We start from the raw sequence: 115,343 nt of genomic DNA, 5'->3' as shown, positions 1-115,343 counted from the left end.
ACCGGAGACCTGTCAGGGCCTCGCTGGAACGTCCTTGCCGATCCCGGAAACCACTTCTACGCCGATCCTTTCCCCATCACGTGGCAGGGAAGAACATTCGTCTTCTTTGAGGATCTCGATCACCGGATTGGAAAAGGAATCATTTCCGCGATCGAGTTCGACGATAAGGGCCCGGTCGGAGCGGTCGTGCCCGTATTGGACGAGCCCTGGCACCTCTCCTATCCGTTCCTGATCGAGGACGATGGCGCATTGTGGATGATCCCGGAGAGCTCGACCAATGGGGACGTCGCCATCTATAAATGCGTTCGGTTCCCGGACAAATGGGAGCGCCACGCGACGCTGCTTTCAGGACTTGAACTCGCCGATGTGACGATCACGCGGCACAACGGCCTGCACTATCTGTTCGGAGCCTGGCGCGATGGCACTGGCGGGTATTCGGATTCGTTGGCGATCTATCACGCCGAGCACCTCATGGGCACGTGGTTGCCGCATGCCAGCAACCCGGTCCTGATCGACCGCGCGAGCACGCGGCCTGCGGGGAATTTCGTCACCATCAATGACAAATTGTGGCGCCCGGTCCAGGATTGTGCCGGCGGATATGGGGCAGCGCTCGCCCTGGCGGAAATCGTCGAACTGTCGCCGACGACGTTCAAGCAGATTATCCGCCACTCTCTGCGGCCAGGGCCAGCATGGCCCGGCAGGAAGTTGCATACCTTGAATCGCTGCGGACAACTCGAGGTGATCGACGGGTCGCGTGTCCAACCCAAGACCCGTGCCTTCGGAGGCAAATTTCCATCGGCTGTCTTGTCGCCGCGGACCAGCCCCTCTGCCGCCAGCTAGCGCGGATGGCTGAACAGGTCCGTCGTGGCGTCGTCGACGGCGATATCGACCAGCGCGGGACCGCTTGATGCCAACGCTTCGGTCAAGATGGCGTCGACGTCGCCGACATCGGTCACGCGCTGCCCCGGACAACCCATTCCCCTTGCGAGCGCCACGAAGTCGAGCCCGGGCAGGTCGATCCCGGGCGGGCGATGCGCCTGCATCAGCTGGCTGAAGGCGCGCATCGCGCCATAGCCTGAATTGTTCATGATCACGAAAGTGATCGGCAGGCGGCGTTGCACCGCGGTCCAGATTGCCTGGATGCAATACATCGCCGATCCGTCACCGATCAGGGCGACGATGCGGCGGCCTGGCCGCGCCAGCGCCACGCCGACCGAGGCCGGCAGGCTATAACCAAGTCCGCCGCTCGCCATCGTGTAGAAGCTGTCCGCGCCAGGCCGTGGTAGGAATTGTTGGATGGCGGGACGATGCGACGGCGCCTCCTCGACCACGATCGCATCGGCCGGCATCAACGCGGAGAGCCGGGCGAGCGCATAAGCGGGCGGAAGCGGATTTTGCGCGGCAGGAACGGCAGGCCGCATCCGCGCGGCCGGCACCTCGCGCTCCGCGATCCCTGGCATCGCCGACAGCAGCCCAGCCAGCGCCTTTGGGAGCGTGCTGATGATGGTGTCACCGACAGAAGCGGATGCGGCTTCCGTCGGATCATCCGTGATCTGCCAGACCGGCGTTCCGTCGTCGAGCAATTCACATTGTCCTTCGACATGGAAAGTAAACACCGGCGCGCCGACCACGACGATCAGATCGGCGCCGCGCAATGCGCGGGCGAGCCCTCCCGGTGCTGCCGGAAGGAAGCCGGCGAACAGCGGATGCAATTCCGGAAAGCTCGAACGGCTCGACATCGGGCTTGCCCAAACGGCCGCGCTCGCCTGCTCGGCCACAGCGACCATCGCGTCGACGCAGCCGCTGCGATCGATCTCGGGTCCGACAACGAAGATAGGTTTTTTGGCGGCTCGGATCGCCGCGCCGAGCCGAACGATCGCCGCCGGATCGGGCGCAAACTCCGTCGCGATGCAGCGGACCGGTGGAGCGGTTGCGGGCCGCGCCCAATCATCCGACGGGACCGACACGAATGTCGGACCGCGGGGATGCTGCATGGCGGTGAGGAAGGCCTGCGCGGTCGCCGCTGGAACATCTTCGGCGCGCGCCGGTTCGGCGCTCCATTTCACATAGGGCTTTGGAAACTGTGCGGCGTCCTCGGAGAAGAGATAGGGTCGCATCCGCAATAGGCTGCGCGCCTGCTGCCCGGCTGTCACGACCATCGGTGTCTTGTTGCGGAATGCGGTGAAGAGATTGCCGAGGGCATGACCGAGCCCAGCCGCCGAGTGCAGATTGACGAACGCCGCTCGTCCCGTGGCCTGCGCATAGCCGTCTGCCATGCCGACGACGCAGGCTTCCTGCAATCCGAGCACGTAGTCGATGTCGTCGGGCCAGTCGCCAAGGAAGGCAAGCTCGGTCGAGCCGGGGTTGCCGAAAACGCGATCGACGCCAAAGGAGCGAAGCACACCGAGGGTCGCTTCCCGAACCGTGAGAACTTTCGAATTCATGAATAGCGTCCTGATGGGCTTCGCTTGTTGCGCGGTCAGAAGGGATAGTGCTGCGGCTGGGTCTCGATGGTGATCCAGCGCAGATCGGTGAACTCGGCGATCCCGGCCTGACCTCCGAAGCGGCCGTAGCCCGATCCCTTCATGCCGCCGAACGGCATCTGCGCCTCGTCATGCACGGTCGAGCCGTTGACGTGGCAGATGCCGCTTTCGATCCGCTGCGCCACCGTCAGCGCACGCGCGACGTCGCGGCCGAACACGGCGGCCGAGAGGCCGTACTCGGTATCGTTGGCAAGCCGCACCGCGTCATCCACGCCACTTGCCCGGATCACCGAGACGACGGGACCAAAGCTCTCCTCGGTATAGATGCGCATGCCGGGCACCACGCGGTCGAGCACGGTGGCCGGGACGACCGTGCCAACCCGGTCGCCGCCCGCGAGCTTGACGGCGCCTTTGGCGATCGCGTCGTCGATCAACGCAACGACATGCTTGGCCGGCGCCTCGTCGATCATCGAGCCGACGACAACGGGACCGGAGCGCGGGTCGCCGGCCGGAAGCGCAGCCGTTTTCTTCGCGAGCTTGTCGACAAAGGACGCCGCTACCGCCTCGTCGACGATCACCCGTTCGGTCGACATGCAGACCTGGCCCTGATTGATGAAGGCGCCAAACGCCACGGCCGCGACGGCGGCATCGAGGTCGGCATCGTCGAGCACGACCAGAGGCGCCTTGCCCCCTAGTTCGAGCAGCACTGGCTTGAGCTGGCGCCCGGCCAGCTCGGCGATGACGCGACCCACGCGGGTCGAGCCGGTGAAATTGATCCGCCGCACGGCCGGATTGGCGATCAGGCGCTCGACCAGAGCGGGCGCATCGGCCGGTGCGTTGGTCAGAACATTTACGACACCGGGCGGAAAGCCTGCGTCCTTGAAGACCTCGCCGATCAACCGGTGCGTCCCCGGGCATATCTCGGAGGCCTTGAGCACGACGGAATTGCCGCAGGCGAGCGCCGTCGCCACGGCGCGAACGCCGAGAATGATCGGCGCATTCCACGGGGCGATGCCGAGGCACACGCCGGCGGGCTGTCGAATGGACATCGCGAGGCATCCCGGCTTGTCCGACGGGATCACCTCGCGGGCGATCTGCGTGGTGAGCGACGCCGCTTCGCGCAGCATGCCGGTCGCGAGCTTGACGTTGAAGGCCGACCAGATCTCCGTCGTGCCGATCTCGGCCATCATGATCCGGACGAAGGCGTCGCGCTTGGCCTCAAGCGCATCTGCGGCCTTCAGCAACAGGGCTCGCCTCGCATTCGGGCCGAGCGCCGACCACGCGGCAAACGCGGCGGAGGCCGCCGCCACCGCGGCGTCGGCATCGGAAGCGGTCGCGGCGGCCGCGCGGCTTGCGACCTCCTGCGACAGCGGATTGCGCCGCTCGAACACCTTGCCGCTGGAAGCGGCCTGATCCTGCCCGTTGATGAGAAGACTGACGTCCATGAAAAACCTCCCTGGGGTTGATAATGGCGCTCGCTCTAGCCGAGCAGCCGCGATTTTCCGGTTTCACGCGCAAAGCCGAGCGCAATCATCGCCGCGAGCGCGAGCGCAACGTAGTATCCTGTGATCGCGTAGGTGGAGCCCGTCTGCGCAAACAGGCTGGTGGCGACCAGCGGCGCAATGCCGCCGCCGAGCACCGTCCCGAGCTGCTTTCCGATCGACACGCCGGTGAAGCGAATGCGGGTCGGAAACAATTCCGGAAAATAGCTTCCTTCGCTGCCGAACATCAGCGGATGGATCACCCCCGCGGCGAGGATCACCGCGCCCGTCACCAGCACCGTGTCGCGGCTCGCGACCACACCGTAGAATGCAAACATCGAGATGGCTGCAAGCACCACGCCGGCCAAGAACAGACGCTTTCGTCCGATACGGTCGGACCAGGCTCCGATGAGTGGCATCGCAACGAGCCCGACGAGATTGGCGAACAGCACGGCCTGCGTGATGACGTCTTTCTGGACGCCGAGCTGACGGGTCGCGAAGGAGATGGTGAAGATGGCTGTCAGATAGAAATAGGACGTCTGCGCCATCTCGGCGAAGAATACGATGAGGATCGGCCGCCAATGTTCCCGCAGCGCTTCGACCACAGGCGCTACTTCCGTCACCTTCGCCTTTCGGAATGTCGCGCTCTCCTCGATGCGCAGGCGCATATAGACGCCGAGCGCGACCAGAACCGCGCTGATCAGGAACGGCACGCGCCAGCCCCATGACAGCAGGTCCGCTTCCGGCAGCCGCGCGATCGTGAGCGCCGCAAACGAGGCGAGCACGACACCGACGGGTCCTGCGGCCTGGATCACCGCGGCCGAGAAGCCGCGCCGGTGCCCGGGCGCCGTCTCGATCGCCATAAGGATCGCCGCAGTCGATTCGCCGCCGAGCGCAAACCCCTGAACGAAGCGCAACGCCACGAGCGCGACGGTCGCAGCCACGCCTGCACTGGCGTAGGTCGGCAACAATCCGATCGACATGGTCGCAAGTCCCATCATGAGCAGCGTACACAGCAAGACGGACTTTCGGCCGAGACGGTCACCGAAATGGCCGAATACAAGCCCGCCGAGCGGACGCGCCAAAAATCCGACGGCAAACGTCGCGAACACCGCAATCGTCGCCGTGAGCTGGTCGAACTTCGGAAAGAACAATTGATCGAACACCAGCGGCGCGATCAGGCCGTAGATGAAGAAGTCGTACCATTCGATCGCGGTGCCGATGGTGCCGGCGATCAGGATACGCCGGCGGCTGCTCGCCGTCTGCTCGGCAGTGGCGCCGGCGGCGGCATGGTCGTCGTAGTGCTCCAATGCTCTTGTCGTCACGGTTTCCTCCTCCGGTGTCATTTGTCGTTTTGTTGTCTTGTTGTTATTGGCCGCCGCAGCCGCTGGTCGGATGCAACGGCGAGAGTCGATCAGCTTGCCAGCCGTGCGCCGTCGCTCGCGTTGTGTCCGAGTGCTCGGGCAAGGACGCGCCCGATCGTACCAGCCTGTGACGCGCTGCCGCGCCAAGCCACGATCTGGTCGGGGCGTATCAAAGCCAGATCCGCCTCATAGAGATCGCGCAGGGATTTCGGCAGCGTGACGAGTTTCACATCAACCCCGATCGCACGGATGGTCTCGACGACTGACGCTTGAGAGGTCATGACCTCGCCGAACTGGAGCAGCGTCCACTCGAACCCGAACAGGTCGTACAGCGAGACGCCGTCCTCCAACCACGTATGCGGGGCGCGGCCGCCGGGACAGGCGCTCGGAACGTAGACGTTCGCGGCATCGGGCGGCGGCTGGCTGCCGTCGGAGACGATGATCGGCGAGCCGTCGTAGCGCCCACCGAAGGTGACGCCGGGAATGTTGAATTCCGCGCGGGCGTGCTGTTCGAGATAGACGCCCGCCGTCCGCCGCGCCTCGTCGCCGGCCTCGGTGGCGTCCTCGATGTCAGGCGCAGGCGCGAACAGACCGAGCGAGTCGGCAAAGCGACGCGCATAATCGGTGTTGCGCAGCGCCACCGGACGCCGCTCGACCTCGTAGCTGTCGAGCAGCTCCGCCGGGCTCACACCATTGATGACGCTTGCGAGCTTCCAGCCGAGGTTGACCGCATCCTCGATCGCGGTGTTGTAGCCAAGGCCTCCGGTCGGCGTGAACAGATGCGCCGCGTCGCCGCCGAGGAACACTCTGCCCCGCTGCATTCCGTTTGCGACCAGCGCGTGGCCGGCGGTCCAGGTCACGAATGACAGCACTTCGCAGTCAATCGGCGCGTCGCAGGCACGCTGGAACGCTGCTTTGGCCTCGTTGATTGTGATCGCACTCTCGTCTTCGCCGGGCCGAAGCTGCGTGTGAAACGCAAATTCGTCGCGACCATTCACGGATGCCATGAAGGCGCGGCGGTCGCCGTTGAAGCAATTGTACATCCACGCCTTGGCATGCGGGATGCTCGCGTAGAAGCCAGGCGAACGGAGATAGACCGCCAGCATGCGGCCGCCCATGAAATCGCGCTGCGTTCCGGTTTCGCCGCCGTAGACGATCTCGAGCGATTGCCGGACCATCGAGCGCGGCCCGTCGGCTCCGACCAGGAAGTCGGCCCGGACCTGAAAGCGGCTGTTGTCATCGAGACATTCGATCTCGGCGATAACGCCGTCATCGCTCTCGACGTAGCTGATCAGACGATGACCGTAGCTGAGCCGTATTCCGGGAAGCCGTTCGGCGTGGCGGCGCAGCACCGCCTCGACGTATTTTTGCGAGACCCGATGCGGCAGCTCGGCGGCGCTCCAGGAGCCCGACATGCCCTTGACGAGCTCGCCCGCGCGTGACGATGACGGCAATTGAAATCGGGCCAGCTCGTAACCGGTGTAGCGCGTGAAATACGCAACGTCGGTCGGATAATCCGCAGGCAGACCTTCGCGTCGGATCTCGTCGGCAAAACCCAGCCGCCGATAGTGCTCCATTGAGCGCGCTTGCGTCGCATTGGCTTGCGGATTGAATGCCGTGCCCGGCTTTTCATCGACCAGGATCGCGGACACGCCGCGCCGGCCGAGCTCGTTGGCGAGCATCAGGCCGCAGGGCCCCCCACCCACGATGAGCACCGAGGCCGTCAGACATGTTTCCAAGGCGCTTCTCCCAACCAGCATTATTCCGCATGGTAAGGTCGCCTGACGATATCGTCAAGTAGCCTGACTACTTGGCGTCATCGAGCGTATCGAACGTCGCGCCATAGACCGCCAGTCCCTTCAGGATCGCATCCATCGTGGCCTTGCCGAGTTGGGCGCGCATCTCCTGCTCGGCGACGTCGACCGCGTCGCGGAACGCATCGAGCCATTTGCGCCCGGCCGGCGTGAACATGACGATGCGCGCGCGGCGATCGGTCGGATCGGCGATCCGATCGACCAAGCCGAGCTCGGCGCATTGATCGACCAGCTCGCCCATCGCCTGCTTGCTCATGGAGGCGCGGCGGGCGAGCTCCGTCAGTCTGGTCCCCTCCACGTCGAGATTACGTGTGAGGCCGACATGCGCGATCCTCGTTTCGCCATGCCCCTTCTCGCTCATCAGTTCGAGCACACGACCTTCGAAGCGCCGCACCGCGTTGTTGAGCAGCCGACCGATGTTGGCATGCCGCCATGCGGTGCCGGATGTCCTGGCTTTCAATGGATGTGCCTTCTACAAAGCCGCCTGAATTCGAAAATGTCGCTCACTTCGCCGCGTCGATCCAGATCCCCGGCTGCGAATGCTCGCGGATGTGGGTGACCAGGAAGTCGGAAAAGACCCTGATCTTGGCAGGCAGTCCGGCACGGTTCTGGTAGGCGATGTTCATCGTGAGCAGCGGCAGCTCCCAGTCCATCAGAACGGGGACGAGGCGGCCCGCAGCGATATCGCTTTGCACGATATAGAGCGGCTGGATGAGGATGCCGAGCCCCGCCAGCGCGGCGCCGCGGATGACCTGGCCGTCATTGCTGTCGAGCGTCGACGTGATGCGAACAGTCTGCGCGCCATTGCCCTTGCGCAGGCGCAGCGAATAGGGATCGTTGGCGAGATTGTAGATCAGCATGTTGTGGCGCGCGAGATCGGCGGGCTGCTCCGGCTCGCCGCAGCTTGCGAGGTAGGACGGCGCAGCAGCGAGCACCCGCCGCATCTGGCCGATGCGGCGGACGATGATGTTGGAATCCGGCTCCTGCTCGCGCGTCCTGATCGCCACGTCGATGCCGGCCTCGATGAAATCGGAGTACCGGTTGGCGGTGGTGATCTGCATGTTGAGCTTCGGATAGCGCGCGCGGAAGGCTGGCAGCATCGGCGCCAGATAGATCACCGCAAAGGACAGCGAGCTCGTGACCCGCAGCATGCCTTGCGGCGACAGCGCCCGATCGCTGACGATGTCCTCGGCCTCCGCCAACTCGCTCAAAACCCGGCTCGAGCGCTCCAGCAGCTCCTGCCCCGCCTCAGTCAACCACAGCCGACGGGTGTTGCGCTCGATCAGCCGGACTGCAAGGCGCTCCTCGAGAGCGCTGAGATGGCGGCTCGCGGCAGCATTCGACATGCGTAGGGCTTCGGCAGCTTTGGACATGCTGCCGAGCTCGGCCGTCTTGGCGAAGACTTCCAACTGGAGCAGGCGGTCCATTTTTTCGCAAACAGGAAAAGAGACTTACGATTATTGAGCTTTATTTCCGTATCCCGCAAGTCAAAATGGCCTAAACACAAGCAAGATAGCAGGCGAGGAAACAGGGAAATGTCGGGCCCGATCAGGCACATCGTGATGTGGCGGCTGCGCGGCGAGACGCCGGCGGAGCGTTCTGCCGCCCGGGTCAAGGTCAAGACCCTGTTCGAGGGGCTGCGCGGCCGGATCGACGGCCTCACCCATATCGAAGTCGGTCTCGATGTCAGCGATGTCGACTACGCCTGCGACGTCGTTCTGTTCTCCGAATTCACCGACCACGCTGCGCTCGCGGCCTATGCCACCCACCCGGAACATCTGCGCGTGCGCGAGGCGCTGGGCGACTTGCGGATCGGACGCTTCCAGGTCGATTATCCCATCAAAGAGACCGGCGCATGATCGGTACGTTCACCTTTGAAAACCTGCCCTGCCGCGTCGTGTTCGGCAGCGGAACTTTGGCCTCGGCCAAGGCCGAGGTCGAGCGGCTCGGTGGCAAGCGCGCCCTGGTGCTGACGACGCCGCAGCAGGAGGCGCAAGGCAAAAGTTTGGGCGCGGCGCTCGGCCCGCTCTACGCCGGCATCTTTCCGGGCGCGACCATGCACACGCCGGTCGAGGTCACGGAGCGGGCGCTCGCGGCGATGAAGGCGTGCGAGGCCGACTGCGTCATTTCCCTCGGTGGCGGATCCACGACGGGCCTCAGCAAGGCGCTCGCCTTGCGTACAGGCGTCAACCAGCTCTGCATTCCCACCACCTATGCCGGCTCGGAGATGACGCCGATCGTTGGCCAGACCGAGAACGGGTTGAAGACCACGGTCCGCGACGCCGCCATCCTGCCGGAAACGGTGATCTACGATGTCGATTTGACCCTGACGCTGCCGGCGAGCCTGGCTGCGACATCGGGCATCAATGCGATCGCGCATGCGGCCGAAGCGCTCTACGCGCGCGACACCAATCCTGTCACGTCGCTGACGGCAGAAGAGGGCATTCGCGCGTTGGCATGTGCCCTGCCCGCCATCGCCGCCAAGGGCGACGATCGCGAGGCTCGCAGCGAGGCGCTCTATGGCGCCTGGCTGTGCGGCGTCTGCCTTGGTACCGTCGGCATGGCGCTGCATCACAAGCTCTGCCACACGCTCGGCGGCACCTTCGACCTGCCGCATGCCGAGACCCACACCATCGTGCTGCCGCACGCGCTGGCCTATAACGCGCCGGCCGTGCCCGATGCGATGGCGCGGATCTCACGCGCAATCGGCGCCGCCGATGCACCGCAAGGACTTTTCGAGCTCGCGAAGCGGCTGGGTGCGAAGGTCGCATTGCGCGACATCGGCATGCCCGAAGGCGGCATCGACAAGGCTGCGGATCTCGCCGTCACCAACGCCTACTGGAACCCGCGCCCGCTTGATCGCAACGCCATTCGCGACCTGATCGCGCGCGCCTGGGCCGGCGAGCCGCCCGGCGCCATCAAAACGGCAGTTTGATTCGATGCGGCGCACGCTCATCAAATCCGCCGTCATCATCAGCATGGATGACACGATCGGCGATTTACCTGGCGGCGACGTGCTGATCGAGGGCAGCCGCATCGTTGATGTGCGTCCATCGATCGACGTCGGCGGCGCGACCGAGACCGAGATCGTCGATGGCACCGGCCGCATCGTCATCCCCGGCCTGATCAACGCCCATATGCACACCTGGCAGACGGGCTTGCGCGGTTATGCCGCCAACTGGACGCTGCTGGAATATTTCCGCCGCATGCATGCTGGTCTCGCTACGGTCTTCAGGCCCGAGGACATTTATATCGCGACCTTGGTGGGTGTGCTGAACCAGATCAATCACGGCACCACCACGCTGGTCGACTGGTGCCACAACAATCCGACGCCCGATCATACCGACGCCGCGGTGCGTGGCCTGATCGAAATCGGTATCCGGGCGGCCTTCTTCCACGGCTCGCCCAAGCCCGAACCGAAACCGGGCGAACCGCATTTCTCGGAGATCCCGCATCCACGCCGTGAGGTCGAGCGACTGCTGGCGGGGCCCCTCGCCGACCGCGACGGCCTCGTCACGCTTGGACTCGCGATCCTCGGCCCGCACTATTCGACGCTGGACGTCGCCATGCACGATTTTCGCATGGCGCGGGAACTCAAGCTGATCGCATCGATGCATCAGGGCGGTGGTCCTGCGAAGACGCCCGGTGGCTGGGAGAAGCTGATCGAGGCGGGTCTCGTGGGCGCCGGAATCAACATCGTCCACGGCAACGACCTGCCTGACCCACTGCTGGACCGGATGGTCGATCTCGGCGTCTCCTTCTCGGTGACGCCGGAGAACGAAATGATCCAGGGCCACGGCTTTCCGATCACCGGACGGCTGCTCAAGCGCGGCGTGCGGCCGACCATCGGCATCGATCTGGAATCCGTACTGGCGGGCGACCTCTTCTCCGCCGCGCGCGTTGCGCTCTCGATGCAGCGGGCGCTCGACAACGCCGAGTCGCGCAAGGCCAGCGGCACCATTCCAGCGACGACCACGATCCCCGTCCGCGAGGCGCTGCGCTGGATCACGACGGAAGGCGCCCGCATGCTCGGCCGCGAGGACCAGATCGGCTCGCTGACACCGGGCAAGCTCGCCGACCTCGTCATCATCAATTGCTCCGATCTCAACCTCGTCCCGGTGCACGATCCCGTTTCCACCGTGGTGATGCAGACGAGCCTTGCCAATATCGAGGCCGTGATGATCGGCGGCGTGTGGAAGAAGCGGAATGGTCGGCTGCTGGCCGAGGGCCTGGGGGCGAAGAAGGAACTGCTCGTGCAATCCGGCCGGCGACTGGTGCACGACATCGAACGACAGGGACACGCCGCCTGAGGGCGTCAAGGACAACAACGATGACGGACGCTTCGAAACACATCGCTTTCATCGGGATCGGCAAGATGGGCCTGCCAATGTCGGTGCTCGTCGCCAAGGCCGGTTATGCCGTGACCGCGTTCGACCGGAGCGCCGCACGGCTCGAGGAGGCTCGCACGCAAGGCATTTCGATTGCCGCTTCACCGGCCGAGGCCGTGGATGGCAAGGCCGCGATCGTCACGTCCTTGCCCGATGACGCTGCCTTGCGCGGCGCATTGCTCGGCTCCACCGGCCTCATCGCCGCGATGGCTGCCGGATCTGTCCTGATCGAGACCAGCACCGTGAGCGTCGAGGCGTCGGCAGAGGTCGACGCCGCCGCCCAGGCGCGCGGTGTCTTCTACCTGCGTACGCCGGTCTCGGGCAATGCCAGTATCGTCCACACCGGCGCGCTGAGCTGCTTCGTCTCCGGCCCGGAGGACACCTACGAAAACGCAAAGCCGCTGCTCGCCGCCTTCACCCGCGCCCAGACCTATCTCGGGCCTGGCGAGGAAGCGCGATATGCGAAGCTTGCGGTCAATCTGATGATCGCGGTGTCGGCCGCGATGATGGCGGAGAGCCTGGCGCTGGCGCGCAAGGGCGGCATCGGCTGGCAGGACATTCTGAAAGTCCTCGACGACAGCGCGGTCGCCTCGCCGATGGTGAAATACAAGACCGCGCCGCTGCGTAACCGCGATTTCGGCTCGACCTTCTCCTGCAGGCAGATGGCCAAGGATCTCGATCTGATCCTCGGTGCCGGCCACGCCATCGGCGTGCCGCTTCAGCTCGCAGCCCAGGTGCGCGAGACCTATGGCTCGCTGGTCGCGCAGGGCGACGGCGACGCCGACTTCATCGCGACCGTCAAGCACCTCGAGCGGCTGTCCGGCCTCGGCGAGCCCAAACTCTGATTCACGGAGGCACCTATGCGAAATTTCAACGAGAACACGATCACGGACGCGGTGCTGGAGCGGATCGCAGGCGCGACCGATCCGCGGATCAAGCAGGTCAGCGAAGCGCTGGTGCGCCACCTTCATGCCTTCGTCCGCGAGGTGCGACCGACCCAGAAGGAATGGGAATACGGCATCGAGTTCCTGACCCGCACCGGCCACATGTGCGACGACAAGCGCCAGGAGTTCATCCTGCTGTCGGACGCGCTCGGCGTCTCCATGCTGGTCGACGCGATCAATCATCCCGTGCCGGAAGGCGCCACCGAAACCACGGTGCTCGGTCCGTTCTTCGTGCAGGCGTCGCCCGAGAAAGACAACGGCGCTGACATCTCCGGCCCGATGGAAGGCGATCCGATGCTCGTCACCGGCTCGGTGTCGACCGTCGACGGACGGCCGCTTGCCGGCGCCGTCGTGGATGTCTGGCATTCCGACGATGATGGCTATTACGACGTGCAGCAGCTCGACAAGATCGGCGACCTTGCGATGCGAGCGCGCTTCCACACCGACCAGAACGGCCGCTTCAATTTCTGGTCGATCAAGCCGGCTGCCTATCCGATCCCACATGACGGCACAGTTGGGGACATGCTGGCGGTCCAGGGCCGCCATCCCTGGCGCCCGGCGCACGTGCATTTCATGATCTCGGCGCCCGGCTTCGAGCAACTCGTGACCCATGTGTTCGTGGCCGGCGACCAGTATCTCGACAGCGACGTGGTGTTCGGCGTCAAGGACAGCCTGATCCGCGAATTTGTGCAGTGCCCGCCCGGCCGTGCGCCCGATGGTCGCATGGTAGACATCGAGTATTTTCACCTCAACTATGATTTCGGCCTGAAGCAGGTCGCTAGCAGCGCAAGAGCCGCTTAAGCTGAACGACGGCGGACCAGACAAGAGTCCGACAACAGGGCCAGACAGGGAGTAAGAATGGGACCGCGAGTCAGCACGAGCATATTGGCCGATCGCCTCACAGGCATGATCGGCCCGCGCGCGAGCGTCGCGCGTGGCGTGCTCGATCAGCATGGGCAGAGCGAGTCGCATTATCGCAACCTGCCGCCCGACATCGTCGTCTTCCCTGAAACCACGCAGGAAGTCGCGGAGATCGTCAAGCTGTGCGCTGGCGCGAATATGCCCATCGTACCGTTCGGCGCCGGGACCTCGCTCGAAGGCAATGCGGCCGCGGTCGCGGGCGGCGTCTGCTTCGACTTCGCACGCATGAACAAGGTGCTGACGGTGCACGATAGCGACATGGACGTCGTCGTGCAGCCCGGCATCACCCGAAAGCAGCTCAATGCGGAGCTGCGCGGCACTGGGCTTTTCTTTCCGATCGATCCCGGCGCCGACGCCTCGATCGGCGGCATGACGTCCACGCGAGCTTCCGGCACGATGGCGGTGCGCTACGGCACCATGAAGGACAACGTCATGGCGCTGGAGGTGGTTCTGGCCGACGGCCGCGTGATCCGGACCGCCAGACGCGCGCGCAAGTCAGCCGCCGGTTACGACCTGACGCGCATGTTCGTCGGCGCCGAGGGCACGCTCGGTTTAATCACCGAAATCACGCTGAAGGTGCATCCCGTGCCGCAGGCGATCTCGGCCGCGGTTTGCAGCTTCGACACCCTGCCCAACGCCGTGGACAGCGCGATCTCGATGATCCAGTCCGCGATCCCCGTGGCGCGTATCGAGCTGCTCGACGACGTCATGATGCGCGGCATCAACGCCTATGCGAAGCTCGGCTATCGCGAAGCCCCGACGCTGTTCTTCGAATTCCACGGCTCCGAGGCCTCTGTTGCCGAACAGGCCGAGGCCGCAGAGGCGATCGCCGCCGACCATGGCGGCCACGGTTTTGCCTGGGCCAAGGCGCCGGAGGATCGCAGTCGGCTCTGGCACGCCCGCGACAATACGCTCTATGCCGGCCTGGGCCTGCGACCCGGCGCGCGCGCAGTGATCACCGATGTCTGCGTGCCGATCTCGCGGCTCGCCGAATGCTTGACCGAAACGCGGCGCGACGCGGACGCGCACGGCTTCACCGCGCCGATCGTCGGCCATGTCGGCGACGGCAACTTTCACATGCTGATCCTGGTCGACCCGGCCAGGCCCGAGGAAGCCGAAGGCGCCAAGGCGCTGCAGGCCCGCATGGTCGCCCGCGCGATTGCCATGGACGGCACCTGCACCGGCGAGCACGGCATTGGGCTCGGCAAGATCGATTATCTCACCGACGAGCTCGGCGAGGCCGTCGATGTGATGCGGTCGATCAAGACCGCGCTCGACCCTGACGGACTGATGAACCCCGGAAAGATCTTTGCAGGCGGAGCGCAGGCATGAGCACCGCCGCACTAGCCGTCGAGCCCGCCTCACCTGTCCCGCTCCTTGAGCTGCGCGACATCAGTAAGGAGTTTCCCGGCGTCAAGGCGCTGGACGACGTCTCCTTTGCCGTCTTCCCCGGCGAAGTCCACATGCTGCTGGGCGAGAACGGCGGCGGCAAGTCGAGCCTGATGAAGGTGCTGTGCGGCGCCTATCGCGCCGATGCCGGCGAGTTCTACTACAGAGGCGAGCCGGTCGCGATCCACTCGGCCGCGGACGCGCAGAAGCTCGGCATTGCCGTGATCTTCCAGGAATTCTCCCTCGTCCCCCATCTCGATATCGCCCAGAACATTTTTCTCGGCCGCGAGCCGAAGGGCCGCATCCCCGGCACGATCGATCGCCGCAAGATTTTGGCCGACGCGGCGCGCGTGCTCGGCACGATCGGCTTTGACATCGATCCCTCCACCATCGTTGACAAGCTGGGGGTGGCGCAGCAGCAGATGGTCGAGATCGCGAAGGCGATCAGCCAGAACGCCCGCATCCTGGTGATGGACGAGCCGACTGCGGCGCTATCCGATCGCGAGACCGAGCTGCTGTTCGCGCTGATCGCGCGGCTGAAGGCCGACGGCGTCTCGATTGTCTACATCTCGCACCGCATGGCGGAGGTGTTCGCGCTCGGCGACCGCATCACCGTGCTGCGTGACGGCCGCCGCATCGACGGCGTCAAACCTGCTGACGTCACGCCGGACCAGCTCGTCCGCATGATGGTCGGTCGCAACGTTGACATGACCTACCCGCGCAATTTTGCCGACAAGCCCGGCGAGCTGCTGCTCGAGGTCAAGGCCTTGAGTTCATCGACGGGGATCGCCGACATCAACATCGAGGTGCGCCGCGGTGAGATTGTCGGCCTGTGTGGCCTGGTCGGCTCCGGTCGCAGCGAAGTCGCGCGCGCGATCTTCGGTGCCGATCCCGTGACATCAGGCGAGATCGTGTTCGACGGCAAAGTCATTTCCGGTGAGCCCGACCTCGCCGCCCGCCGCGGCATTGCGCTGATCCCGGAGAGCCGCAAGAGCGAAGGTCTCGCGCTGCTGCGATCGGTGAGCGACAATCTGGTAGTGTCGGCGCTGCGAAAACTGTTCCCGAGCGGGTTGTTCGACCAGCGCAGTGCGCAGCGCACTGCCGACGGCCTGATCCGTCAGCTACGCATTGCGACGCCTAGCGCACGGCAGACCGTCGGCCTGCTTTCAGGCGGCAATCAGCAGAAGGTCGTGATCGGCAAGTGGCTCGCCGCCGGCTCGAAGCTTTTCATCTTCGACGAGCCGACCCGGGGCATCGACATCGGCGCCAAGGCCGAAATCTTCGCCCTGATCGACCGCCTTGTCGCGGAAGGCGCGGCGGCGCTGATGATCTCGTCCGAACAGGTCGAGATCTGCCACGTCTGCGACCGCGCCTATGTGATGCGCGAAGGGCGCATCGCCGGGCATCTCGCGCGTAGCGAGCTGACCGAGGAGAACATCGTGCGACTGGGGATGCATCATGCGTGAGGCCGCGGTCGTCTCTCAACCGAATCCGCTGCAACGGATTCCCGGCGTTGCCATCGTGCTGGTGCTGCTGATCGCGCTGTTCAGCACGATCGCGCCCGGCTTCCTGTCGGTCGCCAACCTCTCCAACGTGCTGGTGCAGTCGACGATCCTGACCATGCTCGCGCTGCCGATGACCTTGATCATCATGACCGAGGGGCTGGACCTGTCGATGGGCGCGGTGCTGACGCTGACCTCGCTCTGCGTCGCCATCGTCTCGCTCACCACCCACTCGATGTTGCTCGGCCTCGGTGCCGGGCTCCTCGTCGGCGCGGCCTTCGGCTTCGCCAATGGCTGGCTGGTCGCCATCGTGGGCATCCCGCCCTTCGTTGCGACCTTGGGCACGCTCGGCATGGCGCAGGGCCTATCGCTGATCGTCAGCGACGGCCAGAGCGTGGTCGGCATCCCCCACAGCGTGCGCGACATCTATTCGGCGACGCTTTTGGGAATTCCCGTGCCGATCGTGATGGCACTCGTGACCTACGCGGTCTTCCACGGCCTGCTCTATCACACCCGCTTCGGCACCTACATCTTCGCGCTCGGCGGCAACCGCGAGGCGCTGCGCTACGCCGGCCTCTCACCGAATAAGCTGCTGATCGCGGTCTATGCGATCGGCGGCGCCATGGCCGGCATCGCCGGCCTCTTGATGACTGCGCGGATGAATTCCGGGCATCCAACCGCGGGCCTCGGTCTCGAATTCGATGCGATCGCGGCCGTCGCCGTCGGCGGCACGTCGTTCGAGCGCGGCAATGGCTGGCTGCTCGGCACGCTGCTCGGGGTGCTCTCGGTCGGCGTGCTGCGCAACGGGCTGAACCTGATCTCGCTGCCGTCCTCGGTGCAGGTCGCAAGCGTCGGCGTCCTCGTCATCGTTGCCCTCTTCCTTGACGGCCTGCGGAGCCGCGCATGACCGACATCAGCAAAGACGCCATCGCGCCGCCCCGCTCGTTCCTGTCGCAGGACGCGATCCAAATGTTCTATCGCCTGCTTGCGGCGCTGCTGATCTGTGCGGTGCTCGCCGTGCTCAGCGATTCCTTCCTGAGCCTCGGCAACATTCTCAATGTGCTCAGGCAGGCGAGCCTGACCTTCTTCATCGCCTCCGGCCTGACCCTGGTGGTGCTGACCGCGGGCCTCGATCTCTCCGTCGGCGCCAATGTGGCGCTGTCCGCCTGCATCGCCGGGACCGTGATCCACAAGACCGGCTCGCCGGCGCTCGGCATACTCACGGGGCTTGCCTGCGGCGGCATCGTTGGGCTCCTCAACGGCGTCATGGTCACCGCGCTGCGCATCCCCTCCTTCATCGCCACTTACGGCATGCTCTGGGTGCTGAACGGCCTCACCTATTGGTACATGGCGGGCGAAACCCTTCACGGCTTCCCGGCCGGCTTCCGCCAGATCGGCAGCGGCTATCTATTCGGCCTGCCGATCCCGGTCTATCTGCTGCTGGTGTTCCTCGGGATCGGAACGCTGTTTGCGCAGCGAACGATCTGGGGCCAGGAGATCTACGCGATCGGCGCCAATCCGGTCGCGGCGCGGCTCTCCGGCATTCCGGTCGCCCGACGCCTGCTGCTGGTCTACGCCGTCTCCGGCACCATGGCGGGGCTCGCCTCGATCATCTTCCTGTCGCGGCTCAATTCGGCCGAGGCCGACATCGGCGAAAGCCTGACGCTGCCCGCGATCGCCGCGGTGCTGATCGGCGGCACCTCGCTGTTTGGCGGCGTCGGCACCGTGTTCGGCACCTTCATCGGCGCACTGATCCTGACGCTGGTGCTGAACGGCATGAACCTCTTGTCGGTCAGCGCCAACTGGCAGCCGATCGTCACCGGCATCATCGTCATTCTCGCGGTCTGGCTCGACATGAAGACCCGCCGCCGCGCGCAATGAGTTCTTGAACGACCAACAAGCAAAACGAGGGATGGAGGCAACATGAAACAGACACTGGGCTATTTGGCGCTGCCGCTGCTGATGGCGGCTGCGCTCACCACGCAAGCGCGAGCCGACGGCGAGACCATCGCCGTCTTCACCAAGAACCAGACCAACCCGTTCTTCCAGACGGTGCGAGTCGGCGCGGACAACATGGCGAAGACGCTGAACGCCAAGACGCTGCAGTACATCCCGACCAAGCCCGACAGCATTCCGGAGCAGCTCAGCCAGATCGAAGACGTCGTGGTGAAGAAGCCGAGCGCCATCGTCTTCACGCCGGTCGACTACAAGGCGATGGTGCCGGGCGTCGAGAAGATCAACGACGCCAAGATCCCCGTCGTCAACATCACCGACCGCTCGGCCGGCGGCAAGTTCCTGTCCTTCGTCGGCGCCGACGATTACAGCCTCGGGCTCGAGACCGCGCGCTTCCTGCTCAAGAGGCTCGGCGGCAAGGGCAACATCGTCATCATCGAGGGCGTCAAGGGCTCACTGACCAATGTCGACCGCGTCCGCGGTTTCAACGACGCGCTGAAGGAAAATGCCGGTGCGAAGCTGCTGGCCTCGCAGCCCGGCAATTACCAGCGGCTCCAGGCGCTCCAGGTGATGGAGAATCTGATGCAGTCGAACGCGCAGATCGACGGCGTGCTCGCCGCCAACGACGCCATGGCGGTCGGCGCGATCGAGGCCCTCGACGGCGCCAACCGCAAGGCGCAGGTGATCGGCATCAACGGCACCAAGGAAGCGATCGACGCGATCAAGTCCGGCAAGCTGCTCGCGAGCGGCGATTACAACGGATTCTTTCAAGGCTGCCTCGGCACCATGATGGCGATCCGCTCCTTGCGCAACCAGCCCGTCATTGCTGAGATCGTGCTGAAGCCGACCGTGATCACCAAGGACAATTACCAGCCGTTCGACGTGCCGCTGGAGCAACGGAGCTGCCCGACTTTCGAAGAAGCCAGCAAGCTCGGCGGCAAGTAACCAACCGCCGCCATCACGACAAGCCCGGACGGCCGCAGCCGCGGCCGTCCCAAGAAAACGTGATATAAACGGAGACCATCATGCTGTTCGCCGTTCACGCCCTCGACCGCGCCGGCGCGCTGCCGATCCGGCTCGCCAATTACGACGCCCACAAGGCTTTCCTGAGCGACACCTCGCGCTTCGGCGTCAAGATCGTGATGTCAGGGCCGCTGGTCTCCGACGACGGCGAGAGGATGATTGGCAGCCTGTTCCTGATCGAGGCGCCCGGCCGCAGCGAGGTCGAGGCTTTCAACCAAGCCGATCCGTTTGCCGCGGCCGACGTCTGGGAAAAGATCACGATCACGGGCTTCCTGCGCCGCCAGGGTTGAAGGCGGCTAAAACAAAAAACGCGAAAACAACCCCATGCACAGTAGAATGAGGTTGTTTTTACACATGAATTTTCGTCGCAAACGTTTTTGACTCGTCGGGCAAAACAGGAGCAGAGTGTCATCCTCGCCCGATTGACGCCCCTGCGCCTCGATCCAGAGCTTTGCGACCGCCCAGACGGCTAGCCGCTCGTCACCGTCGCACCTTCTTCGAGATGACAGGCCACCCACTGCTCGGGTCCAGCCGCGCGCAATGTCGGCTCCTCGGTCCGGCAGCGATCGAATACGAGCGGGCAACGGGTGTGGAAGCGGCACCCGCTTGGCGGGTTGATCGGACTCGGCACGTCTCCCTTGAGGATGATGGGATTGCGCTGAGCGCCAGGCTCGGGCAGCGGCACCGCCGAGAGCAGCGCCTTGGTGTAAGGATGCTTTGGCGCGGCGAAGATCTCGTAGCGCGGCGCCACCTCGACGATCTTGCCGAGATACATCACCGCGACGCGATGGGTCATGTGCTCGACGATCGCGAGGTCATGGCTGATGAACAGCAGCGCCAGGCCGAACTCGCGCTGCAGATCCTGCAGCAGATTGACGATCTGGGCCTTTACCGAGACGTCGAGCGCCGACACCGCCTCGTCGCAGACGATCAGCTCGGGCTCGGCGGCGAGCGCACGCGCGATGCCGATGCGCTGGCGCTGGCCCCCGGAGAATTCGTGCGGCCTGCGGTTCAGCGCCTCGCGCGGCAGGCGCACGGTGTCCATCAGCGCCGCCACGCGTGTCTCGAGATCGATCGCGGATTTGGCGAGGCCGAAATTGCGGATCGGCTCGGCCAGGATGTCGCGCACGCGCATGCGCGGATTGAGGCTCGAGAACGGGTCCTGGAACACCACCTGCACGCGGCGGCGCATCTGACGCATCGTGCTCGGATGAGCGTCGTCGATACGCTGGCCGTCGAGGATGACCTGCCCTGCCGTGATGTCGAACAGGCGCAGGATCGCACGGCCGACCGTCGATTTGCCGCAGCCGGACTCGCCGACCAGCGAGAGCGTCTCGCCGCGCGCGATCTCGAACGACACACCGTCCACCGCATAGACCCATTCGGACTTGCGGCTGAACAGGCCTTTTTTGACCGGGAAGTGCTTCTTGAGGTCGTTGACCTGGAGCAGCGGAGGACTCATGCCGCGACCGCTCCCTTGGCCGCATAATGGCAGGCCGCGACGTGACGTGGGCCCTTCTCTTCGAGCCCCGGCGCATACTGCCGGCAGAGATCGGTCGCGAGCGCGCAACGTCCGGCGAAGACGCAGCCGACGATGGGCTTGCGCAGATCAGGCACCTGCCCGGGGATCTCCGCCAGCCGTCTCGCCGTGCCGGTCAGCGACGAGCCGAGCCGCGGCACTGCGCCGAGCAGGCCTTGCGTATACGGATGACGCGGCGAACGGAACAGTTCCGCCACCGGCGCCTCCTCGACCTTGCGGCCGGCATACATGACCATGACGCGTTCGGCGATCTCGGCGACGACACCGAGATCGTGGGTGATCAGGATGATGGCTGCGCCAACCCGGTGCTTGAGATCCAGCATCAATTTCAGGATCTGCGCCTGGATCGTCACGTCGAGGGCGGTGGTCGGCTCGTCCGCAATGAGAAGCTTTGGATTGCAGGCGAGTGCAATGGCGATCATGACGCGCTGGCGCATGCCGCCGGAGAGCTGATGCGGATATTCACGCACGCGACGCGTCGGCTCGGGAATGCCGACCAGAATCAACATCTCAATGGCGTGCGCCTCCGCGGCCTGCTTGTCCAGGCCCTGGTGGATCATCAGCGTCTCGCGGATCTGGCGGCCGACAGTCAGGACCGGATTGAGGCTGGTCATCGGCTCCTGAAAAATCATCGAGATGTCGTTGCCGCGGATCGCGCGCATCTCGCGATCCGACATTTGCAGCAGGTCCTTGCCCGCGAAGCGGATGCTGCCGGCGATCCTTCCCGGTGGTTCCGGAATCAGCCGCATCAGCGACATGGAGGTCACCGACTTGCCGCAACCGGACTCACCGACGATGGCGAGGGTCTCGCCCTCGTTGACATGGAACGACACGCCTTCCACCGCGCGGTTGATGCCGCTGGGCGTGCGGAAGTGGGTCTGGAGGTTTTCGACTTCAAGCAGCGCCATCGGGATCAGCCCCTCGCCATTACAGGCTCTTGGCCATGCGCGGATCGAGCGCATCGCGAAGACCGTCGCCGAGCAAATTCACGGCGAGCACGGTGACGGACAGAAACGCCGCCGGAAAGAACACGATGTAGGGCTTGACCTGCCACAGCGCCCGCCCCTCGGCCATGATGTTGCCCCAAGACGGAATGGTCGGCGGCGTTCCCGCGCCGATGAAGGACAGGATCGCTTCCGTGATCATCGCACTGGCGCAAATGTAAGTTGCCTGGATCAGCATCGGCGCCAGCGTGTTGGGCAGGATGTGGCGCAGGATGATCATCGGTGTGTGCGTACCGCAGGCGACCGCCGCATCCACGTAAGGCTGTTCGCGCAGCGACAGCACCACACTACGGACAAGGCGGGAAACCCGCGGGATTTCGGCAACCGTAATCGCCAGAATGACGTTGCCGACGCTGCCGCGTGTCAGCGCCATCAGCGCGATCGCCAGCAGGATCGGCGGGATCGACATCAGGCCGTCCATGAAGCGCATCAAGATGCCGTCGGCCCAGCGGATGAAGCCGGAGACGATGCCGATGGCGAGACCGGCCGCGGAGGCGAAGATCGCAACGGACAAGCCGACCGTGAGCGAGACGCGCGCGCCGAACAGCACGCGTGAATAGATGTCGCGACCGAGCACGTCGGAGCCAAACCAGTAAAGCGCCGACGGCGCGCGGGTGCGCTTGGCCGGCGCAAGTGCGGTCGGATCCACCGTGCCAAGATAAGGCGCAAAAATCGCGATCAGGACGAGTATCAGCAGCAACGTGCCACCGATGGCGACGGTGGGATGGCCCCGCAGCAGGCCGATGAAGCCGCGCCGGATCACGACGGGCCGAAGAATCTCCGGCAGTTGCGGCGCGAGGACGAAGCCCGCCGGCAGCGCTTGCGGATTGACGGTCGTGTCGGTCAATAGCGGATCCTCGGGTCAACGAGCGTATAAACGACGTCGATGATCAGATTGACGAGGACGTAGACGAAGCTGAACAGCAGCACGATGCCCTGGATGACGGGATAATCGCGGCGCAGGATCGCGTCGATCGTGAGCCGGCCGAGGCCGGGAATCGCGAACACGCTTTCCGTGACGACCGCGCCGCCGATCAGAAGCGCAATGCCGATCCCGATCACCGTGACGATCGGCACTGCCGCGTTCTTCAGCGCGTGGACGAACAGGATGCCGCCCTGCCCGAGGCCCTTGGCGCGCGCGGTGCGGATATAATCCTGTTGCAGCACTTCGAGCATGGTGGCGCGCGTGATACGCGCGATCAGCGCGATGTAGACACAGCCGAGTGCGATCGACGGCAGGATCAGGTTTTGCAGCCAGGGCCAGAGGCCCTGGGCGAGCGGCGTATAGCCCTGCACGGGAAGCCATTCGAGCTCCAGCGCAAAGACGTAGGCGAGGACATAGCCGACGACGAAGACCGGCAGGGAGAAGCCGAACACGGCAAAGGCCATGATGGCCCGGTCGATCAGGCTTCCCGCCTTCCAGGCCGCCAGCACGCCGAGCGGCACCGCGACCACGATCGTGAGCAGGAGCGTGACCATCATCAGCGACAGCGTCGGCCCGAGACGCTGGCCGATCATGGTCGAGACCGGCAGATTGGTGAAGATCGAGGTGCCGAGATCGCCGTGCAGAATGCGCCAGACCCAGCTGCCGAACTGGATCAGGAAGGGTCGGTCGAGCCCGAGGCTCTGACGGATGCGCTCCACATCCTCCGGACTTGCCTGATCGCCCGCGATCACCACGGCGGGATCCCCCGGCGCGATGTAGAGCAGGCTGAACACGAACAGCGCGACGATCGCCATCACGGGCAAGGTCGAGGCGATACGCCGGAGGATGTAGGAGAGCATCTGGCTTCAGCGCAGGGTCATGCGGATTTCGACACGCCCCAGAAGAACGGCAGCGGCCCTTTCGTGATGCCGGAGACGTTCTTGCGCCAGGCCGTGTAGCTGAGGAAGAAGCCGGTCGGCGCGTAGACGACGTCCTCGAGCGCGACCTTGTTGAGGCGAGCGACCGCGGCCTTCTCCTCGTCGAGGTTCTTGGCCTCGAACCAGGACGTGACCTCCTTCTCGGTGCCGGGGCTGCTCGGCCAGCCGAACCACGCCTTGTCGCCGTTGGCGCGAATGGCGGTGTAGGGCGCCGGATTGATGCAGTCCGAGCCCGCATGCCAGGTGTGGAACATGTTCCAGCCGCCCTGTCCGGGCGGCGTCTTCTGCGCGCGGCGGGAGCCGACCGTGCCCCAATCGGTCGCGACGAAATCGACATTCATGCCGAGCTGCTTCAAGAGATCGGCGGTCACATCGCCGAACGCCTTGGTGATCGGCTGGTCCTGCGCCACCAGGCACGTCACCGGTTGGCCGGAATAGCCGCTCTCCGCGAGCAGCTTCTTGGCGGCGTCGAGATCGCGCTTGCCCTTCAAGACTTCGCCGCCCGCCTCGGTGTAGAGCGGCGTATCGGGCGTGAAGAAGCCCGGCAGCGACTTCCACAGCGAATTGTCGTCGCCGACGAGCGCACGCATATAGTCTTCCTGGCTCATCGCCATCAGCACTGCGCGCCGCGCCCGCACGTCGTTGAAGGGCGGATACAGGAAGTTCATGCGGAACGAGCCGACATTGCCGAGGGGATCGCCGATGTCGACGCTGATGTTCTTGTTCTTCTTCAGGACCGGGACGAGGTCCGCGATGGGGTTCTCCCACCAGTCGATCTCGCCGTTTTGCAACGCGGCCGCGGCGGTCGCCGGATCCGGCATCACGATCCATTCGACGCGGTCGAGCAGCATCTGCTTGCCGCCGGCGAGCCACGATGCCTTCTCCTGCCGCGGCACATAGTCGGCGAATTTTTCGAACACGGCTTTGGCGCCCGGGACCCACTCACCCTTGGCGAACTTCATCGGCCCCGAGCCGACATAATCGCCGATCTGCTTGAACGGGTCGGTCTGCGCGATGCGCTCCGGCATGATGAAGGCGCAAGGCGAGTTGTTCTTGCCGAGCGCATAGAGCATCTTCGGGAACGGCTGCTTCAGCACCCATTTGAAGGTGCGGTCGTCGACAGCGGTGAGTTCCTGCTGCAGCGCCTTGAGCATCAGCCCCATCGGATCGCGTGCCGCCCAGCGAGTGAGACTCGCAACGACGTCCTTGCTCAGCACCGGCTCGCCGTCGTGGAATTTGAGCCCCGGCCGCAATTTGAACGTCCAGGTGGTGCCGTCGTCGGTCACTTCCTCGGCCTCGACCATCTGCCGCTGCGGCTGCAGCGCGGAATCGACGCCGTAGAGCGTATCCCAGACCAGCGCGGCGGCATTGCGCACGACATATTGCGTGCCCCAGATCGGGTCGAAATTGGCAAGGTTTGCTTGCGGCACGAAGCGCAGGGTGCGCGCGGAGGCGCCTTGTGCGATCGCCGGGGCCGAGAGGCCGCTCAATGCCAGACCGCCCGCGCCGGCCAGTCCCTTCAATACGGTCCTGCGATCCATGAAATCCTCCCAATAGTGCCGTGATGCCGGCCATCGTTGGCCAAGAACAGGTGAAACCAGAGCTCATTGGCGTGCAAATGGTATGCCACTAACCAGACCTTCGCCAGCGCGATATCCGCACTAGCTGGGCCAGTCGAGACCTCAAAGCGCGGCCGCCAGCACCGGGCCGGTCTCGATATGCGGGATCGCCTCGATCAGCTTGCGCGTGTAGTCGGTCTTGGGATTGTCGAACAACGCCCGGCTCTCGCCCTGCTCCACGATGCCGCCATTGCGCAGCACGATGGTGCGGTCGCAGAGCATCCGCACCACGTTGAGATCGTGGCTGACGAACAGCAGCGCGATGTCGTTCTCGCGCCGCAGGCGGTCGAGCAGTTGCAGCACCACGGCCTGAACGGAGACGTCGAGCGCAGCGGTCGGCTCGTCCAGCACCAGAAGGCGCGGCCGGCAGGCGATGGCACGGGCGATGCCGACGCGCGCCTTCTGGCCGCCGGAGAGCTGATGCGGAAAGCGCGGCAACAGATCCAGCGGCAGCCCCACGCGATCGGCGCAGTCTTCCACCCGCTTGCGCAGCGCATCGCCCCCACGCATACGATCGAGCCGCATCAGGGGATGGGCGATGCAGTCGAAGGCGGTGAAGCGCGGATTGAGGCTCTCGTTCGGGTCCTGGAACACCATCTGGATATCTTTGCGGAACTGCGAGCGGTGAAAGTCGCGCGACGCCACATGGCCGATCGCCTGGCCGTCGAACACGATCTCGCCCTCGCTCGGGTCGATCAGGCGGCAGATCATGCGCGACGTCGTGCTCTTGCCGGAGCCGGATTCACCGACGAGGCCGACGCTCTCGCCGCCGGCCATCGTCATCGAGAAGTCCGCCACCGCCGCAGCGCCCTCGTCGAAGCGTTTTGCGAGCTTGCGCACCTCCAGCAGCGGCGGAGTCCCGTGGACGGGCTCCCGTCTGGGCCTGCCGATGACAGCCGCGTAGCCTTCCCGCTCCTCTTCCGTCACGAGGTCCGCGATCCCGGAGGTCGCGGTTGGCGACGCCGCCACCAGCCGCCTGGTATAGGCGTGCTGCGGCGCGCCGAAGAGCGTCCTGGGGCTTGCCTCTTCGACGATGCGGCCGCGTTCCATCACCGCGATACGGCGGCAATATCGCGCCGCTAACCCGAGATCGTGCGTGATCAGGATCGTCGCCATGCCGCGCGCGGCGGCAATCTCCGCCAGGAGGTCCATCACCACCTTCTGCGTGGTGACATCGAGTCCGGTCGTCGGCTCATCGGCGATCAAGAGCGCGGGATTGCAGGAAATCGCGATCGCGATCATGACGCGCTGGCACATGCCGCCGGAAAGTTCGTGCGGATAGGCGTTCATCCGCGTCTCGGGGTCGCGGATCTGGACGGCGCGCAACAGCTCCAGCGCTTCGGCGCGGGCGGCATCCTTCGATATCCGCTTGTGCGTGAGGATCGCGTCCGCGATCTGCAAACCGATCGCGCGGATCGGATTGAGCGCCGCCCGCGGGTTCTGGAAGATCATCGACATCGCGGCGCCCTGGAGCTGCCGGAGATCGTCACCCCTGAGTTTTGTGACGTCCTGCCCGCGAAACAGTATCTTGCCTGCGGTGACGCGGCCGGCCGCATCGAGCAGCCGCGTCGTGGCAAAACCGGTGACCGACTTGCCAGAGCCGCTTTCGCCGACGAGGCCAAGCATCTCGCCGGCTTCGACCGTGAGCGTCACACCGCGCACGGCCTCGACCATCCCTCGTCGCGTCGAGAATTCGACGTGGAGGTCGTCGATCCTGAGCAATTCCTCGCTCATGTGCGCATGCGCGGATCGAGAATGTCCCGCATCCCGTCACCGAGGAGGTTAAAGCACAGCACGGCCATCATCAACGCGAGGCCCGGAAAGGCCACCAGCCACCACCGCCCCGTCGAGATGAAGCGCGCCCCCTCCGCGACCATGATGCCCCATTCCGGGGTCGGCGGCTTGACGCCAAGGCCGATGAAGGAAAGACCGGCGGCGTTCAGGATCGCCCAGCCGAGGTTGAGTGAGATTTGCACCGCCATCGCCGGCAGGATGTTCGGCAACAGGAAGCGCAGCACCACCGAGAAATGACTCTCGCCGCAGGAACGCGCCGCCTCCACCCAGCCGACATTGCGCCGGACGTTGACCTCGGCACGGGCGAAGCGGATGTAGAAGGGCAGATTGATGATCGCGGTCGCAATGACGATGTTCTCGATCCGGTTGCCGAGCGCCGCAACCATCGCCATCGCCAGCACAAACAGCGGAAAGGCCATCATGACATCGACGAAGCGGCCGACCGAGCGGTCGAGCCTGCCGCCGGCATAGCCGCAGAACGAGCCCACGACGGCGCCGATCACGAAGGAGATGCCGACCGCCGAGACCGCGATGGCCAGGTCGAGCCGTGCCGCAACGACGAGGCGGCTGAACACGTCGCGCCCGAGCTGGTCGGTGCCGGCAAGGTGCGCCGCGCTCGGCGGCTGCAAGGCCTCCGAGACATTGGAGACGATGGGATCATAGGGCACGAGCCACGGTCCGAAGATCGCGACCAGGACGAACAGCAGGACACCGGCCGCGGCGACGCCGGTCAGCGGGTTGCCGCGCAAAATCCAGACCGAATGGCGGAGGGTTGCGCTGGTCATCCGATCGACACCCTGGGATCGGCGATGCCGTAGCAGATATCGACGACCAGATTGACCAGCACGAAGATGCCAGCCATCAGCAGCACAAATCCCTGCACCGGCGCATAGTCGGACGACAGCAGCGCATCGAGCGCGTAGGAGGCAACGCCCGGCCAGGAGAACACCTTCTCCACCAGGACATTGGCGCCAAGCATCGTCGAGAACACGATGCCGGCAATGGTGATGACGGGAAGGATCGCATTGCGCAGCGCATAGGTGACGACGACCTTCTGCCAGGACAATCCGACGGAGCGCGCGGTGCGCACGAAATCGCTACCGAGCGAGACCAGCATCGAGGCACGTGTGATCCGCGCCAGCGGCGCGATGACGAACAGGGCCATGCTCAGCGCCGGCAGGATCAACTGCTTGCAGGCCGCCCACCAGCCTTCGATGTCCCCCCCGAGCAGGAAATCGATCGACAGGAACCCAGTGCGCTGCGGCGGCAGTGAGGTGAAGACGTCGATCCGCCCGGTCGGATCAGGCGCAAGACCGAGCAGATAGTAGAACACATAGATCAGCAGCAGGCCCGAGACGAAGGTCGGCACGCAGACGCCGAGCGCACAGAACAGCCGCACGCCGTGATCGACCAGCGATCCCGGTTTCAAGGCTGCGACCACGCCGAGCGGGACCGCCGCGATCAGCGCGATCAGCAGCGCCGTGAAGGTGAGCTCCAGCGAGGCCGGCAGCCGTTCGCGAAGGTCCTTCAGGACCGGCTGGCCGGTCATCATGGAGCGGCCGAGATTGCCGTGCCCGACATCGGACAGATAGAACACGAGCTGCTCCGGCACCGACTTGTCGAGCCCCATCTGCTTGCGGATCTGCTCGATCTCTTCCTTGCCGGCATTGGGCCCCGAGGCGAAGAACACCGCGGGATCTCCGGGGAGGACCCGCATCAGTAGAAAGGTGAAGACCAGCACGCCGAACAACGCCGGCAGCGACGACAGAAGCCGCCTCCCCGCCCGCGCCACCGTCGCACCAAGACCTGTCATCACCATTCAGAGCCCTTGCATGTCGAGATCACTTGCGGCTGACGTCCCGATAATCCACTTGGCGATGGAACTCGTAGGTATAGCCCTCGATCGACGAGGCCATCACGGCGTCCTGGTTCGGCTGCCACAGCGGGATCTGCGGCATCTCGCTGAAATGGATCGCGTTGAGCTTGCGGCCATCCTCCTCGTACTTGGCCTTGTCGGGCTCGAAGCGCGCTTCCTGCGCGATCGTCGCCAGCTCCGGATTGTTGATCGAGCTGTAATTCCAGCGCTGATTGCCCGTGTAGAAGTTGCGGTAGAAGTAATCGGTCGAGGGCAGCCAGGCGACGATGCCTTCCGTGAACAAGGGCAGCTTCTTCTCGTTGATCTGCGTCGACATCTGCGCGTCCGGCAGCTTCTGGATGTCGACCTTGATCCCGATCTTGGCAAGCGATTCCTTCACGAGGGCCGCCATCGGCTCGGCGGTCGAGGCCTGGCCGACGTTGAAGCTGAAGGTGGTCGAAAAACCCTCCGGGAGTCCAGCAGCTTTCAGATACTCCCTCGCCTTGTCGAGATCGGTCTTCACCGGCGCCTGGAACGGATAGATGCCGTTCAACGGCTTGCCATCCGGCCAAGTCGCACCGAACAGCGGGGCTCCGCGACCGAACAGGGCAGCCTTGAACATGTCCTCATAGGGCAGCGCGAAGGCGACGGCGCGGCGGACGTTGACGTTGTCGAAAGGCGGGATCTGGTTGTTCATCGAGACGAAGGTGATCGAATTGTATTGCGGCGTCGAGATCACCTTGAGCTTGCCCTTGGCTTCGAGCGATTGCACGTCGCTGGCCTGGAGATCAACGACGAGATCGGCATCGCCACGCTCGACAAGATTGGCGCGGGTCGCGGGCTCCGGCACGGACTGCACGATTACGCGCTTGAAGAACGCCGGCTTGTCGGGCGAGCCGCGGTTCCAATCCTCGTTGCGCTTGATGATCACTTGCTCGCCGGGCTTGAAGCTCTCGATGACATAAGCACCGCTGCCGGCGGTGTGCTCCTTCAGCCAGGCCGTGGCCCATGGATCCTCTGGTGTCGCATGCTCCTTGGCGACTTTCGAGTTGATGATCAGCGGGTAGACGGTCGCGAGATTCGGCAGCGCGAGCTTGTCGGGTTTCGGCAGCGTCACTTCGATTGTGAGGGGATCAATCACCTTGAACTGGTCAGCCGACGTCAATGATCCCGTCAGCAATTGTGCCTTGCCGAGGATCGGCGCGGTGACGCAGCGATCCAGCGACCATTTGACGTCCTCGGCGGTCACGGGCGAGCCGTCCTGGAACTTAGCATCCTTGCGCAGACGGAACGTCAGCTTCAGTCCGTCCGGACTGACGTCGTAGGATTCGGCGAGCTCGCCGGTGATCTTGTCGAGATCGAACACCCATTTGCCGTTGAGCTGCTTGCGGCCGAACGCCACAAGGCGGTCGTAAGTGCTCATGCTCAGTGCGAAGGATTCCCGCGTCGAGCCCGGGATGTTGGGATCGAGCGTGTTGACCGATGCACCGGTGACATAGCGCAGCGTCTCCGCCCTGGTTTGCGCTTGCGCAGGCGCAGCGGCGACAAGCAGAAGCGCAGTGGTGGCGAGCACGGAGGATGCCATCCTGAAAGACACAAAACGCATTCGTTTTCCCCAAAATTTTCGACAAGAACGCCGACAGGACAGGTTAAGAAAGAAGCAAGTTGCGCGCCAGTCTCTTGATGCGCTCTTGTGGACGCTTTGTCGCGGCGGCGCATGGACGATCATCGCGATTCCTCCAAGTTTCGCGCTGGCCGCGTCACCACGGCCTGCGGCACGTCATAGGCGCGAAGCGAGGCCCAATGCCGTTCGACATCGGCACGAAACAGGCCGCGCGTCAGGCCATTCACCAGCTTCGGCGCCGCGGTCGTCATCGCGTTGATCGACGATCCCGACGGACCGAAACTCATGGTGGAGGCGATGGCGAAGAGATGGATATTCGAGATCCACGGCGTATCGCCCGCGACACGCTCGGTGAAGGCATAATCGTCGGCGAGATAGGGAAAGCGACCGAGCCGCGCGCTGCGCTCGCTCTCCGGGGGCTGGTAGCGGTCGGCCCAGGTTGCGATATTGCCGGCAAATGCGCGCAACTCGCCACGGCCGGAAAAATCCATGTCGATGCCGGTGCCGCAGATGACGAAATCCGCAGGTATGGCGCCGCGCGGCGTCTGCAATTCCACACCACGATCGGTCTCGCGGGCCGCCTCGATCGGGGCGCCCTCGTGCAATGTGAAATTGGCGTGATTTGCGCAGCGATCGTAAGTTGCCTGCGGAAAGCCTTCGCGCATGTCGAGGATGGTGCGCATGAAGCGCCACCGCCAGGCATCGTCGAGATCGCTGAGATGGCGGAGGAAGCCGCGGAAAGTCAGCCAGCGATAGGGCTGGATCAGCTGGATCTGCGCACGACGACACAGCAGGTGCACCTCCGCCGCGCCCGCTTCCAGCGCGGTTGCTGCGTTGTCGAAGGCAGATGCGCCGGCACCGATCACGGCGACGCGCTTGCCGCGAAGGTTTTCGAAGTCGATGTCGTCGGCGACGGTTGCGACCGAGCTCATGGGCAGATGGCTCAGCGGCTCGGGGATCATCCAGTTCCCCATCCCCTCCTGCCCCGTCGCAAGCACGATCTTGCGCGCATGGAGTGTCTCGACGCCATCGCCACGTTTCACGCGTGCGGCCAGCAAACCATCCCGCGCCGGCCGGATTTCCAGAAGCTCGCTCCCGTTGCGCACCGGCAAGCCGACTGTGCGCCGCAGCCAGAGCAGATACTCAGCCCAGTGGCCGCGCGGGATCAGGTCGAGTGTCTGCCAGCTCTCCGTGCCGAAGCGGGCCTCATGCCAGGATTGATAGGTCAGGCTGGGGATGTCGAGGTCAGGTCCCGTATAGTCCTTCGGGCTGCGCAGCGTCGGCATGCGGGCATAGGCGAGCCATGGCCCCTCCTTCCCCTCCTCGGCCTTGTCCAGCAGCAGGATGTTGCTGACGCGGGAGCGCAGCAGGCCGAAGCCGATGGCGATGCCGGATTGGCCGGCGCCGATCACGAGCACATCCAGCGCCGGCTTGCCATCCGGTCCCGTCTTCGGTTCGAGCCAGGCGGCACCGGGATGCGCGATCCGCGCGAGATCGGCGCGAACGTCCATTTCGAGCTCTGTCAGCGCATCACTCATGCCGCAAGCCAGCCTCCGTCGACCACCATCACGGTGCCGGTCGTAAATGAGGAGGCATCGCTTGCGAGGTGGAGCGCGGCCTGCGCGATCTCATCGGCCTGGCCGAACCGCTTCATGGCATGGCGGTCGCGGGAGGCTTCGCGCACCTCGTCCGCATTGGCGTGGCGGGCAAAGCTGCGGCGAAGCATCGGCGTGTCGATCGCACCGGGCGCGATGGCGTTGACGCGAATGCCGTCCGCCGCGAAATCCACCGCCATCGTCCGGGTCAGGCTGACAATCGCGCCCTTGGCGGCGATATAGGCACTGTTGCCCTTGCCGCCGGCAATCGCAAGCTGCGACGCCAGCGTGATGATCGAACCGCTGTTCTGCCGCTGCATCTGCGGCACGGCTGCCCTCGCCCACAGCCAGGTGCCGCCGACATTGGTGCGGAACACCGCATCCCAATCGGCGGGGTCCGTTGTCAACACGGTGCCGCCACAGGAGAAGCCAGCGGCAGTCATCAGGATATCGAGCTGGCCGTGCCGTGCTACCACATCATTTGCCACCGCCTCGGCGAAATCGGCATCGCCGACGTCGCCAATATGCGTCGTTGCCTCGCCGACCAAGCTCAACGTTTCCTGAAGTCCGGCTGGATCGCGATCGACCAGAGCAAGACGTGCGCCCTCTTCCGCGAACAGCTTTGCACTGGCGCGGCCGATGCCGGAGCCTGCGCCCGTGATGATGGCCGTGCGCCCCTGCAGCCGCATGTCAGATCCACTCCTTGTGCTGCGTCAACCAGGCACTCATCGCGGCCCCCGACTCGGCGCAGCCGAACTGCGCGCGCCAGCCGAATTCATCCGCCATCCGGTTCACCGACAGCGGCGCGCGATAGGGCCCATGCAGCTTGATGACGGTTTTCTCGCCGGGCGCCGCGACCCGGCACTCCAGGCCGGGATGCAACGCCGCAAAGGCCTCGCCCCATTGCAGCGTAGGCCAAAGTTCTCCGCGGGAGATGTTGTAGAGCCGGTGGCGCGGCCGCTCGGCTTCGATCAGCAGTGCGACGGCCTCGGCCGCATCCGGCGCGTAGATCCAATCCCGCATGCCCGCTTCAGGCATGATCGCCGGCTCGCCGCGCGCGAACGCGGCCAAGATCTGGAACTGGAGGCTTGGCGTGTCGCGCACGGAACTCGGTCGCTCCCACGGTCCGAATAGCGCGCTCAGCCGCACATTTAGGAAATCACCGCCGAAGAGCTCGGCGTGACGCGCAACCGATCGCTCCGATGTGAACTTGCTGATCGCGTAGAACGAGACCGGATCGCAAGGCGTGTCCTCGTCCAGAATCTCGACCCGCGCGCCCGCGGCGCCATAGGCCGATGCCGAGGAGAGATTGACGACCCGGCGCACGCCATGCCGGATCGCGGAGAGCAGGATCGGGATCTGCGCCATCACATTAATTTCGAGAACGCGCGCGGTCGATGCCCTCTCCAGTTCATCACCGGCGGTGATGGCCGCGCCGAGCATGATCGCATCAACGCCTTCGGCGATGAGGGCATCGATGGCCTCTGCGTCGGTGATATCGCCCTGTACGGCTTGGAGCCGTGCGCCGTATTTGGCAAGAGACCGCCGCGCGGCTGGCGGCAACTCTGCACGGTCATACAGCGTGACGTCATGCCCGCGCGCGAGCAGCGCCTCCGCAACATTGAGGCCGACAAACCCCGTGCCGCCGAAGATGACGATCTTCATCGCGCGCGATCACCGTCACAGTAGCTTCGCTCCGAAATTGCGCTCGGGATCCATGTCGGCCACGAGCCGGCCGGTGGGCATGGCCGCCTCGCCGCCGTTGCGTGCCAGGAACTGGCCGCTGCCGGCGCTCGCGAGGCACTTGTTTCCGTCGATGATCACCCGACCACGCGACAGCACCGACACCGGCCAGCCCTTCAGCTTGCGGCCTGCAAACGGCGTGTAGCCGGCAAGGTCGTGCATCATCTCGTCGGCGATCACGGTCTCGCGATCGGGGTCCCAGATTGCAATATCGGCATCGGCGCCGACCGCGATCGAGCCCTTGCGCGGATGCAGATTGTAAATCTTGGCCGGCGCCGTCGACGTCAGTTCGACGAACTTTTCCAGGCCCAGCCGCCCGTTCGACACTATCGCGTCGAACAGCAGCGGCAACCGCAGCTCCAATCCCGGCAGGCCATTCGCGACCTGCTTGAAGTTCGGATTGGGGCCGGCGCGCAGCTTGCCGGTCTCGTCGTAGCGATACGGCGCGTGATCCGACGAGATGGTCTGGAGATCGCCGAGCGACAGCGCCTGCCACAGCGCCTCCTGGTCTGAATGCGTCCGCGGCGGCGGGCTGCACATCCACTTGGCCCCTTCCACCCCGGGCTTGTCGAGATCGGCTGCGGTGAGGAACAGGTATTGCGGACAGGTCTCGGCAAACACCTTCAATCCCAGCCCGCGCGAATCGCGGATCACCTTGGCGCCTTCGGCGGTGGAGACGTGGAAGATCATGATGGGCTGGTCGATCAGCGCAGCCATGCCGATCAACCGGGTAAAGGCTTCCGCCTCCGACACGCGGGCGTGGCTGACGGCGTGATATTTCGGCATTGTGTAGCCGCGCGCGAGCAGGCGCTTCACCATCCAGGCGATGATGCCGTGGTTTTCGGCATGGGCGCACAACATCGCGCCGGACTGGCGCGCGGCAAGAAGGATGTCCAGCAGCGGCTCGTCGTCGACCTTGAGCCGGTCGTAGGTCATGAAAATCTTGATCGAGGCATGGCCCTGCTTCACCAGCGCCGGAATGTGCTCCTCGACCGTTTCCTTGGTCGCATCCGCAATGATCATGTGAAAGGCGTAGTCGATCACGGCGCCTTTCTTGGCGAGGGCGTGATAATCCTCCACCACCTGCGGCAGCTTCATGCCGACATGCTGGGCGGCAAACGGGATCACCGTGGTCGTGCCACCGAAGGCGGCCGAGACGGTCGCGCTCTCGAAGGTGTCGGCGTTCATGATGCCGGCAGCGGACAATTGCTCGATATGGGCGTGGCTGTCGACGCCGCCTGGCAGCACCAGTTTGCCGCGCGCGTCGATCTCGCGCTTCGCAGGCGAAAGCCCACGCCCGATAGCGGCGATGGTCTCGCCGGAGATGGCCACATCGGCTTCAAAGACATCGGTCGTCGTCGCGACGCGCCCACCGCGAATGATCAGGTCGTAAGCGGGTTCAGTCATGAGGCACTCCATGATAGGCTCAAGCCAAGTGATCGAAATTTTGCAGGAAGACCAGCATGTCCCGACCGCGCATTCTCGTCATCAATCCAAATTCCAACCCTGCGGTCACGCGAGGGCTGGAGGACGCGCTGAAGCCGCTCGGTTTCGAAGGCGGGCCGGAACTGGTCTGCCAGACGCTGGCCGAGGGTCCCTTCGGCATCGAAAGCCAGGCCGATGTCGATGGCGTCGCCATGCCGCTGCGCCGGCTGGTCGAGGGCGACAACAGCTCGGCGGCCTTTGTCATCGCCTGCTACAGCGATCCCGGGCTTCAGGTCTGTCGCGAAGGCACCGACCGCCCCGTGTTCGGCATTGCCGAGTGCGGCGTGCTGACCGCGATGGCCCGCGCCGAGACCTTTGGCGTCATCGCGATCGCCCAGCGCTCGATCCCGCGTCACATGCGCTATCTCAGGCAGATGGGACTGACCGAACGTCTTGCCGGCGAGCGGCCGCTCAACATGAGCGTTGCCGAAACCGCCTCGGGCGAAGGCACGCTGGCCAAAATGATCGAAATCGGCCGCGCGCTGCGCGACGAGGACGGCGCCCGCGCCATCGTGATGGGCTGCGCTGGCATGGCACGGCACCGCCGCCCGCTGGAAGACGCGCTCGGCATTGCCGTGATCGACCCGACACAGGCGGCCGTCACCATGGCGCTGGGTACAGTGCAGTTCTCGAATCACTAGGCGTCCTTCAGCACTTTGGCGTCCTGCCGCGCGAGCCATTGCGCGTGGCTCTCGCGGACTAGCGCGAACGTGTCCCGCTGCGTCGTGTAGAGATTGCCGAACATGCGGCCGATCGGCCGGTAGGCGTCGAGGTCGACATACATGTTGGCCTCATCGACGAGGCCCTCGCGGGCGTGAACCCGGAGCACCTCGCCGACCAGCAGCTCGCGATCGGGCGAGAAGGTCAACGCGACATGGCGCCGGCATTCGAGCGCAAAGGGGGCCGCGGCGAGGCGCGGCACCTTCACTTCGATTGAGGGAAGCGTCGCCAGCCCGGCCGCGGCGACCTCGCTGTCGCCGGACGGAAAATCAACCGCGCAGTCGTTCATCGCCACCGACAGCGCCTCGTCCACCATGTGAACGACGAACTCGCCGTCGCGATGGATGTTGCGGGTGGTGTCCTTCGGGCTGTGATCCGGCTTGTGCTGAAGCCCGAGTACGATCAGCGCCGGGCTCTCCGAGAACACGTTGAAGAAGCTGAAGGGCGCGGCGTTGACCGCCCCGTTGGCATCGAGCGTCGTCACCAGCGCAATCGGCCGTGGCACCACCACGCCGCAAAGCAGCTTGTAGCGGTCGCGCGGATCGAGCTCGCGCAAGGGAATACCTGATGTGCCCTTGTCCGCCATCGACATCACTTCTCCGGCGGTGGCACCGCGCCGGTCTGGCTGGTGATCAGGCCGTAATGCTCGATGCGGCGGTGCTGCGCGAAATTGAAGATCGTGGTCTTGCCGAAGGTGGTGGCATCGAGGTCGCAAGGATGGACCAGCAGTTCGTCCTCCTCCGTCTTCGCTTCGGCGACGATCTCGCCGTTGGGATCGACGATCAGGCTGCCGCCGAACAGCGGGTGTCCGTCCTCGTTACCGGCCTTGGCCACCGCGACAACCCAGGTCGCGTTCTGATAGGCGCCGGCCTGCGCCGAGAGGCGGTTATGGAACAACCGTTTCTCGACGCCTTCATCGCTCCTCTCCGCATTCACCGACGGCGTGTTGTAGCCGATCAGCACCATCTCGACGCCCTGCAGGCCCATCACGCGATAGGTCTCGGGCCAGCGCCGGTCGTTGCAGATGGCCATGCCGATGATGCCGCCCAGCTCGCGCCAGACATTGAAGCCGAGATCGCCCGGCTCGAAATAGCGCTTCTCCAGATGCTGGTGCGAGCGCTTGGTGTCGTATTCCACATGGCCCGGCAGATGGATCTTGCGATATTTGCCGACGATCTTGCCGGATTTGTCGGTGAGAACAGCAGTGTTGAAATGATGCCCGTCCGGCGTCAGCTCCGCATATCCGAAATTCATCGCCATCTGGTGCTGCGCCGCGCGCTCGAACAACGGTTTCGTCGCCGCGTTCGGCATCTCGCGCTCGAACCAATTGTCGAACTCGGCCCGGTCCTCCACGTACCAACGCGGAAAGAAGGTCGTGAGCGCCAGTTCCGGATAGACGATTAGGTCGGCGCCCTTGCTCTTGGCCTCATCCATCAGCGCGATCATGCGCTTGACCACGGCCTCGCGGCTGTCCGCTTTCTGGATCGGGCCCATCTGGGCGGCGGCAACATTGACGATACGCATCAGCGATTTCCTGGTGATGTCTTTGAGCTAAGCTACAGTTTCAAGCACGTGCCGGCGCGCGCAGCATAACGCAGCATCGCCCGGACTTGCCAGCCGGCGCCTGCACATCGGCATCGTGTGCGCTGCACGCTCCATCCTCATGTCTGCTCCTCATCCGCAATATCGAGACCGTGGTCCAGCGCGTCCAGAAGCTGCCCGGCCTCATGCTCGGAAATCACGAGTGGCGGCGCGAGGAACAGGGAAGTCTGCTCGCCGCTGGTCCCGATCACGGCGCCCGCCTCCAGCGCCCGCTCCGCGACGCGCGAGGCAATCGGCACCTCGGTGGTGTCGGCATGCCAGGAGCGCCAGTCCGGCCCGTGCAACTCCACGGTCCAGTGCAGCCCCTGCCCCGCCAGGCGCTGCACGCTTGGATGTTTCTGCGCGATGGCCAGAAGGCGGCGGGTGAACAGCTTTTCGAGACCCCTGACGTGCTCCAAAATCTCGTCATCGCTGATGACTTTCAGATAGGCGCTGACGGCAGCCATGCTGATGGGATGCCCGCGCAACGTGCCGTAATTCTGCCAGCTCGTGCCCTTGAGCCGCTCGACGATGTCTTTCGACACCACGACCGCGGCAACCGCCGCCGCGCCACCGCCGAGCGATTTTCCGAGCGTCACGATAACGGGACGACTTTCGGCTCCCTGGAACGCGAACCAGCGCCCGGCACGGCCCGCACCAGTCACCACTTCGTCGGCGATCCAGTAGGAGCCGGCCTGCCGCGCGCACCGCGCCACCTCGTCCTGATAGGCGCCATCGTAGTAGATGCCGCCTTGCGTGTAGTCGATGATCGTCGCTGCCGTATCCGAAAGCAGGCGCGTGGCATCGGCCAGATATTCGCTGGGGGGAACATTGTTGGCCGGCGCGCCGTAGATCGCGCCCTGCGGCGCCGGCAATATCCGCACCGGCGCCATCGGCGCCGGCAGCTTCGAGCCGCCTGAGTGCACCGCGAGGCCGCCATGCCATTGCGGCTGCACGGTCATGCTGCGCGACAGGCCCGTAATGCCGTGATAGGCGCGTTCGCGCGTCGCCAGCGCGGACCGCTGCGTCAGGGCCTGACAGAGCGACAGCGCCATGTCATTGGCCTCGCTGCCGCTGATGCAGAAGCGCACCGCACCGACCCAATCGTCTTCGCCCTTGAACGCGGTGGCCATCAAGTCGTCAGCCGCCTGCTCGCGGCCGACCCAGGTCCAGCCCTCGTTCACGACGGGCGTATCCGCGGCGCGGCGGATCGCCTCCACCATCGCGGGATGACGATGTCCGAGACCGCCGCCGGTGTTGCTGCCGTCGATGAGCTTGCGACCATCCGAGAGATGAAAATAGACGCCCTCGCCGCCGACCACGTCCATGGGCGCGCTGTCGCCGGCATTCAGCCCGGTTCGCAACAATCTGCTCATTGCAATCCCCTCATTCCGCAGCCTCGGCGCCGTAGCCACCGCCACCACAGGTCTCGATCGTGACGAGATCGCCTTGCTGCAGCACCAGGTTCGACTTGCCGTCGATCGCGACGTTCGCGCCCTGCCGGATCAGCGAGATGCGGCAGGCCTTGCCGGGCTTACCGCCCTGCATGCCGAACGGCGCCATCACCATGCGCTCGATGCAGGTGGTCAGATGGATTGAGGGTGCCAGGATGCGATAGCTACGAATGACGCCGTCCCCGCCGCGATGGGCGCCCGCGCCGCCGGACTGCCAGCGAATGGCCTGCTGCTCGATTTGGATCGCGTAATTCGCCTCGATCACCTCGACCGGCGTGTTTGAGGTGTTGGACAGATGCACCCGCGTCGCCGAGATGCCGTCGCGATCATGCCGCGCGCCCTCGCCACCGCCGTGCACCTCGTAAAGCATCTTCCACGAACCGTTCTGCCGCGGTTCGGCGAAGAAGAGGACGCCCGCCGTGGTCGCCCCGCCCGCAGACAGGCGCTCCGGAATAGTGTCCTGCATAGCGCGGAAGATCGCATCGACGATGCGCATCGAGGTCTCGTGATTGCCGGCCGCAACAGAGGCATTCCACCCCGGCTCGAGAATGGAGCCCGGGCGCGTGATGATGGTCAGCGGCCGCAGCGCGCCCGCGTTCTGGTTCATGTCGCGCCCGCTCATGATGCGCGCGGCATAGGCCACCGCCGAGCGCGCCATGAACGGTGTCGTGTTGCAGAAATTCGAGACGCGGTCGCAGCTTTCTGAAAGATCGAAGGTCGCTTCGTCGCCTGCAATGGTGATCTTGACATGAATGCGCGCGGGCGCGTCGCCGACGCCGCCGTCGTCCAGATAATCCTCGCCCTCGTAGACGCCGTCAGGCAGCTCGCGGAGCGCCTCGCGCATCTCGATTTCGGAGAGATCGTGCAGGCGCGACTGCGCCGCCGTGAAGACCGCCTTGCCGTGCTCGCGGCATAGCTCGACGATGCGGTTCTCACCGGCTTTCGTTGCGGCGATCTGGGCGAGAAGATCGCCCTCGCAGGATTCCGGATCTCGAACATTGGCCTTGAGCAGCTGCACGATCGGCGTATTGACGCCGCTTGCCGTGGCGATCAGAACCGGCGGAATGCGCATCGCCTCCTGGAAGGTGTCGATGGCTTTCGCAAAATAGCTGCCGGGCCAGGTGCCGCCGATATCGGGCCAGTGTGCGAGGCTGACCGCGAACGCCACGATCTCGCCGTCGATGAAGACCGGGCGCACGACCTTGACGTCATTGAGATGATTGCCGCCGAGCGGGCCGACATTGTAGATCAATGCGTCGCCGTCGTTCAGGCTGTCGCGCGGCACCACTTTCAGCAATTCGAGGACCGTGTAGGCCATCGCGCCGAGATGGATCGGGATGTCGCGGCCCTGCCCGACCAGGTCGCCGCGGGCGTCCGTGATCGCCGACGACAGGTCGCCGGCCTCGCGCAGCAGCGGCGAGCGCGCCGAGCGCGTCATCACCAGGCTCATTTCCTCGGCGGCGGCCGAAAGCCCGTGCCGGATGACTTCGACGACGAACGGATCGAGCTTCATGCGGCCCCCCGCGTCAGGAACAGATTGCCTGAAACATCAGGCCTCGCCTGCCAGCCGGGCGGGACCACCACGGTCGACCATGCGTCTTCAATGATGGCCGGGCCGCTGACGATTTCGGTCAGCGAGGCACGGTTGATGATGCTTGTGGCGATGTCGTGAAAGCCATCGAACGAGCAGATGCGCTCGCCTTTGGAGACCGTTCTGACCGCGATGGCCGGCCGGCTCACGACGGTCGTCGATGGACGGCGCGCCTGCACCCGCACGGACTCGATGACGCAGCTCTCGCCCGTCGCATAGCCGAACAGCTCGTGGTGCCGGGCCAGAAAATCCTTCTTCAGCGTGATGACGTCGAGCGGTCGCGCGAACGGCACCGGAATGGCGTCGTTCTGCGCCGCGTAGCGCATCAAGGCCACCAGCTCGATCTGAATCTCGGTCGCGGCAACCCCGTTGGCGATCAGCGGCGCCGAGGCATCGTCGATCAGCACCCCGATCCGCTCCGACACACGGGCGAGGTCGATGCCATCGAGCGCAGCGCGCAGAGTTTGCTGCTGGAGGAAGCTGAAATCGGCAGTGAGACAGCCCAGTGCCGAAAACGCACTCGACGCGCTGGGAATGACGACCTCGGCAATCCCGTAGAGATCTGCAAGGCCCGCGGCATGCATCGGGCCACCACCGCCAAAGGCGAGCAGCGTGCAGTCGCGCCCGTCGATGCCGCGCTCGACGGTGACGCGGCGGAGCGCGCGCGCCATTGTCGCGTTCGCGACCTTGATGATGCCGAGCGCGGTTTCGGTCAGGCTCAGCCCCAGAGTGCGCGCGATCGGCGCGATGACATCACTGGCTGCCTTGATGTCAATTCCGATCCGGTCGCCGAGTTTGGCGTCCGGATTGAGATAGCCGAGCACGGCGTTGGCATCGGTGATGGTCGGCTCGGTACCGCCGCGGCCGTAGCAGGCCGGTCCAGGCTCGGAGCCGGCGCTTTCCGGTCCGACCGTCAGGCCACCGGAGCCGTTGCGCACGATCGAGCCGCCGCCCGCCCCGATCGAGTGCACCGCGAGCATCGGCTGGCGCAGCGGCTTGTCGCCGAGCATGCGGCCGTCGGTCATCTCGGCCTGACCGTCGACGATCAGGCACACGTCGGTCGTGGTGCCGCCCATATCGAACGTCAGCATCCGGGACGTGCCGAGCTGGCGCGCGATGCTGACCGATGCGGAGACGCCGGCCGCGGGGCCCGACATCGCCATCACCAGCGGCCGCCGCTTCACGGCCGAGATCGGCACCATGGCGCCGGCCGAATGAAACACCTGCAGGCCGGGACCGATCGGCAGCCGCAGCTCCAGTTCGCTGAGATATTCCACCGCAATCGGCATCGCCGCGGCGTTGAACACGGTCGCCGAAGTCCGCTCGTATTCGCGCGCCTCGGGATTGACCTCGTGCGACAGCGAGACGTGGGCAACGACGCCCTTGAGCCGCTCGCCGAGCATCTTCTCGTGCACCGGATTGGCATAGGCATGCAGCAGCGCGACCGCGACACTCTGCACGCCGGTCCCCTTCAGCCAGGCCACCAGACGCTCGATCTCCGCGTCATCCAGCGCCTTCAGCACCGGGCCCTCGTGATCGAGGCGCTCAGCAAGCCCGAAGCATCGTTCCGGCGGCACCAGCGGCAGCGATTTTGGCGGGACGTCGAGACGATAGAGATCGCGGCGGCGATAGCGCGCGATCTCCAGCACGTCGGCAAAGCCTTCGGTCGCCACCAGTGCCACTTTCGGCAGCCGTCCTTCGACGATGGCGTTGGTCACGCGCGTGGTGCCGTGGACGAAGCGCTTGACCTCGCTCTTGCGCAGGCCGACCGCCTCGATCGCCTCCAGCATCGCCTGAACCGGAGCTTGAGGTCGCGACGGCACCTTCGCGATCCGTGCCTCCGCGGGGGAGTGTCGGATCGCGATGATGTCGGTGAAGGTGCCGCCGATATCGGTGCCAACTTCCCAGTGATTTTCGTCAGTGCTCATGTGTGGGTCAGCTGCGGACGACATTCGAACCGGACGCCGGGTGGTTCCCGTCCTTCGCGAGGTTCAATCGCAAACCGAGAGCGCTCATCATCATCCCCTGTCATGCCACCGCTTGCGAGCGTGCGACAGAGCGATGGCCTCGGGATAGGGCCAGAGTTGTCGCAATGCACTGGACCAGCCCGCGACCGGCGCGGCGCGGCGAGGCACATTTTAGTGCAGCCCTGCCCGCATGGAGAGCACGTCGGTGTGGATCGTTCGACGCGACATAAGTGCGGCGCACCACGAATTTTCCCGGACGAAACACCACATCCGCTGCAGCGCAATCCACGCGCCCCGCACGCACTGTCTAATTTGCAGGCGATCGACCGGCCCTACGGACCATGCGATTGCTTATGAGCTATGCATGGCAGTCGGCTCAGCCTCTCTTTATTGTACGATCAGTAAGCGGTGGTTTTGCCCGCTCCGGCTCTCAGGCCGCGAAGGACGGACGCAGGCGGCGCCAGCCGATGATGATGCCCGTGATGGAGAACAGAAAGCCAAGGGAGCAGAGCCCGACGACCAAGCCGTCGCGCAGCAACGGGTGCGCGACGAGAACCGGAAAATCCAGCGTGTGCAGCGCGCCGTAGAACCAGCGATAGGCCCGCCGCGATGGATCCAGCCTTTGCAGCAAATTGCCGTCGGCGCCGTCGATGTCGAACCAGAGGTCACCGCAATACGAGCGGTAGACCGGGGCGCCCGGGACAGTGGACCGCGCGGGATAGTTGTCGTCCTCGGCAAGTACAGACGGACCGCCGCAGCCGGCCGCCAGGCGCGCGGTCAACCCCTGGACCTCGTGCACATCCAGAGATCTCGTCGGTCCATCGCGGGGCGCGTCCCCTGCCTTGATCAAGGTCTGACCGGCAAGGGCCGTTCGATCCCGCCGATAGAGAGTGCCGTTGAAGGCAAACCATTCGATTTCACGGGTCGATGGCGATACAGGCTGCCGATCGAGCGATGGGGCCGCCGTCCAGTTCGGTGAAGCGTTCATCACGCTGGATTCAGCGGAGGCCCATTGCCCGCGCGAGAACAGCCGCCCGTGATCCATGGAGAGCCAGCCGCTGAAAATCCAGCTCAGCACGAACACCATCGCAACGAGGCCGATGAGATGATGCAGCGCATGCCAGCCGCGATAGGGCGAGCCGATCAGACCGCTGCGAGGTTTGATCCGCGCAAGCCCGAGCACAGAGCCAAGCAAAGCCGCGATCAGGGCCAGCAGCGACAAGGTCCAGACCACGCGATCCCACAGCGACCAGTTGCTTCGCAGGACCGTTGGATAGATCCAGTGCAGCACACTCCCGACCAGATTCCAGGTCCGCTCGTTGCGCGTCGTATCCAGGACGATCTCGCCGGTGAGCGAGGAGACATAGACTTCCCTCCCGTCGGCATCACCGAGGGCAACCCGAAACAAGGGCCGATGGCGGTCAAAGCCGTTCGGCACGCTCCATTGGTCGTAGTCCGAGCGCGCAACGATCTCGGTTGGTCCGGCATCCAGCCCGCGGCTGCGGGCGTGATCTCGCGCGATGGCCAATGCGACGTCGGAAGACGCGACCGACGCGTCGCCCCCATCGGAGGCGCGGATTGCGCCTGCGCGCGATGGCCCCGAGACGACATAGACCGGGCCGTCGCTGCGCTGGATCAGGCGAACGCGCGTCGCATCCGCGATGCCGCTCGCGGCAACGGCATCGGCGACTGCAATCCTCGTCCCAGCACTCGCCAGCGGCCCAAGCCCGGCGAAGCGTTCCGCTTCCGTCAGAGACGGAAACGGAACGAAGTGCATCACGATTCCCGTCGCGAACCACATCGCGAACACCAGGCAGAACGCGATCCCGAGCCATCGATGCAGCAGGACGATCGCGCGCATCATCGATCAGCATCCTACCATTTGAATGCGGCCGAGAGTTCATAGGTGCGCGGTGCACCCAAGAGGATCTGGTCGGGATAGAACGGATCGCCCCAGATCGCATAGCGCTTGTCGGCGATGTTGCGCACCCGGAAAGTCAGGCGAGCCTGGTCGACCGCGTTGAACACCGTCTTCGGGATGTCGACGAAGGCATAGACGTCCGCGACAGTGTAGGCCTTCATCGTCACGACATTCGCATCGGTGTTGTAGCGGTCGCCGACGTGACGGCCGGTGACGCCGACTTCCACGGGCCACGGCGTGAAGAACCGATACGACGCTCCGGCATTCGCCACGACGCGCGGCACGTTCGGCGGCGTGTTGCCGGAGAACGAGCCGCCGACAAAATTAAAGTCGGCGTAGCGCGCATCGACATAGGCGATGTTGCCCCAGAGACGCAGGGGACCGATCGGACGCACGGACGCGGCAAGCTCGACGCCCTTCGATTCCTGCCGTCCGGCAAGGTTGAGCTGCATGCCGCCGGCCGCGGCATAGACGTTCTTGCGCAGGATGTCGTAGGCCGAGAACGACCACTCCGCCCGGTTGTCCCAGAACAGGTGCTTGACGCCGGTCTCGTAGGTGCGCGCGGTGGTCAGGTTCAGCGGATCGGTCGGATTGAGCAGGAAGATGTTGTTGGCCGAGATGTCGGCGCCGGTGGCGTATTGGCTGAAAAAGGTCAGGCCCGGTACGGCTTCCCAGGTGTAGCCGATACGGCCTGTGGTCGGGACCCAGGATTGCGAGAACGGGAAGTTCGCCTTCTCCAGACCGAACTTGTCGGTCGAATTGCGGTCGAGCCCGATATGCTCGACGCGCAGGCCGCCGACCAGCGCAAAGCTGCGCGTGAACTTCAGCCGGTCCTCGAATGACAGCGCCTCATTGTCGATGCGCGCGGTCTGCTGCTGAATGGTGAGCAGGCCGTAATAGCCGCGAGGCGGATCGACCAGCGGAACGGAATCGCCGGGGAAATTTGCGGCGCCCGGCCTCACGAAATCAAGGTAGCTTGAGGAAAGCGTCGTGACCAAACGGTTGTCAAAGCCGGCGATATTCGCATCCCAGATCAAATCGGTGACGTTGCCGACCAAGCGTTGGCTGTGCGCGACATAGAAGCGCTCACGATCGACCATGTTGGTCCCGGAATTGAACGCCTCGATCTCATTGTTGAACCATGTGCGCTCAGCTCCGTAAGCATAGGCTTGACTTTTCAGCGTCAGGTCGGGCGCCAGATTCAGCTCGAAACCGCCGCGCAGCCACACCTCCTTCGCCACGTTCTTGTTGTCGAGGACGTTGTAGTTGGTATTGAAGGTGCGGTCGTCGATCGTGACCGCACCGAGATCGGTTTTGTTGTAGTTCGAGACGTAATTGCCGGAAACGATCCCCGTCGTCGCATGCGAGCCGCTGAAGGCAATCGGCACCAGCGGCGCACCCCAATAGGCTTTCGAGCGATCTTCGCGATACTCGATCGCGCCCCAGACCTTGAGGCTGTCGGAGATGCGGTAGTTGAGCTGGCCGGAGACATCGAGCGTCTTGGTGTTGGTGTCGTCGGCAAAGCCGTTGAGCGAGGAACGGCTGACGTCGAAGCGGTAGTCCAGCCCCTGCACATTGGTGCTGCCGCCCGAGCCGTAATGCGCCCGGAACGAGTTCAGCGAGTCCCAGGAGAAATCCGCCTCGTTCCGGATCGGACCGGTGTGCGGCTGCTTGGTGACGAAGTTGATCGCGCCGCCGGCGGCGCCCTCGCCTGACATCAGTGATGCCGGACCCTTGAGGAATTCGACAGCCTCCAGATTGGCCGTGTCCACGATCCGAGAGGTCATGTTCTGCGGACCGATCTTGATGCCGTTATAGAGCGTGTTGATCTGGCTGTTGGTGAAGCCGCGCATGGAGAAAGCCGAAGGCTCGGCCGGATTGTCGCCGGCTGTGACGCCCACCGCTCCCTGCGCGACGTCGGACACGGTGCGGTAGCCCTGCTCGCGCATGGTTGCGGCCGAGATCACCTCCACGGTCGCGGGCGTTTCTCGCACGGTCAGGCCGAGGCGCGAAGCGCTTTCGGCGACGGCATTGGTGTTGAGCGGCGTCTGTGCCGCCGTGGTCGGCACGACGGGCTTGGGCACTGCGGATGCAGTCTCCGGCCGGCGCGCTGCTGCGCGGCGTGAGCGCTGCGCGTCCCGTCCGGCCGGCTTGGCCTGCCTGCGGGATTGTGGCGCCGACACCTCGACGGGCGGCAGTGGCTCGCGGGCCTGCTGCGCCAAGGCCGCTGGCATGTCGATGGCGACGAAAGATGTGAGAGCGGCGGATGCCAGTAGGAAACGGCGTGGTCGTACGATACGAAGGGAATACACGGTCTTGGACCTCGGAGCGACGTCAGTGGCACGTCACCGCGAACCAGGGTCCCATCGTCCGGCTCCCAGCCTTCCGATGAAGCCGAATGTCTGTACTCCCCGACCGACATCTTCGCGTGTGACCACGGCTGACGGCAGGTCTCCTGGCTCGCGGGTCAGTACCTTGCATCGCCTTCCCGGGACCGAGATACCCAGTGGCTCGTGACGCAAGATTCGCCGCTTACAGTTGCGGGGGCAGCCACGGCATTGGGGACAAACTCCCCGCACCGCATTCCCTTTTCATCCCCTCTCGGGGAAACCGTCGCGAGCATCTAGGATTACGATCCAGACAGAGTCAATGTGCCAGTTGCGGCGCTATTGCCACAACGACCAGTTTCCTTGGAGATAAGCATGGGAGGCGAGACCTTCCTCTGGCTGATACGGCACGCGCCCGTCGATGGCGTCGCGGGGACGATCCATGCGGCCGACGCACCGGCCGATCTCGGCGCTCGGGCGCAGCTGGAGGCACTGCGGCAGCGCCTGCCGCGGGACGCCGCGAGCTATGCGAGCCCGTCGCGGCGCACCGTCGAAACGGCCCGCGCGCTGGGGCTCGAGCCGCTGCAGCTGGACGAATTCAGCGAGCAAGACTTTGGCGACTGGACCGGCCGTCGGCATGACGAACTCGCCGCGACCGGTGGCGAGGCCTATGCACGGTTCTGGAGCGATCCGGCGCGCGGACGGCCGTCCGGCGGCGAAAGCTTTGAGGAACAGGTCGCGCGGGTCCGCCTGGGTTTGTCGAAGATCGGCACCGGGGCCGCAACGCTCGTCGTGCATTCCGGCACGATCCGGGCGGCGCTGTGCATCGCGCTCGACCTGACGCCACAAGCGGCCCTGCGCTTCGTGATCGATCCGCTGTCGCTGACCAGGATTGACCGGCTCGCGACCGGCTGGCGCGTCGTCTCCGTCAATCAGCGGACGATTTGATCAGGCCGGACGATCAGGCACATTGGCCTGCGCAAAGGTCGCCATGCCGTTGTGGAGCGCGCAGGCCGACCGCACCAGCGGCAGCGCGATGGCCGCGCCCGATCCTTCGCCGAGCCTGAGATCCAGGCTGATCAGCGGCTGCACGTTCAGCGCGCGCAGCACCAGCCGATGCCCCTGCTCCGCCGACTGGTGCGAGGCCAGCAGGAACAGCTGGCACGAAGGGTTGAGCCGCACCGCCGCCAGCGCCGCGACCGACACGATGAAGCCGTCGATCAACACGGGGATGCGGTGCTGTGCAGCCGCGATAACGGCACCGCAGATGGCGGCGATCTCGAGACCGCCGACGGCGCACAGGATCTTTTCGGGCGCAGCGCCCGCAATGTCATGGCGTGCGATTGCAGCGTCGATCACCCGCGCCTTGTGCACACGGCCGGCCGCGTCGATGCCGGTACCGCTGCCCGCGATCTCCGCGGCGCTCACGCCGAGCAAGCCGGCCGCGATCGCCGCCGATGTCGTGGTGTTGCCGATGCCCATCTCGCCGAAGATCAGAAGATCGGGCTGCCCGGCCTGTGCGCGCGTCACCGCACGTCGGCCGGCTTCGAACGCAAATGCCAGCTCCGTGGGGGTGAGCGCAGCTTCGACGCTGAAATCGCGCGTACCGCTGCGCGGCTTGTCGGTCATGATTCCAGCCATCTCCCCCTGCGCCAGCGTGCCGGCGTCGACGACCTCCAGGCTGGAGCCCAGCTCACGCGCGAGCACCGAGATTGCGGCACCGCCGGAGGCAAAGTTCGCCAGCATCGCGATGGTCACTTCCTGCGGATAGGCCGAGACGCCCTGCGCGACGATGCCGTGATCGCCGGCGAAGATGATGATCGGCACCCGCGCCGCGCGCGGCTGCTCGGTTGCTTGCAGGCCCGCAAGCTCGATCGCGAGCTGCTCGAGCCGGCCGAGCGCGCCGGTCGGTTTCGTCAGTTGCGCCTGCCGCGCCACCGCCGCCTCGCGGTGGACTGCGGAGATATCGGGGCATTGTTGGGTGACCCATTCGGGGAGCATGCTGCCTCGCTTGCCTCACGGCCTGCGCTTGAGGATGTAACTGTCCATGATCCAGCCGTGCCGTTCGCGCGCCTCTTGCCGCACGGCGACGATGCGCGGGCCGATCTCGGCCAGCGCGCCGGACATCACGATCTGATCGGGCATGCCGAGATAGGCCCCCCACCAGATGTGCAGGCCCGCCGGATCAAGCGACTGGAATGCCGTGCCGCCGTCGAGCATCACCACCACGGTGTCGACACCTGCCGGCCAACCGCCATCGCGCAAGCGGCGTCCGGTCGTGATCAGAAACGGCTCGCCGATGTCGTTGAGCGGCATCGCATGCGCCGCGCACAGCGTCTGGATCGAGGTGATGCCGGGCACGACTTCGATTGTCGGCAAGGGATCGAGCCGCCGCGCGATACGCAGCGAGGAATCGTAAAGCGAGGGATCGCCCCAGATCAACAGCGCGACCTTGCCTTCGCCTTCGAGATGATCCCCGATCGTCTGCGACCAGACGGCGGCCACGGCATCATGCCAATCGTCCACGCCCTTGCGATAGTCCGCTTCAGCGGCGTCCCGCACGGGCAGATCGAACTCGGCAATACGCGTCCTGTCGCTGGTGAGCGCATCCGCGCAGATCGTCCGCCTGAGATCGGCGAGATCGGATTTTGTAGTCCCCTTGCGCGGGATCAGGACGAGATCGGCCGCGTTGATGGCAGTAATCGCGGCGCGCGTCAGCTGCTCGGGATCGCCGCAACCGATGCCTATCAGAGAGAGCGTGAGCATCGTGGCTGCGAAGGGCGGCCATCATGGCCGCCCGTTCGCTTGTCTCTAGGCCGCGTTGTGCAAACGCGGCGTGACGAGGCCGGGCGCGGTGACGCCGCGCAACGACTTCGCCAGCGCGAGCACGCCGAGATCGGCGAGCGGCTCGATCACGATGACCAGCGCATAGGACGCCGCGAAGGTCGCGATGTTGGCGAGGTTGGTCGCGCCGAAGCCGGAGCCATAAATCGCCCAGAACGCCACCCAGGCGATGACGCCCGCCTGATAGGTCGTCGAAAGCGCCAGCGCCTGGCGGTACTTCAGATCGACATAGGCCGTGTTGCTCGAAATGATCCGCGTGGCGATCGCCTGGATTCCGAACAGCGGCACCAACAGCGTGGTGACGTTCATGCCATATTGCGGCAGGTCGGGCGGCTCGAAGAAGATGCCCTGGAACAGCAGGCCAAACGCGAGGCCGAAGGCCGCAGGCGCCGCGCCAAACAGCAGGAACAAGGTCGAGCCGAGGATGAAGTGCACTTCGGAGACGCCGACCGGGAAGTGCGGCAGGATCTCGAAGAAGATAAACACAAGTCCCGTGGTGGCGAGCGTCCGCGCCGCGAACGACGTGATGCCCTGCTCGCGCACGGTCTCAACCGCGAGCTTCAGGGCAACACCGCCGACAGCGATGCCGGTTGCGTAACTCAATACGAGCTTGGCGTCCGAGACTAGTCCGGGTTCGATATGCATGGCTCAGATCCTTCTTGCCGTCACACCCGACGGCCTTGGCCTCAAAACATGCACGGCCGGTCTCCTGGCTCGCGGTTCACTGGGAGTCTCCGGCCTTCCCGGGCCTCGCGGCCCAGTGGCTGATCGAAGTCCCTCACCGCTTACAGTCGCGGGGGCGGCTGGGGTTTTGGGCGCCGCAACTGGGTCCGCCCATCCCCATTCCCGATTATGCTCCGGCGCTTTGCGCCGCGTCGAGCACCATGCGTCTCCTGTGTGCCTCTTTCGCCGGCCGGGCGTCAAGGGGCGACGGGCGGACGAGGCGGTCATGACGGATAATTCCCCGCCAGCGCGCCGAACAGGATGACGGCCGCCGTGGAGGCCGCTCCGCCCCGCGCAAGCTGCTCTGCAAGTTCCGAAATGGTGGTGCGGACCAGCCGCTCATCGGGACGGCCGAGCGATTCGGCAAACAACGCCGGCGTGGTTGGGGCGAGCCCGTGCTCGATCAATTTGACGACCAACGCCGGAAACGTCCGCCGGCCCATATAGACCACGGTCGTCGCCTCCGGATCGGCCAGCGCCGCCCAATTGAGATCTGGCGGCAGCTCGCCGGTGACGTCCGCCCCGGTCACGAACTGCACGCGGCGCGAGGTGTGACGCCGGGTCAGCGGAATGCCGGCTTGCGCGGCGGCGACACAGGCCGAGGTGACGCCGGGAATGATCTCGTAGCCGATGCCCGCTTCACGCAGCGTCTCGAGCTCCTCCTCGAGCCGGCCAAAGATGCCGGCATCGCCCGACTTCAACCGGACCACGCGCGCGCCTGTCACGGCATAGTCGACCAGCAGGCGGTTGACATGGTGCTGCTTGGTCGAGGCCCGCCCTGCCCGCTTTCCCACCGCGACGAGATTGGCGCCGGGCCGGGCCAGATCGAGGATCGCGCCTGAAGCAAGATCGTCATAGAGCACAACGTCGGCCTCGCGCAGCCGCGCTGCACCCTTGAGCGTGAGCAGCTCGGGATCGCCGGGCCCGGCGGAGACAAAGGAGACAAAACCGCTCACCGGTCCTCCGCGATCAGATGGAAGAACGTGCCGGTAGCTTGTCCCCGCCGCGAGCCGGTCTCGGCAATGACCGCACCTGTCGCGTCGTGCACGACCGCCAGCGCCGTGTCGGGCTGCGCGACTATGGTCGAATAGTGGAATTCATGGCCACGCAGGCGTGCACCCGCCTGATGACCCGGCATCGGCGCGGCGAGCTCGGCCAGACGATAGCCCAGATGCATGCGGCGCTTGGCAAAGCTCGTCTCCAGGCCGAGCAGGCCCGTCATCTCGTGGCTGATGCCATCGGCGTCGGTCAAAGCGGTGCCCAGCACCATATAGCCCCCGCATTCGCCGTGCACCGGGCGCGTCTCGGCGAAGGCGCGCAATCCGCTGCGGAAGCGCGCATTGGCAGCGATCCTGCCGGCCTGCAGCTCGGGATAGCCGCCAGGCAGCCAGCACACATCGGCGACCGGATCAGGGGCTTCATCGGCGAGCGGCGAGAATGTCGAGATCTCCGCACCCGCCGCGCGCCACGCTTCCAGCATGTGCGGATAGACGAAGGAGAACGCGGCATCACGGGCAAGCGCAATGCGCTGGCCGGGCGGCGTCACGTTGACGCCGCTTGCGGCAGGTTGCGGCGACCAGGTGGCCGCCGAACGCAGCACCGCGTCGAGATCGACATGCTCGGCAACGAAGCGCGCGGCCTCGTCGATCAGCTTGCCGATTTCCGCCTGCTCCTCGGCCTGCACCAGTCCGAGATGCCGCTTCGGCAGGCTGATCTCGGCATGGCGCGGCAGCGCGCCGAATACGGCGATGCCGGCATCCAGCAGCGCGCGCCGCACGAGGGCTTCGTGGCGCGGGCTGGCAACGCGATTGAGCACGACGCCTGCAAGGCGCACACCGGGGCGGTAGTCGCGAAGGCCCGCCGCGATCGCGGCCGCCGTTTGTGCCTGTCCTGAGGGATCGATCACCAGCAGCACCGGCCAGTCCAGCATCTCCGCGATGTCGGCGGTCGCCCCGGTGCCGCAGACGCCACGCGCGGCGACGCCGTCGAACAGACCCATCGAGCCTTCGGCCAGCACGACATCGGCGTCAATGCCGCGACTGACGAGATGCGAGATTGTCCCGCGATCCATCGCCCAACTGTCGACATTGACCGAGGCGCGTCCCGTCGCGGCGGCATGAAACGCGGGATCGATGTAATCGGGGCCGCTCTTGAAGCACTGCACCCGCAATCCGCTGTTGCGCCAGGCGCGAGCAAGCGCCAGCGTCAGTGTGGTCTTGCCGACGCCGGAGGCCGGCGCGGAGATAACGAGCCCTGCCGCCATCACGACACCTCCGGAAAGCGCGGCTCGGCGCCGACCGGCCGATAGCGGCGGTCATAGTCGGCAGCATAGAGACGGCTCTCGGAAAAATCCGCCGAGCCCAGCGTCTTGCCGACCAGGATCAACGCGGTGCGCTCCATCTCGCCCCCGACCGCAGCGTCGAGTGTTGCGAGCGTGGCGCGGATGATGCGCTGCTCGGGCCAGCTCGCACGCCAGACGATCGCGACCGGGCAATCCGCGCCATAATGCGGCGTCAGCTCAGCGACGACCTTGTCGAGCAGATGAATCGACAGATGGATGGCGAGCACCGCGCCGGTGGCGGCGAAGGCGGCAAGCTTCTCGCCTTCGGGCATCGCGCTGGCGCGGCCCGGCGTGCGCGTCAGCACCACGGTCTGGGCAAGGCCGGGCAGCGTCAGCTCGGCCTCCAGCGCAGCCGCGGCGGCCGAGAAAGAGGGAACGCCGGGCGTGACCGTGTAGGGAATGTCGAGCGTGCGCAGGCGGCGGAGCTGTTCGCCCATCGCCGACCAGATCGAGAGATCACCGGAATGCAGCCGCGCAACGTCCTTGCCATCGGCATGGGCGGCGGCGATCTCCGCGACGATCTCATCGAGCGACAGCGGCGCGGTGTTGACGATCCGCGCCCCGGGCGGGCAATGCGCCAAGACGCCCTCGGGCACAAGTGAGCCAGCATAGAGGCAGACCGGACAGGCGGCGATGAGATCGCGGCCGCGCAACGTCAGCAAGTCAGGAGCGCCTGGCCCTGCCCCGATGAAATGCACCGTCATGCGCCGTCTCCTTCCGCGATCGCCGCGGTCGCGGTGCGATCCTGCGAGACCACCCGCGTCGCAATCAATCGCGCGCGAGGTCCGGCCGCTGCGAGCGCCGCCGCCTCGGCAACCGATCCCGTCCCGAACTTTTCCACGACGAGCTTTGACTGCGTCGGCGTGTCGATGCCAACAAGCACTTCGGCGGCAACCGGCTTGATCGGCAAGCCGCATTCGCGCGCGAGCTGCTTCAACACCTCCTCGTCGGCCTTATCGCTGACCGTCGCCACCGCTGCGAGGCCTTCGGGACCACCGGCCGCCAGAAGCGCCTCACGCAGCGAGGCCAGCGTGACGTCCCGCTTGAATCCGAGCCCGGCGACCTTCATCGGACCGCGCTCCATTGCACCACGGGCCGCACGGCCTCCCAGGACCGGTAGCGGCCGAGCGAAGCGGCATGCGCAATCTCGACCCGCATCAATTCGCCGCCGTGGCGCTGGTGCAGCTCACCGAGCAACGCTTCCGTCTCCAACGTTACTGAATGCGCGACCAGCCGCGTACCGGGCGAGAGCCGCGGCCAGATGGCGTCGAACATCGCGATGTCGAGACCGCCGCCGATGAACACGGCGTCAGGCCCGTCCAGCGTAGCAAGGGTTTCAGGCGCTTTTCCCGCGATGACTGTGATCCGATGTGCCAACCCGAACGCCGTCGCATTGCTGCGAATGTTCGCTGCGCGATCCTCGCGCGCCTCGACGGCGATCGCGGTGCCCCCGCACAGCGTCCACTCGACCGAGATCGAGCCCGAGCCCGCACCGATGTCCCATAGCCGTTCACCGGGACGCGGCGCCAGCGCCGAAAGCGCGAGCGCACGGACCGGACGCTTAGTGATCTGGCCGTCATGGACGAAGAGTTCGTCCGATAGTCCCGAGCTGTGGGGGATGCCCTGCGCGCCCGCCGCCTCAACGGCTACCGCGACCAGATTTCCGGCAAGATCGCCTGCGAAGCTGTCGGCGCGATGCGCGTTGATCCTTTCGCGCGGCCCGCCAAGCGCAGCGAGTGTCCAGAATGCCGAGGCACCCCATCCGCGCGCCGTCAGCCATTTCGCGAGATCGCCTGCCGCCTTTGCGTCGCGCACGAGACAAATGATGCGTGCCCCTCGCGCCAGGTGTGGCACGAGACGCTCGAATGGCGCGGCGTGGAGACCGAGACAGGCAACGGATTCCAGACGCCAGCCAAGCCGCGCAGCAACGAGCGAGAATGTCGAGGGAGCCGCATACGCGATCCATTCGTCGCCATGGAGCTTCTCGGCGAGGCTCGCGCCGGCCCCGTGCCAGAACGGATCGCCGGAGGCGAGCACCGCCGTCGGGCGACCACGGCAGCTCAACACGATTTCTGCATCGAACGGCACCGGCCATGGACGGCCGCGCCCGGTTATGCCGGCGAGTGCAAGATGCCGTTCACCGCCAAAGACAGTTTCGGCATCATCGAGCGCCTTTCGGCTTGCCTCGGACAGCCCGGCAAGGCCATCTTCGCCGATACCGATGATGGTCAGCCAGGGATCAGCCATGACGCGCGCCCTCATTCTGGGCGGAACGGCCGACGCGAGCCTGCTCGCGGCGGAGATCGCGCGCGCCGGCGTCGATGCCGTGTATTCCTATGGCGGCCGCACCCGCGCGCCCGCCGGTCAGCCGTTGCCGACGCGGATCGGCGGTTTTGGCGGCGCAAGCGGACTTGTCGATTACATTGGTCGGGAACACATCACGCATGTAATCGACGCGACGCATCCCTTTGCCGCCGAGATGAGCCGCAATGCGGTCGCGGCATGTGCGGAAACCGGCACGCCGCTGATCGCTCTCGAGCGAGCGCCGTGGACCAAAGCGCCCGGCGACAACTGGATCGAAATACCTGATGTCGACGCCGCGGTCACCGCACTGCCTGAAGTGCCGGCAAATGTGTTCCTCGCCATCGGCCGCCAGCACATCGCGCCGTTCGCGACCAAGCCGCAGCACGCCTACACGCTGAGATTCGTCGATCCGCCCGATGCGCCGCTGCCCTTCGCCGCGGACGTCATCGTGTCGCGTGGGCCGTTTACGCTTGAGGGCGAACTGGAGATGCTGCGCGCGCGAGGCATCACCCGGATCGTCGCCCGCAATTCCGGCGGCGACGGCGCGCGCGCCAAGATCGACGCCGCCCGCAGGCTCGGCCTGCCCGTGATCATGATCTCGCGGCCGCAACTGCCGGAACGCTTGCGGGTCGAGAGCGTGGCCGAGATCATGCAGTGGCTCGGTCATCGGGCCTGCCTCGGCGCATAGACCCAGCGGCCGACGCGGCGTGTCTGCGAGTTGCCGACGATCACCAGCGTGCGCATGTCGGCCATCTCGGGCCGGGCTTCGTTCAGCCTGACGGTCTCGATCTTTTCGTCGGCGGCGCTGATCGCGCGCGCGAAAATCACAAGACGGTCGCCACAGCCGGCCTCGTTCAGCACCGCGAGCGCACGGCCAAATCCTTCCGGCCGGCTCGCCGAGCGCGGATTGTACATCGCGATGGCAAAATCGGCTTCCGCGGCGAGCCGCAGGCGCTTCTCGATCACCGCCCACGGCTTGAGATTATCGGAGAGATTGATCGCGCAGAAATCATGGCCGAGCGGTGCGCCGGCGCGCGCGGCAGCCGCCAGCATCGCAGTGACGCCGGGCAGCACGCGGATCGGCAGCTCCTGCCATTGCGGCGCCTGTTCGAGCGCCTCGAACACGGCGGACGCCATCGCGAAGACGCCGGGGTCGCCGGAGGACACGATGACGACTTGGCCGCCTTCGGCCGCGAGCCGCAGCGCCTCGCTCGCGCGCTGCAGCTCTTCGCGATTGTCGGAAGGATGCAAAGTGAGCCCTGCCCGCGCTGGCACGCGCGCGACATAGGGCGCGTAGCCCAGAATGTCGGTCGCGGCGGCAAGCGCGGCGGAGACCTCGGGCGTCACCAGCGCAGCGCTGCCCGGGCCGAGGCCAGCGATGGTCAGCGTGCCCGTCATTCGGCGGCGTCCGGATGCCGGCCCTTGCCGTGCACGAGCACGATCGCAAAATAGGGGCAGTCGGCGGCGTCGATCTCCGCAAGCCGCACCACGCGCTCGCCCGGCATGGTGCCGCGCTCGACCAGCCACGCATCGTCCAGCCGTCCGGCGGCAGCGAGCGCGCGGCGCACTTTCGCGAGATTGCGCCCAGTCTTCATGATCACGAGCGCATCGGAATCGCGCATGCGGCGTTCGAGCTCGTCCTCGGCGAGCGTGCCCATGAGCACCGTCGTCACGTCGTCGCCGAGCGCAATCGGCTGTCCCACGCCATTCCAGCAGCCGACCATGCCGGGAATGCCGGCGATCACCTCGATCTCGACGCGGCCCTGCAGGCGCATGTGCAGATGCATGAAGGAGCCGTAGAAGTAAGGATCGCCCTCGCAGAGCACGACGACGTCGACCGCGCGCGCCAGCCGCGCCAGTCGCTCCGCCCATTCGTCGTAGAAGCCGGCAAGCAACTGGACATATTCAGGCGTGTCGAAGGCGATCTCGGTCGTAACAGGATATTCCATCGGATATTCGGTGACGTCGGCAGCCAGCATGCCCTCGACGATGCGGCGCGCCTGGCCGGGCCGGCCCTTTTTGCGGAAATAGGCGACATGCCTCGCGCCGCGCACCGTGCGATCGGCGCGCACGCTCATCATATCAGGGTCACCGGGGCCGAGACCGCAGCAGATGATGCGTCCCATCGCTATTCGCTCCGGCTCGCCAGCGCGTTCACGGCGGCGACCGTGATCGCGGAACCGCCAAGGCGGCCCTCGACCGTCAGCGCCGGCACCGGGGAAACGGCCATCAGCGCAGCCTTGGATTCGGCCGCGCCGACGAAGCCGACCGGACAGCCGATGATTGCCGCGGGCCGTGGGCAGTCCCGGTCCTCCAGCATGTTGAGGAGATGGAACAGCGCGGTCGGCGCATTGCCGATCGCCACGATCGCGCCGTCGAGATGCGGCCGCCACAGCTCCAGGGCCGCGGCCGAACGGGTGTTGCGCATGGACTGCGCGAGCGCGGGAACGGTCTCGTCGCCCAGCGTGCAGATGACGGCGTTGGCGGCGGGAAGCCGCGCCCGCGTAATTCCTTCAGAGACCATGCGCGCGTCGCACAGGATCGGTGCGCCCTTCTGCAAGGCCGCGCGTGCGGCGACCGCCATGCCTGATGTGAAGCGGATATGCGCTTCGAGGCCCACCATGCCGGCGGCATGGATCATCCGCACCACCACCTGCTCCTCGTCCGGCGTGAAGCGCGCAAGATCGGCTTCGGCCCGGATGGTGGCAAAGGACTGCCGGTAGATCGCAGCGCCGTCGGTCTCGTACGTGTGCGGCATCAGTGCCCTCCCATCAGGATGGAGGGATCTTTGACGATGTCGTCGCGATTCAGCCCGCGCAGGATGGGCTCATCGCGCGTCGACCCGGCGCGCACGAGATCGAAGCCTGCGCCGGTCGCGACCAGAGTGATGGCGGCGGGACCAGAATGGGCGCAGCCCTTGGCACAGCCGGAGACGTGTAGCCGTGCGGCCGCGCCGATGTTCGGCGCCAGGGCCGCGGCAAGGCCACGGGTATCGGCATGCGCCTCGCGACAGCGTGGCGCACCGCTACAGGCGATGACGCGCAGCGCAGGGTCGTAGGCCTCGGTGATCAGGCCGGTCGCGTTCGGCATCACGCGCTTGGCTTCGCTCAAAACCATCCGCCACGGCGTCATGCGCAGCGCATGTCCGCAACCGGCGAACTGGTTGAGCGTTGCATGCGCCATCTGTCCGAAGGCGACCCCGACCATCGCACCTTGCGCATAGAGGCCGGGACGCGCCGCGGCCATGATCGGCGCCGGCTCGGCCTCGCCGCGCAATGCCGCCGGCAAGATTGCACCGGCTGCAAGATGCGCCGCCATCCGCCCTCGCCCGCCTCTCGCGCCGCCGGAGGTCACGAACCAGCCGGCGAATGCGAGCGCGGTGGTCACGGCCTCGCCACGTGGGACCGAGCGGCCGAGTTTGTCGCCATCAGCCCGTACCAGCAGTCCGCCGGAACCATCGCGCTCGATCCGCACGTCGGCGGAATCGCCCGCAAGCACGCGTGAGGTGCCGTCGTCGATGGCGAAGCCGAACTTGGTTGGAAGTTCGAGCTGGCTGTCGGCGAGCGCTTCCTCGAGCTCGGCGGTGAGCGATTGGGTCTCGTCCCCGCTACGCCAGAACGGCGTCACAAGGATGTTGCGACGGGATTCGGTCTCCGCATCCGGGTCGAGCAGCGCCAGTTGGGAAAGGCCATCGAGCAGCAGCCTGTGGCTGGTCTCGTTGACGCCCCTGATCTGGAGATTGGCCCGGCTGGTCACGTCGATCAGGCCATTGCCATGGCGTTCGGCGAGATGAGCCAGTCCGGAGATCTGCGCCGCGTCGAGCCGTCCGCCGAACGGACGCACGCGGACCACCAGCCCGTCGCCCGATTGCATCGGGCGCAGCGCGCCGGGACACCAGCCCTTGACCACGGAAGCACTCATGAGGCCTCCCGCAGCGCAGCCGCAATCGAGTTGCGGCGCGTTCGCCAGAGCGAGGCTTCATGCAGGCGCGTGAAACACGTTTCCATCGCGGCGAGTGCCGCCGGATTTTCGCGGGCCATGAAGGCGCGGACGTCGTCATGGCCGAGCGTCGCATCGTAGTAGAGGTCGAACAGATGCGGCGGCACGGCGCCGGCCAGATGCGCGAAGGCGGCCATGTGCTCGAGCGTCGCGGTGATCTCGGCCGCCCCGCGAAAACCGTGGCGCATCATGCCCCCGATCCAGGCCGGGTTGGCCGCGCGCGCGCGGACGACACGGGAGATTTCCTCGGTCAGCGTACGCGCATGCGGCTGCTCGGGGCGCGTCGCGTCGAGATGATAGAGCGATGGTCCTGCCGCGCCGAGATGTGCTGCGGCGGCCGCAATGCCGGCCTCATGCGCGGCATAGTCGGCCGCGAGCAGAAGATCGGTTTCCGTCAGATCCTGCACGTGAACAAAAGCATCGGCCGACAAGAGCCGCTTCTCGATGCCGGCGCGATCGGGCTTGACCTCGCCATCGGCCGAGAACGCCCATGACGATGCCGAGAGCCACGCTTCGCCGGCGGCTTCGCGCGTCTCGGGCGTGAAGGCGTCCGGGATTGCCGAGAGGCTCACGCCGTATTGCCCGGGACGCGGCGCGAACACGCGCGATGTGCGATGGCGATAGGGATTTTCGTCGCCCTCGTCCTCGCGGGCCGACAGCGCCTCGGCTGCCGCCTCGAACAATTGCGCAAGGCCTGAGAAGACGTCGCGAAACAGGCCCGAGACACGCAGCGTGACGTCGATGCGGGGCCGGCCAAGCTCCGCAGGCGCGATGATGTCGTAGCCGGTCACACGGCCGGAAGCGTGATCCCATCGCGGTGCAAGGCCGGCCAGATGCAGCGCCATGGCGAACTCTTCGCCGGCGGTGCGCATCGTCGCCGAGCCCCAGAGATCGACGACAAGGCCCTTTGGCCAGTCGCCGTGATCCTGCAGATGACGGCGCAGCAGCTCTTCCGCCAGCTTGATGCCTTGCGCATGCGCCGACGGCGTCGGCACCGCGCGCGGATCGACGGCGAAAAGGTTGCGTCCCGTAGGCAGCACGTCCTGACGGCCGCGATAGGGTGAGCCTGACGGCCCCGGCGCGACGCGCCGGCCCGCAAGCGCGGCCCGCAAAGCGTCGCGTTCCGCGTCGCCGCAGGCGCCGCGGCCGAACACATGCAGGCCGTCGCCGAACTGGCTTTCCTTGAGATCGCAGACGAAGCGGTCGATCCGCGGGATCGCTTCGGCCGGAGCGGCCGCTGCATCGAGGCCAAGATCGTCTTCGAGGCCAGCCGCGCGTGCCTCATCGCGGATCGCGGCGATCAGACGATGGCGACGGGCGGGATCGAGGCCATCGGCCGTCGAGTACTCGTCGAGGAGCTGTTCGAGCCTGCGCAACCCGTCCGGCACCGCTGATGCGGCGAGCTGCGGCGGCAGATGGCCGATGGTGACGGCACCCAGGCGCCGCTTGGCCTGCGCGGCCTCGCCGGGATCATTGACGATGAAGGGATAGATGACGGGCAAATCGCCGATCAGGGCTTCCGGCCAGCACGCCTGCGACAGCGCCACGGATTTTCCGGGCAGCCATTCCAGCGTGCCGTGCGCGCCCATGTGCACGACGGCATCACAGCCCTGCTCGCGGAGCCAGAGATAGAACGCGACATAGGCATGGCGCGGCGTGCGGGCGAGATCGTGATAGTCGGCATCGCGCGCGGTCGCATCGCCACGCTCCGGCTGAACCGCGATGATCGACCGGCCGCATTGAATCGCAGCGAAATGGAACGCGCCGTCGCGACAACCCGGATCGGTCTCCAGCGCGCCCCAGGCTTGCGCGAGATCATCCTGCAACACTTGCGGAAGGCGCGACAGTGCAGCACGGTAATCGGCGACGGTCCAGCTCAAGGTCTGCTTGAGCAGCGTCTCACCGAGCGCATGGACTGGATCGAGATCGAAGCCGGCCTCCGCGAGATCGGACACCAAGGCCTCGACCGACGCCAGCGCATCGAGACCCACCGCGTGCGCGATCTGATGCGGACGGCCCGGATAGTTGGAGAGCACGAGTGCCATCCGCTTGTCAGCGGCCGGCGTCTCCGCAAGACGCCGCCAGGCCGCAACGCGCGCGACCACGGCCTTCACGCGCTCCTCGTCGGGCTTGTGTGCCAGATGCGAAAATTGCAAATCGGGATCGCGCATCGCGGCAGACTTGAAGCTCACCACGCCCGCGAACAGGCGGCCGTCGACCTCGGGCAGCACCACATGCATCGCGAGGTCGCCGGGCGACAGGCCGCGGAGCGAGCTCGCCCAGTCCTCGCGGCGGGCCGTGGAGAGCGCGACCTGGAACACGGGGCAGGATGCGGCATCGAACGGCGTCGTGCCGTCGTCGCCCATCGCCGAGAACGCCGTCGCATTGACGATCGCGGCCGGAGGATTTTGCGCAAGATGCACCCGCAACCAATCCGCGACCCCCGCGGCTTTCAGCGAGCTGACGAACACACCAAACACGTCGAATCCCTTCTCGCGCAATGCGGCGATCAGGGCATCGACCGGGCCGGTGTCGGCAGCGGTGAGATAGGAGCGATAGAAGGTCACGAGCGCGCGCGGCCTGCCCTCACCCGACGTCGGCGCGGCGACGACGCCGCGCGCGGGGTCGTAAAAGCCCATCTCGGGCACGGTCATCTCGCCGATAACTGGCCCCGCATAGAGTCCGGAGGCCAGCGCAAGCTGCGCGATCGCGGCTTGCGATGCGACGGGGCCGCCGGTGTCGCAGAGCACCTTGAGCCGCCGCAACGTCGAGACCGGCAGGGTCGAATACGCGTCCAGCCGCGTATCGTCGCGGCCGTCGGCCGGCAGCACGGCCAGCACGATGCCGCGCTCCTTCGCCAGCTGCTGCAGGGCCGCGAGCCCATACGGCCAATAGGATTCCCCGCCGATCAAACGCACGAGAATGCCGCGCGCGTGCGCAAGCGTGCGTTCGACATAGGTGTCGACCGAGAGCGGATGACGAAGTTCTGCGAGATTGACGAGCCGCAGCGACGGCAGGCTGTCGCGGCCACGGCGCCAGCCGGCCGCGAACGCGGCAAGATCGGAATCCGAATACGAGAGCACCACGAGATCGGCCGGGTCCTGGCCAATGTCCCTTGGTATCGCGGTCTCCTCGAGACCGCGGCTCTCGCGGAAGACGACGTGCATCAGATACCGGATCCTGAAAGACCGAGTCCCGCCTTGATCGCGGCCTCGTCGATATCGCCGTGCTCGCCGATCACGACCAGCTTTGACTGCCTCGCACCCGCGCCCCAGGGCTGGTCGAACTGGTGGCGCACGCGCTCGCCCACCGCTTGCAGCAAGAGGCGCATCGGCTTGCCTTGCACCGCGATGTAACCCTTGACGCGCAGCACATTCTGCTCGCGCGCCAGACGCTGAACGGATGCAACCAGCGCTTCGATATCGGTGACCTCAGGAAGATCGATCACGACGGACGCAAAATCGTCGTGCTCGTGATCCTCTTCGCCGTCGTGATGCGAGGGACGCGCGGCGAGATCGTTCTCGGCGGCAGCACCGAGGCCGAGGATGAGGCGCGCGTCGATCGCGCCGTCGGTGATCGCCAGCATCGGCACGCGGCGCGACATCTCGGCGGTGATCGCCGCCTTGGCTGCTTCGAGGCCTGCCGCGCCCGCAAGATCGGCCTTGGTCAGCAGCACGATGTCGGCGCAGGCGATCTGGTCCTCAAACACTTCCGACAGTGGCGTCTCATGGTCGAGATTGCCGTCCGCCGCGCGCTGCGCTTCGACGGCGTCAGGGTCGGGCGCAAAACGGCCGGCGGCGACAGCTTCGGCGTCGGCCAGCGCGATCACGCCGTCGACCGTGATGCGCGAACGGATCTCCGGCCAATCGAACGCCTTGAGCAACGGCTTGGGCAGCGCCAGGCCCGAGGTCTCGATCAGGATGTGATCGGGCTTGACGGCCCGCGACAGCAGCTTCTCCATGGTCGGAATAAAATCGTCGGCGACGGTGCAGCAGATGCAGCCATTGGCGAGCTCGATGATGTTCTCTTCCGGGCAATTCGCATCGGCGCAGGATTTCAGAATCTCGCCATCGACGCCCTCGCTGCCGAACTCGTTGACGAGCACCGCGAGCTTCTTGCCGTTGGCATTGGCAAGCAGATGCTGGATCAGCGTGGTCTTGCCGGAGCCGAGAAAGCCCGTGACGACCGTGACCGGGACTTTTGCGAGCGAATTCATTCGGCGGCCTCCGGCACGACGGCCAAGGGGGAAATGGGGGGAATGCGGGCAAGCGATTGCTTGCGGAATATCTCCGGGCGGCTGCGCCAGGGCACGAGGCCGTCGGGCGCGGCCGCATAGGCCGCGGCGCCCGCGACCACATCGCTCGCATTCGCATCCGACAGACGGCCATAGACATAGGACCAGCGGCCGGGCGCGCTGAGCGCGACGGAGCAACCCTGGTTGCATGCAGACAGGCATTCGACGGGAACCACGCTGACGCCGTCGGGCACGCCGGCCTCGAGGATCGCGCCATGCAGGCGCTTGCCGGGCGTCGTCTCGCCTTCGCCAAGTGTCTCGCCGGCGCGGCAGGTAATGCAGACATGAAGTGTGACGGTCATCGCTTCTTCCAGAATAAACAGCGGGAAGCGATGAGGCCCACGAACCGTTCTTGCGAAGGCCCGTTTCCCCGTCGCGGAACACCCCGTCCGCCGGTCCAAAATCGTCCGCGTTGGCAGGTCTCCCGGCTTGCGGAGCAGGGTTTCCCCTTCGATCCCCGCCTTCCCGATCCCCAGGGGATCAGTGGCTTCGGGCATCTCTCCGGTCACGGTCGCGGGGGCGGCTGCATTTTGGAACCAAATCTTGCCGATTCGGACCCTATCGCATTCCCTCTTCGCCTGTCGTAGGACAGGAACCAACGCCGGGCCACCATTTGCCCCCGACCGCCTCTTGTCAAGCCGAAGGACCCCGTCCGATGACGCCCGAACCGGATACCCAGACGGCCGACGAAACCGACGCCCGCCACGCCTCGAAAATGGCGAAGAAGAAGGTCGCCCGCGACAAGATCATGGCGACCAAGAGCGGCGAAAAGGGCCTGATCATCGTCCACACCGGGGCCGGCAAGGGCAAGTCCTCTTCGGCCTTCGGCATGATCGTCCGCTGCGTCGCCCATGGCTTCCCCTGCGCGGTCGTGCAGTTCATCAAGGGCGCCTGGGACACCGGCGAGCGCCGCATGCTGACCGGCCATTTCGGCGACCTATGCCAATTCCACGCCATGGGCGAGGGTTTTACCTGGGAGACGCAGGACCGCGCCCGCGACATCGCCGCCGCGCGCGCCGGCTGGGAGAAGGCCAAGGAGCTGATCCTCGACCAGAATCTCCGCATGGTCGTGCTCGATGAGATCAACATCGCGCTGCGCTACGACTATCTCGACATCGCCGAAGTTGTCGATTTCCTGGTGACCTCGAAGCCGCCGATGACGCATGTCGTGCTCACCGGCCGCAACGCCAAGGACGAGCTGATCGAGATCGCCGATCTCGTCACCGAGATGACGCTGGTCAAGCATCCCTTCCGCTCCGGCATCAAGGCGCAAGCCGGCGTCGAGTTCTAAGAAACTCGCGATGGCGCGCGCATTGATGATCCAGGGAGCCGGCTCGGACGTGGGCAAGTCGCTCATCGTTGCCGGCCTCGCACGCGCCTTTGTGCGACGCGGCCTGCGCGTGGTCCCGTTCAAGCCGCAGAACATGTCGAACAATGCAGCCGTCACCGTTGACGGCGGCGAGATCGGCCGCGCCCAGGCACTCCAGGCGCTCGCCGCCGGCGTCGAGCCGCACACCGACATGAACCCGGTGCTGCTCAAGCCCGAGACCGATGTCGGCGCGCAGGTGATCGTGCAAGGAAAACGCATCGCGACCGCGCGTGCGCGTGAATATGCGGCGATGAAACCGTCATTGATGGGCGCCGTGCTGGAGAGCTTCGAGCGGCTGAAGGCGCGCGCCGATCTCGTTCTGGTGGAGGGTGCCGGCAGTCCGGCCGAAGTGAACCTGCGCAAGGCCGACATCGCCAATATGGGTTTTGCGCGCAAGGCCGATGTGCCGGTCGTGCTGGTTGGCGACATCGACCGCGGCGGGGTCATCGCGCAACTCGTCGGCATCAAGACGGTGATCGACCCGGACGATGCCGCGATGATCCAGGGATTTGTCATCAACAAGTTCCGCGGCGATCCCACATTGTTCGACGACGGCTACAGACTGATCGAAGAAAAGACCGCCTGGCGCGGCCTCGGCGTGCTGCCCTGGTTCGCGCGCGCCGGCGAGCTGCCGGCCGAGGATGCGCTGGGCCTGAGCGATGCGCGCAAACCGGGCCAATGCAAGATCGCCTGTCTCGCGCTGTCGCGAATCGCCAATTTCGACGATCTCGATCCGCTCAAGCTCGAGCCTGGCGTCGATCTCGTGACGGTGCGGCCGGGCGAGGCCATTCCCGGCGACGTGCGCCTCGTCATCATTCCCGGCTCGAAATCCACCCGCGGCGACCTCGCCTTTCTGCGCGCGCAGGGCTGGGACATCGATCTCCTGGCGCATTACCGCAGAGGCGGCCATGTGCTCGGCCTCTGCGGCGGCTATCAGATGCTCGGACGCAGCGTCGCTGATCCCGAGGGGATCGAGGGCCCCGCCGGCGACACACCGGGTCTCGGACTTCTGGATGTGGAAACGGTGATGAGCTCGGAGAAGACGTTGACACGCGTCGCGGCGCTGCATGCCGCCACCAATCAGCCGATCGAGGCTTATGAAATCCACATCGGCCGCACTGATGGGCCGGATCGCGCGCGGCCATTCGCAAGGCTGAATGGCGAACCGGAAGGCGCGATCTCGCGCGACGGACGCGTGCAGGGCAGCTATCTGCACGGCCTGTTCACGTCGGATGATTTCCGCAAGGCCTTTTTGGCGAAGCTCGACATTCCCGCCGGCGACGAGCCCTATCACGCAAGGGTCGAGAGCGCGCTCGATGCGCTCGCCGATCACATCGAAGCCCATCTCGATGTCGACGGCCTGCTCGCTCTAGCGCGCTAGAGTATCGGCCAGGCGGGTCCATTCGGATTCGCTGCCCGGAAGCCCGAGGCGCAGCCATGTCGGCTCTCGCGCGAACACGCGAGACCAGATATGGCGACGCGCCAGCTTCTCCTGCGCGGCAGGCGCGTCAGGCGTCTCGTAGAGACGAAACAGCTGCGTCCCGCCAACGAGCGTCCAGCCTTGCGACTGCACCATGCCGTCGAGGCGAACGCAGTCTCGCGCGAGCCGCGCGGACGTGGCCTCGGCCCAGGCATCGTCACGCAGAGCGCGGCAGCCGATCGCGATCGCCGCTCCTGAGACCGGCCAAGGTCCCGATATCGCCGCGACCCTGGCGATGTCGGACGAATTGCCGAGCGCGAAGCCTAGCCGCAGGCCGGCAAGGCCATAGAACTTTCCGAAGGAGCGCAGGATCAGCAGCCCCGGCCGGTCCCCGGATGCAAGCGATAGCTGCGGGGCTACATCGGCGAAACTCTCGTCGACGACGAGACGACCGACGCGCGGCAGCAGCGTCAGCAAATCCCTTGGTGGGTGGCATCGGCCGTCGGGATTGTTGGGATTGACGACTATGGCGAGGTCCGCGCCCGCCAATGCGTCGAAGTCCCCGACCTCCTGGACCTCCCAGCCCGCGGCCGAGAGGACCCCGGCATATTCGTTGTAGGTCGGGGCGAGGATGCGCGCGCGGCCGGGTGGCGCAAGTTGCGGCAGCAGTTGAATCGCCGCCTGTGCGCCGCCGAGCGCGACAACCGCCGCGCTCGTGCGGTAAGCGTGCCGCGCCGCCTGATGCAGCGCCTCGATCTCGGCGCGCGACGGCAACGCGCTCCACGCGCGCGAACTCACCTCGCCCACGGGATAAGGCAGGCGGTTGATACCGGTCGACAGATCGATCCAGTCCTCCGCGCGACCGCCGAAGCGCTGCTGGGCCTGATCGAGATTTCCACCGTGCTCGCGCATGCGCTGTTCTTTCACGCGAAGGCCAGGATCGCAAGGATGCCGGCGAGCAGCAGCATGGTGCGGCGGTAAACCGTCAAGCCTCGATCGATGTCGGCGGCAAGCGGATCGCGCGCAGCTTCATTCAGCCATGCCTCGTTCGTGATGCTGCCGTGATAGATCCGCGGACCGCTGAGCCGCACACTAAGCGCGCCCGCCATGGCCGCTTCCGGCCAGCCGGCATTGGGCGAACGGTGACGGCGTGCATCCCGCGTCATGCACGACAGCGCCTCTGATCGCCGTGGCCCCAGCAGCACGAACAGAAGTCCGGTCAGCCGCGCCGGAATGAAATTGGCGACATCGTCGATGCGCGCCGCGGCCCAGCCGAAGGCTTCGTGGCGTTCAGAGCGATGGCCGATCATGGAGTCCAGCGTGTTGATCGCCTTGTAGCCCAAAATGCCGGGCAGACCGAACAGCGCGCCCCAGAACACCGGTGCGACGATGCCGTCGGACGCATTCTCGGCGAGGCTCTCGATCGCAGCGCGCGCGATCCCGGCCTCGTCAAGCGCGGCGGGATCGCGGCCGACGATGCGCGAGACCGCCTCGCGTGCGGCGGCGATATCACCGGCCCGCGTGGGATTTGCGACGGCAACAACGTGGTCGTGCAACGAGCGCAAGGCGATCAGCGGCCAGGCCAGAACCCCGACCAGCACGAGCTGGATCAATCCCAAGGGAAGCAGAGACTGCAGCACCCAGCCGAGCGCGACAGCGAGCGCGATCACGACGAGTGCTCCGGCAAGACCCGCGGCGCGGCGAAATGCCGGCGGATCGGACGGTCGATTCCACGAGGTGTCGATGGCAGAGATCAGCCCGCCCAGCCAGGTGACGGGATGGCCGATTCGCGCGAACAACCACGACGGCCAGCCCAACAGGGCATCCACCACCATCGCCACCGCCATCGCACCCGCAAAACCCACACCCGCCTCCTGTCCCGCCCCTGTTGCGCAAACGACGGCCGGAGCGCAAGCCCCCGGCCGGCGGATTTCGGCTTTGTTTTTGGCCGCGTTTGGTGATTAGTCAGACCCACAGGAGATTTTTATGGCCGTCATCTTGATCACGGGCGGAGCGCGATCGGGCAAGAGCGCCCATGCGGAAAAACGCGCACGCAGCTTTCCGGGCCGACCCGTCTACATCGCGACGGCCGAGGCGCTCGACGCGGAAATGGAAGCACGCATCGAAAAGCATCGCAGACGCCGCTCAACCGATTGGATCGAGCGGGAGGTACCGCTCGATCTTCTGCAGGCGCTGATCGAGACCGATGGCGGCGGGCCTAGACTGGTGGACTGCCTGACCCTGTGGCTCTCCAACATGATGTTTGCGCAGCGCAACTGGGATCACGAAGTCATGAAGCTCGCCCTCTTCCTGCGCGGCCAGAAGAGCCCCGTCGTCTTCGTCACCAACGAAGTCGGCCTCGGCATCGTCCCCGACAATGCGCTGGCGCGGAGCTTCCGCGACGCCGCCGGCTTCATGAACCAGGCCATCGCGGCCGTTGCGGACGAGGCCGAGTTCGTCGTCGCCGGCCTGCCGATGAAACTGAAATGATGCCGCGCGACCAATTTTTGCGAGACGTCATCGCCGATCTCAGGATGGCGGCATCGTTCGTGACAATCCTCCCCGTCGCATTGTCGAAGCCCGCAGCTGACGGCGCCGTCGCACGCGCGACCTGGGCTCTTCCAGTCGCGGGACTGCTGGTCGGCCTTGCCGGCGCCTTGGTCTACAAGGTCGCGAGCCTGTTGGGTCTGTCGCCGAACCTTGCCGCCCTGCTCGCGCTGGCCGCGACCGCCCTCGTCACCGGCGCGCTGCACGAGGACGGCCTTGCCGATACCGCCGACGGGCTCGGCGGCGGCCGCACCCGCGAGCGCAAGCTCGAGATCATGCGCGACAGCCGGATCGGCACCTATGGCGTCTGCGCGCTGATCCTGTCGTTCGGCCTGCGCTGGAGCGCGCTCGCGACGATCGCCAATCCGTGGGTCGTCGCGCTCGCACTGTGCGCTGCGCACACTGCGGCCCGCGCGGGCTTGCCGGCCTTCATGTCGCAGGTCGCGCCTGCGCGACCTGACGGCCTGTCGGCGAGTGCGGGATCACCGCCGGGCCGCAGCGTTGCGATCGCATTCGCTGTTGGAATCCTCGCGCTCGTGCTCGCGCTTGGGCCGGGCAAGGCGCTGGTGAGCCTGATCCTGCTCGCTCTCTCCGGCCTGATGCTGGCGCGACTTGCCATCCGCCAGATCGGCGGGCAGACCGGCGACATCCTCGGCGCGTTCGAGCAGACCGGCGAGATTCTGATCCTGCTGGTTGCCGCAGCTTTCCAGATCGGAGGGTGACGCAATGGTCGAATTCGACGACACCTTCCGCCAGCACTTGCGCGAGCTGTTCGTGTGGCGCCGCGACGTGCGCCGCTTTCGCGCCGATCCGTTGCCGGACGGCGCCATCGATCGCCTGATCGAGACGGCCTGTCTCTCACCCTCGGTCGGCCTCAGCCAGCCCTGGCGCTTCGTCATCGTCGATGAGGCCGCACGGCGTCGCGCCGTGATCGACGACTTCAAAGCGTGCAACGCGGACGCGCTGAATTCCTATGCCGGTGAGCGCGCAGCACGCTATGCCACGCTGAAACTGTCGGGTCTCGAACAGGCCCCCGGCCACCTCGCCGTGTTCGCGGACAAGGCCAGCGACACCGGTCACGGCCTCGGCCGCGCGACGATGCCGGAGACGACGGAATATTCCGTGGTTGCGGCGATCACCGCGATGTGGCTCGCCGCGCGCGCCGAGGGCATCGGGCTTGGCTGGGTATCGATCCTCCATCCGGATCGCATCCACGCCATTCTCGACGTGCCCGACACCTGGAAATTCATCGCCTATCTCTGTATCGGCTATCCGGAAGTCGAATGCGACCGGCCCGAGCTGGAACAGGCGAAGTGGGAGCAGCGGCGGGGGGCAGAGGAATTCACGCTGCAGCGTTAATCAGGCCACGCCGGATATCCATCTTCCGTGTTGCGAGCGACTGCCGACGTAGGAATACGGTATCGGACTGCCAAACGCTACGAATGAGCAGTCACAAGCGCATTTTTTCGTCAATTGTGGATGCCGGCCGTTCGCGCTAAGCATGCGCCTGGGGCTAGCCACCATGCAAAGAATGTCATGACCGAACGGCCTTCCGCTCTCGCGGTCGATCGCCGCGGGTTCATTCGCCTTGCCAGCACGACCGCCGCGGGGTGGCTGGCGCTCGGCGCAACATCTGATCGCGTGCGGGTCGTGGGATCGCTGACGGCGTTGCCGCTCGACGACGAGCTGACCAGAAGGAGCATGATCGACAGCCCGACCTCCCGCCTGGGTGGCCTCATCGTGGGCTTGAGGCAGCGAGGCTGGGTCGAAGGCGTCAATTTCCGCCTCGAGCTCCGATCGACCTTCGGCGCGCCGGATCGGCTGAAGACCGCGGTTCAGGAATTGCTGGCGCTCAAGCCGGATGTGATCCTGACCGGCTCGACGGTCGAAACCGCGGCCGTCCTGGAAGCCACAAAAACCATCCCGATCGTGTTCGCGACCGCCAACGATCCCGTCGGCAACGGCTTCGTCGAAAGCCTTGCTCATCCCGGCGGCAACGTGACCGGCTTCACCAACAGCACCGCCGAGATGGGCGGCAAATGGCTTCAGCTCATCCGGGAGGCCGTGCCGGATCTTGCGCGCGTCGGTATCCTGTACAACCCGGCGACCACTCCTCGCGGCGGCCGTTTCTTCCTCGATTCCATCGAGCAAGAGGCAGCACTGGCCGGCGTGTCCGTGATCCCCGCCCCCGTCAGCGCGCCAACGGAGATCGACGAAGCCGTCAGGCCCTTTTCCGCTCCCCCCAAGGCGGCAATGATTGCGCTGGTCGACAGCTTCCTGGTGGTCCACCGGCAGGCGGCGGTGGCGGCGGCGGCCAAATATCGCGTCCCTGCGATTTACCCGTTCTATTATTTCATGGATGCGGGCGGGCTGATGAGCTACGGGCCGACGCTCGAAGTGCGCTCGGCCGACTATGTCGATCTCATCCTGCGCGGTACCAAGGCCGGAGATCTGCCGGTGCAATCGCCGCGGAAATACGAACTCCTGATCAACCGCACGGTCGCTCGCACGCTGGATTTGACGATACCATTCACACTGCTCGCGCGCGCCGACGAGATTCGCGAGTGAACGAGACGATCGATCAGGGAGATTTGCGGCCACCTCCCGGCCGGCTGTTCCGCAAATACCTCTACTCGATCGTCGCGCTCGCTTTTGCCGCGCTCGCCATCAACACCGGCTTCGACGTCTGGTTCTCCTATCGCGAGCAGAAGCAACTCCTGGCGGCGACCCAGCGCGAGCAGGCAGCAAGCGCCGCCCTCCAGATCGGCCAGTTCATTGGCCAGATCGAAAACCAGATCAGATGGCTCTCGCGCCTGCCCCCGGAGCTGTCCACGAACGAGGACCAGCGCCTGAACGCCATCCGCCTCCTGCGCCTCTCGCCTGCGATTGCGGACATCGCCGAGCTCGACGCCCAAGGCCGCGAGCAGGTGCGCGTGTCGCGCCGTGTCGCGGACAGGATCGGCAGCAAGACCGACCTCTCCGCCTCGCAGGCCTTCCGCGGCGCCAACGAAAGCCGCGCATATTACGGGCCGGTCTACTTCCTCGGCGACACCGAGCCGTTCATGACACTCGCCACGCGCGGAACGGGCCTGGCGCCGGATGTGATTGTCGCCGAGGTCAATCTTCGCTTCATCTGGGACCTCGTCGCCGGAATCAGGGTCGGCAACACCGGCAAGGCCTATGTGGTCGATCGCATGGGTATCCTGATCGCGCATCCCGATTTGTGGCGGGCGCTGCGCCGCAGCGATCTCTCCGGCCATCCCGACGTCCGGGCCGCGCTCGATGGCATCGGGCCGCCCTCCGGCGGCCTGGTCAAGGAGGATCTGTCCGGTCAACGCGTGCTGTCGACCTATGCGACGGTCCCCTCGTTGGGCTGGCTGGTGTTCGTCGAGCTGCCGCTCACCGAGGCCTATGCGCCGATCTATGCGTCGATCGGGCGCTCGACTTTTCTCCTGGTCATCCTGCTGGTATGTGCGGTGCTGGTCTCTCTCTTTCTGAGCCGGCGCATGACCGTGCCGATCCAGATCCTGACGCAGGGCGCGCGGCGGATCGGCAGCGGCGACCTCAGCCTGCGGCTCGCGATCAAGACCGGCGACGAGCTGGAGGCGCTCGGCGATCAATTCAACCGGATGGCCGCTCACTTGCGCGAATCCTATGCGACGCTCGAGCGCAAGGTGATCGAGCGCACCTCCGAACTGGAAAAGACCCGCGACCAGGCCCTTGCCGAGCACGATGCCGCCGAGCGTGCGCGCAGCGCGGCGGTCGCGGCCAACGAGACCAAATCGCGCTTTCTCGCGGTCGTCAGCCACGAGCTGCGCACGCCGCTGAACGGCGTCATGGGCGTGCTGCAACTGCTCGACGACGGCAGTCTCGGCGAAGCGCAGCGGCGCCATCTCACGACCGCGGCCGCGTCGGGCGAAACGCTGATCGCGCTGGTCGACGGCATCCTCGAATATGCGCGCCTGGAGGCCAGCGCCGAGACTCTGGAGACCCGCGATTTCCGCCTCGACCAGCTCATCGAGACGGCCGCCGATCTGATGCGTCCGCAGGCCTCTCACAAGGGCCTGACTTTCGATCTCGCCTGCGATGCGACGGTCAATACCTCCGTGCACGGCGATCCGGTGCGGCTCAATCGCATCCTGCTCAATCTGATCGGCAACGCGATCAAGTTCACCCCGCGCGGCGGCATCGGCTTGAGCGCGGCCGCCGAGAGACATGACGATCATGTGCTGCTGCGCATCACCGTGCGCGATACCGGCATCGGCATCGCGCCCGACATGCACGAGCGGATTTTCGAGGATTTCGTCCAGGCTGACGACAGTATCGCGCGGCGGTTCGGCGGCACCGGCCTTGGACTGGCGATCGCGCGGCGCCTCACCCGCCTGATGCGCGGCGAGCTGACGGTGGCGAGCACGCCGGGTACGGGCAGCTCGTTCATGCTTGAGGTACCGCTTGGCCTCGCCATGACCGACATCGCGCAAGGCGCGGTTCAGCCGCCATCGCGGCAGCTTCGCGTGCTGCTGGTCGACGACGACCCCGTCAATTGCGAGGTCGGTGAAGCGATGTTGAAGAGGCTCGGCCATCACGCCACCATCGCCACGAACGGCGCGTCGGCCGTCGCGCTCGCCCGCGATCAGGCGTTCGACATCATCCTGATGGATCTGCACATGCCCGACATGGACGGCGTCGAGGCGGCATCGCGGATCCGCAAGCTCGGTCTGCCGACCATGCCGCGCATCATCGCGGTAACCGCGGACATGTCGGGCCGCGCCCGCGAGCGGCTCGCGGGGGCAGGCATTGCCAGGATCGTCAGCAAGCCGATCCTGATCAATGCGCTGCGCGAGGCGATCGAGGACGATGCCCAGAACCAGCCGGCCGCGCCGCAACTCGCCGCAGGCGCATTGATCGACCGGCATTTCCTTGATGACCAGAAGGAGCTGCTGGGCGCGGCGCAGATCGCAAAACTCCACGACCTGCTGGAACTGACGAGCGAAAAGCTGGTCGAGGAGATTGCCAAGGCTGCGGCGACTGGCGATCCCGCGCAGCTCGCGCGCTGCGCGCACCAGCTCGGCAGCGGCGCGAGTGCGCTCGGCCTCGTCCGCCTTTTCGAATTCTGCCGTGAGGTCGAGCTGGCGGCAGTCACGATGTCCCGGCCCGAATGCGAGAGAGCCGCCCGCGAACTCGCCGCGCTTCGAGAGGCCTCGATGAGCGCGCTGGACGATCTGCTCCGGCCGGCCTAACAGCGTTCAGTCACTGGACTGAAATACAAGATGATCGGAGGCGCCGGTGCGCGCAAGATGTCTCGCCATTCTTCTCATGCTGCTCGCCCCTGCCGCGCGCGCCGAGGTCGAACAGTTTCCGTCCGGCTTCAAGACCAAAACCATCGCGGCCAACGGCACGCAGATTCATGTTCGCGTCGGCGGTCAGGGGCCTGTCGTGATCCTGATCCACGGTTTTGGTGATACCGGCGACATGTGGGTCAAGCTCGCCGCTGATATCGCGCGCGACCACACCGTTGTCGTGCCCGATCTTCGCGGTATGGGCCCCTCGAGCAAGCCCGACAATGGCTACGACAAATGGACCCAGGCTGCCGACATGCGGGCCGTTCTCGCAGCGCTCGGCATCGAAAAGGCCGTCGTCGTCGGCCACGACATCGGAACCATGGTGGCCTATGCCTACGCGGCCCGTTATCGCGACCTGGCCGAGAAGCTGATCGTGATGGATGCCCCGGTGCCTGGGGTGCCGCCATGGGACGAGGTGGTTCGCAGCCCGCAGCTTTGGCATTTTGATCTCGGAGGCCCGGACATGGAGCGGCTGGTCAAGGGCCGCGAGCGCATCTACCTCGACCGCTTCTGGAATGACTTCGCGGGGACGCCTTCCAGGATCGCGGACGCAACACGCCGTCATTACGCAGCGCTCTATGCGCGGCCGGGCGCCATGCGTGCTGCGTTCGCCCAGTTCAGGTCGATCCGAACCGACGCCGAGGACAACAAGAAGGCGATCGCGACCAAGTTGACCATTCCCGTGCTGGCTGTCGGGGGCGAAAAATCCTTCGGTGCGACAGAGGCCGTCGTGATGCGAAACGCCGCGACTGACGTCACCGAATTGGTCATTCCGGACGCCGGTCATTGGCTGATGGAAGAGCAACCGGCGGCGACCGTGAAGGCGATACGCCAATTCCTCGATACCAAAAAATAGAGCAGCGAGCCGCGCGGAGCCGACATATCTCGGCTCAGCCCTTCCGCGCGGGTCATTTTGATCGGGTTGACGCCTCGCCCTCCCGGCCAAACCGCTCGACCAGAAAATCAATGAACAGCCGCACTTTCACCGACAGATGTCGGGTCGGCGGATAGACCGCATAGAGCGCAAGCGGCGGCGCAGAATACTTGTCCAGCACCGTCCGCAGCTCGCCTGTCCTCAAGGCGTCGGCGGCGATGAACTCCGGGAGCAGCGCGAGCCCCCTGCCCTTGATCGCGACGTCGCGCAGCACCTCGGCATTGTTGACGCAGAGCGACCAGGCCGGCTGGATCCAGTGATCGCCGTCGGTGCCGGTGAGCTTCCACTGATTGCCCGTCAGCAGGAAGCCGTAGGTCAGCGAGGCATGCCCGCGCAGATCCTGCGGATGTTTTGGTGTGCCGTGACGTGCGAGATAATCGGGCGAAGCGCAGATCATGCGCGCCACCGGCATGATTTTTCGCGCGATCAAACTCGAGGATTCCAATTCCGCGATGCGCAAGGTCACGTCAAAACCGTCCTGCACGGGATCGAGCAGGTCGTCGCTGAGCACGAGCTGGAGCTGCAGCTCCGGATATCGCGCCATGAAATCGGCAAGCACCGGCCCGAGCCGCAGGGTGCCGAACGACATCGGCGCGTTGACGCGCAACAGGCCGCGCGGCGCCGATTGCGCTTGCGCCACGGCCTGGTCGGCCGCCTCGATCTCCGACAGGATCACGACCGCGCGCTCGAAATAGCGCTGGCCGTTCTCGGTCGGGCTCGCATGGCGCGTGGTCCGGTTCAGGAGCTGCACGCCGAGGCTTTCTTCGAGGTCGGCGATGTATTTGCTGATCGCCGAGCGTGACAGCCGCAACTGCCGACCCGCCTCGGCAAAACTGCCGCTTTCGACCACCTTTACGAAGGCTCGCAGGCTGGCGACCTTATCCACGGGCTGGCGCCGGCGATTGTTTCCAAATCGTAGACATAGCCGTCATATTTGCATGGATTGTCTCCAATCCAAAGCGGAACGATATTTCCCTGCAGAGCAAGACCGCTCCCCGAGCTTTGGAGGACCGACAATGTCTGGACTGCACCATGTGACCGCGATCGCGGGCGACCCCATCAGGAATTTCGGCTTTTACACCCGTGATCTCGGTCTGCGCTTCGTCAAGAAGACGGTCAATTTCGACGATCCCGGCACCTATCACTTCTATTATGGCGACGAGACCGGCCGCCCCGGCACCATCCTGACGTTCTTTCCTTGGGCCGGCGTGCCGGCCGGGCGCCGCGGCGTCGGCGAGACGCACCAGACCGCCTTCCGCGTGCCGCAAAGCTCGCTCGGCTATTGGACGCAACGCTTCGTCGAGAAGGGCATCGCTTATGAGGCGCTGGAGAAGCGTTTTGGCGAGTCCGTGCTGCCGTTCACAGACCCTGATGGCATGGCGCTCGCGCTCGTCGGTATCCCCGGCGCCGAGAGCGAGCCCGGCTGGAGCAATGGCGAGGTGCCGGCCGAGCATGCGATCCGCGGCTTCCATGTCGTGACCTTGCTGCTCGACAGCGCGGCAAAAACGGCTGCCGTCCTCACCGACGTGTTCGGCTTCAAGGAGACGGCGCGCGAAGGCTCGGTGATCCGCTTCAAGGCACCGGGCGATGCCGAAGGCAGCGTCGTCGACATCTACGAAGCCAAGGGCTTCCTGCGCGGACACCAAGGTGGCGGCTCCGTGCATCACATCGCCTTCCGCGCGGCCGATGACGCCGAGCAGGGCAAGATGGCGCAAAGGCTCGTGAGCAATCACGGCCTGCACCCGACCGAACAGCGCGACCGCAACTACTTCCGCTCGATCTACTTCCGCGAGCCCGGCGGCGTGCTGTTCGAGATCGCGACCGACATCCCAGGCTTCGCCGTCGACGAGCCCGTGGCAACGCTGGGACACGACCTGAAGCTGCCGAGCTTCCTCGAAGCACAGCGCAAGCAGATCGAGGGCGTGTTGCCGAACCTGGAAGAGAGGGTGTCGTGACCGAGAGTTCATTCATCCATCGTTTCGAGCCCGCGCGTGACGCGGGCTCTCCTCCTCTCCTGCTGCTGCACGGCACCGGCGGCGACGAGAACGACCTGCTCGGGCTCGGCAAGATGATCTCGCCCGGCTCGGCCCTGCTATCGCCGCGCGGCCGCGTGCTCGAACACGGCATGCCGCGCTTCTTCCGCCGCCTCACTGAGGGCGTGTTCGACGAGGACGACGTGCGCCGCCGCGCCCTTGAGCTCGGCGACTTCGTTGCGGAAGCGCGGCAGCGATATGGCCTCGCCGCGCCGGTCGCGGTCGGCTTCTCCAACGGCGCCAACATCGCAGCCGCGCTGTTGTTGCTGAAGCCGGACGCGCTTGCTGGTGCGATCCTGCTCCGCGCCATGGTGCCGCTGTCGGATCCGCCCAAGGTCAACCTCGCAGGCAAGCCGATCCTGCTGTTGTCCGGGCAGGCTGATCCGATCGTGCCGGCGAGCAATTCGGCCGGGCTCGCATCACTGCTTTCCGAAGCGGGCGCGCAGGTCGGTCACAAGGTCCTGCCGGCGGGCCATCAATTATCGCAGGCCGATTTGACGCTTGCCCGCGACTGGATCGGCAAATTCGCCGCCGAAGTCGCCTGACACAAGAAGCGGCGCATCGATTTCGAACGGTGCGCCGCGGCTTCATTCGAACCAGCCACGCCGCTTGAACCAAATCAGCGGCAGCACGCCGCTGGCAATGATGGCGAGCCACGCCAGCGGATAGCCGAAGGTCCAGTCCAGCTCCGGCATGTGCTTGAAGTTCATGCCCCAGATGCCGACCAGAATCGTGGGCGGCACGCCGACGACCGAGACGATCGTCAAGATCTTGAACAGCTCGTTCTGCTGGATGTTGATGAAGCCGAGCACGGCATCGAGCAGAAGCTGGATCTTGTCCGACAATCGCGTCTCGTAATCGCCGAGCGAAGCGACATCCTTGGAGACGGCTTCGAGCCGCTTCTTCGACGCGGCGGTGATCCATTCACCCCCGACATCGCCGGCGAATGAAGCGATGCGGCCAACGCCAAGCAGGACATCGCGCGCCTTGGCGAGCCGATCCGCCAACTCGCCGATGTTTTCCAGCGCCTCGCGCATCCGCCGGCTGGAGCGGACCGGCCGCTTGCTGCGAACGAGCCCGCCCTTGAAGACGTCCCGCGAGAGCCTGTCGACCTTCGCGCCGAGATGCTCAAGGACATCGGCGCCGCGGTCGACCATGGCCTCGATCAGGCTGGTGAACACGCACATGCCGTTCTCCAGGCTGTCATCGGAACCGATGCGCTTGCCGATGTCCTCGAAGATCGGCAGCTGCGCGAAACGCACCGTCACCAGCACGTGCGGTCCGATGACGAATCCCACCGGCGTGATCTCGGCCTCGTTGTTCTCGTTGAGCCGGACCGCCGGCGAGCTGAGATAGAGCGTGCCGTTGTCGAGGATCAGGCGGCTCGACGCTTCGATCTCGCTGAGCGAATCCTCGGACGGAACGCGTATCCCGAGCAATCGTTCGACGAACTGCTTTTCCTCCGCGGTTGCGTCCAATAGATCAGCCCAGATGATCTCGGAGGGCATCTCCGCGCCGATCTTCTGCCAGTCGTCGGATGGCCACCTGTATAGTTTGAGCAAGAACCGAACTCCGCATACCCTCGCGCCGGATCGCACGGCCTGCGGCCATCCTGCGCCGAGCTAACGCATGAGGGTTCCGACGTTCAAAGTCGGGGGAGCAATCGAGCGACCCAATCAAACCAAGCGGGCGCGGCCTTCTTCGATGATGCCATCATGCCAGTGTTTTGCCCGACGCGTCAACGGCATCGCGCGACGCGCAACTCATCAATCGCGTCGCGCGCAAGTCATTGAAATCACTACCCTCGGCTACTGTGCATGGGGTTGTTCTTCAGGTTTTTTGTTTGGACCGGTCTCGTGACGATCTCTTCCGTTGGGAGAGATCGTCACCGACATCGCGCAATCGACATGCGCGCCCTACTCCCACGCCCATGTCGAGAAATCGTTCTCGTATTGGGGTACGTCCTTCCAGACGCCCTTCAGCTTCTTGTTGGTGATGGTGATCAGCTGCGGCTGGTACAAATAGCCCGAGACTGCATCGGTGGCCAGCATGCGCTGGGCGTCGCCGAGAAGCTTGGCACGGGCGGCTTCATCCGGCGTCGACACGATCTGCTTGTAGAGCGCGTTGAAGGCGTCGTTGTTGTAGCCGAGATAGTAGTCCGGCTCGGTGATCTTGACGAGATCGAACGGCTCGACATGGCTGACGATGGTGAGGTCGAAATTATGCGGACCATTGCCGGCGAACACCTGCGACAGCCATTGCGCCCATTCGACGTTCTCGATCTTGGCGATGATGCCGACCTTGGCAAGCTGGGCCGCGAGGACCTCGCCGCCCTGGCGCGCATAGGACGGCGGCGGCAGCTTCAACGACACCTCGAGCGGGGTGGTAACGCCGGCTTCGGCTAGCAGCTTCTTGGCCTTCTCGGGATCGTAGGGGTTGATGCCTGTCGTGTCGACATAGCCGAGCGCGCCCGGCACGTAGAAGCTTCCGATCGGCGTGCCGAAACCGTCGACCGCACCGTCGATCATCGCCTTGCGATCGATCGCGGCGAGGATGGCACGGCGCACGCGAACATCGTCGAGCGGCTTTTTGCGATGGTTGATACCGACGATGGTCTTGGCCCTGGAGCCGCCGACCATAACGTTGAAGCGCGGATCCGCCTTGAACTGCGCGATGGTGCGCTGGGCCGACACCCGGGGAAACGCGTCGACGTCGCCCGACAGCAGCGCCGCCGTCTGTGCGGACGGATCGGAGATGAAGCGGATCGTCACCTTCGCGAGCTTGATCGCGGCGGCGTTGCGATAGTCAGCCCATTTGGTCAGGGTCATCGAGGAGCCCTTGGCCCAGGCGCCCAGCTGATAGGGCCCGGTCCCGACCGGCTGCGTGATATTGGTGGCAGCGCTCTTCGGCTCGACGATCGAGCCGCTCGCCTGCCCCAGCAGGAACGGCAGGTTCGGCTCGGAATTTTTCAGGCTGATCACGACCGTGTCGGCGTCGGGCGCATCGACCTTCTCGAAGCTCTGGAACAGGCTCTTGTCCTTGTTGGTGCTGGTGGGGACCGCGTTGCGCTCGAACGAGAACTTCACGGCTGCGGAGTCAAACGGCTCGCCGTTGTGGAACTTGACGCCCTTGCGCAGCTTGAACGTATAGGTCTTCAGATCGGGCGATGCAGTCCAGCTCTCCGCCAGCAGGGGCGAGGTGGTGCCGTCCTCGTTGATCTTGGTCAGGGTCTCATAGATGTTGTAGAGCGTGACCTCGGCGATCGCGGCGGCGGCGGCGTTGGTGGGATCGAGCCCCGGCGGTTCCAGCGCCATCGCCATGACGACGCTGTCCTTCTTGCTCTGAGCCAGCACCGGCAACGGAGCAGCGGCAAGTGCGGCGGCGAATGCGACGATCGATAGTTTCCTGAACATGCGTAACTCCCCGGCCTTGTCTTGTCTCAAGCCTACGCCAATCCTGCCGCGGACGCTAACCTTCCACGGGCAATTGCGGCAACGCCATCACGGCTTCCGCCTTGTGGCAAGCGGCCAGATGCGTCTCGCCCACCTTGCGTAGCTCAGGCAGAACCTCGCGGCAATGCTGGTCGGCTAGCGCGCACCGCGAGACATAGGGGCAGCCGGTCGCGGCCGCCGATTGCGAGGCGATCGCCTGGGCTCCGCGCCGCCGCCGGCCTCCGCCGGCGCGCACCCGCGGCACGGCCTCCAGCAGCGCTCGCGTATAGGGATGGGCGCAACGCTCGAACAAATCCTCAGGCCTGCCCTGTTCGACGATCCGGCCCAGATACATCACCGCGACCTCGTCGCAGAGATAGTCGACGACGGCCAGGTCGTGGCTGATCAGGACGTAACTGAGGCCGAACTGCTCCTGGAGGTCCTGCATCAGGTTCAAGACTTGCGCCTGCACGGAAACGTCGAGCGCGGAGACCGGCTCGTCGGCGACGATCAGCTTCGGCTGGGTGATCAGCGCGCGCGCAATGGCGATGCGCTGGCGCTGGCCGCCGGAGAACTCGTGTGGATATTTCTCCATGTCGGCATCGCGCAGACCCACCTGCCGTAGCACTGCGGAGACGCGGGCACGTAGCGTCGTGCGATCAATCCCCTCCAGCACGGTGAGCGGTTCGGCGACGATGCGCGCGATGGTCTGGCGCGGGTCGAGCGATCCGTAGGGATCCTGGAACACCATCTGGAAATCGCGGCGGGCGCGGCGCAACTCGTCCGCGGAGATGCGGTTGAGGTCGCGGCCGAGCAGCGCGACCCGCCCCGATGTCGGCCGCTCCAGCGCCATCACCACCCGCGCGAATGTCGACTTGCCGGAGCCGGATTCGCCGACGATGCCGAGGCTCTTGCCGGCGTCGACCCGCACGCTGACACCGTTGAGCGCGCGCACCTGCCCGGGCGGGCGGAACACGCTTTCGCGCGGCAACGTGTAGCGCTGCTCGAGATCCTTCACGTCGAGAAGTGGCGCCGTGCTCATACGGTCAGCGCTCCGACGCGTTCGGCCATCGACACGTCCGTCCGGATGCAGCGCACGAAATGGCCCGGTCCGACGTCCACCATTGCTGGAAGCGCAGCCCGGCACTGCTCGATCACGAGCGGACACCGATCGGCGAAGGTGCAACCGGAAGGCAGATCGGCGAGCTCCGGCACCGTGCCCGATATCGTCGTCAGCCGCGTCCCCTTGCGTGCGCCGAGTTTCGGTCGGGCGCGGAACAGGCCCTGCGTGTAGGGATGGCCCATCCGGCGGAACACCTCGTCGGTCGGTCCGCTCTCGATGATCGTGCCGCCGTACATCACCATCATGCGCTGCACGTTCTCGGCGATGACGCCGAGATCGTGCGAGATCAGGATCATCGACATGCCGCGCTCCTCGACGAGATCAGCGATGAGGTCGAGGATCTGGCCCTGGATGGTGACGTCGAGCGCCGTGATCGGCTCGTCCGCGATCAGAAGGTCGGGCTCGCAGGCGAGCGCCATCGCGATCGTGACGCGCTGACGCTGGCCGCCGGAAAACTGGTGCGGATAAGCGTCGACGCGCCTGGCCGGATCAGGCAACCCGACGCGGTCGAGCAAGGCGATCGCCTCTCGCCGCGCCTGCGATGCCGAAAATTTCCTGTGACGCCGCAGCGGCTCGGCGACCTGGTTGCCGATCGTGTGCATCGGATTGAGCGCGGTCATCGGCTCCTGGAAGATCATGCTGATGCGATTGCCGCGCAGCCGACAATATTCCGCGTCCGACAAACCAGCGAGTTCGCCGCCATCCAGCTTGATGCTGCCGGTGACGGACGCGCTATCCGGCAGCAGCCCCATCAGCGACAACGCGGTGACCGACTTGCCGCAGCCGGATTCGCCGACGAGCCCGAGCGTCTCGCCGCGCTTCAGCGCAAAGCTGACGCCGCGCACGGCCTGCGCCGGCCCGCGGCTGGTGTTGAGGCGCACGCCGAGATTGACAACCTCGATCAACGGCATGGACGAGCGCTCGCTCATCATCATCGCTCCCGCGCCAGTCGAGGGTCGAGCAGATCGCGCAGTCCGTCGCCGAGCAGATTGAGGCCGAGCACCGCGATTGCAATCGCAGCACCCGGGTAGACGGCGAGCATCGGCGACTGGAACAGCAGCGACTGCGCGTCGTTCAGCATCCGTCCCCAGGACGGCTGCGGCGGCTGCGTGCCGAGACCGAGATACGACAAGGCGGCTTCGGCAAGGATCGCGAGCGCAAACTGGATCGTCGCCTGTACGATCAGAATCGACATGATGTTGGGCAGCACGTGCTCGATGGTGATGCGAAAGCGCCCTTTCCCCGCGGCGCGCGCGGCCAGCACGAATTCGCGCGCCCAGATCGCGTTGGCCGAGCCGCGCGTCAGCCGGATCAGCGTCGGGATCTGGAAGATGCCGATGGCGACGATCGAGGTCACCATGCCGGGCCCCACGACCGCGGCGAGCATGATCGCCGAGAGCACGGCCGGAAAGGCGAAGGTGAAATCGGAGAAGCGCATGATGATCTCTTCGGTCCAGCCGCGCCTGGCCGACGCGATGAGGCCGAGACAGACGCCGAAGGTGAGGCCGATGCTGACCGCGATGATGCCGACCATGATGGTGGAGCGGGCGCCGGCGAGCAGCAGCGAAACGATGTCGCGGCCGAAGACGTCGGTGCCGAGCCAGTGCGCGGCCGAGGGCGGCCGGAGCTTTGACGCGATGTCGATCTCATAGGGCGACCAGGGCGTCCACACCAGCGACAGCAGCGCCGAGGCGAGAACCAGCAGGCTCAGCGCGCCGCCGAGCACGAAGCTGCGATGACGCAGCGCGCGGCGCCAGAAGGTCCGGGCCGGCAGAGGGCGCGCTACGGCCGGCGCGTCGACGAGGGTGGTCAACGGCGCGCTCACAGATCATGGACCTTGATGCGGGGATCGACGAAGGCATAGAGCACGTCGACCACGAAATTGACGATGACCACCATGGTCGCGAGCAGCATCACGCAGTTGCGCACCACGATGAGGTCGCGGTTGGCGATCGACTGAAAGATCAGGCGGCCGAGCCCCGGCAGATAGAACACGTTCTCGATCACGATGGTGCCGGCGAGCAGATTGGCGAATTGCAGGCCCATGACCGTCATCACAGGGATCATGGCGTTGCGCAGCACATGACTCCACAGTACCTCGCGCTTGCCGAGGCCCTTCGCGCGCGCCGTGCGAACGAAGTCTTCGCGCAGCACTTCCAGCACAGCCGAGCGCGTGACGCGTGCGAGGATCGCGGCCTGCACGACCGCAAGCGACACCGCCGGCAGCAGCAGCGACTTGATGCCGAGCCAGACGCCGTCCTCCCAACCGGGAAAGCCGCCCGCGGAGAGCCATTGCAGCCGTACCGAGAACAGTAGCACCAGCAGGATTGCGAACCAGAAATTCGGCAGCGCGATGCCGATCTGCGTCAGCGACATCACGCCGACGTCGCCGAGCTTGTTGTGGTTGGCGGCGGTGTAGATGCCGGCCGAGAGCGCCAGCGTCACCGTGATCAGCATGGACATCATCGCGAGCGGAATGGTCAACACCAGCCGCTCCACGATCAGGCTGGCGACCGGTGTGCCGTAGACATAGGAGTTGCCGAGATCGCCGACGAGCAGCCCTTTGATCCAATGCAGATAGCGAACCGCCAGCGGCTGGTCGAGCCCGAGCTTGATGGTGAGCGCGCGGACCGCATCTGGCGAGGCGTCGGCGCCCATCAGCATCTGCGCGGCGTTGCCCGGAAGCGCATCCAGCACCAGGAAAATGATCACGGACGCGCCGACCAGCGTCGCCAGCAGGGTCAGCACACGTCGGAGGACAAATACGCTCATGCGCGCTCGGATTCAGGGCTCATCCGCAGCACGATCAACATGTCCGGGCATCGGAGGCAAGTGCTTTGCAAACAAGTCCCTTGCGGCATGTGCCTCACCTCAGCCGGGCCAGCGGGACAGGAGGTCATGCGACGCCTCGAACAGCGCGCTCACGCGCAGCAAGTCCGCATCAGCGCGGAAGCGGCCGACGAGTTGCAAGCCGATCGGCAGGCCGTCGCGGCCGAAGCCGCAGGGCAGACTGAGCGCGGGGTGTCCGGTCATGTTGAACGGCATGGTCCAGGGGAACCAGTGCGGCCGGACGCTGTCAAACTGCTTGCCGTCGATCTCGATGGTGCCGAACAGGTCCTGATCGATCGGCAGGGCGGTGCGGGTGAGGGTCGGCATCGCCAGCAGATGCCCATGCGCAAGCAGGGACTGCACCCGGCGGAACAGCGCCGTGCGCGCGAACATCGCCTCCTGATAGGCAACGCCGCTGAAGTCGGTGGCGAGCGCAAGCTGCCTGAGGAAGGCCTCGCTCAGCGCGTCCCCATGCTCGGCCGCGAATTTTGCAAAGCGCGTCCGCCAGACCGTGTGATTGATGGCGCGCCAGATCGGCTCGATGTCGAACCCCTCGCCCGAAAACTCCTCGAGCTCGGCACCTAGGCCCGCAAGTCGATCGAGGCTCGCCTTGAAGCCGGCCTCGACGTCGACAGATACCGGGCGTCCGGGTGGCGACAGGCAATACAGGATTTTCTGCCCACGCAGATCGCCACGCGGGGCGGCCGTGCCGATGAAGTCGGGCACGGGAACGCCGATCGACCAGGGATCGCAAGAATCCTCGCCGGCCATCGCCTGCATCATCAGCGCGGTGTCGGGGACGGACCGCGTCATCGGCGTGACATAGGTCTGGTTGCCGAACACGTCCAGCGCCTGGCTATGCGGGATGACGCCATTGCTCTGCTTCAGCCCGACCACGCCGTTGCAAGCGGCGGGAATCCGCGTCGAGCCGCCGCCATCGGTTGCGATCGCAAGCGGCGCGATGCCGCTCGCCACCGCCACCGCCGCGCCGCCACTGGAGCCGCCCGACGAGCGCTCGGCGCTCCACGCATTGCGGGTGCGGCCGAACAGCGGCGAGTCGGTCAGGCATTTGCTGCCGAATTCGGGCGTCGTGGTCTTGCCGATCAGAATGGCGCCTTCCGCACGCAGCCTTGCAACCGCGACGGCATCCTCGTTCGGAACATTATCCTTGTAGGGAATGGCGCCGAAACTGGTCGTGACACCCCTGGTGTTGACGATGTCCTTGACGGTTGCGGGGATGCCGTGCAGCAGGCCGAGCGGCTCGCCCGCCATCAGCTTGCGCTCGGCTTCGCGCGCGGCGGCAAGCGCCTCGTCGCCGCAGATCGTGATGAAGCAGTTCAGCTCAGGCTGGAGCGCTTCGGCGCGGGCGAGCACCGCGCGGGTGAGCTCGACGGGCGAGATCTGCTTTGTCGCGATGAGACCGCGCAGCACGGTTGCGGATAGCAGGCAAGGATCGCCGTTCATCGTCACATCGCTCCGAAGCGGGCCGCCGTTGGCCGATAGCATTGACAGCCAGGATGACAGTTTTGTTAACTCGCCGTCCAATACGATTTTGAGCACCAACCCATACGATTTCGGTATGCCAATGGATCTTCGCCGGCTCCGCTATTTCGTTGCCGTCGCCGAGGCGCGCAGCGTCGGCAAGGCGGCCGAGCGGCTGCGGATGGCGCAGCCGCCGCTCTCGGTCCAAATCCGCAAGCTGGAGGCCGAGGTCGGCGCGCCGCTGTTCCGCCGCGGCACGCGCGGCATGGATTTGACCGAAGCGGGCCAGGCGCTGCTGGCGCGCGCCGGCGAGGCGCTGGCGCTGGCGGCCGACGGCATCGAGGCCGCGCGCGCGGTCGCGGCCGGCAGCCGTGGTCGGCTGTCCGTCGGCTACATGTTCGTACTGGCGAACGCGATGCTGCCGCGTCTCATCCCCGAGTTGCGGCGATCCGTTCCCGGCGTCGATCTCGATTTCGCCGAGCTCAGTGCCACGACGCGCGAGCCGCGTCTGCTCGACCGTAGCGTCACGGTCGCGCTGTGCATGCCGGCGATCCACCATCCCGAGATCCAGGTGGCCCGAATCGGCGCGCAGCCGTTCGTGCTGGCGGTGCGAAACCGTTCGCCGCTTGCGCGCCTGAGCGCGGTGTCAATGACACGACTACAAGGCCGTCCGCTGATCGCGTTGCCGCCGCCGGAGCGCGACCCCTCCTCCTCCGCGGTCGCGGCCCTGCTGCGGCGGCATCAGATCGTGATGCCGATTGCGAGCCGGGTAGAGACAGTGCATTCGGCGATGAACCTGGTTCTCGCCGGTGAAGGCCTCGCCATCCTGCCCGCCTGCGCCCAGCTCGGGGCACCGCGCGGCATCGTGTTCCGGCCGTTGCGGGATGCGACCGATTCCATCGACATCGCGGTCTGCTGGCGGCGGGATTCTCACAGCCCGCTGATCCGGACCTTCCTCAAATGCGCCGAGAAGGTCGTGGCACCGCTGTGACGCGACGCTACAAGCTCCAGATAATCTCGTGACTCCACGGCGGATCGGCACCGGGACGGGTGCAGGTGAGACCGGCGCAATTGGCAGCAAAGGATAGTGCACCGCGAAGCTCGTCCGCGCCGATATCCTTCAGTTGCTGTCGGGCGAGGCGTCCCTGCTTGTGCAGGGCGAACAACAACGCCGCCTGAAAACTGTCACCCGCGCCGATGGTGTCGGCGACCACGACCTTGGGGGCGGCGACCTCGATCTGTCCTGCCCCCGCATGCCACGCGATCGCACCGTTGTCGCCACGGGTGATGACGACGAGGCTCGCGCCGCGTGCAAGCAGCGTGCTCGCACGCTGGTGATACGGCTCGTCGGCGAACAGATAGGTAAAATCGACGTCTGACATCTTGATGAGATCGGCACAGCCGGCAAACTCGGCCATGCGGGCGAGATAAGCCGGCTTGTCCTTCACGAGGTTGGGCCGGCAGTTCGGATCAAAGGAGATTGTCGAGGACGCTCGTGCGTCCGCGATCAGGGCCATGGTCTCGCTCGCCCCCTGGTCATTGACCAGCGTGGTCGAGCCGACATGGAGAACTTCGACCGTATCGAAGGGAATAGAGCCGCGCCGGTAGGTCCAATTCCGCGTCGCGGTCTCGGCGTCGTAGAAAGCATAATGCGACTCTCCCGCAACGATACGCACGAAGGCGAGCGTGGTCTGGTGATCGCTGCTTGTGGCGAGACCGAGCTCGACATTGGATACAGCGGCGTGGTCGGCGATCATGCGCCCGAACATGTCCGTCGAGATCCCGCCGACAAAGCCGGTCGGCGCGCCGAGCCGCGCCATGCCGATTGCGACGTTGAGGCAGGAGCCGCCGACCGCCGGCATCACCGCTTCGCGCCCGTCGGTATTTCGCGTCGGGACAAAATCGATCAGCGCGTCGCCGCAGGAAATCAACATCCGTTTCAACCTCCGGCCATTCCACGCATCGCCGCGCGGCTGCCGCGATCGACCTCGCGCAGCAACTTGTAGACCTCGCGCTTGCGGGCGTGAAAGGCGGCAATGTCGGGCGTAGTGGGCTCGCTCTTCCGTCCCAACGCCGACATCTTGGCCATGGTTTCGCCGATCGAGGCATAGGCGCCGCCGGCGACTGCGCCGAGCATCGCGGCGCCGAGCAGCACGGGCTCCCTGGTCTGCGGCAGCGCCACGGTGAGGCCAGTCGTATCCGCCATGATCTGCCGCACCAGCGGACTGCGGCTGGCGCCGCCGCCCATGATCATGATGCTGGAATGGACGCCATGCGCGGTAAAGGCCTCGATCACCTCGGCAAGCCCATAGGCGAGCCCGCACAGACCGGCGACGAACAGCCGTTCCATCGAGGCGATGTCGGTGTCGAGATCGAGGCCCGCGATCACCGCGCGCGTGTCAGGGTCGGCATAGGGCGAGCGGTTGCCGATGAACTCAGGAAGCACATGGACGTTGCGGGCCAGCAGCACGGCGCGGCTGGCGCCGCCTGCGCGCGCGATGATGCGGCGCTCGAGAAACTCGATGAGGTCGAGGCCCTCGCTGCGCGCCGCCACGCTCGCCTCGGCGTGGCCGGGATGCGACTTGAGAAGATGGTCGATCGCAGCGCCCGCAGCCGACTGCCCGCCCTCGTTGAGCCAGAAATTTGGTACCATGCCCGAATAGTAAGGACCCCACACGCCCGGTACGAAGCACGGTTCTTTCGTCGTCGCCATGATGCAGGCCGACGTTCCCATGATGTAGGCGAGGCGGTCGCAGACATCTGTCGCGCCCTCCGATTCATCGCGGCCGCCGATGGCGCCGATGCCGCCGGCATGGGCATCGATCAGGGACGCTCCGACCGGCGTGCCCGGTGACAAGCCGAGATCGGCAGCTGCCGTACCGGTTAGACCGGCGCCGAGCCGCGTGCCAGGCGCGACGATCTCGGTGCCGATGCGGGCGTATTTCTCGTTGACGAAGTCCGACAGGCCGATGCGCTTGAAGAATGGCGCGCTCCAGCCACCGCCGTCATGCGCGAGGTAGTTCCATTTGCAAGTGACCGTGCAGGTCGAGCGTTGCAACGAGCCGGTGGCGCGCCAGGTCAGGTAATCCGCCAGATCGAAGAAGTGCCCTGCGGCGTCGAAGCTCGTGCGCATGTGCCGCTTCAGCCACAGCAGTTTCGGCATCTCCATCTCGGGCGAGATCGAGCCGCCGACATAGCGCAGCACGGCATCACCGGTTTCGTTGATCAGCCGCGCCTCGGCCGTGGCGCGGTGATCCATCCAGACGATGACGTTGCGCTGCCGGTCGCCGGAGGCGCTGATGGTGAGCGGCTCGCCTTGCCGGTCGAGCACCACGAGGGAGCAGGTGGCGTCGAAACCGATACCGCCGACGCTGTCGGGCGCGATTGCAGCTTCCGCCATCGCGGCCCGCACCGACGCCGTGCAAGCGTCCCAGATATCCTGGGACGACTGTTCGACGATGTCACCGGCCTCGGGCCATATCCTGATCGGATGCCGTGCGATAGCCAACAAGGTGCCCGCCTCGTCGAACACCCCTGCCCGCGTGCTTGTGGTCCCTACATCGACGCCGATATACGCTCGCGGCATTGTCGCCCCCGGAAGCTCTCGTCAGTTTTGACGCAAGCCTACCAGCAAGTGTAGCCGCCATCCACCAGCACGATGCTGCCGGTCATCAGGCTCGCGGCCTCGGACGAGAGAAAGAGCACCACGGAGGCGATCTCCTCGACCTGCCCCATCCGCGCCATCGGGGTTCCACCGATCCAGGCGTCGTACATTCTCGGATTGCTCTTCACGAAGGCGTTGAGCGGCGTCTCGATATAGGTCGGCGCCACCGCGTTGACGCGGATGCCGCGCGCGCCCCATTCGGCGGCGAGCGATTTCGTCAGATGGTGCACGCCGGCCTTGGACGCATTGTAGAAGCACTGCTCCTGCGGCTTGTTGACGATGAAGCCGGACATCGAGCCGACATTGACGATGGCGCCGCTCTTCGCCTTGAGCATGTGCTTGCCGAATTCGCGGCAGCACCAGAAGGTGCCGTTGAGATTGACGTCGATCACATTGAGCCAGTGCTCGTCGGTCACGGTCTCCGCCGGCGTCTCGCTGCGGGCGATGCCGGCGTTGTTGACGAGGATGTCCACCTTGCCGTGCCGGGCAACGACGTCGTTGGCCACTTCCGCCACGCGCTTGGTATCGGTGACGTCCATGATCGCCGTCTCGGCGTCATACCCCTTCGCCTTCAGGCTGGCTTTTGCACTGTCGGCGACCTTACTGTCGCGATCGCCGATGACGACCCTGGCGCCGGCTTCAGCCAGCGCTTCGGCGCAGGCGAAGCCGATGCCTTGCCCGCCGCCGGTGATGAACGCGGTCTTGCCGTTCAGCTTGAATTTTTCCAGGTACATGTTGCTTTTCCCGATTCTTGCCGTTTCTTGTCAGCCCCGGATGGCGTTGCCGCTTGCGTCGAAGCGATGGATGCGCGCTGGCTCCGGCACCAGCGATACATGGTCGCCGGCGTGCAGGCTCAACTCACCGATGTAGCGCGCCGTCAGCATGCCGAGCGGGCCGGCATCGACATAAAGGAAGGTGTCGCTGCCGAGATGCTCGGCCACCGCGATCGTTCCCTGCCAGCCGCCGGCACCGTCGCGCTCGATCTTGAGATGCTCAGGCCGTACGCCGATCGTTGCTGCGGCCTTCTGCAAGGCGTGCTCGCCGGTCACGAAGTTCATCTTGGGCGAGCCGATGAAGCCGGCGACGAAGAGGTTGGCCGGCTTCTCGTAGAGCTCCAGCGGCGAGCCGTATTGCTCGATCTTGCCGCCGTTGAGCACCACGATCTTGTCGGCCATGGTCATGGCCTCGACCTGGTCGTGGGTGACATAGATCGCGGTGGTGCCGAGCTGCTTCTGGAGCCGCGTCACCTCGATCCGCATCTGCACGCGCAGCGCCGCGTCGAGGTTGGAGAGCGGCTCGTCGAACAAAAACGCCTTGGGCTCGCGGACGATGGCACGCCCGATCGCGACGCGCTGGCGCTGGCCGCCGGAGAGCTCGCGCGGCTTGCGATCGAGATAGGGAGTGAGGTTCAGCGTTGCGGCGGCGGCCTCGACCTTACGGTTGATCTCGTCCTTGGCCAGCCCCGCCATCTTCAGGCCGAAGCCGATGTTGCCGCGCACGCTCATATGCGGATAGAGCGCATAGGACTGGAACACCATCGAGAGCCCGCGCTTGGCCGGCGGCGTGTCGACCACGTTCTTGCCGTCGATCAGGATCTTGCCGCCGGAGACGTCCTCGAGCCCCGCGATCAGCCGCAAGAGCGTGGTCTTGCCGCAGCCCGACGGCCCCACGAACACCACGAACGACCCATCGGCGATCTCCAGGTCCGCGCCCTTGATGATGTGCACGGGGCCGAAGGATTTCTGCACGTCCTGAAGTGTGATCTGACCCATGATCCGGCAGCCCTTCCTACTTTACCGCGCCAAAGGTGAGCCCGCGCACGAGCTGCTTCTGGCTGAACCAACCGAGGACGAGAATGGGCGCGATCGCCAACGTGGAAGCCGCCGACAGCTTTGCCCAGAACAGCCCTTCCGGGCTCGAATAGGACGCGATGAACGTGGTGAGCGGCGCAGCGTTCGAGGTCGACAGATTGAGCGTCCAGAACGCCTCGTTCCAGGCCAGGATCAGGTTCAGCAGCATGGTCGATGCGAGCCCCGGGATCGCCATCGGCGTCAGCACGTAGATCAGCTCGCGGCCGATGGTGGCGCCGTCCATGCGCGCGGCTTCCAGGATGTCGCGCGGAATCTCCTTGAAATATGTGAACAGCATCCAGATCACGATCGGCAAGTTTCCGAGACACAGGATGAAGACGAGGCCGATGCGGGAATCGAGCAGGCCGAATGACTTGTAGATCAGGTAGATCGGCACCAGCACGCCGACCGGCGGCATCATCTTGGTCGAGAGCATCCAGAGCAGGATGTCCTTGGTGCGCTTGGTCGGCGAGAACGCCATCGACCAGGCCGCGGGGATCGCGATCAAAAGCGCGATCAAGGTCGAGCCGCCGGCGATGATGATCGAGTTCATCGCGTGGAGGACATAATCGCTGCGCTCCTGCACCGTCGCGTAGTTTTCCGTGGTCCAGTGGAAGAACAGGAAGGACGGCGGGATCGCGAAAGCCTCGAGCTCGGTCTTGAAGCTCGCCAATACCATCCAGAGGATCGGGAAGAAGATCAGGAAGCCGAAGAACCACGCCCCGATGGTCGAGACCACCACCCGCTGCCTCGTCGCCGTACGCGCCATGTCTTATGCCTCCAGGTTGCGACCGACGATACGGACGAGGAAAAAGGCAACAACGTTGGCGATCACGACAGCGACGAGGCCGCCTGCCGAGGCAGTACCGACATCGTACTGGATCAGTGCCTGCGAATAGATCAGGAAGGCGATGTTGGTGGTCGAGAGTCCCGGGCCGCCGCCCGTGGTGACGTAGATCTCGGCAAAGACGGTGAGCAGGAAGATCGTCTCGATCAGGATCACCACCGTGATGGGGCGCGCGAGGTGCGGCAGCGTGATGTAGATGAAGGTCGAGACCGCGCTGGCACCGTCCATTTCAGCGGCTTCCTTCTGCTCCTCGTCGAGCGACTGCATCGCGGTGAGCAAAATCAGGGTCGCGAACGGCAGCCATTGCCAGGACACGATCAGGATCACGGCGAGCAGCGGCGCGTCGGTAAACCAGTCAATCGGCGTCAACCCGAACAGCGAGGCGATCCAGGCAAACAGCCCGGACACAGGATGCATCAGCAGGTTCTTCCAGACCAGCGCGCTCACCGTCGGCATCACGAAGAACGGCGCGATCACCATCAACCGCACGATGTTGAGGCCGATCACCGGCTGGTCGAGCAATAGCGCCAGCGGAATTCCGAGCAGGACGGTCAGCGCCAGCACCGAGCCGACCAGCACCAGCGTGTTCTGGAGCGAGGCGAGGAACGCGGGGTCGGTGAGGAAGTAGCGGAAGTTTTCCAGCCCGACGAACGCTTCCGAGCCGGGATCGAGTAAGCTGTAATGCAGCGTCGAGAAATAGATCGTCAACGCGAGCGGGACGATCATCCAGATGAACAGCAGCCCGACGGCCGGCGTCAGGAGCGTCCGTGCGAGAAGCTGCGTCTGCCGGGTTGCCATTCTTGGCTTCTCCGCTTGCGGGAAGAAGGCGGCCATCCACCTGGAGCGGTGGATGGCCGCAAGTCTGAGCTCAGGAGGGAGAGCTCGAGCTCACTTGATGTAACCCGCGCGCTTCATCTCGCGCTCGGTTGAAGATTGCGCCGCGGTGAGCGCGGCATCGACCGTCATCGATCCCGCAAGCGCGGCCGAGAATTGCTGGCCCACCTGCGTACCGATGCCCTGGAATTCGGGGATGGCCGCATATTGCACGCCGACGTAGGGCACCGGCTTCACCGTCGGCTTGTTCGGATCGGCGGCATCGATCGAGGCCAGCGTCAGCTTGGCGAACGGGGCGACCTTCAGATAATCAGGGTTTTGGTAGAGCGAGGTTCGGGTGCCCGGCGGCACGTTCGCCCAGCCCTCCTTCGCAGCCACGACCTTGGTGTAATCCTTGCTGGTGGCCCAGGCGATGAACTTCTCGGCGGCTTCGGCCTTCTTCGAGCCGGCGGGAATTGCGAGGCTCCAGGCCCACAGCCAGTTGGCGTTCTTGCCGAGCCCGGTGTTGGGCGCCAGCGCGAAGCCGACCTTGTCGGCGACCTTGGAGTCCTTCGGGTTGGTGACGAACGACGCCGCGACGGTGGCATCGATCCACATTGCGCACTTGCCGGCATTGAACAGCGCGAGGTTCTCGTTGAAGCCGTTCGAGCTCGCACCGGGAGGGCCGGCCTGCTTCATCAGGTCGACATAGGTCGTGAGCGTCGCCTTCCATTCCGGCGTGTTGAACTGCGGCTGCCACTTCTCGTCGAACCAGCGCGCGCCGTAGGAATTGGCCATGGCGGAGAGGAACGCCATGTTCTCGCCCCAGCCGGCCTTGCCGCGCAGGCAGATGCCGTAGACGCCGGCGCTCTTGTCGGTGAGCTTCTTGGCGGCGTCGACGACGAAATCCCAGGTGGGGCTTTCCGGCATCTTGAGGCCGGCCTTGTCGAACAGGTCGGTGCGGTACATCACCATCGAGCTCTCGCCGTAGAATGGCGCGGCGTAGAGCTTGCCGTCGACCGAGACCGCATCCTTGATCTTGGGCAGGAGGTCGGCGACGTCGTAGTCGGCGCCGAGATTGGCGAGCGGCACCAGCCAACCCTTCTTGGCCCAGATCGGCACCTCGTAGGTGCCGATGGTGAGGACGTCGAACTGGCCGCCCTTGGTGGCGATGTCGGTGGTGACGCGCTGGCGCAGCACGTTCTCTTCCAGCGTCACCCATTTGACGCTGATATCGGGGTTCTTCTTGGTGAATTCACCCGTCAGCCCCTGCATGCGGATCATGTCGCCGTTGTTCACGGTGGCAATCGTCAGGGTCGTTTCGGCCATCGCGGGGACAGCCAGCAGGACAGACGCGCCACAGACGGCGCCGAGGACGTGTTTCACGGTGACCTCCCTAAGCTCGCGCTTTTGAGCATATGCCCACGCGTTGGGCGTATGTTCGACTGAGGGCGGGCCGTTGTCAAGCAGGCGCGCGGACGTTTCGGCAACTTATGAGTGCTGCGATGCGGGGGAGCTCGTGCGTCGCCCTCCCCGTCATGCCCCGCGAAGGGGCATCCAGTACTCCGTGCCGTCTGTCGGTTTGCCTCAGCGGCGCTGCGGCGTCCTGGATCGTCCGCCTGCCGCCTTCGCTAAACCTTCGGCGCCCCCAGACCTCAACCCCGGCGAAGCCTTGGCGTAGCCGGGTCGCGGACGACGACAGCGGCGTGGGTGGCGAAATCCCTGCCTCGCGCCCCGCGCGGAAACGACGAACCGCCTCAGCGCTCCAGAATCGCCCTTGCGGTCGCCTCGTCCGTAATCAGACCGTTGATCAGCCGCCCATTCAGCGCCGCCGCGATCGCCGGCACCTTGGCTGCGCCGACGGCGGCGCCGATCGTCGTGGTCTTCGCCGGGACCTCCGGCGGAATGCTGGTCAACCGTTTGTTGGTGCCGGCCTTCAGCAGGCGGCCCTTGGAATCATAGGCCCAGCCCGTGATCTCGCCGATCGCCCCTTGCCGCATCATCTCGAACAATTCGTCGCGGGTGACGAAGCCGTCGACATGGACCTGCGCCTTCTGGTCCATCTGGCCGATGCCGACGAGGCGCAAATCCGCCTTCTCCGCGACCGCCTTCACCTTCGCGATCGGCTCGATCCGGACCATCTTGTTGCGCTCGTCCTCGGACGACATCAGGAACGGTAGCGGCATCGGGTAATGCCGTGCGCCGGTGCGATCGGCGAGCCGGCCGACGGTATCGTAGAAGCTCGCAGAACCGTCGGCGGAGATGTTGCCGACGAGCGAGACGATCTGGTGATTGGGCCGGTCGATCGGCGTGACGCGCTCGACCGCGGCGCGCACGGCGCGTCCCGTCCCGAGCGCGACGATGACGGGGGTTTCCGAACGCAGAGTGGAATCGAGCAGGTTGGCGCAGCGTTCGGCTATGCCCGCTGTGGCCTGCGGCGCGGCGGGATCAGCCGGCACCACCTCGCAATAGGTAAGCTCGAAACGCTCCTTCAGACGCGCCGCCAATTCCATGCACGCGGCGATGGGGTGTTCGAGCCGGAAGGTGATGAGCCGTTCGGCGAGACATAGCGACACCAGCCGCTGCGCCGACGCGCGCGACACCTGGAGCATCTTCGCGATCTCGTCCTGGGTGTGACCGGCAATGAAATAGAGCCAGCCGGCACGCGCGGCGTCGTCGAGCCTGGACTTTTCGTTCTCGGCGGCCATGGCAGGCGTCAGTCGTCCTTCCAGAAATCGATCATGCGCGCGAAGACCCGGTCGGCCCCCGCACCCGACAGTATAGCCTGCCCGTCGCGTCCGCGATAATGGCTGCCGCCGGCAAATCCCCAGACCGTCATGCCGGCCGCCTTGCCCGCCTGCACGCCGCTCGGACTATCCTCGATCACCAGCGTGCGCGCAGGTTGCGCGCCCATCTGCTCGGCCGCGTACAGAAAGAGATCGGGCGCCGGCTTGCCGTGCCTGACCATCTGCGCGGTGTAGATCCGGTCGCCGAAATGCGCCCGCAGGCCGGTGACGTCAAGGGAGAGCGCGACACGGTCGATGTCGCTGGAGGAAGCCACGCAGAATGGTGCCCGCAGGCCCGACAAGATCATATCGACATCAGAAACCGGATGAAGCGCCTTTTCGAACGCCATCAACACGCGCGACTTCAGCCGGGACGGAAAATCGACCGGCATTGCGTGGCCGAGCTCGCGATAATGCCGAGTAATTGCGCTCGTGCTTCGTCCAAGGAACAGCTCCAGCGCTTGTGCAAGTGTCAGCGATATCCCGGATTCGGACAGCTCGTCCGACAGGCATTGACAGCTCAACAGCTCGCTGTCGACGAGCACACCGTCGCAATCGAAGATAATGAGATCGAACTGACCAGGATCCATTCGGTCATTCGATCATATGCTCACCTGTTGAGCAATAGCTCACTGGAGCCGATCGTAGTCGGCGGCAGCCTCATCTCCGCTGATTATAAACGTCGATGCACACCGCCCCGAGCAGGACCAGGCCCTTGATGACCTGCTGATAGTCGATGCCGATGCCGAGGATGGACATGCCGTTGTTCATCACGCCCATGATCATGGCGCCGACCACGGCGCCACCGACGCGGCCGACACCGCCATAGGCCGAGGCGCCGCCAATGAAGCAGGCCGCGATGACGTCGAGCTCGAAGCCGAGGCCCGCCTTCGGCGTTGCTGTGTTGAGGCGCGCGGCGAAGACGAGGCCGGCGAGCGCAGCGAGCACGCCCATGTTGACGAAGGTGAGGAAGGTCAACCGTTCCGTCTTGATGCCCGACAGGCTTGCCGCTTTCGCATTGCCGCCAACCGCGTAGACCTGCCGACCGATGACGGTGCGGCGGGTGACGAAACCGTACAGCGCGATCAGCGCGGTCATGATGACCAGCACGTTCGGCAGACCGCGATGCGAGGCGATCAGATAGGTGAAATAGAGCACAGCGCAAGCCAGGAGAATGCTCTTGCCGAGGAAGAACGCGTAAGGCTCGACCTCGATGCCGTGCAGCTGCTCGCGCGAGCGCCCCTTGGCGCTGGCGTAGACGAGGCCGAGCGCGAGCACCGCACCGACCAGCATCGACGTCGGATGCAGCGTGCCGGCCTCGGGCAGCATCTCCGGAATGAAGCCGGAGGACAGCTTCTGGAAGGTGGCCGGGAACGGTCCTAGTGACTGGCCTTGCAATACCGCAAGCGCGAGGCCCTTGAACACCAGCATGCCGGCCAGCGTCACGATGAAGGACGGTATCTTGAAATAGGCCACCCAATAGCCCTGCGCGGCGCCGATCGCCGCGCCCAGCAGCAGGCAGGCGATAAAGGCGAGCGTGTAGTCTACCTTGTAGGTCACCATGAGCACGGCAGCCACCGCGCCGACGAAGCCCGCGACCGAGCCGACCGAGAGGTCGATATGGCCGGTGACGATGACGAGCAGCATGCCGAGCGCCATGATGACGATGTAGCTGTTCTGGAGCACCAGATTGGTCAGGTTGAGCGGCTGCAGCAGCGTGCCGCCAGTCATGACCTGGAAGAACAGCATGATCGCGATCAGCGACATCAGCATGCCGTAATTGCGCAGATTGTTCTTGATGAAGCTGCCGTGCCGGCCCTCCTCGGGCAGCGAAACCGTCTTGTCGGTCATGGCTGCGATCCTCCCATCTCCGCACCCGCAAGGGCGCTGCTTCCATAATTTCTGTCGTTGCGCATGATGGCGCGCATGATCTTTTCCTGCGTCGCATCACGTCCCTTGAACTCGCCGACGAAGGCGCCGTCGTTCATGACACAGATGCGGTCGCAGATGCCGAGTAGCTCGGGCATCTCCGAGGAGATCACCACCACGCCACGGCCGGCTTCTGCAAGCTCGTTGATGATACAGTAGATCTCGTATTTGGCACCGACGTCGATGCCCCGGGTCGGCTCGTCCAGGATCAAGACCTTGGGGTCGGTCATCAGCCATTTCGACAGCACGACCTTTTGCTGGTTGCCGCCGGAGAGCTGGCTGGTCTCCTGATAGACGTCGGAGCAGCGGATGCGCATCCGGTTGCGGTAGTCGCTGGCGACCTTCAGCTCGGCAATGTCGTCGATGACGCGGCGAGGAGCGACCTGGTCGAGGCTTGCGAGCGTGATGTTCTTGCGGACGTCGTCGGCGAGGATCAGCCCTAGCTGCTTGCGGTCCTCCGTGACATAGGCAAGGCCGGCGTCGATCGCGGCCGCCACGTTGGGCAGCACGATCTCATGACCCTCGAGCCGGATGCGACCGCTGATCGTGGTGCCCCACGACCGGCCAAACAGGCTCATGGCGAATTCGGTGCGGCCGGCGCCCATCAATCCGGCAATGCCGACGACTTCGCCGCGCTTCACGCTGAAATCGACGTTCTTGATCACCTGCCGCTCGGGATGGATGGGATGGTAGACCGACCAGCTCTCGACGGTGAGAACGGGCTCGCCGATCTTTGCGCTGCGCTCCGGAAAGCGGTGGGCGAGATCGCGGTTGACCATGCTGCGGATGATGCGGTCTTCCTGGATCGGCTCGGCGTGGCAATCGATGCTGTCGACGGTGCGGCCGTCGCGCAGCACCGTGATGTGGTCGGCGACCTTGGCGACCTCGTTCAGCTTGTGCGAGATCAGGATCGAGCCGATGCCCTGCGCGCGGAACGCCATCAGCCGCTCCAGCAGTGCGGCGCTGTCGGCCTCGTTGAGGCTCGCGGTCGGCTCGTCCAGGATCAGCATCCGCACCCGCTTGGACAGCGCCTTGGCGATCTCGACCAGCTGTTGCTTGCCGACGCCGAGATCGGTGATCAGCGTATCCGGCGATTCCTTGAGGCCGACCTGCGCGAGCAGGTCGCGCGTGCGCCGATACACCTCGTCGCGGTCGATGACGCCAAGCTTTGACGGCGGATGCGATAGGAAGATGTTTTCGGCAATCGACATCAGCGGGATCAGCGCGAGCTCTTGATGAATGATGATGATGCCGAGCGCCTCGGAATGGTTGATGTCGCGGAAGCGGCGCTCCTCGCCATCGAAGATGATGGTGCCCTCGTAGCTGCCGGCCGGGTAGACGCCGCTGAGGACCTTCATCAGCGTGGACTTGCCGGCACCGTTCTCGCCAACGAGGGCGTGGATCTGCCCGGCTTCAACCGAGAAGTTGACATCACGCAGCGCCTGCACACCGGAAAAGCTCTTGCTGACGTTACGCATCTCCAGCATTGCGGTCATGATTTCACGTCCCTCAATCAGTGTTGGCTCACCTCTCCCCACTTGTGGGGAGAGGTCGGATTGCATCGTCAGGTGCGATCCGGTTGAGGGGGAGTCTCCGCGAGACACACTGCTACCTTCCTCGCGGAGGCTCACCCTCACCCTAACCCTCTCCCCGCAAGCGGGGAGAGGGAAAAGCAAAGAAGCCTACTGGAACTGCGCCTTCTTGTAGTAGCCGCTGTCGACCAGGACCTTCTCCCAATTGTCCTTGTAGACCACGACCGGCTTGAGCAGATAGGACGGCACGGTCTTGGCGCCGTTCTCATAGGTCTTGGTGTCGTTGACGGTGACCTGCTTGCCGGCAAGCGCAGCGTCGACCATGTCGGCGGTGACCTTGGCGAGATCGCGGGTGTCCTTGAAGATGGTCGAATACTGGTCGCCACGCAGCATCGCCTTGATCGAGGGCACCTCGGCATCCTGGCCCGAGATGATAGGCATCGGCTGGCCGGCGCTGCCATAACCGACGCCCTTCAGCGAGGAGATGATGCCGATAGACAGGCCGTCATACGGCGACAGCACCGCGTTGATCTTCTTGTTGCCGTAGTAGGCACTGAGCAGATTGTCCATGCGGGCCTGCGCGGTGGCGCCGTCCCAGCGCAAGGTCGCGACTTTATCCATGCCCATCTGGCCGGAGACGACGACGAGCTTGCCGCTGTCGATGTACGGCTTCAGCACACTCATCGCGCCGTTGTAGAAGAAGTAGGCGTTGTTGTCGTCGGGCGAGCCGCCGAACAGCTCGATGTTGAACGGACCCTTGCTATCCTTGAGGCCGAGGCCCTGCACGATCGACTCGGCCTGAAGCACGCCCACCTGGAAATTGTCGAAGGTCGCGTAATAGTCGACGTTCGGCGTGCCGCGGATCAGGCGGTCATACGCGATCACGGTGATGCCTTTTGCTTTCGCCTGCTTGAGCACGTCCGAGAGCGTGGTGCCGTCGATCGCGGCGATCACCAGCGCTTTCGCACCCTTGGTCACCATGTTCTCGACCTGCGAGAGCTGGTTCGGAATGTCGTCCTCGGCATATTGCAGGTCGGTGTTGTAGCCGCGCTCTTTCAGCACCTTGACCATGTTGTTGCCATCGTCGATCCAGCGCGCCGACGATTTGGTCGGCATGGCGATGCCGACTGTTGCTTTGTCCTGGGCCGAGGCGGTGACGCCCGCGGCCATCGTCGCAGCGCCGGCCAGCGCCAGCGCGAGGAAGGTCGTCTTCAGTTTTAACATGTTTCACTCCCTTGGATGTCAGACTGTTTTTTCGTGTCGTCGAGAAATTTGGTGGTGTGCGGCTTCGAGCCTCCTATGCGAGCTTAACGTCAGGCTCCGCGCGACCGCGCGCGGAGGCCTCCAACAGGAAGGTGTAGCCCGCTTGCGGATCGGCGGCACGCGTCGCCGCATCCATGTCCTGCCAGGCCGAGGTGACGAGGAGACGCGACAGATCAGGGCCGACAAAAGCGGGGCAACTCGCCTGCTTTGCCGGCACGCTGAACGAGCGCAGCCGCTCGCCTTGCGGAGAGTAGACGTCGACGCGACTCGCGCCCCAGCACGCGTTCCAAATCTGCCCGTCGGCGTCGCACACCGAACCGTCGAGGCCGCCGATGCCGGTGTGACGCAGCAGCATCTCCGGCTCGCCGCGCGGCAGGCCGGTCGTGGGATTGAGCGGCACCGCATAGAGCACCGCGCGCGCGGTGTCGGCGAAGTATCCGGTGGCGCCATCGGGCGAGAAGCAGATCGAATTGGGAATGCTGATGCGCGGAAACAGCATTGATATCTCGCCGTGATGGAACGCGTAGATCGCACCTGCCCCTGCTTCCGCCCTGCGGCCCATGGTGCCGATCCAGAACGTGCCGGAGGGATGCACGCGGGCATCGTTGGAGCGGGTCGCGGTATTGTCGGCTTCGAGCGGACAGAGCAGCCTCATCGCGCCGTCGGCAATTTTGCGGATATAGAGGCCGTCTTCCGCGACGATCAACTGCCGTTCGGCATCGATCCGCCCAAGCGCGCTCGCCATCCGGCCCAGCGCATGAACGCGAATACTGCCGCTGCCCAGCTGCGCCTCGAACAATCGCCCCTCCCGGATATCGAACCACCAGGCCGTGTCCGTGGTCACGTCATAGGTCGGCCCCTCGCCGAGATGGCAAGGATCGTCCGAAAGAACCGAGGTCGGCACCTGCTCCATCAGGACCTCCTCACGGCAAAGCGATAGGCCGTATGGTGGCGATAGACCTCGCCGGGCGCTAGCCGCGGGTTCGGGAAATCCGGCCGGTTCGGTGCGTCCGGCCAGATATGCGGCTCCAGGCACATCGCGTCCGACTGCCGGTAGCGCTTGCCGCCCTTGCCCGAAATCGTGCCGTCGAGATAATTGCCCGAATAGACCTGCAGACCGGGCTGATCGGTGAACAGCTCCATGATGCGCCCCGAGCGCGGCGCCTCCAGTCGCGCCGCGAGCGCAAGCTTGCCGTCGCGCGCGAGACAGTAGGTATGGTCGTAGCCCCTGCCGTTGCGCAATTGCTGGTCGCTCTCGCGGATGCGCTCGCCGACGGACCGAGGCTCCCGGAAATCGAATGGCGTGCCGTCAACGCTGCGCGGCGGCTCGGGCAATGGAATGGCCGTGGGGTCGATCGCGAGGAAATGCCCGGCCGCCACCGTCAGCTTGTGATCGAGAATGGGCGTGCCTGATGTCGCGCCCTCCAGATTGAAGAAGCTGTGGTTGGTCAGGTTGACGATGGTCGGCCGGTCGGTCCGCGCCTCCATGATCAGGGATAGCTCGGCCGGGCCGGTAACACGATAGGTCAGGCGCACATCGAGCCGACCGGGATAATTCTCTTCGCCGTGCGGACTGACATAGGACAGCGTGACCGCGGGCTCGGCGCCGTCGTCGATCTCCGCAATGTCCCAGAGCTTGCGGTCGAAGCCGTCGAGGCCGCCATGCAGCGCATTCGGACCGTTGTTGACGGGAAGCTGCACCGTCTCGCCGTCCAGCGAAAATTGTCCGTTGGCGATGCGATTGGCGTAGCGGCCGACGGTGGCGCCGAAGAACTTTCGTTCGGCAAGATAGCCGGCAAACCCATCATGGCCGAGCACGACGTCGTCGTGGCCGCCCTTGCCGTCCGGCGCGATCAAGGCCTGCAAGACTGCACCATGGGTGATGATGCGCGCCTCGAACCCGCCCTCGCCGCGCAGCACGATGCGGTCCACCTTGCGGCCGTCCGGCAGCGTTCCGAACACGTCTCTTTCTGTTTTCGATCCAGCCATGATCAACCCACAAACGGTTCGACGATCGTGCGCCTGCCGAGCAGGAAGGCGTCCGCGACGAGACGAAGCGGCGCCAAATCGACGTCGCTCGCGCCTGTCGCGGCGAGCGCGACGAAGTGCCGGTAAAGCTCCCGATATTCCTCATCGGGCGCCTCGGCAACGGTCTTGCCGTCGATCGCCATGATCCGGCCGCCGCGTGATAGCGTCATCCGGCCCTGGTCGGTTTCGACGAGGATATCCCAGCTCTGCGGCCCGGTCTGGCGGAAGTCGAACTCGGCGGTCACAGGTAGGCCGTCGATGTCGGTCAGCGTCAGCTTCGCGGCGATCGGCGCCTGGCAATTGGCGGGGAAGGCGAGCTCGGCCGCGTTGACGAACACGGGCTTCGGCAGGATCCTGGTCAGGATCGACAGCGCATTGATGCCGGGATCGAACACCCCGAGCCCGCCCGGCTCCCAGATCCATGCCTGCCCGGGATGCCAGACGCGGACGTCCTCTTTCCAGTTGACGTGCACGGAACGGATGCGGCGCGCGGCGAGCCACTCGCGCGCCGGCTCGACTGCCGGCGCATGGCGCGAATGCCAGGTCGCAAACAGCGTTCGCTTGGTCTCACCCGCCATCGCGATCAGCGGATCGAGCTCGGCAACGCCGGCGCCGGGCGGCTTCTCCAGCATGACGTGCTTGCCGGCCCTCAGCGCTGCGGCCGCCTGGGCGCGGCGCACTTGAGGCGGCGTGCAGAGCGACACCGCGTCGATCGGCGGACCTTTTTCCAGCAGCTCCTCGATGGTCGCGAAATGCGGCAGATCCGGCAACGAGGCATTGCGGCTGGCGACGGCGGCCAGCGTCGCGCCGGGAACCGCTGCAATGGCGCCGACATGCTGGTCCCGCGCGATCTTGCCGAAGCCGACGATGGCGATGCGAAGTTCAGTCACGATGTTTCTCCAGCTTCCGCGGACGGCAGCGCTTCGGCTGGTACAGTCTCGATCACTGTACCCTCGTGGCGGCGCATGCCGTTGTGAATGACGTAGACCATCGCCTCCGACGCAGTCGTGGCATCACCGGCGGCGATGGCATCGACGATCTTCTGATGCCAGAGCAGAACGGTGTCGCGGTCCTCCGGTTCGACCGGTGCGCTGAGCAGGAATGAGGCGCGCAACGCAGCCTCGATGACGTGCCCGATCGAGCGCATGAACAGATTTCCGGAGGCGCGCGCCACGGCGACGTGGAGCGCGAGGTCGGCATCGGCGAAGCCAACGGAGTCGGAGGCTTCAAGTCGCATCCGCTCCATGCAGCGCCGAAGCTCGGATAGATCCTGCTCCGACCGCTGCGCCGCCGCCAACATCGCCGCGCGCGGCTCGACCGCGAGGCGGATCTCGGCCAGGTCGTTGAGGAAACGCTTGTCGATCCCGGCGTCCAGGTGCCAGGCCAGCACGTCGGCGTCGAACATGTTCCAGGCGACGCGTTCGCGCACGACAGTGCCGACGCGGGCCTTGGTGGTGAGCAGACCCTTGGCGACCAGCGTCTTCACGCTCTCCCGCAATACCGGCCGCGACACCCCGAACATCGCAATCATTTCGGCATCGCCAGGCAGGCGCGTTCCCTCCGCGTAGCGGCCGGCAATGATGTCAACGCCGATCGAACGGGCCACCTCCGCGTGATTGGAGTGCGCCCGGCGCGTCGGGATGACGAGGATGCGCGAGGTGGTCATGAGACTGCTCCCGCGCGCTTTGCCACAGGCCGGCGCGCGAGCGCGACCAATCCTTGTTGCAAGGCGATGAAGGCGAACAGCAGCACGCCGGTCGCGATCTTGGTCCACCAGCTCGACAGTGTCCCGTCGAAATTGATGTAGGTCTGAATCATGCCCTGGATCAACACGCCGAGGAAGGTGCCGATCACCGAGCCCTGACCGCCCGTGAGCAGCGTGCCGCCGATCACGACGGCCGCGATGGTGTCGAGCTCGACGCCGACGGCGGACAGCGAGTAGCCGGCGCTGGTGTAGAAGGAGAAGACGATGCCGGCGATGCCGGCGAGCAGGCTCGATAGCATGTAGATCTTCACCGTCATCCTGCCGACGGCGACGCCCATCAGGCTCGCGGTCGCCCGGCTGCCGCCGAGCGCATAGACATTGGCGCCGAACCGGGTGAGCTGCAGCAGCAATGCGCCGCCGATCACGATCGCAAGCATGATGATCGCGACCGCCGTCAGCCGTCCACCGCCGGGTAGTCGCAGTGCGAAGTCCGACACGGTGGAATAGACCGGTGCCGTGATCGGCACCGATTCCGTCGAGAGCAGGAAGCTGGCACCCCGGGCCAAGAACATGCCGGCGAGCGTCACGATGAAAGGCGGCAAATCGAAGACATGGATCACCGCGCCCATCGCCGCTCCGAAGGCGGCCGAGAGCGCGAGAATGGCGACGAAGGCGACCAGGGGCGGCATTCCCCAGCGCTCGATCGCCAGCGCGACGAACACCGTGGTGAAGCCGATTACCGAGCCGACGGAGAGATCGATGCCACCGGAAATGATGACGAAGGTCATACCGGTCGCGACGATGCCGAGGAAGGCATTGTCGGTCAGGAGATTGCCGACCACGCGAGTGGAAGCGATGTTGGGAAACTGCATCGCGCAGAGCGCAAATCCCGCGACGAGCACGACCGCGGTAATGAGGACGGGCGGCAGGCCTTTCATGCCTTGGTCCTCCGCAGCCGCGTCACGACGCCGGCAAAGCCGGACAGCTTCGGCGATTGCAGCAGCAGCACGGCGAGCACCACCACCGCCTTGACCAGCAAATTGAACTCCGGCGGATAGCCCGACAGCAGAATGCCGGTGTTCATGGTCTGGATGATCAGCGCGCCAAGTACGGCCAGCACGAGACTGAAGCGGCCGCCGAACAGCGAGGTGCCGCCGATCACCACCGCGAGGATGGCGTCGAGCTCGAGCCAGAGGCCGGCATTGTTGGCATCCGCCCCCATGATGTCGGCCGCCGCGATGACGCCGGCAAGCGCAGCGCAAACGCCGCACCAGACATAGACCGCCAAAATCATCGCGCGCGTGCCGACGCCGGCGAGTTCGCTTGCCCGCGCATTGCCGCCCGTGGCCTCGATCAGCAATCCGAGTGCCGAGCCGCGCACCACCGCGCCGGTGAGGATCAGCATGCCCAGCGCAATCGCGACCGGCACCGGCACGCCGAGGATGGAGCCGTTGCCGAGCCAGACCAGATCGGGCGAGGAGAAGGTCACGATGCGGCCCTCGGTAATGAGCTGGGCGATGCCGCGCCCCGCAACCATCAGGATAAGGGTCGCCACGATCGGCTGCATCCCGAGCACCGCGACGAGAAATCCGTTCCACAACCCGCAGATCAGGCCGGTGCCGAGCGCAGCCGCCAGCACCACGACCAGACTGTGGTTGTCGGCGAGGCTCGCCGCGATCGCGCCCGAGATCGCCATCACAGCGCCAACTGACAGATCGATGCCGCGCGTCGCGATCACCAGGACCATGCCGAGCGAGAGCAGCGCCACCGGCGTGCCGCGGTTGAGCACGTCGATCAGGCTGCCGAACAGCCGGCCGTCCTGGAGGCGCAGATCGAAGAATTGCGGCGATACCACGCGATCGACCGCCAGGATGACGATCAACGCGAGGATCTGGGCAAGGCCGCGGCGCGGCAACAGCGCGGTCATGCCCTGCCCTCATGCGCGACACTGGCCCCATCGGCGGCGATCGCGGCGAGAATGCTGCCGACGTCGATGGCCTCGCCGGCGAGCTCCTCGACATGAGCGCGGTCGCGCAGCACCACCACGCGGTCGGAATAGGTCACGATCTCGTCGAGCTCGGAGGAAATCACGAGCAGCGCAAGTCCGTCGTCGCAGAGCTCGCGTATCAGGCGGATGATCTCGGCATGCGCGCCGACGTCGATGCCGCGGGTCGGCTCGTCCAGCACGAGCAGCCGTGGCGAGGTCGCAAGCCACCGTGCCAGCAGGACCTTCTGCTGATTGCCGCCGGACAGCAGGCCAACGGGACGCTCCGGATCGGGCGGGCGAACGTCGAGCATCTTGACGTAACGGCTTGCGATCTCGTCCTGCTCGCGTCGCGACAGCGGCCGATGTAGACCGCGCTTGGCCTGGAGCGCGAGCACGATGTTCTCGCGCACGGTGAGCTCGGCGACGATGCCGTCGGTCTTGCGCTCCTCAGGGCAATAGCCAAAGCCGTGGCGCACGCCGTCGCGCGGCGAGTGAAGCCGGACAGGCGCGCCTTCCACCCTCGCCTGCCCGCCATCGGCGCGCTCGGCGCCGAACACCAGCCGCGCCGTCTCGGTCCGGCCCGAACCGAGCAGGCCGGCGAGGCCGACGACCTCGCCATGGCGCAGCTGGAGATTGAACGGCGCGACATAGCCTGATTTGCCATAATTCTCGAAGCTTGCGCAGACTTCGCGGGCCTGATGGTCGCGCGTCGCGGCCCGCGCGCTGGTGGTCTCGGCCAGTTCGCGGCCGAGCATCATCCGGATCAGCTCGAGCCGCGACAGCGACGCGGTCTCGCGCTCGCCGACAAGGCGACCATTTCGCAAAACGGTGATTCGATCGGAGATCTCGTAGACCTGGTCGAGGAAATGGCTGACGAAGACGATGCCAATGCCGCGCTTGGCAAGCTGACGCATGATGCGAAAGAGGATCTCGACCTCATGGCGGTCGAGGCTCGCGGTCGGCTCGTCCAGGATCAGCACGCGCGCGGAGAGATCGACGGCGCGCGCGATCGCGGTGACATGCTGGATCGCCACCGAGTAATTGCCAAGCGGCGCTGATACGTCGATGTCGAGACCGAAATCCGCGAGCAGCGACTTCGCGCGCCGTCGCATCTCGCCCTCGCGCACGACGCCGAAGCGCGTCGGCTGCCGGTCCAGGAACAGGTTCTGCGCCACCGAGAGATTCGGCAGCAAATTGACTTCCTGGTAGACCGTCGCAATGCCGGCCTGAACCGCCGCCTTGGCCGAGCGCGGCGCGACCTCTTCGCCGCCCAGTCTGACGATGCCGGCATCGCGCGGAAATACGCCCGTGACGACCTTGATCAGCGTGGACTTGCCCGCGCCGTTCTCACCAAGCAGCGCATGGATCTCGCCGGCGCGAAGCGTGAAGTCGACCTCCTGCAACGCACGCACGGCGCCAAAGCTCTTGCTGATCCCACGCACCTCCAGCAGGGAAGCAGCGGAATCCTGGCTGTTCTCCATGACATTCACTCCCAAGGGCGCCCGCTGACAATGCGGACACGGAGCCTGTTCGTTCGCGCAGCGGTTTCGAGCGGGATCGCCGGACTGCCGAAGCACGGCCGTCCGGCGACACTCTCGCCTCAGTAACCGAGGCCCTTCTTGCTGTCGTAGATCTTCTGCGGATCATCGGTGGCGGTGTAGAGCTTGGATTCCGTCTGGATCCATTTCGGCGGAACGGTACCCTTGTCCTTGAAGGCCGCGATGGCATCGAGAGCGGGGCCTGCCATGTTCGGCGTCAGCTCGACCGTGGCATTGGCTTCGCCGGCGACCATCGCCTTGAAGATGTCGGGGACTGCATCGATCGAGACGGTGAGAATCTCCTTGCCCGGCTTGAGCCCGGCTTCCTTCATCGCCTGGATCGCGCCGACCATCATGTCGTCGTTGTGCGCATAGACCGCGCAGATCGACTTGCCGCCACCTTCGGCCTTGATGAAGCTTTCCATCACTTCCTTGCCCTTGGCGCGGGTGAAGTCGCCGGTCTGGCTGCGCACCACTTTCAGGTTCGCATGCTTGGCGATAGCGGTGTCAAACCCCTTCTTGCGGTTGGCGGCGACGCTCGCGCCGACCGTGCCCTGCAATTCGACGATGTTGCAGGCCTTGGCGCCGACGGTCTTCGCCAGCCAGTCACCCGCGACCTCGCCTTCGTGAACGCTGTCGGAGGTCACGGCGGTGAGATAGAGCTCCTTGCCGGAGGGATCGATGTCGCGGTCGAGCAGCACGACCGGGATCTTGGCCTCCTTGGCTTCCTTCAGCACCGAGTCCCAGCCGGTTGAGACGACGGGCGCGAGGAAGATCGCATCGACATTCTGCGCGATGAAGGAGCGGATCGCCTTGATCTGGTTCTCCTGCTTCTGCTGCGCGTCGGCGATCTTGAGATTGACCTTGCGCTTGGTGGCCTCCTGCTTGGAGACCGAGGTCTCGGCCGCGCGCCAGCCGGATTCCGATCCGATCTGCGAGAAGCCAATGGTGAGCTCGGCGGCATTCGCCGGCAGCGCGAGCAGCAACGCGGCCGTCGCGCTGGCCGCAAAGAGGGCTTTGACGATCATCAGGCGTGTCTCCCAAAATGTTATCCGGGGGCGCCGATTGGTAGCATCGCACCCACAGGCCGACCTTTGAGGTGGCGGGAGGGACTATTTCACGGAAGTTTGGTTCCGACTAGTCATATTATTTGACTATTGAGGGGGAAAGCGCGCGCGAGCGGATGAGCGACTTCTATGTCACGCGCAGCGCGATTTTATTCCACGGATGCAACGCGGAGATGAACGAAATGATGCGGCAGTTGGGGCGAAGACACTGTCTAGGAGGATGGTGAAAGGCGAACCCGCAACCCCTCCCCCCATCACCGCGAGCGCAGCGAAGCAATCCTGAGTCTTTCCGGGGAGGGATTCTGGATTGCTTCGCTGCGCTCGCAATGACGGTGGGGAGAGAGTTTCTGCGTCGATCGAGGCAAAGCGACTCGTGGAGAGTCCCCCACATCCGGCGTGCAGTGAGCTAGATCAGCTTGCGCTGCGCGAGATTCTTCATCAGCGCGCCGATGCCGAACGTCCAGGGCTCGCATTCGTCGCTGGCCCGCATGCGGTTGACGAGTTTGCCGAGCTGGGGCGCCGAGATCGTGACGATGTCGTCGCGTTTGTGGGTGAACCCCTGTCCCGGCGCGTCGCGATCCTTAACCGGCGCGAACATGGTCCCGAGGAACAGCACGAAGCCATCGGGATATTGGTGCACCTTGCCGATGGTCTGCTCGACCAGATCGGTCGGATCGCGGCTGATCATGCTGATCGAGGAATGGCCGTCGAGGACGAAACCGTCCTGCCCCTTGACGTTCAGGCTGATGTCGAGCTTGCGGGCGTCGTCGAGGGTAAAGCTGTCGTCGAACAGGCGCAGCAGCGGGCCGATGGAGCACGAGGCGTTGTTGTCTTTGGCCTTCGACAACAGCAGTGCCGAACGGCCCTCGAAGTCGCGCAGATTGACGTCGTTGCCGAGGGCGCCACCGACGATCGTGCCGCGGCTCGAGACGAACAGCACCAGCTCCGGCTCGGGGTTGTTCCAGGTCGACTTCGGATGCAGCCCCGCATCCATGCCGGTGCCGACCGACGACAAGGTCGGCGCCTTGGTGAAGACCTCGGCATCGGGGCCAATGCCGACCTCGAGATATTGGCTCCAGGCGTTCTGGTCGATCAGCACCTGCTTCAGGTGCATCGCCTTGTCCGAGCCCGGCTTGAGCTTCGACAGATCGTCGCCGATCAGCCGGGTCACTTCCTTCCGGATCGCTTCGGCCGAGGCCGGATTGCCCTTTGCCCGCTCCTCGATCACGCGCTCCAGCATCGAGATGGCAAAGGTGACGCCGGCCGCCTTCAGCGTCTGGAGATCGACGGGCGCAAGCAACCACGGCTTTTTCGGATCGCGCTGATCGGGAGGCGTGTTGGCGACGATGGCCTCGAGATCGCCGATGCGCTCGCCCTTGGTCGCGGCAAGCGCCTTCGCCGGATTGTCTTCCTCGCAGAGTGCGCTGACGGTCGGGAATTTTGCGGTGACGTCGAACACACCATCGCCGCGCACGGCGACCACGGCCGGGCCATTCGCCTGCGGCAGCCAGACGCGGCCGACGAGCGTTCCCCGCGTGCCGTCCTCGGGAAGAAGGTCCTTTACCGTCAATGTCGTCATGGGCGTATCCTCGCTCTTTTCGGATCGGCCTCGCTCGCGGAGGCCTATCACATTGGCGAAGACCAATAAACGTCTGGGACGGGAAGTCCAGCGCGGCAGCCCGCCGCGCTTCTATGCCCCCGCCCGCGCTTTTCGGGCCGCAATCTGCTGAAGCGCCCAGCGCGCGTTCTTGCGCACCTCGGGATCGGGATCGTCGGCGATGACGGCAAGGAACGCTTCGCCATCGTGGTGGGCGATCTCGCCAAGCGCAGCCGCCGCCTCTTTCCGCAGATTGGCCTGCTCATGGTTCACGCAGTTGCCGATCGGGCGCACCGCGCGCTCGATCTTCATCCGGCCAAGGCTGCGGATTGCCTTCAGCCGCACCTGCCAGAACTCGTCACTGAGCGAAGCGATGAGCTGGTCGGCGGCAATCGATCCGTTGACGTTGAGGCCCAGCGTTTCCGCGGCCATCTCCCGCACCATCCAGTCCGAATCCTTCAACGCGCGCGTGATCATCTCGGCCGCGGGCTTCATCTGCGAGAAGGCGAGCGCGCTGACGGCGGCACGGCGCACATGCGCGTCGGGATCGTTGATCAGCGCGGTCAGCGCCGGAATTGATTCCTCCAGCTTGAGGAACCCGATCACGCCGATCGCCTGCACCCGCACGGCGGCATCGGAATCCTGGAGCGCTTCCAGCGCCGGTTTCAGTGTGTCCTTGCAGCGCAGCTCCTTCAGCGCACGCAACGCGCCCATGCGGACGAAGGCGTGGGCATGCTTGACCAGCGGCAGGATGATCTCGGCGCAAGCCGGATCCTTGAACTCCGCCATGCTGTCGGCCGCGGCGGACGCAACGATTCGTTCAGGATCGACGAGCAGCTTCACCAGCGCAGCCGCGGCCTCCGGTCCGTCGAACTCGCCGAGCGCCATCGCGACCTGCTGGCGGACGCCGGCATCAGGATCGGCGACCATTTTGGCGAGATGGCCGACGGCGGCGGGATCGCCGGAATGGCCGAGCGCGATGATCGCGACGCGGCGCTCCCCTGGATCGGCAGCCTGGAGCCGCTCGTCGGCGTCTTCGAGATCGTCGTAGGATTCGAACGGGCTCGACATGGCTACCTCAGGAGATAAGGAATGTTGACGGTGACGGCGCCGGTCGGGCAATCCGCCTCGCAGGGCATGCAGTACCAGCATTCGTCATAGGCCATGTAGGCCTTGTTGGTCATATCGCTGATACGCAGTACGTCGAGCGGACAGACATCGACGCACACCGTGCAGCCCTTGTCCGCGATGCATTTGGCGTCATCGACGACCACCGGAACCGATGTCTGATAGGAAGCGAGAGGCATCGTATGTCTCCTGTATTTGTGCGGCGGGTCAGGCTGTCGCGCGGATGCGCTGCTTGTCGTAGAGATCCTTCTCATCGTCGGCGATCGGTACGATATAGGGCTCCACGGCACGCTTCTCGCTGGTCATCTTGCCGTCCTGCTTGCTCAGCAGCGTGTGGCAGAACCAGTTTTCGTTGTCCTTCTCCGGGAAATCCGTCCGCCAGTGATAGAGGCCCCAACGGCTTTCTTCGCGGTAGAGCGAGGCATGCACAGCCATGTCCGCGCAATCCATGATCGACTGGACTTCGAGCGCGCGGAGCAGTTCGTGCGCATTGCGCGCGATCATGCGCTCCTGCATGTCTTCCCTCGCTTCAGCGAGCCGGCGCATGCCGAGCTCGTATTTGCGCGTGACTTTCGGCGGCTGGAGATAGTCATTGACGAGACGCCGCGTCTTGTACTCGATCTGGTTCGGCGGAATACCGTCCTCGCGTTTGGTCGGCGCCATGACGCGGTCACGTTCGCGGGCGACCTCAGCCGCGTCGAATTCCGCGAAGTCGTGATTGTCCGCAAACTCCATCGCGTCGACGCCGGCGACCGAACCGTTGGTGAAGGCCCCGAGCATGTAGTTGTGCGGCACGCTCGCCATGTCGCCGGCGGCATAGAGGCCCGGGACGGTGGTGCGCGCGTTGTCGTCGACGAACACGCCCGACGCGCTGTGACCGGAGCAGAAGCCGATCTCGGAGATGTGCATCTCGATCGACTCGCTGCGGTAGTCGACCCCGCGCCCCTGCTGGAACAGGCCGCGCGTGGGACGTTCGACCTTGTGCAGCGTCGATTCGATCTCCGAGATGGTGTCGGGGTGAAGATGCTTGAGCTGGAGAAACACCGGGCCCTTCCCGGACAACAGCTCGTTGTAGAACTCCAGCATCATCTGGCCGGACCAGTAATCGCATTCGATGAAGCGCGATCCCTCGTTGTTGGCGGTGAAGGCGCCGAAGGGACCGGCGACGTAGGCGCAGGCCGGGCCGTTATAGTCCTTGATTAGCGGATTGATCTGATAGCATTCGAGGTTCGCCAGTGCTGCACCGGCGTGATAGGCCATGGAATAGCCGTCGCCGGAATTGGCCGCGTTCTCGTAGGTGCCGAACATGTAGCCCGAGGTCGGCAGGCCGAGACGGCCGGCGGCGCCCATGCACAGGATGACGGCCTTGGCCTTGATCACCAGCATCTCGGCGGTGCGGGTATTGACGCTTATCGCGCCGGCAATGCGGCCGCCGGCGGATTTGAGCAGCCGCGTCGCCATGTAGCGGTTGGAGATCAGGATGCGGGCGCGGCGGAGCTGGCGATACAGCGCCTTCTTCACGGTCTCGCCGTTCGGCATCGGCAGTACGTAGGTGCCGATATGATGCACCTTCTTGACAGCGTAGTCGCCGTTCTCGTTCTTCAGGAAGCGGATGCCGAAACTGTCGAGCTCCTCGATGATCGAGTAGCAGTTCTGCGCGTATTTGTAGACCGCCTTCTGATCGACGATACCGTCATTGGCGATGGTGATTTCCTTGGTGTACTGCTCCGGCGTCGCGTAGCCGGGAATGACGGCGTTGTTCAAGCCGTCCATGCCCATCGAGATCGCTCCGGAGCGCTTGACGTTGGCCTTCTCGAGCAGCACGACATTGGCCTTCGGATTCTTCAGCTTCGCCTTTAACGCCGCCATCGGGCCCGCCGTGCCGCCGCCAATGACGAGCACGTCGCAGGAAACCTCCGAAAGTCCGTCGACGATCTGATCTAGTGACATCGCTTGCTCCTGGTTCGCCGGCATTTCCGGCGCCTTTGCATCAGATTTGTTCAGCAGGCGTCCCGGCGATAGCAATTAGTTGTCGCGGGGCTGCGATTTGCGCCTCAGCGCTCGACAAAGGCCTTTTCGATCACGAAATGGCCGGGCCTGCTGTGATTGCCCTCGACAAACCCGCGCCCAGAGAGCATCGCGGGAAGTTCCTCCAGCATCGCCGGGCTGCCGCACAGCATGATGCGGTCGGTCTCGATATCGAGGCCTGACAGACCGATGTCTTCGAAGAGCTGGTTCGACGCGATCAGGTCGGTGATGCGTCCGCGGTTCCTGAACGGCTCGCGGGTGACTGTGGGATAGTAGACGAGCTTGTCGCCGATCAGCGGTCCAAAGAACTCGTGACTGCGCAGGCCTTCGACGAGGTGCTCACCATAGGAGAGTTCGGAGACCTGGCGGCAGCCATGGGCGAGCACGATGGTCTCGTAATTCTCGTAGACGTCGGGGTCCTTGATCAGGCTGGCGAACGGCGCGAGTCCCGTTCCGGTCGAGAGCAGCAACAGGCGTTTGCCGGGAATGAGATTGCCGGTGATCAGCGTGCCCGTGGCCTTGCGGCCGACCAGGATGACGTCGCCTTCCCTGATTTTCTGGAGGCGCGAGGTCAGCGGACCGTCCTGCACCTTGATCGAGAAGAACTCGAGCGCCTCCTCGTGATTGGCGCTCGCCATGCTGTAAGCTCGCAGCAACGGCTTGCCCTCGACTTCCAGCCCGATCATCGCGAACTGGCCGTTCTGGAAGCGGAAGCCCGGATCGCGCGTCGCGGTGAAGCTGAACAGGCTGTCGGTCCAGTGCCTGACCGACAAAACCGTTTCCTTCTGAAATGCGCTCATTGTCTCTCCTGATCTCGATTGCGCACAAGGTTTCGGAGAGACAGGAATCCGGCAACGCCGAACTGAAATTGCCGGTCGATTAGTTTCACATTTCGTGGGCGATGATCGAACAGCAGGCAGCGACGATCAGCGCCGCGCACCCTGCGCCTGGCAATTAGTTGCTATCGCGGCAGTGCTGCGGCAAGGTAGAGAAGGGTCGGAGACACGTCATGACCTTGGTGGGACCGACCGTGGCAGATTACGAAGCAAGCGCCGACCTCGCGACGCTCCGCGTCCGCACCGCTCAGGACGACACGCTGGACTTGGCGGCGGAAACGCTCCGCCTCTCCTGCAAATGCGCCCACTGCACCCGCGCCCGCTTCGACGGCCGCTTTCCCGAGCGGTTTCCAGGCATCGCGATCACCGAGATCGGCGATCTCGGTTACGGGCTGAACATCTCGTTTTCGGATGGGCACAATCGGGGGATTTACCCGAAGCCGTATTTGCTGAGCCTGGTGGGGCGGTAGACGCCACAGGTCGTCTTCCAAGCTTCGCTGTCATTCCCCGCGAAGGCGGGAATCCAGTACGCCGCGGCTTCTCGATAGCCCATTGACGTCTCTGGAATACTGGATCGCCCGGTCAAGTGTTTAGACCGGACAGATCACTGACAGGTGTTCGGAGACATAGCTGACACTTCAAACTGGGCTGGAATGGTCGATTCGGGAGGCCTTCCATGCCCTGGAACGAGGTGTCGGTGATGGATCAGCGACGGGAGTTTGTGCGGCTTGCGTTGCAGGAAGGGGCGAACCGGCGGGAGTTGTGCCGGCGGTTCGGGATCAGTC

At 65.3% G+C, this 115,343-nt stretch carries 103 protein-coding genes and 3 riboswitches (1 of these 106 running past the window's edge); of the genes, 27 read left to right on the top strand and 76 right to left on the bottom strand.

Going from position 1 to position 115,343, the window contains the following annotated elements:
• Positions 1-840, top strand: the 3' portion of a protein-coding gene (locus ACIPUD_RS28550; RefSeq protein ID WP_446481963.1) for a glucosamine inositolphosphorylceramide transferase family protein. It extends 696 nt beyond the left edge of the window; 840 of the gene's 1,536 nt are visible here — the last part of the coding sequence; its start codon lies off the left edge, out of view; its stop codon occupies positions 838-840.
• Here ACIPUD_RS28550 and mdlC read toward each other — a convergent pair.
• From mdlC to ACIPUD_RS28520, 6 genes are all read right to left on the bottom strand, one after another.
• Positions 837-2,444 (bottom strand): benzoylformate decarboxylase, encoded by a 1,608-nt coding sequence (gene mdlC / locus ACIPUD_RS28545; RefSeq protein ID WP_446481962.1) that lies wholly within the window; start codon positions 2,442-2,444, stop codon positions 837-839. The genes ACIPUD_RS28550 and mdlC overlap by 4 nt on opposite strands.
• Before the next feature lie 35 nt (positions 2,445-2,479).
• Positions 2,480-3,928, bottom strand: a complete 1,449-nt coding sequence (locus tag ACIPUD_RS28540) for an aldehyde dehydrogenase (RefSeq protein ID WP_446481961.1) — start codon at positions 3,926-3,928, stop codon at positions 2,480-2,482.
• 35 nt (positions 3,929-3,963) lie between these two features.
• Positions 3,964-5,289 carry an MFS transporter gene (locus tag ACIPUD_RS28535; RefSeq protein ID WP_026233642.1) on the bottom strand — a complete coding sequence of 442 codons (1,326 nt, stop codon included), beginning with the start codon at positions 5,287-5,289 and terminating at the stop codon, positions 3,964-3,966.
• 89 nt (positions 5,290-5,378) lie between these two features.
• Positions 5,379-7,088: an FAD-dependent oxidoreductase gene (locus tag ACIPUD_RS28530; protein WP_446481960.1), complete on the bottom strand. Its 1,710-nt coding sequence runs from the start codon at positions 7,086-7,088 to the stop codon at positions 5,379-5,381.
• Between the two features lie 46 nt (positions 7,089-7,134).
• Entirely contained in the window at positions 7,135-7,602 is a 468-nt protein-coding gene (locus ACIPUD_RS28525) for a MarR family winged helix-turn-helix transcriptional regulator (RefSeq protein WP_446481959.1), read from the bottom strand.
• A gap of 43 nt (positions 7,603-7,645) precedes the next feature.
• On the bottom strand, positions 7,646-8,569 hold the full coding sequence (locus ACIPUD_RS28520; protein ID WP_018458707.1) for a LysR family transcriptional regulator: 924 nt from the start codon (positions 8,567-8,569) through the stop codon (positions 7,646-7,648).
• A gap of 108 nt (positions 8,570-8,677) precedes the next feature.
• Between ACIPUD_RS28520 and ACIPUD_RS28515 the strand changes: the two genes are divergently transcribed.
• From ACIPUD_RS28515 to ACIPUD_RS28465, 11 genes are all read left to right on the top strand, one after another.
• On the top strand, positions 8,678-9,001 hold the full coding sequence (locus ACIPUD_RS28515) for a Dabb family protein (RefSeq protein ID WP_018458706.1): 324 nt from the start codon (positions 8,678-8,680) through the stop codon (positions 8,999-9,001).
• The gene (locus ACIPUD_RS28510) at positions 8,998-10,077 is read left to right on the top strand and encodes a maleylacetate reductase (protein WP_085395449.1); all 1,080 of its coding nucleotides are present in this window, start codon (positions 8,998-9,000) and stop codon (positions 10,075-10,077) included. The genes ACIPUD_RS28515 and ACIPUD_RS28510 overlap by 4 nt, the downstream gene beginning before the upstream one ends.
• Before the next feature lie 4 nt (positions 10,078-10,081).
• The gene (locus tag ACIPUD_RS28505) at positions 10,082-11,452 is read left to right on the top strand and encodes an amidohydrolase family protein (RefSeq protein WP_446481958.1); all 1,371 of its coding nucleotides are present in this window, start codon (positions 10,082-10,084) and stop codon (positions 11,450-11,452) included.
• 20 nt (positions 11,453-11,472) lie between these two features.
• Positions 11,473-12,375: an NAD(P)-dependent oxidoreductase gene (locus ACIPUD_RS28500; protein ID WP_377827547.1), complete on the top strand. Its 903-nt coding sequence runs from the start codon at positions 11,473-11,475 to the stop codon at positions 12,373-12,375.
• Positions 12,376-12,390: 15 nt separating this feature from the next.
• Entirely contained in the window at positions 12,391-13,275 is an 885-nt protein-coding gene (locus ACIPUD_RS28495; protein ID WP_446481957.1) for an intradiol ring-cleavage dioxygenase, read from the top strand.
• Between the two features lie 57 nt (positions 13,276-13,332).
• Positions 13,333-14,727, top strand: coding sequence for an FAD-linked oxidase C-terminal domain-containing protein (locus tag ACIPUD_RS28490; RefSeq protein ID WP_446481956.1), 1,395 nt, complete (start codon positions 13,333-13,335; stop codon positions 14,725-14,727).
• Positions 14,724-16,250, top strand: coding sequence for a sugar ABC transporter ATP-binding protein (locus ACIPUD_RS28485; RefSeq protein WP_446481955.1), 1,527 nt, complete (start codon positions 14,724-14,726; stop codon positions 16,248-16,250). The genes ACIPUD_RS28490 and ACIPUD_RS28485 overlap by 4 nt, the downstream gene beginning before the upstream one ends.
• Positions 16,243-17,193, top strand: coding sequence for an ABC transporter permease (locus ACIPUD_RS28480; protein WP_018458699.1), 951 nt, complete (start codon positions 16,243-16,245; stop codon positions 17,191-17,193). Before ACIPUD_RS28485 ends, ACIPUD_RS28480 begins: the two co-directional genes overlap by 8 nt.
• A complete protein-coding gene (locus ACIPUD_RS28475; protein ID WP_018458698.1) occupies positions 17,190-18,167 on the top strand; it encodes an ABC transporter permease in 978 nt (325 codons plus the stop codon). The genes ACIPUD_RS28480 and ACIPUD_RS28475 overlap by 4 nt, the downstream gene beginning before the upstream one ends.
• A 42-nt stretch (positions 18,168-18,209) precedes the next feature.
• The gene (locus ACIPUD_RS28470) at positions 18,210-19,184 is read left to right on the top strand and encodes a sugar ABC transporter substrate-binding protein (RefSeq protein ID WP_446481954.1); all 975 of its coding nucleotides are present in this window, start codon (positions 18,210-18,212) and stop codon (positions 19,182-19,184) included.
• A gap of 80 nt (positions 19,185-19,264) precedes the next feature.
• Positions 19,265-19,552: a YciI family protein gene (locus ACIPUD_RS28465; RefSeq protein WP_446481953.1), complete on the top strand. Its 288-nt coding sequence runs from the start codon at positions 19,265-19,267 to the stop codon at positions 19,550-19,552.
• Positions 19,553-19,731: 179 nt separating this feature from the next.
• On the opposite strand, the gene ACIPUD_RS28460 is transcribed toward ACIPUD_RS28465, so the two are convergent.
• From ACIPUD_RS28460 to hydA, 13 genes are all read right to left on the bottom strand, one after another.
• Positions 19,732-20,724 (bottom strand): ABC transporter ATP-binding protein, encoded by a 993-nt coding sequence (locus tag ACIPUD_RS28460; protein WP_247338681.1) that lies wholly within the window; start codon positions 20,722-20,724, stop codon positions 19,732-19,734.
• Entirely contained in the window at positions 20,721-21,710 is a 990-nt protein-coding gene (locus ACIPUD_RS28455) for an ABC transporter ATP-binding protein (RefSeq protein ID WP_247338679.1), read from the bottom strand. Before ACIPUD_RS28455 ends, ACIPUD_RS28460 begins: the two co-directional genes overlap by 4 nt.
• Positions 21,711-21,729: 19 nt before the next feature.
• The gene (locus ACIPUD_RS28450) at positions 21,730-22,653 is read right to left on the bottom strand and encodes an ABC transporter permease (protein WP_446481952.1); all 924 of its coding nucleotides are present in this window, start codon (positions 22,651-22,653) and stop codon (positions 21,730-21,732) included.
• A complete protein-coding gene (locus tag ACIPUD_RS28445; RefSeq protein WP_446481951.1) occupies positions 22,650-23,591 on the bottom strand; it encodes an ABC transporter permease in 942 nt (313 codons plus the stop codon). Before ACIPUD_RS28445 ends, ACIPUD_RS28450 begins: the two co-directional genes overlap by 4 nt.
• A 17-nt stretch (positions 23,592-23,608) precedes the next feature.
• Positions 23,609-25,210 (bottom strand): ABC transporter substrate-binding protein, encoded by a 1,602-nt coding sequence (locus tag ACIPUD_RS28440; RefSeq protein WP_085352391.1) that lies wholly within the window; start codon positions 25,208-25,210, stop codon positions 23,609-23,611.
• A 141-nt stretch (positions 25,211-25,351) separates the two neighbouring features.
• A complete protein-coding gene (nikE, locus tag ACIPUD_RS28435) occupies positions 25,352-27,022 on the bottom strand; it encodes a nickel ABC transporter ATP-binding protein NikE (RefSeq protein ID WP_446481950.1) in 1,671 nt (556 codons plus the stop codon).
• Entirely contained in the window at positions 27,019-27,867 is an 849-nt protein-coding gene (locus tag ACIPUD_RS28430) for an ABC transporter permease (RefSeq protein ID WP_027569265.1), read from the bottom strand. Before ACIPUD_RS28430 ends, nikE begins: the two co-directional genes overlap by 4 nt.
• Entirely contained in the window at positions 27,864-28,898 is a 1,035-nt protein-coding gene (locus tag ACIPUD_RS28425; protein ID WP_085352448.1) for an ABC transporter permease, read from the bottom strand. The genes ACIPUD_RS28430 and ACIPUD_RS28425 overlap by 4 nt, the downstream gene beginning before the upstream one ends.
• A gap of 25 nt (positions 28,899-28,923) precedes the next feature.
• Positions 28,924-30,543, bottom strand: a complete 1,620-nt coding sequence (locus ACIPUD_RS28420; RefSeq protein ID WP_085352389.1) for an ABC transporter substrate-binding protein — start codon at positions 30,541-30,543, stop codon at positions 28,924-28,926.
• A gap of 119 nt (positions 30,544-30,662) precedes the next feature.
• On the bottom strand, positions 30,663-32,099 hold the full coding sequence (locus ACIPUD_RS28415; RefSeq protein ID WP_085352388.1) for an NAD(P)-binding domain-containing protein: 1,437 nt from the start codon (positions 32,097-32,099) through the stop codon (positions 30,663-30,665).
• Positions 32,096-32,845 (bottom strand): SDR family oxidoreductase, encoded by a 750-nt coding sequence (locus tag ACIPUD_RS28410; protein WP_085352387.1) that lies wholly within the window; start codon positions 32,843-32,845, stop codon positions 32,096-32,098. Before ACIPUD_RS28410 ends, ACIPUD_RS28415 begins: the two co-directional genes overlap by 4 nt.
• 1 nt (position 32,846) lies before the next feature.
• Complete coding sequence (locus tag ACIPUD_RS28405; RefSeq protein WP_446481949.1) at positions 32,847-33,821, bottom strand: NAD-dependent epimerase/dehydratase family protein; 975 nt, start codon at positions 33,819-33,821, stop codon at positions 32,847-32,849.
• A 15-nt stretch (positions 33,822-33,836) separates the two neighbouring features.
• A complete protein-coding gene (gene hydA, locus ACIPUD_RS28400; RefSeq protein ID WP_446481948.1) occupies positions 33,837-35,306 on the bottom strand; it encodes a dihydropyrimidinase in 1,470 nt (489 codons plus the stop codon).
• 56 nt (positions 35,307-35,362) lie between these two features.
• On the opposite strand from hydA, the gene ACIPUD_RS28395 reads away from it, so the two are divergent.
• Positions 35,363-36,025: an aspartate/glutamate racemase family protein gene (locus ACIPUD_RS28395; protein WP_085385840.1), complete on the top strand. Its 663-nt coding sequence runs from the start codon at positions 35,363-35,365 to the stop codon at positions 36,023-36,025.
• Here ACIPUD_RS28395 and ACIPUD_RS28390 read toward each other — a convergent pair.
• The 7 genes from ACIPUD_RS28390 to ACIPUD_RS28360 form a co-directional block, all read right to left on the bottom strand.
• Positions 36,022-36,690 (bottom strand): flavin reductase family protein, encoded by a 669-nt coding sequence (locus ACIPUD_RS28390; RefSeq protein WP_085385942.1) that lies wholly within the window; start codon positions 36,688-36,690, stop codon positions 36,022-36,024. The genes ACIPUD_RS28395 and ACIPUD_RS28390 overlap by 4 nt on opposite strands.
• Positions 36,691-36,695: 5 nt before the next feature.
• Positions 36,696-37,628, bottom strand: a complete 933-nt coding sequence (locus tag ACIPUD_RS28385; RefSeq protein WP_085395456.1) for an N-carbamoyl-D-amino-acid hydrolase — start codon at positions 37,626-37,628, stop codon at positions 36,696-36,698.
• Positions 37,629-37,765: 137 nt separating this feature from the next.
• A complete protein-coding gene (locus tag ACIPUD_RS28380) occupies positions 37,766-39,061 on the bottom strand; it encodes an aminotransferase class III-fold pyridoxal phosphate-dependent enzyme (RefSeq protein ID WP_446481947.1) in 1,296 nt (431 codons plus the stop codon).
• A 10-nt stretch (positions 39,062-39,071) separates the two neighbouring features.
• Positions 39,072-40,652 carry a hydantoinase B/oxoprolinase family protein gene (locus ACIPUD_RS28375; RefSeq protein WP_446481946.1) on the bottom strand — a complete coding sequence of 527 codons (1,581 nt, stop codon included), beginning with the start codon at positions 40,650-40,652 and terminating at the stop codon, positions 39,072-39,074.
• Positions 40,649-42,658, bottom strand: a complete 2,010-nt coding sequence (locus tag ACIPUD_RS28370) for a hydantoinase/oxoprolinase family protein (RefSeq protein WP_446481945.1) — start codon at positions 42,656-42,658, stop codon at positions 40,649-40,651. Before ACIPUD_RS28370 ends, ACIPUD_RS28375 begins: the two co-directional genes overlap by 4 nt.
• 469 nt (positions 42,659-43,127) lie before the next feature.
• Complete coding sequence (locus ACIPUD_RS28365; RefSeq protein WP_377786448.1) at positions 43,128-44,561, bottom strand: PepSY domain-containing protein; 1,434 nt, start codon at positions 44,559-44,561, stop codon at positions 43,128-43,130.
• An 11-nt stretch (positions 44,562-44,572) separates the two neighbouring features.
• Positions 44,573-46,930: a TonB-dependent receptor gene (locus tag ACIPUD_RS28360; protein ID WP_446481944.1), complete on the bottom strand. Its 2,358-nt coding sequence runs from the start codon at positions 46,928-46,930 to the stop codon at positions 44,573-44,575.
• A 116-nt stretch (positions 46,931-47,046) separates the two neighbouring features.
• A riboswitch (cobalamin riboswitch) is annotated at positions 47,047-47,248 on the bottom strand.
• Between the two features lie 72 nt (positions 47,249-47,320).
• Between ACIPUD_RS28360 and ACIPUD_RS28355 the strand changes: the two genes are divergently transcribed.
• Positions 47,321-47,893, top strand: a complete 573-nt coding sequence (locus ACIPUD_RS28355; protein ID WP_018458674.1) for a histidine phosphatase family protein — start codon at positions 47,321-47,323, stop codon at positions 47,891-47,893.
• Here ACIPUD_RS28355 and cobT read toward each other — a convergent pair whose 3' ends face one another.
• The 8 genes from cobT to cbiE all read right to left on the bottom strand — a co-directional run bounded on the left by cobT (position 47,894) and on the right by cbiE (position 55,100).
• Positions 47,894-48,946 carry a nicotinate-nucleotide--dimethylbenzimidazole phosphoribosyltransferase gene (gene cobT, locus ACIPUD_RS28350; protein WP_247455610.1) on the bottom strand — a complete coding sequence of 351 codons (1,053 nt, stop codon included), beginning with the start codon at positions 48,944-48,946 and terminating at the stop codon, positions 47,894-47,896.
• 15 nt (positions 48,947-48,961) lie between these two features.
• A complete protein-coding gene (cobF, locus tag ACIPUD_RS28345) occupies positions 48,962-49,711 on the bottom strand; it encodes a precorrin-6A synthase (deacetylating) (protein WP_085352376.1) in 750 nt (249 codons plus the stop codon).
• 45 nt (positions 49,712-49,756) lie between these two features.
• A complete protein-coding gene (locus ACIPUD_RS28340; RefSeq protein WP_085395464.1) occupies positions 49,757-50,434 on the bottom strand; it encodes an energy-coupling factor ABC transporter permease in 678 nt (225 codons plus the stop codon).
• Between the two features lie 37 nt (positions 50,435-50,471).
• Positions 50,472-50,691: riboswitch (cobalamin riboswitch) on the bottom strand.
• A 45-nt stretch (positions 50,692-50,736) separates the two neighbouring features.
• Positions 50,737-51,468: a uroporphyrinogen-III C-methyltransferase gene (gene cobA / locus ACIPUD_RS28335; protein ID WP_018458670.1), complete on the bottom strand. Its 732-nt coding sequence runs from the start codon at positions 51,466-51,468 to the stop codon at positions 50,737-50,739.
• Positions 51,465-52,775, bottom strand: coding sequence for a cobyrinate a,c-diamide synthase (locus ACIPUD_RS28330; RefSeq protein WP_018458669.1), 1,311 nt, complete (start codon positions 52,773-52,775; stop codon positions 51,465-51,467). Before ACIPUD_RS28330 ends, cobA begins: the two co-directional genes overlap by 4 nt.
• On the bottom strand, positions 52,775-53,557 hold the full coding sequence (gene cobM / locus ACIPUD_RS28325; protein WP_018458668.1) for a precorrin-4 C(11)-methyltransferase: 783 nt from the start codon (positions 53,555-53,557) through the stop codon (positions 52,775-52,777). The genes ACIPUD_RS28330 and cobM overlap by 1 nt, the downstream gene beginning before the upstream one ends.
• A complete protein-coding gene (locus ACIPUD_RS28320) occupies positions 53,554-53,922 on the bottom strand; it encodes a cobalamin biosynthesis protein (RefSeq protein ID WP_446481943.1) in 369 nt (122 codons plus the stop codon). The genes cobM and ACIPUD_RS28320 overlap by 4 nt, the downstream gene beginning before the upstream one ends.
• Positions 53,919-55,100 carry a precorrin-6y C5,15-methyltransferase (decarboxylating) subunit CbiE gene (gene cbiE, locus ACIPUD_RS28315; protein ID WP_204510773.1) on the bottom strand — a complete coding sequence of 394 codons (1,182 nt, stop codon included), beginning with the start codon at positions 55,098-55,100 and terminating at the stop codon, positions 53,919-53,921. Before cbiE ends, ACIPUD_RS28320 begins: the two co-directional genes overlap by 4 nt.
• Between cbiE and ACIPUD_RS28310 the strand changes: the two genes are divergently transcribed.
• Positions 55,099-55,845 carry a cobalt-precorrin-6A reductase gene (locus tag ACIPUD_RS28310; RefSeq protein WP_018458665.1) on the top strand — a complete coding sequence of 249 codons (747 nt, stop codon included), beginning with the start codon at positions 55,099-55,101 and terminating at the stop codon, positions 55,843-55,845. The genes cbiE and ACIPUD_RS28310 overlap by 2 nt on opposite strands.
• Here ACIPUD_RS28310 and cobJ read toward each other — a convergent pair.
• Genes cobJ through ACIPUD_RS28275 form a run of 7 tightly spaced genes read right to left on the bottom strand, consistent with a single transcriptional unit; the run spans position 55,821 to position 63,752 of the window.
• Positions 55,821-56,555, bottom strand: coding sequence for a precorrin-3B C(17)-methyltransferase (cobJ, locus tag ACIPUD_RS28305; RefSeq protein ID WP_018458664.1), 735 nt, complete (start codon positions 56,553-56,555; stop codon positions 55,821-55,823). The two genes, ACIPUD_RS28310 and cobJ, sit on opposite strands and share 25 nt — an antisense overlap.
• The gene (locus ACIPUD_RS28300; RefSeq protein WP_026233633.1) at positions 56,552-57,283 is read right to left on the bottom strand and encodes a precorrin-2 C(20)-methyltransferase; all 732 of its coding nucleotides are present in this window, start codon (positions 57,281-57,283) and stop codon (positions 56,552-56,554) included. The genes cobJ and ACIPUD_RS28300 overlap by 4 nt, the downstream gene beginning before the upstream one ends.
• 2 nt (positions 57,284-57,285) lie before the next feature.
• Positions 57,286-57,915, bottom strand: coding sequence for a precorrin-8X methylmutase (locus ACIPUD_RS28295; RefSeq protein WP_018458662.1), 630 nt, complete (start codon positions 57,913-57,915; stop codon positions 57,286-57,288).
• Positions 57,915-59,078, bottom strand: coding sequence for a precorrin-3B synthase (gene cobG, locus ACIPUD_RS28290; protein ID WP_446481942.1), 1,164 nt, complete (start codon positions 59,076-59,078; stop codon positions 57,915-57,917). Before cobG ends, ACIPUD_RS28295 begins: the two co-directional genes overlap by 1 nt.
• Positions 59,075-62,323, bottom strand: a complete 3,249-nt coding sequence (gene cobN, locus ACIPUD_RS28285; RefSeq protein ID WP_446481941.1) for a cobaltochelatase subunit CobN — start codon at positions 62,321-62,323, stop codon at positions 59,075-59,077. Before cobN ends, cobG begins: the two co-directional genes overlap by 4 nt.
• Entirely contained in the window at positions 62,323-63,372 is a 1,050-nt protein-coding gene (cobW, locus tag ACIPUD_RS28280; protein WP_085352367.1) for a cobalamin biosynthesis protein CobW, read from the bottom strand. Before cobW ends, cobN begins: the two co-directional genes overlap by 1 nt.
• Positions 63,369-63,752 carry a DUF1636 family protein gene (locus ACIPUD_RS28275; protein ID WP_018458658.1) on the bottom strand — a complete coding sequence of 128 codons (384 nt, stop codon included), beginning with the start codon at positions 63,750-63,752 and terminating at the stop codon, positions 63,369-63,371. Before ACIPUD_RS28275 ends, cobW begins: the two co-directional genes overlap by 4 nt.
• A 95-nt stretch (positions 63,753-63,847) precedes the next feature.
• Positions 63,848-64,065, bottom strand: a riboswitch (cobalamin riboswitch).
• A 40-nt stretch (positions 64,066-64,105) separates the two neighbouring features.
• Between ACIPUD_RS28275 and cobO the strand changes: the two genes are divergently transcribed.
• Both cobO and ACIPUD_RS28265 read left to right on the top strand, forming a co-directional pair.
• On the top strand, positions 64,106-64,741 hold the full coding sequence (gene cobO / locus ACIPUD_RS28270; RefSeq protein WP_085352366.1) for a cob(I)yrinic acid a,c-diamide adenosyltransferase: 636 nt from the start codon (positions 64,106-64,108) through the stop codon (positions 64,739-64,741).
• A 10-nt stretch (positions 64,742-64,751) separates the two neighbouring features.
• Positions 64,752-66,200 (top strand): cobyric acid synthase, encoded by a 1,449-nt coding sequence (locus ACIPUD_RS28265; protein ID WP_446481940.1) that lies wholly within the window; start codon positions 64,752-64,754, stop codon positions 66,198-66,200.
• Here ACIPUD_RS28265 and cobD read toward each other — a convergent pair.
• Both cobD and cbiB read right to left on the bottom strand, forming a co-directional pair.
• Positions 66,189-67,151, bottom strand: a complete 963-nt coding sequence (cobD, locus tag ACIPUD_RS28260) for a threonine-phosphate decarboxylase CobD (protein WP_446481939.1) — start codon at positions 67,149-67,151, stop codon at positions 66,189-66,191. The two genes, ACIPUD_RS28265 and cobD, sit on opposite strands and share 12 nt — an antisense overlap.
• Positions 67,152-67,162: 11 nt before the next feature.
• A complete protein-coding gene (gene cbiB, locus ACIPUD_RS28255; protein ID WP_446481938.1) occupies positions 67,163-68,104 on the bottom strand; it encodes an adenosylcobinamide-phosphate synthase CbiB in 942 nt (313 codons plus the stop codon).
• A gap of 121 nt (positions 68,105-68,225) precedes the next feature.
• On the opposite strand from cbiB, the gene cobU reads away from it, so the two are divergent.
• The 6 genes from cobU to ACIPUD_RS28225 all read left to right on the top strand — a co-directional run bounded on the left by cobU (position 68,226) and on the right by ACIPUD_RS28225 (position 74,984).
• Positions 68,226-68,729 (top strand): bifunctional adenosylcobinamide kinase/adenosylcobinamide-phosphate guanylyltransferase, encoded by a 504-nt coding sequence (cobU, locus tag ACIPUD_RS28250; protein ID WP_446481937.1) that lies wholly within the window; start codon positions 68,226-68,228, stop codon positions 68,727-68,729.
• Positions 68,726-69,508: an adenosylcobinamide-GDP ribazoletransferase gene (cobS, locus tag ACIPUD_RS28245; protein WP_204510763.1), complete on the top strand. Its 783-nt coding sequence runs from the start codon at positions 68,726-68,728 to the stop codon at positions 69,506-69,508. The genes cobU and cobS overlap by 4 nt, the downstream gene beginning before the upstream one ends.
• 4 nt (positions 69,509-69,512) lie before the next feature.
• A complete protein-coding gene (bluB, locus tag ACIPUD_RS28240; RefSeq protein ID WP_247394391.1) occupies positions 69,513-70,145 on the top strand; it encodes a 5,6-dimethylbenzimidazole synthase in 633 nt (210 codons plus the stop codon).
• Between the two features lie 177 nt (positions 70,146-70,322).
• Positions 70,323-71,354, top strand: a complete 1,032-nt coding sequence (locus tag ACIPUD_RS28235) for an ABC transporter substrate-binding protein (protein WP_204510761.1) — start codon at positions 70,323-70,325, stop codon at positions 71,352-71,354.
• Entirely contained in the window at positions 71,351-74,026 is a 2,676-nt protein-coding gene (locus ACIPUD_RS28230) for an ATP-binding protein (RefSeq protein WP_446481936.1), read from the top strand. The genes ACIPUD_RS28235 and ACIPUD_RS28230 overlap by 4 nt, the downstream gene beginning before the upstream one ends.
• 76 nt (positions 74,027-74,102) lie before the next feature.
• Positions 74,103-74,984, top strand: coding sequence for an alpha/beta fold hydrolase (locus ACIPUD_RS28225; RefSeq protein WP_446481993.1), 882 nt, complete (start codon positions 74,103-74,105; stop codon positions 74,982-74,984).
• 52 nt (positions 74,985-75,036) lie between these two features.
• On the opposite strand, the gene ACIPUD_RS28220 is transcribed toward ACIPUD_RS28225, so the two are convergent.
• The gene (locus tag ACIPUD_RS28220; protein ID WP_446481935.1) at positions 75,037-75,948 is read right to left on the bottom strand and encodes a LysR substrate-binding domain-containing protein; all 912 of its coding nucleotides are present in this window, start codon (positions 75,946-75,948) and stop codon (positions 75,037-75,039) included.
• A gap of 130 nt (positions 75,949-76,078) precedes the next feature.
• Between ACIPUD_RS28220 and ACIPUD_RS28215 the strand changes: the two genes are divergently transcribed.
• A complete protein-coding gene (locus ACIPUD_RS28215; protein WP_204510758.1) occupies positions 76,079-77,017 on the top strand; it encodes a ring-cleaving dioxygenase in 939 nt (312 codons plus the stop codon).
• On the top strand, positions 77,014-77,640 hold the full coding sequence (locus ACIPUD_RS28210; RefSeq protein WP_446481934.1) for an alpha/beta hydrolase: 627 nt from the start codon (positions 77,014-77,016) through the stop codon (positions 77,638-77,640). The genes ACIPUD_RS28215 and ACIPUD_RS28210 overlap by 4 nt, the downstream gene beginning before the upstream one ends.
• 42 nt (positions 77,641-77,682) lie before the next feature.
• On the opposite strand, the gene ACIPUD_RS28205 is transcribed toward ACIPUD_RS28210, so the two are convergent.
• The 7 genes from ACIPUD_RS28205 to ACIPUD_RS28175 form a co-directional block, all read right to left on the bottom strand.
• Entirely contained in the window at positions 77,683-78,657 is a 975-nt protein-coding gene (locus tag ACIPUD_RS28205) for a magnesium transporter CorA family protein (RefSeq protein WP_204510757.1), read from the bottom strand.
• A 354-nt stretch (positions 78,658-79,011) separates the two neighbouring features.
• Positions 79,012-80,508: an ABC transporter substrate-binding protein gene (locus ACIPUD_RS28200; RefSeq protein WP_446481933.1), complete on the bottom strand. Its 1,497-nt coding sequence runs from the start codon at positions 80,506-80,508 to the stop codon at positions 79,012-79,014.
• Positions 80,509-80,563: 55 nt separating this feature from the next.
• Positions 80,564-81,568 carry an ABC transporter ATP-binding protein gene (locus tag ACIPUD_RS28195; RefSeq protein WP_377786422.1) on the bottom strand — a complete coding sequence of 335 codons (1,005 nt, stop codon included), beginning with the start codon at positions 81,566-81,568 and terminating at the stop codon, positions 80,564-80,566.
• Positions 81,565-82,578: an ABC transporter ATP-binding protein gene (locus tag ACIPUD_RS28190; RefSeq protein WP_446481932.1), complete on the bottom strand. Its 1,014-nt coding sequence runs from the start codon at positions 82,576-82,578 to the stop codon at positions 81,565-81,567. Before ACIPUD_RS28190 ends, ACIPUD_RS28195 begins: the two co-directional genes overlap by 4 nt.
• Before the next feature lie 2 nt (positions 82,579-82,580).
• A complete protein-coding gene (locus tag ACIPUD_RS28185) occupies positions 82,581-83,474 on the bottom strand; it encodes an ABC transporter permease (RefSeq protein ID WP_018458640.1) in 894 nt (297 codons plus the stop codon).
• Positions 83,471-84,421: an ABC transporter permease gene (locus tag ACIPUD_RS28180; RefSeq protein WP_446481931.1), complete on the bottom strand. Its 951-nt coding sequence runs from the start codon at positions 84,419-84,421 to the stop codon at positions 83,471-83,473. The genes ACIPUD_RS28185 and ACIPUD_RS28180 overlap by 4 nt, the downstream gene beginning before the upstream one ends.
• Before the next feature lie 99 nt (positions 84,422-84,520).
• Positions 84,521-85,942, bottom strand: coding sequence for an amidase (locus ACIPUD_RS28175; protein ID WP_026233627.1), 1,422 nt, complete (start codon positions 85,940-85,942; stop codon positions 84,521-84,523).
• Positions 85,943-86,063: 121 nt separating this feature from the next.
• Between ACIPUD_RS28175 and ACIPUD_RS28170 the strand changes: the two genes are divergently transcribed.
• Positions 86,064-86,951 carry a LysR family transcriptional regulator gene (locus ACIPUD_RS28170; RefSeq protein ID WP_018458637.1) on the top strand — a complete coding sequence of 296 codons (888 nt, stop codon included), beginning with the start codon at positions 86,064-86,066 and terminating at the stop codon, positions 86,949-86,951.
• 7 nt (positions 86,952-86,958) lie between these two features.
• On the opposite strand, the gene ACIPUD_RS28165 is transcribed toward ACIPUD_RS28170, so the two are convergent.
• The 25 genes from ACIPUD_RS28165 to ACIPUD_RS28045 form a co-directional block, all read right to left on the bottom strand.
• Entirely contained in the window at positions 86,959-87,894 is a 936-nt protein-coding gene (locus ACIPUD_RS28165; RefSeq protein ID WP_247404415.1) for a carbohydrate kinase family protein, read from the bottom strand.
• Positions 87,895-87,899: 5 nt separating this feature from the next.
• Positions 87,900-89,546, bottom strand: a complete 1,647-nt coding sequence (locus ACIPUD_RS28160; protein WP_247394420.1) for an FGGY-family carbohydrate kinase — start codon at positions 89,544-89,546, stop codon at positions 87,900-87,902.
• Between the two features lie 38 nt (positions 89,547-89,584).
• On the bottom strand, positions 89,585-90,358 hold the full coding sequence (locus ACIPUD_RS28155) for an SDR family NAD(P)-dependent oxidoreductase (protein ID WP_018458634.1): 774 nt from the start codon (positions 90,356-90,358) through the stop codon (positions 89,585-89,587).
• A 30-nt stretch (positions 90,359-90,388) separates the two neighbouring features.
• The gene (locus ACIPUD_RS28150; RefSeq protein WP_247404421.1) at positions 90,389-91,396 is read right to left on the bottom strand and encodes an ABC transporter ATP-binding protein; all 1,008 of its coding nucleotides are present in this window, start codon (positions 91,394-91,396) and stop codon (positions 90,389-90,391) included.
• 16 nt (positions 91,397-91,412) lie between these two features.
• Positions 91,413-92,243, bottom strand: a complete 831-nt coding sequence (locus ACIPUD_RS28145) for a carbohydrate ABC transporter permease (RefSeq protein ID WP_026233625.1) — start codon at positions 92,241-92,243, stop codon at positions 91,413-91,415.
• A 3-nt stretch (positions 92,244-92,246) separates the two neighbouring features.
• Positions 92,247-93,119 carry a carbohydrate ABC transporter permease gene (locus tag ACIPUD_RS28140; protein ID WP_026233624.1) on the bottom strand — a complete coding sequence of 291 codons (873 nt, stop codon included), beginning with the start codon at positions 93,117-93,119 and terminating at the stop codon, positions 92,247-92,249.
• A gap of 90 nt (positions 93,120-93,209) precedes the next feature.
• Positions 93,210-94,463 (bottom strand): ABC transporter substrate-binding protein, encoded by a 1,254-nt coding sequence (locus ACIPUD_RS28135; RefSeq protein WP_018458630.1) that lies wholly within the window; start codon positions 94,461-94,463, stop codon positions 93,210-93,212.
• A gap of 428 nt (positions 94,464-94,891) precedes the next feature.
• On the bottom strand, positions 94,892-95,842 hold the full coding sequence (locus tag ACIPUD_RS28130; RefSeq protein WP_085352344.1) for a sugar-binding transcriptional regulator: 951 nt from the start codon (positions 95,840-95,842) through the stop codon (positions 94,892-94,894).
• Between the two features lie 8 nt (positions 95,843-95,850).
• Entirely contained in the window at positions 95,851-96,510 is a 660-nt protein-coding gene (locus tag ACIPUD_RS28125; RefSeq protein ID WP_085395494.1) for an HAD family hydrolase, read from the bottom strand.
• A gap of 70 nt (positions 96,511-96,580) precedes the next feature.
• On the bottom strand, positions 96,581-97,771 hold the full coding sequence (mmsB, locus tag ACIPUD_RS28120) for a multiple monosaccharide ABC transporter permease (RefSeq protein ID WP_007608442.1): 1,191 nt from the start codon (positions 97,769-97,771) through the stop codon (positions 96,581-96,583).
• Entirely contained in the window at positions 97,768-99,345 is a 1,578-nt protein-coding gene (gene mmsA, locus ACIPUD_RS28115) for a multiple monosaccharide ABC transporter ATP-binding protein (protein WP_368508331.1), read from the bottom strand. The genes mmsB and mmsA overlap by 4 nt, the downstream gene beginning before the upstream one ends.
• Positions 99,346-99,531: 186 nt before the next feature.
• A complete protein-coding gene (gene chvE / locus ACIPUD_RS28110) occupies positions 99,532-100,605 on the bottom strand; it encodes a multiple monosaccharide ABC transporter substrate-binding protein (RefSeq protein ID WP_446481930.1) in 1,074 nt (357 codons plus the stop codon).
• Positions 100,606-100,678: 73 nt separating this feature from the next.
• Complete coding sequence (locus tag ACIPUD_RS28105) at positions 100,679-101,557, bottom strand: SMP-30/gluconolactonase/LRE family protein (protein WP_446481929.1); 879 nt, start codon at positions 101,555-101,557, stop codon at positions 100,679-100,681.
• Positions 101,557-102,633, bottom strand: coding sequence for an aldose epimerase family protein (locus ACIPUD_RS28100; RefSeq protein ID WP_446481928.1), 1,077 nt, complete (start codon positions 102,631-102,633; stop codon positions 101,557-101,559). The genes ACIPUD_RS28105 and ACIPUD_RS28100 overlap by 1 nt, the downstream gene beginning before the upstream one ends.
• Before the next feature lie 2 nt (positions 102,634-102,635).
• Complete coding sequence (locus ACIPUD_RS28095) at positions 102,636-103,562, bottom strand: Gfo/Idh/MocA family protein (RefSeq protein WP_368508334.1); 927 nt, start codon at positions 103,560-103,562, stop codon at positions 102,636-102,638.
• A complete protein-coding gene (locus ACIPUD_RS28090; protein ID WP_018458621.1) occupies positions 103,559-104,338 on the bottom strand; it encodes a FadR/GntR family transcriptional regulator in 780 nt (259 codons plus the stop codon). The genes ACIPUD_RS28095 and ACIPUD_RS28090 overlap by 4 nt, the downstream gene beginning before the upstream one ends.
• Positions 104,335-105,315, bottom strand: a complete 981-nt coding sequence (gene yjfF, locus ACIPUD_RS28085; RefSeq protein ID WP_247394447.1) for a galactofuranose ABC transporter, permease protein YjfF — start codon at positions 105,313-105,315, stop codon at positions 104,335-104,337. The genes ACIPUD_RS28090 and yjfF overlap by 4 nt, the downstream gene beginning before the upstream one ends.
• Positions 105,312-106,304, bottom strand: a complete 993-nt coding sequence (locus ACIPUD_RS28080) for an ABC transporter permease (protein WP_018458619.1) — start codon at positions 106,302-106,304, stop codon at positions 105,312-105,314. Before ACIPUD_RS28080 ends, yjfF begins: the two co-directional genes overlap by 4 nt.
• A complete protein-coding gene (locus ACIPUD_RS28075) occupies positions 106,301-107,845 on the bottom strand; it encodes a sugar ABC transporter ATP-binding protein (protein WP_085352337.1) in 1,545 nt (514 codons plus the stop codon). Before ACIPUD_RS28075 ends, ACIPUD_RS28080 begins: the two co-directional genes overlap by 4 nt.
• Before the next feature lie 119 nt (positions 107,846-107,964).
• A complete protein-coding gene (ytfQ, locus tag ACIPUD_RS28070; protein WP_018458617.1) occupies positions 107,965-108,930 on the bottom strand; it encodes a galactofuranose ABC transporter, galactofuranose-binding protein YtfQ in 966 nt (321 codons plus the stop codon).
• Between the two features lie 445 nt (positions 108,931-109,375).
• Positions 109,376-110,548, bottom strand: coding sequence for a fumarylacetoacetate hydrolase family protein (locus tag ACIPUD_RS28065; RefSeq protein ID WP_026233621.1), 1,173 nt, complete (start codon positions 110,546-110,548; stop codon positions 109,376-109,378).
• Between the two features lie 111 nt (positions 110,549-110,659).
• A complete protein-coding gene (locus ACIPUD_RS28060) occupies positions 110,660-111,637 on the bottom strand; it encodes a HEAT repeat domain-containing protein (RefSeq protein WP_085352336.1) in 978 nt (325 codons plus the stop codon).
• Between the two features lie 2 nt (positions 111,638-111,639).
• Positions 111,640-111,873 (bottom strand): 4Fe-4S dicluster domain-containing protein, encoded by a 234-nt coding sequence (locus ACIPUD_RS28055; protein WP_007593252.1) that lies wholly within the window; start codon positions 111,871-111,873, stop codon positions 111,640-111,642.
• A gap of 28 nt (positions 111,874-111,901) precedes the next feature.
• On the bottom strand, positions 111,902-113,644 hold the full coding sequence (locus ACIPUD_RS28050) for a fumarate reductase/succinate dehydrogenase flavoprotein subunit (RefSeq protein WP_247404460.1): 1,743 nt from the start codon (positions 113,642-113,644) through the stop codon (positions 111,902-111,904).
• Between the two features lie 104 nt (positions 113,645-113,748).
• Positions 113,749-114,522: a ferredoxin--NADP reductase gene (locus tag ACIPUD_RS28045; RefSeq protein WP_085352335.1), complete on the bottom strand. Its 774-nt coding sequence runs from the start codon at positions 114,520-114,522 to the stop codon at positions 113,749-113,751.
• A gap of 209 nt (positions 114,523-114,731) precedes the next feature.
• On the opposite strand from ACIPUD_RS28045, the gene ACIPUD_RS28040 reads away from it, so the two are divergent.
• Entirely contained in the window at positions 114,732-115,028 is a 297-nt protein-coding gene (locus ACIPUD_RS28040; protein WP_018458611.1) for a gamma-butyrobetaine hydroxylase-like domain-containing protein, read from the top strand.
• The last annotated feature ends 315 nt before the right edge of the window (positions 115,029-115,343 follow it).

Source organism: Bradyrhizobium sp. CAR08 (assembly GCF_052871955.1).
Note: the sequence above shows the minus strand (reverse complement) of the source record. Positions and strands in the feature narration are given on the sequence as shown.

Coding starts and splice junctions, on each gene's coding strand:
- ACIPUD_RS28155 (WP_018458634.1), bottom strand. CDS start 90,358: ATGTACCTGGAAAAATTCAAGCTGAACGGCAAGACCGCGTTCATCACC.
- ACIPUD_RS28530 (WP_446481960.1), bottom strand. CDS start 7,088: ATGCTGGTTGGGAGAAGCGCCTTGGAAACATGTCTGACGGCCTCGGTG.
- ytfQ (WP_018458617.1), bottom strand. CDS start 108,930: ATGATCGTCAAAGCCCTCTTTGCGGCCAGCGCGACGGCCGCGTTGCTG.
- ACIPUD_RS28430 (WP_027569265.1), bottom strand. CDS start 27,867: ATGACCAGCGCAACCCTCCGCCATTCGGTCTGGATTTTGCGCGGCAAC.
- ACIPUD_RS28495 (WP_446481957.1), top strand. CDS start 12,391: ATGCGAAATTTCAACGAGAACACGATCACGGACGCGGTGCTGGAGCGG.
- cobJ (WP_018458664.1), bottom strand. CDS start 56,555: ATGACGGGCACGCTGACCATCGCTGGCCTCGGCCCGGGCAGCGCTGCG.
- ACIPUD_RS28165 (WP_247404415.1), bottom strand. CDS start 87,894: ATGTTGATTTCCTGCGGCGACGCGCTGATCGATTTTGTCCCGACGCGA.
- ACIPUD_RS28500 (WP_377827547.1), top strand. CDS start 11,473: ATGACGGACGCTTCGAAACACATCGCTTTCATCGGGATCGGCAAGATG.
- ACIPUD_RS28490 (WP_446481956.1), top strand. CDS start 13,333: ATGGGACCGCGAGTCAGCACGAGCATATTGGCCGATCGCCTCACAGGC.
- ACIPUD_RS28130 (WP_085352344.1), bottom strand. CDS start 95,842: ATGGCCGCCGAGAACGAAAAGTCCAGGCTCGACGACGCCGCGCGTGCC.
- ACIPUD_RS28475 (WP_018458698.1), top strand. CDS start 17,190: ATGACCGACATCAGCAAAGACGCCATCGCGCCGCCCCGCTCGTTCCTG.
- ACIPUD_RS28275 (WP_018458658.1), bottom strand. CDS start 63,752: ATGACCGTCACACTTCATGTCTGCATTACCTGCCGCGCCGGCGAGACA.
- cobF (WP_085352376.1), bottom strand. CDS start 49,711: ATGCTCACGCTCTCTCTGATAGGCATCGGTTGCGGCGATCCCGAGCAG.
- ACIPUD_RS28465 (WP_446481953.1), top strand. CDS start 19,265: ATGCTGTTCGCCGTTCACGCCCTCGACCGCGCCGGCGCGCTGCCGATC.
- ACIPUD_RS28405 (WP_446481949.1), bottom strand. CDS start 33,821: ATGAAGATCGTCATCTTCGGCGGCACGGGGTTTGTCGGCCTCAATGTT.
- yjfF (WP_247394447.1), bottom strand. CDS start 105,315: ATGAAAGGCCTGCCGCCCGTCCTCATTACCGCGGTCGTGCTCGTCGCG.
- cobT (WP_247455610.1), bottom strand. CDS start 48,946: ATGCTCCCCGAATGGGTCACCCAACAATGCCCCGATATCTCCGCAGTC.
- ACIPUD_RS28225 (WP_446481993.1), top strand. CDS start 74,103: ATGCTGCTCGCCCCTGCCGCGCGCGCCGAGGTCGAACAGTTTCCGTCC.
- cobG (WP_446481942.1), bottom strand. CDS start 59,078: ATGAGTGCTTCCGTGGTCAAGGGCTGGTGTCCCGGCGCGCTGCGCCCG.
- ACIPUD_RS28105 (WP_446481929.1), bottom strand. CDS start 101,557: ATGGAGCAGGTGCCGACCTCGGTTCTTTCGGACGATCCTTGCCATCTC.
- cobM (WP_018458668.1), bottom strand. CDS start 53,557: ATGACGGTGCATTTCATCGGGGCAGGGCCAGGCGCTCCTGACTTGCTG.
- ACIPUD_RS28355 (WP_018458674.1), top strand. CDS start 47,321: ATGGGAGGCGAGACCTTCCTCTGGCTGATACGGCACGCGCCCGTCGAT.
- ACIPUD_RS28125 (WP_085395494.1), bottom strand. CDS start 96,510: ATGGATCCTGGTCAGTTCGATCTCATTATCTTCGATTGCGACGGTGTG.
- chvE (WP_446481930.1), bottom strand. CDS start 100,605: ATGTTAAAACTGAAGACGACCTTCCTCGCGCTGGCGCTGGCCGGCGCT.
- mdlC (WP_446481962.1), bottom strand. CDS start 2,444: ATGAATTCGAAAGTTCTCACGGTTCGGGAAGCGACCCTCGGTGTGCTT.
- ACIPUD_RS28160 (WP_247394420.1), bottom strand. CDS start 89,546: ATGCCGCGAGCGTATATCGGCGTCGATGTAGGGACCACAAGCACGCGG.
- mmsB (WP_007608442.1), bottom strand. CDS start 97,771: ATGACCGACAAGACGGTTTCGCTGCCCGAGGAGGGCCGGCACGGCAGC.
- cobO (WP_085352366.1), top strand. CDS start 64,106: ATGACGCCCGAACCGGATACCCAGACGGCCGACGAAACCGACGCCCGC.
- ACIPUD_RS28480 (WP_018458699.1), top strand. CDS start 16,243: ATGCGTGAGGCCGCGGTCGTCTCTCAACCGAATCCGCTGCAACGGATT.
- ACIPUD_RS28045 (WP_085352335.1), bottom strand. CDS start 114,522: ATGAGCGCATTTCAGAAGGAAACGGTTTTGTCGGTCAGGCACTGGACC.
- cobD (WP_446481939.1), bottom strand. CDS start 67,151: ATGCGCGAGCACGGTGGAAATCTCGATCAGGCCCAGCAGCGCTTCGGC.
- ACIPUD_RS28440 (WP_085352391.1), bottom strand. CDS start 25,210: ATGGATCGCAGGACCGTATTGAAGGGACTGGCCGGCGCGGGCGGTCTG.
- ACIPUD_RS28180 (WP_446481931.1), bottom strand. CDS start 84,421: ATGAGCGTATTTGTCCTCCGACGTGTGCTGACCCTGCTGGCGACGCTG.
- ACIPUD_RS28415 (WP_085352388.1), bottom strand. CDS start 32,099: ATGAGTGATGCGCTGACAGAGCTCGAAATGGACGTTCGCGCCGATCTC.
- ACIPUD_RS28505 (WP_446481958.1), top strand. CDS start 10,082: ATGCGGCGCACGCTCATCAAATCCGCCGTCATCATCAGCATGGATGAC.
- ACIPUD_RS28055 (WP_007593252.1), bottom strand. CDS start 111,873: ATGCCTCTCGCTTCCTATCAGACATCGGTTCCGGTGGTCGTCGATGAC.
- cobN (WP_446481941.1), bottom strand. CDS start 62,323: ATGCACGTCGTCTTCCGCGAGAGCCGCGGTCTCGAGGAGACCGCGATA.
- ACIPUD_RS28455 (WP_247338679.1), bottom strand. CDS start 21,710: ATGGCGCTGCTTGAAGTCGAAAACCTCCAGACCCACTTCCGCACGCCC.
- ACIPUD_RS28520 (WP_018458707.1), bottom strand. CDS start 8,569: ATGGACCGCCTGCTCCAGTTGGAAGTCTTCGCCAAGACGGCCGAGCTC.
- ACIPUD_RS28445 (WP_446481951.1), bottom strand. CDS start 23,591: ATGCTCTCCTACATCCTCCGGCGTATCGCCTCGACCTTGCCCGTGATG.
- ACIPUD_RS28235 (WP_204510761.1), top strand. CDS start 70,323: ATGACCGAACGGCCTTCCGCTCTCGCGGTCGATCGCCGCGGGTTCATT.
- nikE (WP_446481950.1), bottom strand. CDS start 27,022: ATGAGCGAGGAATTGCTCAGGATCGACGACCTCCACGTCGAATTCTCG.
- cobS (WP_204510763.1), top strand. CDS start 68,726: ATGATGCCGCGCGACCAATTTTTGCGAGACGTCATCGCCGATCTCAGG.
- bluB (WP_247394391.1), top strand. CDS start 69,513: ATGGTCGAATTCGACGACACCTTCCGCCAGCACTTGCGCGAGCTGTTC.
- ACIPUD_RS28515 (WP_018458706.1), top strand. CDS start 8,678: ATGTCGGGCCCGATCAGGCACATCGTGATGTGGCGGCTGCGCGGCGAG.
- ACIPUD_RS28100 (WP_446481928.1), bottom strand. CDS start 102,633: ATGGCTGGATCGAAAACAGAAAGAGACGTGTTCGGAACGCTGCCGGAC.
- ACIPUD_RS28375 (WP_446481946.1), bottom strand. CDS start 40,652: ATGAAGCTCGATCCGTTCGTCGTCGAAGTCATCCGGCACGGGCTTTCG.
- ACIPUD_RS28365 (WP_377786448.1), bottom strand. CDS start 44,561: ATGATGCGCGCGATCGTCCTGCTGCATCGATGGCTCGGGATCGCGTTC.
- ACIPUD_RS28065 (WP_026233621.1), bottom strand. CDS start 110,548: ATGACGACATTGACGGTAAAGGACCTTCTTCCCGAGGACGGCACGCGG.
- ACIPUD_RS28170 (WP_018458637.1), top strand. CDS start 86,064: ATGGATCTTCGCCGGCTCCGCTATTTCGTTGCCGTCGCCGAGGCGCGC.
- ACIPUD_RS28340 (WP_085395464.1), bottom strand. CDS start 50,434: ATGCATATCGAACCCGGACTAGTCTCGGACGCCAAGCTCGTATTGAGT.
- cbiE (WP_204510773.1), bottom strand. CDS start 55,100: ATGGCTGATCCCTGGCTGACCATCATCGGTATCGGCGAAGATGGCCTT.
- ACIPUD_RS28310 (WP_018458665.1), top strand. CDS start 55,099: ATGACGCGCGCCCTCATTCTGGGCGGAACGGCCGACGCGAGCCTGCTC.
- ACIPUD_RS28175 (WP_026233627.1), bottom strand. CDS start 85,942: ATGAACGGCGATCCTTGCCTGCTATCCGCAACCGTGCTGCGCGGTCTC.
- ACIPUD_RS28320 (WP_446481943.1), bottom strand. CDS start 53,922: ATGAAGGTCGCCGGGCTCGGATTCAAGCGGGACGTCACGCTGGCCTCG.
- ACIPUD_RS28300 (WP_026233633.1), bottom strand. CDS start 57,283: ATGGGACGCATCATCTGCTGCGGTCTCGGCCCCGGTGACCCTGATATG.
- ACIPUD_RS28190 (WP_446481932.1), bottom strand. CDS start 82,578: ATGAGCGAGCGCTCGTCCATGCCGTTGATCGAGGTTGTCAATCTCGGC.
- ACIPUD_RS28215 (WP_204510758.1), top strand. CDS start 76,079: ATGTCTGGACTGCACCATGTGACCGCGATCGCGGGCGACCCCATCAGG.
- ACIPUD_RS28510 (WP_085395449.1), top strand. CDS start 8,998: ATGATCGGTACGTTCACCTTTGAAAACCTGCCCTGCCGCGTCGTGTTC.
- ACIPUD_RS28145 (WP_026233625.1), bottom strand. CDS start 92,243: ATGGCGCGTACGGCGACGAGGCAGCGGGTGGTGGTCTCGACCATCGGG.
- ACIPUD_RS28135 (WP_018458630.1), bottom strand. CDS start 94,463: ATGGCCGAAACGACCCTGACGATTGCCACCGTGAACAACGGCGACATG.
- ACIPUD_RS28075 (WP_085352337.1), bottom strand. CDS start 107,845: ATGGAGAACAGCCAGGATTCCGCTGCTTCCCTGCTGGAGGTGCGTGGG.
- ACIPUD_RS28140 (WP_026233624.1), bottom strand. CDS start 93,119: ATGGCAACCCGGCAGACGCAGCTTCTCGCACGGACGCTCCTGACGCCG.
- ACIPUD_RS28090 (WP_018458621.1), bottom strand. CDS start 104,338: ATGACCACCTCGCGCATCCTCGTCATCCCGACGCGCCGGGCGCACTCC.
- ACIPUD_RS28390 (WP_085385942.1), bottom strand. CDS start 36,690: ATGGCGGACAAGGGCACATCAGGTATTCCCTTGCGCGAGCTCGATCCG.
- ACIPUD_RS28370 (WP_446481945.1), bottom strand. CDS start 42,658: ATGAGCACTGACGAAAATCACTGGGAAGTTGGCACCGATATCGGCGGC.
- ACIPUD_RS28470 (WP_446481954.1), top strand. CDS start 18,210: ATGAAACAGACACTGGGCTATTTGGCGCTGCCGCTGCTGATGGCGGCT.
- ACIPUD_RS28195 (WP_377786422.1), bottom strand. CDS start 81,568: ATGAGCACGGCGCCACTTCTCGACGTGAAGGATCTCGAGCAGCGCTAC.
- ACIPUD_RS28265 (WP_446481940.1), top strand. CDS start 64,752: ATGGCGCGCGCATTGATGATCCAGGGAGCCGGCTCGGACGTGGGCAAG.
- ACIPUD_RS28540 (WP_446481961.1), bottom strand. CDS start 3,928: ATGGACGTCAGTCTTCTCATCAACGGGCAGGATCAGGCCGCTTCCAGC.
- cobU (WP_446481937.1), top strand. CDS start 68,226: ATGGCCGTCATCTTGATCACGGGCGGAGCGCGATCGGGCAAGAGCGCC.
- ACIPUD_RS28380 (WP_446481947.1), bottom strand. CDS start 39,061: ATGAGCAGATTGTTGCGAACCGGGCTGAATGCCGGCGACAGCGCGCCC.
- ACIPUD_RS28395 (WP_085385840.1), top strand. CDS start 35,363: ATGTCCCGACCGCGCATTCTCGTCATCAATCCAAATTCCAACCCTGCG.
- ACIPUD_RS28080 (WP_018458619.1), bottom strand. CDS start 106,304: ATGACCGCGCTGTTGCCGCGCCGCGGCCTTGCCCAGATCCTCGCGTTG.
- ACIPUD_RS28060 (WP_085352336.1), bottom strand. CDS start 111,637: ATGTCGAGCCCGTTCGAATCCTACGACGATCTCGAAGACGCCGACGAG.
- ACIPUD_RS28410 (WP_085352387.1), bottom strand. CDS start 32,845: ATGCGGCTGCAGGGGCGCACGGCCATCATCACGGGCGCAGGCTCCGGC.
- cobW (WP_085352367.1), bottom strand. CDS start 63,372: ATGAATTCGCTCGCAAAAGTCCCGGTCACGGTCGTCACGGGCTTTCTC.
- mmsA (WP_368508331.1), bottom strand. CDS start 99,345: ATGACCGCAATGCTGGAGATGCGTAACGTCAGCAAGAGCTTTTCCGGT.
- hydA (WP_446481948.1), bottom strand. CDS start 35,306: ATGACTGAACCCGCTTACGACCTGATCATTCGCGGTGGGCGCGTCGCG.
- ACIPUD_RS28420 (WP_085352389.1), bottom strand. CDS start 30,543: ATGCGTTTTGTGTCTTTCAGGATGGCATCCTCCGTGCTCGCCACCACT.
- ACIPUD_RS28485 (WP_446481955.1), top strand. CDS start 14,724: ATGAGCACCGCCGCACTAGCCGTCGAGCCCGCCTCACCTGTCCCGCTC.
- ACIPUD_RS28050 (WP_247404460.1), bottom strand. CDS start 113,644: ATGTCACTAGATCAGATCGTCGACGGACTTTCGGAGGTTTCCTGCGAC.
- ACIPUD_RS28200 (WP_446481933.1), bottom strand. CDS start 80,508: ATGTTCAGGAAACTATCGATCGTCGCATTCGCCGCCGCACTTGCCGCT.
- ACIPUD_RS28460 (WP_247338681.1), bottom strand. CDS start 20,724: ATGAGTCCTCCGCTGCTCCAGGTCAACGACCTCAAGAAGCACTTCCCG.
- ACIPUD_RS28385 (WP_085395456.1), bottom strand. CDS start 37,628: ATGCGTATCGTCAATGTTGCCGCCGCCCAGATGGGCCCGATCCAGAAA.
- ACIPUD_RS28330 (WP_018458669.1), bottom strand. CDS start 52,775: ATGGCGGCAGGGCTCGTTATCTCCGCGCCGGCCTCCGGCGTCGGCAAG.
- ACIPUD_RS28040 (WP_018458611.1), top strand. CDS start 114,732: ATGACCTTGGTGGGACCGACCGTGGCAGATTACGAAGCAAGCGCCGAC.
- ACIPUD_RS28295 (WP_018458662.1), bottom strand. CDS start 57,915: ATGCCGCACACGTACGAGACCGACGGCGCTGCGATCTACCGGCAGTCC.
- ACIPUD_RS28150 (WP_247404421.1), bottom strand. CDS start 91,396: ATGGGTCAGATCACACTTCAGGACGTGCAGAAATCCTTCGGCCCCGTG.